Below are 115,343 nucleotides of genomic sequence, written 5' to 3' on the forward strand. Positions count from 1 at the left end.
TAATCATAAATATTGCAACGAAGCCAGCAGCAGCAACATAGTCAGGCAATTTTTCACTGGTAATTAAGAGAACTCCAAATAAAACAATGACTACCATAAAGTCAAAAATTCTTTCAACCCCTACAGATGCAAGAACAGCACTTGCAGCAATGCGTGAGTTTCTTCCTATTAGTGCCGATCTAAGAACTTCACCGGAATGTACAATGATAAGATTAGCCGCTGTTCCAATATAGACTGCAGAGTGTAATGCTGAAAAATTGACATGCGTTACAGGATTTAAAATTACTGACCAACGCAATGATTTTATGAGCATAAATAATAATCCAGCTACAATAACCATTACAGCAGGAAAAGGTTTGATAGTGTACAGATTCTCAAGAACAGTATAAACATCTATGTTACGTAAAGAAAGAAATAAAAAAACAACACCTATACAAAGCCCCAGTAATGTCCACTTAAATTGAGTGTTTATTTTCGATAGCATTTTTTATTTTTATAATAGTTAGATCATATAGAGAGAGAAATAGCTTTTTTTGATGTTTCGACTTAGAGTAGTGCCAATAAGCGCTAATGTTAAATGAAAGCACTAATTTTTTAAGGTAAGAATACAGCGCAAATCATAGCTCATTTTTATTACACACTAGATGTGTGAAACTTGAAGTGATAAATACTACATACACCGATTCTTAGATAGTATAGTTATGAGATTTTAACCAAAGAATACGCATCTATATGGGCATGGTGAAGAAAGAAGCGTATTTTTAATGCATCTTTACAGCAATATCGCGCCATCTTTTTCAGGTGCAAGTAGGTATTTTCGATCAGGTGTCCAACCTACACAAACTACTATTATCTTCCATAATAATTTTAAGCGAGATACTATATGCAGCATGGCGGTACCTATACGAATAATCCGAAACTACATTAATATACTGATCGATAAACTTCCTTTTTGACAACACACATCACTAAACGAGTTTGATATGGTGATAGGTGATAGTTAGGTCTGTTTATTTCGTCTCAATATAATATAAGGAGATCCCATGTGCAACCTTATATTGGAATAACGTGATATATTGTGCTATTTCGAATGCCTGATTTTATTAAGTCAGGCTACACAGTTGAATCCCCAGTTTTTTACTATACCTTCATAATGACCGAACATCGTGATAATGCGCATCCTGAGCCTGGTTATCGGCTTGCTGCAAAGGGGCGGTACGAGACTGAGGATGAGCGACTTGATCTACTCGAACAGCTCTTTGATCCAACCTCACGTCAGCGTCGCGGCCTAGTTCAGCCAGGCTGGCGTTGTCTCGAAGTTGGTGCCGGCCGTGGTTCGATGGCCGTTTGGCTTGCTCAACAGGTGGGGCCAACTGGACAAGTTGTAGCGACCGATATTGATCTTCGTTATCTGAATAGACTGAATCTTCCGAACCTTCAAGTAATTCACCACAATATTCTCGAAGATCCATTGGATGTCCTTGATCCAGGATCCTTCGATCTTGTTTGCTCTCGCCTCATGCTCTTTTGGCTTGCTGGTAAGCAGGAAAAGGCTCTACAACGCATGGTACAGTGCTTGCGACCCGGTGGGTGGCTTGTTGATGAAGACGGTGACTGGGGTACCGTCATACCCGTAGATTCCTCGCATCCTCATTCTGCGGGCTATAATAAAGCTTGGCACGATGGCGGTTGGTGGGTATCGCGTGGCTACGATCCCGAGTTTGGGCGTAAGCTTCCGGTGTTGTTCGAACGATGTGGTTTGAAAAACATTCAGCACGAAGCTAGAACGGAGGCTGTTCGCGGCGATACTCCGTGGGCGAAGTGGTGGGGCGAAAGTCTTGAAGGCATTCGAGCCTCTGAGCGTATTGATGGTAGCCTTACGCCAGCACGTGAAGAAGAGTATAAAGCGCTAATAACCCCCTTAAGCGATCCAACATTTTGGTTTCTAAGCGCCTTGCTGCATGGCTGCCTCGGTCAACGCTTAGAATAATAAGTCGGAGTCGTTTAGGGCAAGTGCGGTCAACTAGCGAGCGTGCTAGCTGATAATATATAGATCGCGGATTGATTGCTAATTAGTCGTCCCTGAAGAAAGTACAACTATTTGATAATGAGAAGAAATACAGAGATGTGCGTGATCCGATCGACCAGAAATGCTAGAATTGCAGCTAAATTCTGGTCGAAATGGTGATTACAGATGCTCACACTCAGTAGAACTTTGCACCAACTCAGTTTGTTTGAGACTGACCTGTTATTGCAGCTTGATCGTTCTGATCCATTGCTACAGCTTGCATTGGAAATACCTTGGTTTGAGTTTGACGAAGCATTTTCAATACACTACAGCGAAGGATTAGGCGCACCCAGTAAACCGATTCGGCTGATGGTTGGATTGTTGATACTCAAGCAGTTAGAGAACTTGAGCGATGAAGCAGTAGTATTGCAGTGGAAACGCAATCCGTATTACCAGGCTTTTTGCGGGATGAAAGAGTTTCAGCGAAGATTGCCCTGCCACAGCACGGAGTTGGTGCATTTTCGTAAGCGCATTGGCGCTGAAGGTGTTGAGCGTATTTTCCAGATGAGCGTTGGTTTGCATGGAGAAGCTGCGCTGGAAGACACGGTTCACATTGACACGACAGTGCAAGAAAAGAACATCGCCTATCCGACAGATAGCAAGCTGGCAATTAGAATCATCAACCGACTAAACAAGATAGCCCAAGCGCATGGTGTTCAACAGCGGCGTACTTTCGTCAAAGAAGTAAAATCATTGCGTCTGGCTATTCGGCATTTCCGTCACGTCACCAAAAGAGCAAAGGCCAAGCGAGCGCTAAAGCGGCTTAGAACGATTGCGGGCATCTTAATACGGGAACTGCGCCGAGAATTGCCGCAATACTGTTTATTTGAGTGCTACCAACAAGATTTTCTGATGTATGAGCGCATTTTAAGGCAGCAATCTAAAGACACAAACAAGATCTATTCATTGCACGAGCCGCAGGTGTACTGCGTGGCCAAAGGAAAAGACCACAAACAATACGAATATGGCAGCAAGGCATCGATAGCAAGCACCGCGCAAGGCAATCTGATCGTCGGTGTAGTCAGTCACGAACAAAACCGGCATGACAATCATACGCTGCCGGAAATACTGCGTCATGTTGAGGCATCTCGCGGCAAAGCCGTCAAACAAGCAGTATGTGATCGCGGCTATCGCGGCAAGCGAGAAGTTAATGGCACGAGTATTATTTTGCCGGGGAAAGCACTCAAACAAGATACTCGTTATCAAAGGGACAAGAAACGAAAGCAATGCAGAAGACGTGCAGCGATTGAACCCATCATTGGTCATTTGAAATCGGATTTTAGGTTGATCAGAAATTATTTAAAAGGTGCTATCGGAGATCGTATCAATCTATTGATGGCTGCTTGCGCATGGAATCTGAGACAATGGCTGCTGGCCATTCTTTGGCTGTTCTTCTCATGGCGAAAAACGCAAATTACCCCAATTTGTTAATGAAAACTTCAACCAGCGAAAGTTGTTTTCTACATGCAGCAAGGAAATCTGATCCACCCCAAAAAAATAGCAATCGTCGAGGCTTTTTTCAGGGGCGACTAATTAAGCTGAACTCTTTAAATGATTATTTTGGTTGCTTCCTTTGAACGAACACATTATGTTCCGTTTAAAGGGAACCACCCCAACTCTAGTTGATACAAAATTACCTATAGTCTTTTACTTAAATGTTTTTGCTATGAACATGTTCGATAGCAGCAGCGATTTCGGCACGTATTCTAGCGGATGCAGCGGCAGTTGCCTCTTTGTCAGCCTGAGAGCGAGCAAATAACGCTTCTTTCGCCATAATTTCGACTGTTTCTCGTTCGGTTGCGATTTCCAAAGCTTGCGATTCCAGTGTAATGCGCTCTTGTATTGCAATGAGTGTCGCTGATTCGGCTCTGGCTTTTTCTAATGTAATTTTAGTTGCAATTTTTTCGGCTTCCAATTTGGCTTTGGCCTTATTGCTGGCGATAATTTTGGCTTGTGCTCTAGTTATTGCAAGCCCGGTAATTCTTTGCTCAACTTCTAATCGCTCAAAGGCAGCTTGTTTTGCGTCATTAATTGCCTTGGCGCGGATTTCTGAGTCTGCTAGCAACCGTTGATCTAGTTCTGCTTTTGCTTGGGTATCCTGTGCAATCAGTTCGTCTAGTTGTGCTTTTGCTTCTGCGGTTGCCTTTAATCTGGTTTCTGCTTCGAATCTTTTTTTTGCGGCGTTGCGTGCAATTTGTTCAGCTTGAGCGCGAGCTTCGATTTCTTTGATCGATTTTTCGTCTGCTTTTATGCGCTTTTGATACTCTTTGGTTGCTTCTTTTTCAATTTCTTTTTTTGTTTTGGCCATCTCTATTGCTTCTTTTTCGGCTTGCAAAGTAACCTCAGCAGCAGCCAGTGCGGCAGCTTCGGCTTGTGCGCGATGGATAGCTAGCTTGAGTGTTTCAGATTCAGCAATCAGACGAGATTTGATTAAATCAGCCGCGGCATTTTCTTGTGTAATAGTGGATTCGGCTATTTCTCTGCTAACAGATTCCGCTTCTGCACGATTGCGTGCAGCGATAGCTGCGCATTGATCAGCAGCTATTCGTTCATTGGCTTTCTCTATGGCTATTGTTTCAGCTTCTACTTTGTTCAGAGCTGCATGGGTGGCCGCTATTTCAGCACGAAGGCGATATTGTTTTTGGCGTTGACTTGCTTTTTCAGCATCGAGTTGTTGTTTGGCTTGTTCAAGCGCTTGTGCTTCTATGTTTGCGGTGATCTGTTTTTCTGCTAAAGTCTGATTTTCCACTACTTCTCGTGCTTTTGCTAGCGCAAGTATTTTTTGGTCTTCTTGTATTTTTGCTTGGATAAGCTGCGCCGTATGCGTTTCAGCTTCAACAACTTCAAGTGCAATTTGTTGTGCTTCTTCAGCAAGCCGAATTTTCCGAATAGCGGCTTCGGTGGCTTCTTTTTCTTTCGTAGCGGTTGCGTGAGCTTGATCAAGGGCAGCGGCTTCTGCTGCGACACGTTGCTGCATTTTCTCGATATTCGCAGCCTCTAGCTTGATTTTTGATTCTAATATGGCGCTTAATGCTTTATCGGCTTTAAGCTTTTCTTCGGCTAAATGCTTCGCTTTGCTTTCAAGTTCGTAGCGAGCATTTGCTTCTTTTTCTGCTAGCGCTTCGGCTTTTGCCCTCATTCGTGCCTGCTCAGCAGCTTCAGCTTCAGCTTGTATGCGGTTTTCTGCTGTGGCCCGAGCGATAGCTTCGACACGAGCGCGAGCTTCTGCTGCGACACGTGCTTTATTTTCTGCTTCGATACGCTGGCGAGCTTCTTTAATGGCTTGATCTTCTAGATTTAACCTTTCGTGTTGTGTGTTTTCAAATTCACGCTGGGAATCTTTGATAATGTGTATGTGTTGATCGTAAGTGAACGTATCTTGGGAGTTTTCATTGGACTGTGCATGATCATTCTCCATGTCGGCAGCTTCCTGCTCAGTAAGATCAGAGTCTGAAGTAGAAATTTTACGCAACGAATCAAGCAAGCGTGTTTTAAATGTCATGGCTGATTAATCAAAGCGTAAAAGATAAATTAAGATAGATCAACGATTGAGAATCAATAAGTGACCACTTTAACAGTTTTTGAGAAACAAGCTTGCTTTAAAAAAACAGGAAAATGGCGTCTGTTTATAGATTGCTAATGAACAGAACTCTAGATGGTTTTATTTAGTGCGAAAATAGCTTTAATGCTATTTTAAATGACAGTGTTCTATAATTTTCGAGTATGCATTTGAATACGCCGCTCCGGTTTATTTAGCCTTACTTCATTGTTCTGCCGTAGCGAGGTATATGTTATAAAACACCTCAGATGTTAATAGTTTATTAGTTAAGCGTGGTTATTGCTTAGCTCCAAAATTTACAAGCTTTTGGGATTAAGAATATCGATATCAATTTTGCCTTGAGCCAATTCACGTAAAGCAATGACTGTTGGTTTATCACGCAAAGGTTCCACCATTGGTGCTGAGCCTATGGCTAATTGCCTAGCGCGCGTAGTTGCAACCAGGGTCATATCAAATCGGTTAGGGATTCTTTTTAAACAATCATCAACAGTAATTCGTGCCATGGGATCCAAAAAATATAAGAGAAATTTTATTCAAATAGTTAAATTAAGATAGCTGATTAATCAAGGAATGATGTTTGATTAACTGCCGTTGTCTTCTTAAACGCTCTGCCTTAATAATGCAGATTAATTCGTGGAGTGCGTATTCTAACTGATTATTGATGATAATATAATTAAAGTCGTGAATATGGGTAACTTCTTCTCGAGCTGCGCTCAATCTTTTTCGAATAACTTCAGGGTCATCTTGACCCCGTGAATTCAAGCGAATCGCTAAAGCTTCAAGGGAGGGAGGGAGAATAAAGATGCTAATTGATCGCGTAAAAATTCGCTGCACTTGCTTTGCGCCCTGGCAGTCAATTTCCAGAACAATGTCTTGCCCAGTTGAAATTTTTTCGCGAATCCATTTTTCTGAGGTGCCATAAAAATTACCATAAACTTCCGCGCTCTCTAAAAATTCTCCATTGTTAAGCATACGTTGGAAAATCTCTCGGCTGACGAAATGATAATCCTTGCCATCAATTTCAGACGAACGAGGTAACCGGGTTGTATGAGAAATAGACAAATTTAAGCCAAGATCTGATTGAAGCAATGACTTGACCAAACTTGTTTTTCCGGCACCTGAGGGTGCGCTGATGATAAACAAATCTCCTGAACTATCCATGACTTTCTGATCGGGTATTAATCGTTAACTTTATTTAGCGTTCAGTATCGCTAAAACTTGGCTTTTTAAAACTTTAATCAAACGGATTTCTTCATGCGTTATCCCTTCGGAAGCATCAAATTCCCGATCGCCATAGATAAAACCAATCGGTTTTTTATTCAGCACTAACGGTAGAACAATAAAACTGCGCGCATCAGGTAATATAGTACGATGCCATTGGGGCAGCATTTCAAGCACCTTGGGTGCTTTCGCGTCGGAGATCAGCAGATCGGAATCTTTTTCCATAGCAAGATAAAACAAATCGACTGACGGTGCAGCGGGAAAATGAAAAGCTTTTTGGAATTCAGCACTGTTCTTGCCAAAAGAAGTACGCGCACGGTATTGATTTTTTTGTGTATCCCTCAAGCACAATGTAATGAAACGAAACCCGAGACTATTATAATAATATTCTAAAATTAATAACATCAAATCATTGAGCTTATAGTTACCGGTAGCAATGGTTTCTACTACGTCTTGAATGGCAGATAGTAACAATGCTGTTGAATTATAGGGTTTGCCGCTGGCGTAACGCTTGGTAATTTGTATTTCATCAATACGTGTACCAGTAAGCGTAAATTCTGCCAAAATATTATTTTTTGCTTTTTGCTCGGATTCGATCAATTGTTTGTAGCTGGATTCCTTGCCTTCAACAGGATCAGGAAATAAATTAATATTTATCCTGAGTGCGGTTGTTTCGATTGCTGCTTGTTGTATCAGAAGATCAAGTTTTGTCATATCGAGATTGAATGCCTTGCCAAACCTCACCAGAATATCGTTTTTAGAGGATAAGTGATCTCCAGCGCTGGCATTGATCGCAAATTGTGCAGTAGCTTCCCCAAATTCCGCTGCTTGTTGAATCCATTCTTGTTTATTTTTTGCCGGACTGAGCGTACCTGAGGGTCTGTTTCTAGTGGCCTGAATGATACAGGTAGGTATATTCCATTTTTCGAGGATGGTTTCAGTAAAATCACTCAAGTTGAAAGAATATAGTTTTCGTGCGGCTAGCTCCGGGGTGTAATCTTTCTCCTTGGCTAGCACCATAATTTCTTGGTATTTTTCTGGTTCATAAGCTGCCAGTAGTAAACGTCCGATGTTTTTAAATAAGGCTGTGATGGCAACTTCGTCAATATGATTAAATTGATTATGCTTGGCAAGTTGTTGGCATAGCATGCTTGCTGCGAGCGCTTCGATTAGTTCGGAGCGAACGAATTCGGCATGTTTACCTGATAATACTTTATCAACCAGGAGAATCGTCAACGCGCAGGCCTTGACTGTTTCGAATCCGAGTAAAAAAACTGCTTTGGTGATGCTTGTGACAACTTGGTTAGAACTTGAACGAAAGGCAACGGAATTGGATAAGCGAAGAATCTTTTGCGTTAACGATACATCGGACAAAATAAAATGTGACAATTGTCGTATCGATTCATCCTCGGACATCGATAATTTCACGATCTGAGTAATCGCACCTCCTAAAGATGGGAGATCTAAATCATCATCGATGGCTTTTAGAAGCTGCTCTTTTAAAGAATATCTGGTGTTCACTTTTATTAGGATGTGAAGTATTCAGATTTTTACCCTTTGCGAAGCCTCACGATAAAGAAACCTTATTGTTAGCATAAGTAAGGAGTACTGGATCGAATGATAATACAAATTGTATTGGTAGCAATAGTTTTGTAGTGTATTTGGCGTGATCGAATCGGATGCATATCAATATGTTTTTATTGATATTAAATTTCAAGAAATGGGGTTTTGCAAAGGTCTCTGATGATGAAGCCGCCAGCAAATGTAATATCGATTAAAGCTGGTGCTTTGTATTCATACCAATATAAACAGAGCAATCTGTTTATATTGGTTAATGCATTATTCGATTTAAAGCATAAAAAGAAAGTTGGTTTTTGAGTTTTAACTCAATTTCATAACTTGTCCCTGCGTAATATGGATCATTTGGCGGTCAAAAGACCTGAAGGTGAAAGAAGTTGGTTTTTCGGCGTACTCTAGCGTGCGTTTACGCAGAATTTCAATTGCGATCTGTTCCCCAAGCCGCATACTTCTGGTATTGTCGCTGCGCCAGTGTACTCCACCCATACTACGACCCATGGCAACATTACTCGCAATCTTGTTTAGCTCTCCGCCCACAGTCATCTTGTTAGTATCCGGACCTGTATAGGGTTCAGGTTCGTTGAAAGCTTCTCCGTTAATGTGAGTTCCTGGTTGCAATAAATGTTGCAATTCCAACGGATCTTTACGTTTTTTGTCTTCTTGTGCGGCTTTAAGTAGATCGTTTAATTTTGCATCTTCATCGAACCAAGCTTTGAGCACGGTAACGCATGCACCCGCGACAGTGGCGTGACCTGCACCATAAGCAGGATGGCTAGGCGAACCAGCGGAGAACGCAATTGGTAGAAATAGGGTTTCATCGCCATTATTATTTTGTACACAATTATGCATCTTGATTCTAGTTGCCGCTTCGGTTTCGGCGACCCAAGCAGGTAGACCGTAATTACGCTGATCGGAACCGAATCTGTTGAATTGCATTTGCATAAGTCCGCCATAGACTTCTGGTCGAGCGCGGCGATGAACAAACCATTTTTGACGCCAAACGACTTTTAATGCACGGCTTGCGACTTCTGAAACCAGCGTCAGTAGATCGGGACCTCCCAGAGTTGCAAAGCCACCTTCGCGTGAAAACAAATTGCCTTTATAGGGATTGCCATTATTCAACGGTGCGCCAATGGAGTCTAGAAACAAGGCTGCATTAAAGTAAGCTTGATGCAATGCATCGCGGTTAACAAAGCGAGCAAGATCACGCATGGTCGAAATATAACGAGCGACTCTAGGATTAGGATAATAAGTTTCTCGCCCCGCCAGTTGGTCTCCATAATAATTGCACGTGCCATAATCTCGTCCAAATTTATCTTTACCTGTATTCTGCGCTCGTAACCAGTCATCATGGTTCGTTAAAAAATCCTTTTCTCGAATATAGGGAACTTGTCTCGGGTCGATAGTTTGTACACCGTAAGGGATATTGCGCATAAAAAACTGACTGACTAGTGGACCGTACTCTTCGTCATGTAACCCGCAACGAAATATGGTTTCTTGTCTAATATCGAGGGCGCCATTAGCTTGTGGCAGATCTAAGCCTATTCTCAGTCGACCCGTTGTTTTGTCATTGGTTAAAGCCGTATCAAATGCATCTTTTATCTCTGCTACTGCAATCTGAGCCATCGAATCTTTTGCTAAAGAAGCCAGTGGTAGATCACGAAGTAATGCCATCCAGTATAATTCGATCATTTCGGCAGCCATGCTGTCGGATAGGATACCCGGTGCGGGTAGCATTTCCAGATTTTTAGGATCTGGGCCATGTGTTTCAGTTGCTGCGCCAGACAGTGGATTTGTGAATTTTGCACCTGTTAAAATGGCAGTCTTGTCACTGTCCGGATGAAAAATTGGTGACAAAGAACCTCTGGGTACACTCTCAAAGTTTTTTGGCGCACCTGCTTCTATTTGCAAGCAAGTATTCTTGAACTCTCGGTAAGCAGAAGCATCAACTTCTCCATATTCATTATGTGGCAGTGTCTTATGAAAGTTGCCAATGAATGGAATTTCAGAAGCAATTAATGATTCGTCATGATTGGGAGTTGGAAAGGTCATTAGATGTTCTCCTATTTGTTTGTGATGTGGGTATTGCATCAAAGCGAATAGCAGAAAAACTACACGAAAACGAACGGCAATTTTCTAATCAAGCTATTTCTTATATTTGCACAAACATTGTCGCAGTGCCCTCAATAAACTATCTGTGATATTCGCCACATGAAGCTAAGAGCTGTTGTAGTAGCTGAGATTAGCTCAACTGTTAAAAGCTAATGAAACGAAGATAAGTCATTGTAGATTTTCTAAGAAAAGATTACCGGAATTTTTTATGCAGAAGCTACAGCGAAATTCGTAGCGAATATGCTAGGGATTCAATTAATAGTGCAATGCTGTTTTATCGCAAAATATGTGAAATCAAGCCAAACGTATTTTAAGAAAATATAGTGTAATTTCCAAAGGATCGTTTCCATTATTTCTTAAAGAATGGAACTCCAGGTTTACATTCGGCTAAATATCATCAACTAAAAAATTTTATTGAAGTGCACGAGGAATAGCTTCGATTGAACCGATACTGCCGCTTTCTTTGGTTCCGGTCATTACCATCACCGATGCGGTTGTTCCCACTCGCAGCTTGATCGTATCTGGAACATCAAGAAGACGAATACGTACGGGTATTCGTTGAGCCAGCCGAATCCACTCAAAAGTCGGACTGATATTCGGTAGCAGCTTGTCCCCGACGCTGCCGTCATCCTGAGCAATACCCCAAGCGAGACTCTCAACTTCCCCTATTATGGGGGCATCCGGATAAGTCATAAGCGTTACAACAGCTTTGTCACCTGGCTGAATAGGGGCAATATAATTTTCTCGAAAAAAACCATGAACCCAGAAGCTATTGACATCAATCAGCGCCATAGCTGCTTTATCGGCGACGGCCTGACTACCAAGTCTGAGGTTTAGATTGGTTACATAACCGTCAACGGGAGCTCTAACTTGGGTAAAATTTAAGTCTAATTCCGCTTCTCTCAATTTTGCGCGTGCTGAGCGTAATCTTGGATTCATTTCTCCGTCAACACCAAGATTAGCTCGATCTTTTGCCAAATCTGCATTGGCCTGCTGAACTGCAATCTGTGCCTCCAATAATTGAACCTTTGCTTTATCGAGCTCAGCTTGTGCCACGATGTAGTCGGCTTGAGCAGCCTCCAGCTCTCTTTGGGACATGGCAAGTTTTCCCGTCAATTTTTTTGCTCGCTTAAACTGTAGCTCGGTTTGTGTTAACCGCGCTTCAGCTTCTTTAATTTCGAGTGATTTTTGTTTAACTATCTTATTCCGTTGTCCCTGTACAGCTAGTGAAACCTTTACTTGTTCTTTTAAGGCTTCAATTTCATCTTGAATTTTATCAAGCTCTGCATGTGCAAATTTTAACGCAGCAGTGAAAGTGCTCGGATCTATTTGGAAGAGAAGCTGTCCAGCTTTGACAAACTGATTATCGACAACAGGAAGTTCGACGATAGGTCCTGTAACCCTTGGTGTAATCTGAATAACTTGAGCATGCACCTGTCCATCTCGAGTCCAGGGGTTGACAATATAATGCCAATATTTGACTGCAAGCACACCAATAGCGAGCAAAAGAACGGTGCCTGTGAATATTAGTTTCTTTAATGAATAGGTGGTGGACATTTTGTAACTAATCTATATTGATACTGTATTTCGATGTATATCGTTGCACTGTTTTTGCCTTTTCGTTTATACCGGAATAAATAATGTTCCGATCAATCCGGTATAGGCAATAGCCAGCGCAACAAAAACAAGTGGTGGATTATAGAAGAATCGCGACAATCTTTGTCGATTGAGAAACGCCACTGTCAGCATAGTAGCTAGTACACCAAGAATACTTGCAATCAGCAACGGTGGTAGATAAACCCCACCAATGGCAAATTCGTGCGGAAGATATTTCATCTGCTTACTTCACCTTCTCTCATAGCAATCAACATAGTTGATTTAGTCAAATTTTAATTATTTTTTTGAATCTTACACTATATTTTCAGGCAATCTTCTTGCATTTTTAATGCAATCAACTAGTTTAAAACCGGGCTTCTTGCCATTGCTCAAAGTCAAGCTTTTCTGCGAGAAGTGCATGTCCGATAATGGCCTCGACTAAACCTCGGTAGATTCCAAGAAGCTGGTAAAAATACTCACTATTATTGTCGCCACTGTATTCTACTTGATTGGTTAGGATTGCTGCTTCCCTAAACTGGGTTTCTATACTATCCAATTTTTCAGCTAAATTCACCTGAAGATTTTTTTCGAATGTGATAACAGTTGGATTATTAAACCAATGGTGGAATTGCTCGCCCAGTTTTAAGCACAAGTCTTGCAAATCATTATTCAGGTGACAGGCGGGGAGTTTATCTTGTGAGTATCTTTTTGTATCCATCAGTGTCTTGATTCGATACACGATATCTTGCAAATTCATCACTAGTTCATCTACTTGTTCATACTTGTTATGGGGAAATACTTGGTAGTCAATATGCTGTCCATATTTCACTAGTTTCTCAGGAAGAATCAATAGGTTATGGTAGTAGTGGTCAGCCTTCCATCGCTGTTCGGATTTTTTTGAAGATTTTTTGTCATCGGCTAAATCCGATAGCAAAATGCCGCAATATCGATGAAATCGTGCAAGCGAGCGCAGAAACGCTTTTTCAGGCCGAGATGAAGTAAAAAAATATTCTATAGCGATATTAATAATAACTCCCAGCAGTAGCATCATTGCACCGTTAGCAAATGCAGCAAAATCGTAGGTCTGCTGATTCTCGAGATTCACGAGAGAAATAAATGGGAGCATAGAGCCCAATCGCGACATAGTCTGCTGTGGTTGTGGAAACAGATAATGAGAAGTAAAGGTTACAATAAAGATAAGTGTGCCCAACTCCAAAAAACCAGACAAAGCAGGCATAACAAAGACATATACAACCCCCGTTACGACAGTACCAATAGTAAATGGCAATAGCATTCCTTTCGTATTGCCTCCTGACATCAAGGACGCCTGGCCAAAAGTTATAGCAAGATACAAAAAACTGGCGTGTCCTGGTGGATCGATATAGATCCAGATGAAAAAGCATGTCCATAGAAGTGTTACCATTCGTATAGCACCCATCAAACGATCTGGGTCGATAGTCGGCGGAATAGGTGAAGCTTTTTGAGTAGGGAACAGAACTGGTGAATCGTTTTCGCTAAATCCAAGAGCACAATCGAATAACGATTGACTAAGCGTTTGCAGGCGCTCTAGTTCTGTTTTGATCAGTATTATCGTTGTATACTGAAAGGAAGATAAACCTTGGATTTTGTCTTTGTCGATAGTCAAATTGAGCGAAGATGGTAGCTGGTCCGGCACCTCGTTGTTCAACAGACATTCGATCTGTTTAAATTGCAAATCCAGCCTCGATAAAAAGAGCCCAAGGTTAGGAATCAGTTCGGATAGATCAAGCGATTTAACTCTAGAAAAATTCTGATGCCACTCCTCACGGGCTTCTTTCAAGGATTCCGACAAATGAAAAAAATGTTGCCACTGATACTGTTGCGCGAAAACTTGATTGCTATCTATTATCCCCTCTTTAAGCGTTTCTCGGACCTTAGCTAATAAAACAGATTCTTCTATTTTCAGCGGCTGTATTTTCTCGCTAATATTACCCGTCATTAAATTACAATACGTGCGATAAAGCCTGCTCTGAATTGCCAGCAATTTTCGACTGGATTCTTTCAGGTCATCCAAGCTGTCTCGTGGCCAAAGAAACACGACTATCAATGTATAGACCAGGATTCCTGTTGCATTTTCCTCGAGTCGCGCCATGGCAATCTCGAAAGCTTCTTTTGATGAGCCGCCTGAATTAACGAGAACTGTCAGAGCAACAAAGCTCGTAATGTGCCAAAAATATGGATTTTTTTTGCCGGCCATCATATAAGCGCAAAAACCAAGATGCAAGGAATAACACACCAAAAGCAACCAACGGTCCTGTGAAAAAAGACCAAAATAGATTAATCCGAAGATAGCTCCCAGTACGGTACCTGTGATACGCATGATACCTTTATTCAATGACTGTCCTATCGTAGCAGTCATGCTGAGCATTATTACTGCTAAACCGCCCCAATATGGTTTTTCCCACTCGTAATGAAAGGCGATCGCAAACACAATCACCATAGCCAAGCCAGTTTTAATCGCTTCTTTAGTGCGCCTCGATAAAGGAATCATAAAATCTGTAGTGAATATATCGTTTTGACAGGTAACTTTTTCATCGAACTGAAAGAATCTCGATCTATGAAGAATAATTGTAGTTTATCTGCGATTTGATTTTTTACATATAATTTCCTCAAATACGCACGGATTGGTGATAGCAGGATTTGCCCCAGGTGAATATCGAATCACTCCGAAGCATTCATGCCTTGAATCATGAAAATAGGTTCAACACAAAATCGATCAACTCGTATGGGGCAGCTCCGGATCATTGCACTACCGTTACTGGAAAAAATAAGCTGCGCTGACATAAAATTATGTATAGGTTTTGCTTATGAATTAAGCAATGGATGCAAAAATGAGGTATATCTGATATAAGATCAGGAATGTATTAAAATTTTGATTTATTTCTGTCTAAATTTTAATTATCAATAAATCAAGAGAATCCAGTAGTTCTTTTTTCGATATAGTCTTTGATACGGAAGTACTTGATGTGGAAATTATCTGATTATGATTCAAACTCTTACTAAATTCTTGTGGTGCCCAGAAGAGGACTCGAACCTCCACACCCGAAGGCACATGGACCTGAACCATGCGCGTCTACCAATTCCGCCATCTGGGCAATGGATAGTTTGACAGACTACCAAAGCGGCAATTCTATAGGAAACCATTGTTTTGTCAAACAACAAGAAACAAAAAATACGCCAACTAGATCCATATTTTCAGCGCGAAAAAGATCGTTATGAGCAACCCTTGCCGAGTCGCGAATATATTTTGCAAATACTACAACAACAGGGTGTCCCGGTTGCCGAGCAGTCTTTACAAAAACTGCTATCGATCAGGAAGAAGGAACAAGGTTTTTTCTCTCGCCGTCTCAGCGCCATGATTCGCGAGGGGCAGATTTTCCGGAATCGCAAAGGCGATATTTGCGTAATGGAAAAACTCAACCTGACAAAGGGTAAAATCCAAGGGCATGCCGATGGTTTTGGTTTTCTGATTCCCGATGATAGCAGCGGCGATCTCTATTTAAGTGCCAAGGAAATGCATAAAGCCTTACACGGCGATCATGTGCTGGTGCGCGAAGTTGGATTGGATCGACGCGGACGTAGAGAAGCCGCCATCGTAGAAGTGCTAGAGCATTCCAATACACAAGTGGTAGGTCGCTTGTACATTGAGCACGGTGTTTTGTTCGTGGTTGCTGAAAACAAACGCATCAATCAAGACATTTTGATTGCTAAGGAACATTCCTTGAAAGCAAAGGCCGGTCAGGTGGTAATAGTAGAGATCATACGTCAGCCTAGCAAACAATCTCAACCAATTGGCAAAATCGTTGAAGTTTTGGGGGATTACACTGCATCAGGGATGGAAATTGAAATTGCCTTGCGTAAGCATGATTTACCCCATGAATTTTCCGCCGAGATCGAGAAACTTTCTCGCAAGTTTCCTAAAAATGTACTAAAGCGTGAATCAGTTGGACGAAAAGATTTATGTCATCTACCTTTAGTAACTATCGATGGTGAAACAGCGCGCGATTTTGACGATGCAGTATTTTGCGAGAAAGATGGCAAAGGATATCGTCTCTATGTTGCTATCGCAGATGTCAGCCATTACGTCAAAAGCGGTGATGTTATCGACCAAGAAGCATTCAAACGAGGTAATTCCGTTTATTTTCCGCGGCGTGTTATTCCGATGCTACCGGAAATATTATCGAATGGGCTTTGCTCTCTGAATCCGCAGCAAAAAAGATTGTGCATGGTGTGTGAGATGCAAATTCAACCGAATGGAGAGATTCTCGATTATCTTTTTTATCCGGCAGTGATGTGCTCGCAAGCACGACTAACATATACCGAAGTTGCTGAAATACTGACAACAAAAAAATCCACTGCTGTTAAGGAAGAGCATATCGTGCTGTTGCCTCACTTGCAGTTGCTGCACAAATTATTCAAATGTTTACTCAAGGCGCGGAAGAAGCGGGGTGCAATCGATTTCGAAACAACTGAAACGCAGATTTTATTTAACGACCAAGGCAAAATTGAAAAAATCCTACCTACACAGCGCAATGACGCTCATCGTCTGATTGAAGAATGTATGTTGGCAGCAAATGTATGTGCAGCAGCTTTTTTGCAAAAACATAATCACCCTGCACTCTATCGCATTCACGAAGACCCGGTACCAGAAAAAATTGTAGCGTTGCGTGATTTTCTCAAGGAATTTGGCATCCCACTCGGCGGCGGGGACGATCCCTGTGCTAAGGACTACGCGCAGACACTCTCCAAAATACAAGATAGACCGGATGTGCAGTTACTACAAACCGTTATGCTGCGTTCGTTAAAACAAGCAATCTATAGTCCTGATATGACGGGACATTTTGGTCTCGCATATGAAACTTATACCCACTTCACTTCACCAATTCGACGTTATCCCGATTTGTTGATCCACCGTGCTATCAAGGCCGTGCTTGGTGGAGAAATTTATCAGCCAGGAGATTGGCGTGAATTAGGATTGCATTGTTCGGTAACCGAACGACGCGCAGACGATGCCACGCGTGACGTGGAATCCTGGCTCAAGTGTTTTTATATGCAAGATAAAATTGGCACAATTTTTGACGGCGTAATCAGCAGTGTTACTTCCTTTGGCTTGTTTATCGCCCTGGATAAAATATACATAGAGGGGTTGGTACATATTTCTGAGCTGCCGAGCGATTATTTTCACTACGATGCAGCCAAACATTTACTTCGTGGAGAGCGAAGCGGAAAACAGTATCGCTTGGGTGACCGATTAAGCGTAAAACTCGTCCGAGTGGACCTTGAAACTAGCAAAATTGACTTTATCCTGGCCGAAATAGATCAGAAACCATATAAGTCCAAAACTAAAGTTTCTGCCAAAAGCAAAAAATAACCTTGCAATAAGTAAATTACATTACAATACGTGCGATTTTATACTTTTAACTGTGATGAAAGTGTTACTTTGGTTGATAACAAACAATGTCCGGTAATCGTATTATTTTTGGCTTTCATGCCATCACCAGCCGGCTTAAGCAATCTCCAGCTTCGATTAAAGAAATCTTTATGGATGCAGCTCGACACGACCAACGTGCGCGTAGCCTCATCCAGTTCGCAGAAAATCAAAAACTGCACATTATCCATTGCGCTGCAACAAAACTTAACAATCTAGCTGGTAATGATCGCCATCAGGGCGTAGTAGCTGTCATTGATGCAGCGCAACGCATTACTGATATAGATGATCTATTGGATACATTGACCGAGCCGGCACGGTTATTAATACTGGACGGTATTCAAGATCCGCATAACCTGGGCGCTTGCTTACGTATCGCGGATGCTTTTTCAATCCATGCGGTGATTGCGCCGAAAGACAGAGCTGTCGGACTAAATTCGACTGTCTACAAGGTATCGAGTGGCGCCGCTGACACGGTACCATTTATTACAGTTACTAATCTATCGCGTACTCTAAAAGAGTTGAAGCAACGCGATATCTGGGTTATCGGTACAGCCGGCGATGCGGAGCATGATTTGGGGCACTTTAAAATTACTGAACCAGTGGCTTGGGTATTTGGTTCGGAAGGAAAAGGCTTGCGGCGTCTAACACGTGAAAATTGCGACTTTATGGTACGCATACCAATGTTGGGTCAAATCGAAAGTTTGAATATTTCAGTTAGCGTCGGTATCTGCTTATTTGAAACACATCGTCAAAGAATTGCTACATAGTTGGTCCAAAGTAGCTTTACAATCATTCGCTCATTTTTAGTAAAACGCCAGACACAATGACTTTACCTGACTCACTAAATTTCAAGGCTCATTTTATCAATCTGTTTCATGCAGCTTTACAAAGCCTGGAGATTCCAGGAGAACCTCCGAATATTGAACTGACTCGAACGAAACAAAGTTCTCATGGTGATTATTCGTGCAATCTCGCAATGCATTTGGCCAAACCATTGCGCAAAAAACCACAAGAAATTGCGCAATTACTGATTGAGCGGCTACCCGCATCAGCAATTATAGAGAAAGTGGAAATTGCGGGCGCTGGATTTATCAATTTATTTATCAAGAATGCAGCGAAACAGCAGTATTTGCAGCATATTTTGCAAAGTGGAGCGCATTATGGCGCTAGCCTTTTGGGTCAAGGAAGAAAAATTCAAGTAGAGTTTGTTTCCGCCAATCCAACCGGGCCTTTGCATGTGGGTCATGGAAGAGGAGCTGCGATTGGCGCTAGTCTCGCCAATTTACTCACTACTGCTGGTTTTGATGTGTTTCGTGAATTCTATGTCAATGATGCTGGTCGGCAAATGGACATCTTGACTGTGTCGACTTGGCTACGCTATCTGACGATACATCAAGTATCGATCCCATTTCCGCAAAATGCCTATCAAGGCGACTATGTCAAAACAATGGCGCAACAACTGCAAGAACAGTTTGCACGGCGCTTTGTGCGACAACCCGAACGTATTTTTGAAAACTTTCCGCTGAGTGCATTGGAAATCGCTATCACGACCGATGCTGAATTAGATCAATTAATTGCAAATGCAAAAAAAATTCTCCAGCAAGACTACACTTTGATTCACCAATTCGTTTTAGCAGAACAACTGAATGATTGCCGCAGTGATTTACTGGAGTTTGGTATTGAATTCGATCAATGGTTTTCAGAACAGTCACTCTATGATTCTGGACTGGTTAACCGCACGGTTAAATTACTTGAGGAAGGAAATTACTTGTACTTAAAAGACGGCGCCAAGTGGTTCCGATCCACCAATTTTGGCGACGAAAAAGACCGTGTAGTGCAGCGAGAGAATGGACTATTTACCTATTTTGCATCGGATATTGCTTACCATTTGAGTAAATTTGAGCGTGGCTTTGATCTGGTTATCAATATTTGGGGAGCTGATCATCACGGTTACATTGCTCGAGTTAAAGGCGCTTTGCAAGCTCTGGGGATGGATCCTGGGAAACTGGAAATTGCTTTGGTGCAGTTTGCCGTATTGTATCGGGATGGAAAGAAAATGCCAATGTCGACGCGCTCAGGGGAGTTTGTTACCCTACGGGAATTACGCCATGAAGTTGGTAACGATGCCGCGCGCTTTTTTTATGCAATGCGCAAAAGCGATCAGCATTTAGATTTTGACTTAGATCTCGCTAAATCACAGAGTAATGAAAATCCTGTGTATTATGTACAGTATGCTCATGCACGAATTTGTAGCGTATTAGCACAATGGAATGGAGATATTGCTATACTTTCGGATATCGACACACACACATTATCCAGTCCAGCAGAACTTAGTTTATTGCAAAAGCTCATTGATTTTCCAGGTACCATAGAGACTGCTGCTAAGGAATTTTCCCCGCACTTGATCACTTTTTACCTGAGGGAATTAGCCAGCGAATTTCACGGTTACTATAATTCAACACGATTCTTGGTTGATGACAAGTCATTGATGTATGCTCGACTTGCACTCATTGCGTCTGTGCGGCAGGTACTACGCAATGGACTCAAATTACTGGGAGTGAGTTCACCTGATAAAATGTAGCAGGTTTGCATAAGAGGTCTTCATGAGTCGAGATTATAAATCACAGAAATCTTCAAAGTCTTCATCTGAAAAAGGAGGATCGGCTTTTTTCGGCGGCTTTGTTGGATATGCGCTTGGTATTATGAGTGCAATCGGTATATGGCTATATCTTAGCTATGCCCCTAGTCCTTATTTATCAGAAGATAAAAACCCCGCTGCCGCAGTGAAGAAAGATATACAACTCTCTTCTGAAAAGTCGGCAGCAGTGGAAAAAGTGATGCCAGAAACACCGATCACTGTGATCGAGGAAAAGCCGCGCTTTGATTTTTATAAGATACTACCCGGTATTGATGAGCCAGAAGTTGATCATTCTTCCACGCAGCGTGCAGTGCAGTCGCCTGCGCCAAGTACTAAACCGCAAGAAAATAATACTGCCAAACCTGCTGAAAAACCTGCATTGCAGGTTATTGCTCCTTCCAGCGTTTATTCCAAAGAATTGATACAGCCACCGCAAACAGTACCTTCCGCGGTCAGAAATAATACCGCTGTTGCTGCTGTTGCTACAAAAGAAAAATTTATCCTGCAAGCTGGGTCATTCAGATTGATTAATGATGCGGAAAACCTGAAAGCAAGGCTCGCGCTTCTTGGCATGCTCGCATCAATACAGCCGATTGATTTATCGGGAAAGGGAACATGGTATAGGGTACGGGTAGGTCCTTTCACCAAAAAAGAAGACGCCGATCAAGCAAATGCTTCGTTAAAGGAAAATGGTATTACGGCACAATTTATCAAGACACAATAAGTACCTGTGATATCGTTCCGAATTAACAGTTTGTTAAGTGAAGTTCGTTTTAATGAAAATACATCATTCGTTATCTGCGAGTGGGTTAAACATTTTTAAGGAGTTAGAATGAATCATCGCACTTTTTTTATGCCTCTTTTTTTCTTATTCTGTTTTAGTTTGGCGAGTTTTACCAATGCATATGCTGAATTGGTAGAAGGTAAGAATTACACTGTTCTAAAAAATATACAAACCACACGGGACGACAGCAAGATTGAAGTGTTGGAATTTTTCTGGTACGGCTGCCCGCACTGTGATAGCTTGCACCCTCATGTCAAAGCTTGGGCGCAAAATATTCCTCCAGATGTCGACTTTCGCTACGTTCCAGCGATTTTTAGACCCAATTGGGCAACTGGCGCCAAATTATTTTATACAATAGAAGCAATGGGGTTGCTTGATCCTTTGCACGACAAAATCTACCATGCGATTCATCGTGAAAAGATTGACTTAAGCGATGAAGCCGTTCTATTTAGTTGGATTGAAAAAGAGGGTATCGATCGGAAAAAATTCGAAGACACTTACCGTTCCTTTGCTGTACAAAATCAAGTTGCCAAATCGACACAAATGTCTCGCCAGTATCAACTGACCGGAGTGCCTGCGATAGTTGTAAATGGTAAATATCTAACCAGCGGTGGCATGAGTCCCACTCCTGAAGACACGATAAAAACGTTAAATGCCTTGATTGAAAAAGCCCGCAAGGAGAAATAACTGGCGTTGTATTATCGTTATAAAGAACTCGACCGCTTGCGGTCGAGTTTTAGAAAGTAGCCGTACCAAACATTCTTTTCCTTTTTTCCATATCGCTTGAGTTGATTTAACAGCAGTCTTCGTGACATTCTTTTCGGTCAGTGTAAGCGGATAGTCACTGCGGCTGCGGACAATGAAGCTATAACGATGAGAATAAGATAATCCTCATTTATTATTTGTTGATATGAGTGAGAATTTCCTTGATCTATTTCTTTGACTGTGCTCTGATTGAAAAATCCAGATAAATCGACAAGAAAGAAGAAAAATAGATACTGTGATCGAATGCAGAGATTATCAGTCTAATTTTCTAGCTTATAAATTTGAAGGGGTACTGATATGAAGATGTGGTTTAGTTTGATAGTGTTAACTGTTGGGTTGATGACTGCATATGCGCATGCTGCACCACATCAAACGGATATGACACAAGCAGTAAAAAATGCAAAAACATCTGCTGATCATAATTTACTCGCGGAACGCTATGAAGATACTGCAAAAGAAATGCAGTCAAAAGTCGACGAGCATAAGAAAATGCTGGCTGAATATGAAGCCCATAGCGAATACTATGGTAGAGCTGGATTAGATATGGAGTCAATGTGTAAGGCTTTGATTCGTGTGTACGAACAGGCTGCAAAAGAAAATAAGAATTTGGCTGATTCTCACCGGAAAATGGCCGCAGAGACTAAGTAGTATTTAAATCGTAGACTTAAAATCTTTTTTAAACAAGAAATTCTTAAATAGTAAAAAAGATGAGATTCAATGCATGTAACTGGTTATTGCTTTTTTTTATGTTATGGCTGCCAGTGCAAGGTACTGCAGCAGCTGTGCTGTTGGTGTGCGCTGAGGAAGAGCGTTTAAACGATCGTCATGATAAAAAACTAGCGATAATTAGCGACGATCATCATGCTGCTTGTCATAAGCAAGCAATTGAAAATCCGATAGATCACGTGCTCGCGAGTGTCGCCTGCGATGATACCTCGTGTGACGCGTATAACAGCACACCGATTGCATTGAATTACCCAGTATCAACGCCAAATAACAAAATTCCCGCTGTATTTGTATTGAATTACAGTTTTGTTTCGTTTATACCAGAACAACTACAACGCCCTCCTTTGTACTTCCTCCTGTAAAAAATCGCCCGTAGTTCAGGAAATATTTTCTCGTCTACGCTGCCTTCTGTGCTTTCTTTTGGAAGCAGATAGGTTAAGCGTGATTGTATACCGAAGTTTGTATTTCTCATTTGCAACAGAAAAGAAGACCTTATCTGTTAGGAGGTTGGCATGTCCATTAAATTTGCTCTTTACATTTTTCAATTACAGAATTCAATTAGGGGGTCGCAATGAATCGCATCGGTATGATCGTGGTTGCACTGATGGCGATTATGATGTCAGCGACCACGCAGGGGAAAAAAACTGAATCCAATTCCAATAAGATCAGTGCCGGCGTGCTTGCGCACGCAGATAGCTTTCGTAATGAAACCCTTCTACCAAGCTTGATAGTGGAAGCACTCGGAAATAATCCGGAAATTCACGCAGCGCTACAAGAGCGCGAAGCAGCTCAGCACCGCATAGCTCCAGCAGAGGCACTGGACGATCCAATGCTTGAAGCAGGCGTAATCAATGTACCTCTAGCATCATCTCCGTTTAATCGTGAAGACATGACAATGAAGATGATTGGATTGTCTCAACGATTGCCTTTTCCCGGAAAGCGCAGCTTGCGTAAAGGGATTGCGAGTAAGGATGCCGAAGCTATTGAGCAGGGCTACCATGAAACGGTCAATCGTGTCATGCACGATCTCAAAATAGCCTATTTTGATCTTGGGTTAACACTAGAAACGATCAAACTGGTTGAAAAAAATAAACAAGTGCTTGAACATTTTCTGCGCATTGCTGAAGGGCGTTATCAAGTAGGACAGGGTAATCAAGCCGACGTACTGAAAGCACAGACGCAGGTATCGAGAATGCTCGATAGATTGCTAGGTTTGGCACGCGAACAACCCATATTCGAAGCGGAGCTGATTCGTACTTTAGGGCGCAATACCAAGAGTGAGATTCCGATTCCAACATCATTGAGCATTCGTGAGATACCTTTGATTCTAGAATCGCTGCAACAAGAAGCGATATCCCAGCGTCCGCAACTATTGGCGTTACAGAGTCTAATCGCACGTAATGAGAAATCTACCGAATTAGCTCGCAAGGCTTATTATCCAGATTTCGATGTACGTCTCTCATATGGACAACGTGACCACGCGCTCGATGGTATGAGGCGTGACGACATGGTCAGCATGACAGTAGCCGTTAATTTACCTGTGTGGCGCGGTAACAAGATTGAGCCACGCATCATAGAAGCCCAAGCTTTACGTGATCAAGCCATTAATTTGTATCAATCGCAAAGTAATGAAATCGCAGCAAAGTTGCGACAACAAGTGGCTATTGCCGAACAGAGCTTGAAGTCAGTCAAGCTCTATCAAAATGCCATATTGCCACAAGCAAGGCTGACGGTTGAATCGGCACTGGTTGCTTATCAAGTAAACCGCATTGATTTTTTAACCTTACTCGATAATCAAATGACCGTATTCGATTATGAAACCAATCTTATTACCGCGATAGCTACTTACAATAAGGCGCTTGCGGAAATCGATTTGCTGATAGGTAAGAAGCAACACTAACTGATATTGATTGTGGAGTCTTTATGAAAATCCTTGCAAAATCAATTGCTCTTAGCATGATGCTGATAGCTGCGATTGCTGTAGGTTTCTGGTGGGGTCAGACACAATCCTGGACAGAGACTACAGTTACTTCTCATCAACCTGATGGCGGCAAAAAAAAGATTCTTTATTACCGTAATCCGATGGGATCGGATGCCTCCCCCATTCCCAAGAAAGATCCGATGGGTATGGATTATTTGCCTGTCTATGAGGGCGAAGAATCAACGAATGAGTCTTTAATAAAAATCAGTACAGAAAAAATACAAAAACTAGGGGTACGAACCGAAACAGCATCGATGCGCCAACTTGTTCGCACTATCAGAGCCGTTGCGACGATACAAGCGGATGAACGCAAGTTATACACACTCGTCACTAAATTCGAAGGATGGATTCATCGACTATACGTCAATACTACCGGACAAGCAGTTAAGAAGGGTGAGATATTGATGGATGTTTACAGCCCTGATCTGGTTACTGCACAGCAAGAGTATCTTATTGCTGGGAAGGGGCTGCAAGCCGTTGTGGAAAGCGAAACAGATGTCAAGGCCGCTATGAAGCGACTGGCCAGTAGCGCTCTACACCGATTGAGAAATTGGGATATCTCTGAAATTGAATTGCAACGTCTTCAACGTGAAGGCGTTGCCAAAGAACATGTCGCACTGCGGTCTTTAACCAATGGAGTGGTTCTGGAAAAACCTTCCATTGAAGGAAAGCGCTTTGTACCCGGAGAAGTGCTTTATAAAATTGCCGATCTTTCACGTGTGTGGGTGTTAGCGGATGTCTTTGAGCAAGATCTAGGTATGATCCATCCTAGACAAAAAGTAACCATTAGAGTCGATGCTTATCCGGAAAAGATATTTACCGGGGAAGTTGCTTTTATCTACCCTCAGGTGACACCGGAAACGCGTACGGCCATTGCACGCATCGTACTTGATAATCCCGATGGTTTGCTCAAACCGGATATGTATGCCCGCGTAGAGTTTGCTTCATTTCATACGGATAATAAGGTATTAACAATTCCCGATTCGTCAGTGCTTGATACGGGCACACGTCGAATTGTGTTGGTCGATCTTGGAGAAGGTCGGTATGAACCGCGTACGGTGAAGTTGGGTATGCACGCCGACGGTTTTGTAGAAGTACTGGGTGGAGTTCAGGTTGATGAAGCTGTGGTGATCAAGGCAAACTTTCTTATCGACGCGGAAAGCAACCTGAAAGCGGCAATAGGCAATTTTGGTCATGGTGCACATAGCCCAAAAATAGGGATCGACGAAGATAATCGGGAAAATTCCGAGATATCCTCTAAAAGGTCCGATTCTACGACTCATCGTGGTAAAGGGACTATTGAAGCTATTGATGTTGCGAATGGGGTGATTACGCTTACGCATGAGCCAATCGCCAGTCTAAATTGGCCATCTATGACTATGGATTTCCGAATGACCGATCCAACATTGCTTCGTTCTTTGGCGCTTGGACAAAAGTTGGCGTTTGAGATTACGGAGGAATCGGCAGGTGAATATGTCATTACGCATGTAGATCCTTCTCGGGCAAACTCTGTAGTCGACCGACATAGGGGACACTGACATGGTTAGTAAAATAATTGAGTGGTCAGTTCGGCATGTTTTTTTGGTTTCGTTGGCAACATTTTCAATCGTTGCTTGGGGGGTATATGCGGCATTAAAAACCCCGATTGACGCAATTCCCGATCTCTCCGATGTTCAAGTCATCGTTTATACCGAATATCCTGGGCAGGCACCGCAAGTAGTTGAAGATCAGGTAACGTATCCGTTGACCACGGCTATGCTGAGCGTACCTAAATCGAAAGTGGTGCGAGGATTATCGGCTTTCGGCGTATCGTTTATCTATGTCATTTTTGAAGATGGAACGGATATTTACTGGGCTCGCTCACGGGTTCTGGAATACTTGAGCTTTGCAGCGAACAAATTACCGGAAAACGTTAAACCAGTACTCGGTCCGGATGCCACCGGAGTTGGGTGGGTTTATCAATATATTGTTACGGCTAAAAACCGAACATTGGATGAATTACGCAGTATTCAGGATTGGTTTTTGCGTTATCAATTGGCAGCGGCCGAAGGGGTTTCCGAAGTAGCTAGTGTTGGCGGATTCCAGAAAACTTATCAGATCACGGTCGATCCGCGGCGCTTGCAAGCCTATGGCATTTCTCTCAGGACGGTAATCAACGTGGTCGCTCAAAGTAATCGCGATGTTGGCGGTCGGGTGATCGAACTCACCGAAACCGAATATATGGTGCGCGGGAAAGGTTATCTGCGTGGTACCAGCGATCTGGAGAATTTGGTGGTGAAGGCGCATGAAGGTATGCCAGTGTTGCTACGTGATGTGGCTCGCATTGAATTGGTGCCGAATGAGCGACGCGGGGTTACTGAATTCAACGGAGAAGGCGAAGCCGTTTCCGGCATCGCAGTTGCGCGTTATGGCGAGAATGCGCTTGATATCATTCACAATATAGAAGCAAAAATTGATCAACTCAGATCAGGCTTGCCGGGAGGAGTTGAAATCCAGCCGGTTTATAATCGCTCTGAACTGATTGAGCGTGCGATTGCGAACCTAAATGAAGTATTGATTGAACAGGTAATTATCGTGGCATTGGTATGCGCGGCATTTCTCATGCATGTACGCAGTGCCCTGATAGCGATCATTATGTTGCCAATCGGCGTACTCATCGCATTTATTGTCATGTTTCATTTGGGGATTAATTCTAATATCATGAGTTTGGCGGGCATTGCTTTGGCTATTGCTGAAATGACCGATGCCGCCGTCGTTATGGTCGAGAATGCGCATAAACATCTATCGCGCCTTGCTCCGCAGGCTCCTGCGGCAGCACGTATGGATGCCATTATTGCAGCATGCCAGGAAGTCGGTCCAACATTGTTCTTCAGTTTGCTGATCATCACTGTGTCATTCCTACCGATATTTGCACTCGAGGCACAGGAAGGACGTATGTTTCAACCCCTTGCGTTCACTAAGACGTTCGCTATGGCGGGTGGTGCCTTGCTTTCTATCACCTTGGTTCCGGCACTCATGTTGTTATTGCTGCGTGGACGTATTCCGCGTGAACAGGATAACCCGTTGGGTAAATTACTGATTCGTTTGTATCATCCCATTATTATCTGGGTGATTAGATGGAAAAAAATCATACTTTTTGTCACTATTGCAGTGTTAGGACTGACTATATATCCGGCACTTAAGCTCGGAACCGAATTCATGCCGCCGCTGAATGAAGGTACACTGCTTTATATGCCGGTGACGCTACCGGCCATATCGATCACCAAGGCTGCAGAGATATTGCAGACGCAGAACAAAATTATCAAAAGTTTCCCGGAAGTTGCATCGGTTTTTGGTAAAGCGGGGCGCGCTAATACTGCTACTGATCCGGCGCCGCTGGAAATGACAGAAACCATTATCAACTTAAAACCGGAAAGTGAATGGCGCCCAGATATGACGATCGACAAACTCATTGCTAAACTCGATCAAGCGTTGCAAATTCCTGGGGTGTCCAATGCGTGGACAATGCCAATCAAAAACCGCACCGACATGTTGGCAACAGGTATACGTACACCTATTGGTATTAAAGTTTTCGGCAACGATCTCGGCGAAATAGAAAAATTGGGCAAGGAGATCGAGACGGCCATAAGAACGGTTCCTGGTACCACCAGCGCATATGCAGAGCGGACTACAGGCGGTTATTACCTTGATATTGAACCGGATCGTGTTGCATTAGCGCGCTACGGATTGGTAGTAGGTGATCTCTTGGAAGTTATTTCGATAGCGCTTGGAGGTGAAATGATTACCACTACAGTGGAGGGGCGCGAGCGTTATGGAGTTACCGTGCGTTACCCGCGTGAACTGCGTAGCGATCCGCAAGCTATTGCCACTCAGGTACTGGTTCCAGCCATGAATGGAGCCATGATCCCGTTGGGTCAATTGGCACAAATCAAGCTAGTTCAAGGACCACCAAGTATTCGAACGGAAAATGCATTGTTAGCTGCTTATATTTTTGTTGATATTCGCGGTCGTGATATTGGTGGTTATATTGCTGATGCGCAGAAAGCTGTGCTTGAGCAAGTAGAGTTCCCGCCTGGCTATTATGCAACTTGGAGTGGGCAATTTGAATATATGGAACGTGCGACCGAAAAACTGAAAGTGGTGGTGCCGGTTACGCTTCTCATTGTATTTGTACTGATCTACATGAACTTCAATCGACTGACTGAAACCCTGATCGTTATGTTGTCTGTTCCCTTTTCACTGGTGGGTGGTATTTGGTTGATGTATTGGTTTGACTACAATATTAGCATTGCAGTAGCGGTGGGTTTCATAGGTTTGGTCGGGATTGCGGCCGGATCTGGCATGGTAATGTTGGAATTTCTTGATCAGGCATTGACTAAAATGTATGAAAAGCGCCAAGCCACAGGTGAGGAAGTTACTGTTGAAGATCTCTACGCTGCAGTGACTGAGGGAGCTGTAACGCGGATACGCCCTGTCATGATGACTATTGTCAGCAGTATTCTTGGTATGCTGCCCATTATGTTGAGTAGCGGCACGGGTTCCGAACTGACTCGGAGCATTGCGACTCCGATGGTGGGCGGTATGATTTCGGCAGCAATATTGACACTGGTTATTTTTCCTGTCATTTATGCATTGGTTAAGGAAGTTTCGATCCGACGCTCACTGAAAACATAAAAATCAGGAGAATGGTCGCAATAGATAAAGGAAGATTTCCGTTGCATTCTGGTATGCCGATTGTATAGGCCTTATTTTGCAACATAATCAACCATTCTTGAAATACGCAACTTCTGGAGGGCAATGCGAGTCTAAAACGATTCAGGTTTTTAGTGTGACCTTCTGATCATGCTTTTATTGGGATTTTTATCCAAAGTAACGTAATTCACAAAGGCCACAACTAATATTAGTTTTATTTACCCCCCACTGTTATAATTTGCCCCCTTTACAGGAACTAACAGCTTATTTTTGAGGATTTTTTTATGTCTCGCCCGATTCGTAATATTGCTATCATCGCACACGTTGATCATGGTAAAACCACTATGGTTGACAAGCTTTTGCATCAAGCCGGTACCTTTGCCGCACATCAACAAATTTCTGAGCGCGTGATGGATTCTAATGATATCGAACGTGAACGGGGCATTACTATTTTAGCTAAAAATTGCGCCATTGATTACAATGGAATTCATATCAACATCGTCGATACACCCGGGCACGCTGATTTTGGTGGTGAAGTGGAGCGAGTTTTGTCGATGGTTGATGGCGTATTATTGTTGGTCGATGCGGTGGAGGGGCCGATGCCACAAACACGGTTTGTGACTAAGAAAGCATTGGCATTGGGTCTTCGTCCAATTGTCGTAATTAATAAAGTGGATCGTCCCGGTGCACGTGCCAGTTGGGTCGTTGATCAAACATTTGACTTGTTCGATAAACTCGGTGCGAGTGATGAACAACTGGATTTTCCGGTGGTATACGCTTCGGCACTCAATGGTTTCGCAACATTGGAGCAAGAAAAACCTAACAAAGACATGCGACCATTATTTGATACCATTTTGAAGCATGTTCCAGCACCTACCGGTAATCCAGAAGAGCCCTTACAGTTACAAATCAGCGCGCTGGACTATTCCAGCTTCGTCGGGCGTATCGGTATTGGACGTATTCACCGAGGTAAGCTGAGGCCAGCGCAGGAAGTGATGATTCTGATGGATGGTAAGCCGCCGAAAAAAGCCAAGGTGAATCAAGTGTTGGGTTTCCAAGGATTGGAACGGATTCAGGTGAAAGAAGCCTTGGCAGGGGATATCGTACTGATTAACGGAATCGAAGAACTAAGTATTGGCACTACTTTGGCGGATCTCGACCAGCCCGAAGCATTACCTGTCATGGCAGTGGATGAACCTACATTAACCATGACGTTTCAAGTCAATACATCGCCTTTTGCCGGTCAGGAAGGTAAATTCGTGACCAGTCGCCAATTACGGGAACGCTTGGAAAAAGAATTATTGACGAATGTTGCGATGCGCATGGAGGAAATGAATGAAACGGACTCTTTCTTGATTTCCGGGCGCGGCGAATTACATCTTACCATCTTGCTGGAGAATATGCGCCGCGAAGGCTATGAACTGGCTGTTTCGCGCCCCAACGTTGTGATTCGTGAAATCGATGGCGTGAAATGCGAGCCATTTGAGTTGCTGACGGTGGATATCGATGAAGCGCATCAAGGCGGTATTATGGAGGCATTGGGAGAACGCCGAGGTGATTTGCAAGACATGGTATCGGACGCCAAGGGAAGAGTGCGGTTGGATTATCGTATTCCAGCGCGCGGCCTGATTGGCTTTCAGTCTGATTTTATGACGATGACGCGCGGTACCGGTTTAATGAGTCATGTGTTTGATGAATTTGCACCGATGCGTTCAGAAATCCCGCAACGTAAGAATGGCGTGCTGATTTCTTCTGAACATGGTGAAGCCGTTGCTTATGCCCTTTGGAAGTTACAAGAGCGCGGCCGTATGTTTGTCAATCCAGGCGATCGCTTGTACGAAGGTATGGTAATTGGCATTCATACGCGTGACAACGACTTGGTGGTCAATCCGATTAAAGGTAAGCAACTGACAAATATTCGCGCATCAGGAACCGATGAGGCCGTCGTGTTAACGCCGCCGATTCAACTAACTTTGGAATCTGCAATCGAATTCATCGCAGACGACGAACTGGTTGAAATTACCCCTAAGACCATTCGTATCCGGAAGCGCCATTTACTGGAGCACGAACGTAAAAAAGCTTCACGTGCTGCAGCCTAAGTAAAATAACTTGAGAGGAGCTGATGATTATGGCTAAATATCTAACAAACCTCAGTTACAAGGCGATACAGATCGTATGTTGGCTCATATTATTGGCAACTACTTCATATGCCAATTCTGTTGCTTGTTTTACTTCCAATATCGGTCAGTTCTGCATTGAGTTATTTGAATCGCATACGCCGCTTACCACTGCGAATTTTTTGAATTATATCCATAATGGCTCTTATACGAACGGGATATTCCATCGCAGCATACCGGGTTTTGTCATACAAGGCGGTGGTTTTAAAATTGTGGATAGTGCCGCAGGAAAATCTTTGGCGACTGTAGCAACGCTACCGCCCATTAATAACGAATTCAAAATTTCCAATACTCGCGGTACAGTCGCGATGGCTAAAATTGATCGCCAGCCAGATAGTGCTACCAGCCAATGGTTTGTCAATTTAGCTGACAATTCAGGGGATCCGAATAATTTAGATACTCAGAATAGTGGTTTTACAGTTTTTGGACGAGTTATTTTTGACGGTATGAGTGTGTTTGATGCGATTGCACAATTACCGAGAACGAGTAGTAATCTTCCTTATTTTGCGACTAATGAGTCACAGATACCGATTGCTAATTTAGTGCAAATAATTGAGATTGCTGTCAAGAAGCCAACGGGCGTTTTTCACGAGAGTGTTGCTAGCTTTGCTGTTGATATCGGTGATGGAAGTAACATCTTGGAAGTTAAATTACGACTGATTGACAGTGATCCGGAGCTATTATTTGAATTAGATTCAGGTAGCATGCAATTACTATCATCCAGACCTGAGAATGTGGCAACGTATTTGCCGCAAAGCGGGGAAGTATTAATCCCAACTGTGATGCTTGGACCTACAATCATGATTAATAATGTTCGTATGCAATTGGTGAATACGGAACCTCTTCAATTCGCATTAAAAAGCTACGAAACAGGAAATTAATTCAACAAATTATTAATCCGGAGATTTCGCTTTGCCTCCCTGAGGTTTCAGGTTTTTTTGTGGCAGAAATGCTATTTGGCTGATTTAAGGTTGATGATCCTTAGAGTTACAGGTACTATCCTTTATGGGTGTTTCCTAAAATAAATAACAAATCAGTATTTTCAATAAGAATTTGAATCTTTCCGGCACATAACTCATGAAATTATTCCTATACCTATTGCTCGGTTTTTTTTTGGTGATGGCTATTGCCATAATTAGTGGCGCGCATAATATTTCTGCCACTGAAAAACACTGGAGCATCACTGAAAAAACAATCGATTGGATTCGTGAGAGCTTGATTGAAGTTCATGCTAAAAATCTAACCGTACCCCAACTGGATGATCGTAATGTACTTTCGAATGGATTCAAGCATTATCATGAGATGTGTACTGAATGTCATTTGGCGCCAGGCCTTGAGGTCACGGAAGTTTCCATGGGATTATATCCGCAACCGCCAGTTTTTCATGAGCAAGCGCCTGTAACGGAGCAAGCCATCAGATCGGATACTATCAGAAAATACTTTTGGGTTATTAAGAATGGGTTAAAAATGACCGGTATGCCGGCTTGGGGATTGAGTCATGATGATCAGTCAATGTGGTCAATGGCGGCATTTGTTGTGAAGTTGCATGGTATGAGCGCGGCAGAATATGAAAATCTAGTTCGTACGACAGAAGCCGATCATTCGCATCATCACGGCCATGACGAACATTCGCACCATCACGACCATTCGCATTAATAGAATTAACCTGAGAAAATACTAGAAATTTGCCAGGTGATTTTCATGGCCTGCATGGTCTGAAGGATTCATGCGGAGCAGAAAGTGTAGAGAGGGCTATTTTTACTTATTACGTGTGCTGATGCGTTGCACTTCTGCTTCGATCCAGTTTTCGATCTGCGCATTCAAATCACTTGCTTCCATATCGGTTGGGTCGATTGGCTTGCCAATGCTGACAATGATCTTTCCGGCCCGCTTAACGAATGAATTTCTGCCCCAGAATTCGCCGGCATTGTGTGCAACGGGAACTACTTTCACATCGGTATGAGTCGCCAGCCAAGCACCGCCGATCTTGTATTTTCCTCGCTTTCCTGGTGCAATACGTGTGCCTTCTGGAAATATGACAACCCAGAATCCTTGTTGTAGCCGATCTTTGCCTTGTTCAACAATTTGTTCCAATGCTTTTTTACCAGATTTTCGGTCGATAGCAATCGGGCTAGTCATGGCAAGTCCCCAACCAAAAAAAGGGATCAATAATAATTCCTTTTTTAGTACCCATACCTGCGGTGGAAAAATCTCCTGAAATGCTAGCGTCTCCCAAGCCGACTGATGTTTAGACAATACAATGCTTGGAGATTTAGGGATATTTTCAGCACCTAGAATCTGATAATGCAATCCGCATACATACCGCAGCAGAAACAACATGGTTTTCGTCCAACTCGAAGTGACGCGATAGCGTTGCATGGGTGATAATGGAAAGCATAATAGTGTAGCCAATGCGAAGGGTGGCGTAATAATGATTTGCAGTAACATATATAAGGTTGATCGCAAGGCCGCCATAGCTATTTTTTCTCTACTAGGGCCTCGACAGCAGCTTCTAGGCTGACAAAGACTTTTGTATTGGCAGGAATGTTCTCATGGTCGTAAGTTTCTTGCCCCTTTCCGGTCAATACGAGTATTGGCATAGCGCCGGCAGTGATAGCAGCTTGTAAATCGCGCATGGAATCGCCGATTGCCGGTACATTTTTTAAATTCACACCGTAGCGTTGCATGATCTCTGCAAACAAACCTGCTGCTGGCTTACGGCATGAGCATTGATCGATACTGGCATGTGGACAGAAAAAAATTGCATCGATACGACCACCGCTCTGGATAACGGATTGATGCATTTTTTGATTGATTGCATTATAGGTTGCCATGTCCATCAATCCACGGCCAATACCCGATTGATTGGTTGCAATTACGGTGCGATAGCCGGCATGTGTTAAACGAGCAATCGCTTTCAGGCTGCCTGGAATGGGAATCCATTCATCTGGTGTTTTGATGGAAGTATTGCTACATTCATTGATCACGCCTGCCTGATCCAAAATAATCAGCTTCATATTTATGTTGCGAGTTTAGAGAGATCGGCGATCTGATTCATGATTTGATGCAGCTGCTTTAGCAGGGCAAGCCGATTATTGCGCAATGATTTATCTTCAACGTTCACCATTATATGATCAAAAAAGGTATCGACCGGCGATTTCAGTGCGGCGAGAATTTGCAGCGAAGTGGTGTAATCTCCGGCGTCAAAAGCCTCTTTGGTTTTGGAAGAGAGACTGGTTAATGCCTGATGTAGCGCTTGTTCCGCCGGTTCCTGTAATAAACTGGCATCTACCTCGATACTGATGTCACCTTCTGTTTTCTTAAGGATATTGCCTACCCGTTTGTTCACAGCCGCTAAACTGACTGCTTCCGGCAATTTCGTAAAAGCGCGCACGGCGGCAAGGCGATTAGGGATATCACTTAGTTGTTGTGGATTCAGACTGAGCACGGCATCGACTTCCTGGGGAGTGTAGCCTTGCTCACGTAAATTACCAGCGAGTCGATCATAAATGAAAACTTGTAAATCGTGTAAATCCGGCGCGCTTGCACTGAGCTCCAGCGGACCATAAATTTCATTTTTTACCAGATCGATCAATTGATTTAACTGAAGCGGTAAGTCTTTCTCGATTAAAATTCTTATAACTCCAAGTGCATGACGACGCAGTGCAAATGGATCTTTGTCACCAGTTGGAATTTCACCGATGCCGAACATATTTACCAATGTTTCCAGTTTGTCCGCCAGCGCGACACAAACACCGGCTTGATTTCGTGGCAATGTATCGCCTGCAAAGCGCGGCTTGTAATGGTCCTCGATGGCAAAGGCGATATCGTCGCTCAAACCTTCATGTTGTGCATAATAACGTCCCATGATGCCTTGCAGTTCTGGAAATTCACCTACCATGTCGGTTAGTAGATCCACCTTGGCTAATGTAGCAGCTTCAAAAACCTGATCTCGCAAAGTATCTCCACCCAATTGCGCGCCGATCTCGGTTGCAATGATGCGAACATAGTGCATGCGCCAACCCTGCGTACCCAACTTGTTGTGATAAACCACTTTGTTGAGTTCTGGTATACGCGATTCCAATGTTCTTTTGCGGTCCTGGTCAAAGAAAAATTGCGCATCGGCCAAGCGTGAATGCACTACACGTTCATTTCCTGCGATGATCAGACTTGGATCGGCCGGTTTGATATTGGCAACCAGCAGGAATTTATTGGCTAGTTTTCCTTGCGCATCCAGTAGCGGAAAGTATTTCTGGTTTGTTTTCATGGTGAGGATCAAACATTCCTGGGGAACTTGCAAAAATACTGGATCGAATGTGCCAACCAGCACATTAGGATGTTCAACCAAGGCCGTCACTTCATCCAATAACGCGGCATCTTCTATGGGAGTAAGATTTTCATGCTGTGCGGCGGCGGTCATTTGACGAACAATCTCATCTTGTCGCTCGGCAAAACTGGCAATGACAGCGCCCTCTGCTGCCAATTGCTGCGCATAGCTATCGGCTTCCTTGATAACGATTGGCTGCATTGTGGCTTCAAATCGGTGTCCTTGCGTTTCCCGTCCGGATTGTAGACCTAAAATGTTGACCGAAATGACATCTGCGCCATGCAGCGCAATCAACGCATGCGCAGGACGGACAAAATCAACACTTTGCCAGCCATCCTCTAACTGATAAGTCATTACTTTGGGAATCGGCAATTGACCAATGGCCTCCTGAAATGCTTTTTGCAAACCGGCGGCCAATGAAGTTCCTTTGATGGTGTTATCCCAAAACAGGGTTTCCGTTTTACCTTCCATGGCACGTTTGAGTCGAGGTACGGCCGACGCATCTGCTCCCAACCCCGCCAATTTTTTAAGTAGTGGCGCTGTTGCAAGACCTTGTGCATCCAGACCAACTGCGACCGGCATTAATTTTTGCGTAACCGCTCTATCAGATGCCTGCGCAGCAACATTGGTAATATGCACCGCCAGACGCCGTGGTGAAGCATATGCGGTAACCTGCGCATCTGTTGCCAAAAGATCTTGCGCTTTCAAGTTGGTAGCGAATAATTCCGCAAAGCTGTTGCCAAGCTGTTTCAGCGACTTGGGCGGCAGTTCCTCGATCAACAATTCAACGAGTAGGTTTTTGGTCATGATGCAGGTTCCGCGACATCCGGCATTTGCGCAACCCATTCGCGCGGCGCCATAGGAAAGTTTAAGTTCTTGCGACTATCGTAATAGGCCTTGGCAACTTGCCGAGACAAATTACGAATACGACCGATGTAAGCTGCACGCTCCGTGACCGAAATGGCGCCACGTGCATCCAGTAAATTGAACGTATGCGCCGCTTTTAGCACTTGTTCATAAGCTGGCAAGGCTAATTGCTGCGCAATTAAATGGTCAGCTTGTGTTTCGTGCTTACCAAAGGCTAAAAATAGAAACTCAGTATCGCTTTGTTCGAAATTGTACGTCGATTGCTCCACTTCGTTTTGATGATACACATCATGATATGTTAGGTCTTGAGTCCAAGTCAGATCAAAGACGCTTTCCACATTTTGTAGATACATCGCCAGACGCTCTAAACCATAGGTAATTTCACCGGTTGCAGGTTTGCAATCAATTCCTCCAACTTGTTGAAAATAGGTGAATTGTGTAATTTCCATGCCATTTAGCCAAGCTTCCCAACCCAAGCCCCAAGCACCTAAGGTAGGGTTCTCCCAATCATCTTCCACCAAGCGAACATCATTTTGTGTGAGGTCTAATCCCAGTTCGCGAAGCGAGGCAAAATAGAGGTCTAGAATGTTTCTTGGTGCCGGTTTCAGCACTACTTGGAATTGATAGTAATGCTGTAAGCGGTTAGGGTTGTCGCCATAGCGGCCGTCTTTGGGGCGACGAGAAGGTTGCACATAGGCGACTTTCCAGGGTTCTGGGCCGAGTGCACGTAAAAAGGTCGCTGTGTGACTGGTTCCTGCGCCGACTTCCATGTCATAGGGTTGCAGTATCGCACAACCTTGTTTGGCCCAGAAATGCTGCAAAGTGAAAATAATATCTTGAAATGATTGTATTGTAGGTTGTGTGATTGCCATGCGTCGATTGAATCCGGTCAAAGATAGCCAATAAATATAGTGCGAATTCTACAGGTTTTTCTGTGGATCTTTTGATTTTGCTCGCAGCAAGACAAGCGCGACAATGCATAGTAATCCAGCCAATAGTAATATTGGATAATTACCGCGACGCACATACGGTGTGGTTCCGGTGAAGCCTTGCACAGCGCTATGCAGCGCTGCGGTGGTGAAAATCTCTATGCTTTGCAACACTTGTCCACGCTCATCAATGATCGCGGTAACGCCGGTGTTCGTTGCGCGAAGCATATATCGTCCGGTTTCCAATGCACGCATTTGCGAAATTTGTAAATGTTGTTGTGGTCCGATTGAGCGGCCGAACCATGCGTCATTGCTGACGTTGACAAGTAAGGTTGCATCAGGGAGTTGCTTGATGATTTCTTCACCAAATGCGTCTTCATAACAAATATTAATGGCGATTCTTTGCCCTGCTAGATACATTGGTTTTTGGTCGAGGCTGCCGCGCGAAAAATCAGATAATGGAATTTGTAATATATGGACGATCCATCCAAAAACTGCTTTTAAGGGAATATATTCACCGAAAGGTACCAGATGGTATTTGCGATAACTTTGTTCAGGCGCAGAACCAAAGCTGAACATGGTATTGTAGTATTCCCCTTGATTGGTTCCGTGTTCAGCTAAGCCAATTAATACATCGCCATTGTTGTTGCGCGCATGTTCCGCTAATTGTGCTACATATCTTGCAGGTACGACGTTGCTAAAAAGTGGAATGGAGATTTCCGGCGTGACGATTAACTGGCTTGGGCTTTCCAGAATCAGTTTTTTATAAATTTCCATGGTGTTTTCAATATGGTCATCTCGCCACTTTAAGTCTTGCGAGATATTTCCTTGTAGCAGGCTAACTGTGATTGGTTCTCCTTGAGGGCTGGTCCAGTCAATCATTTGCAAAATATAACTACTCAACCAAATCAAAACGAGCAGAGACCCATAGCGCAGTGCTTTTAGCCTATTTTCAATGCAAAGAAAAAGCAGTGCAGAGCTTAATACTAATAAAAAGGAAATTCCATATACGCCAATAATCGGTGCAAAACCTACCAAAGGACTTGAGGGTGCTTGTGAATATCCTACCGCCAACCATGGAAAGCCCGTGAATAATGTGCCACGCAACCATTCAAATAGTATCCATAGTGCGGCAGCAACGCATGACCATAATAAAGCGGATGAGATTCGAAGACGAGTTAGGATATACAGACTCAATGCCGGAAATAATGACATATAAGCGCATAGTATCATTAATACAACAATTGCAATATGTGTCGGCATTGCACCAAAATCATGCAAACTGACATAAAGCCAAGTGACCCCTGCCGAGAATAATCCCATGCCGAAGCTGAAGCCTAGTAAGCTTGTTTGCCACGCCGATTGGTTGTTGCGACAGAATTTCAACAGTAGTGCAAGCGTTACAACTGGAATGGGGAAAAGGTAAAATGGTGCGAAACCTAAAACAGTGACTGCGCCCAATATAGCAGCAATGATTAATTTTATGCGATAAAATTCCGTCAATTAGACCTACTTATCTGTGCGCGTTATTAGAATCAAAAAAGGTAATCAGCATAAGCCCATTAAGTTACTATACTCTGCATTTTTCTATTATTTATACTCTTGAGCTTTTATGATTTTAATGTGTTATTGCCGGTAAAGCTCATATAGTAATTTTATCCGGTTGTATTCTTACTTGTTCTCAATTTTTATTAAATGGGTTTATACATAGCCTAATAACAATTTATTTACTTTATTGTCAATATAGAAATAGGATATTCTGATGCTTAAATATATTTGTTTATTGGTAATTGATGAATAGATTCTAAAGCATATGCGATATGTAGGATATTTTTCTAACTTGTACAGTAACTCGATCTTCCATGAAATTTAAAAATTTACTCTTGTTTTTCTTGTTTGGATTACTTTATGCCTGTGCTCATACTTCGGCGACTAAAGAGGGGGAGATAGAAGAAACTAAGGAAGTTGCTGAGCAGGAAGAAATTAACCAAAAAAATTTACCCAATCAAGAATTGACTGCAAACATTTTGTTTGATTTTTTAGTGGGTGAAACTGCATTGCAGCGCGGTAATTTAGATATTGCGCTAAATCGTTATCTTAAGTTGGCAAAATCAACCCGAGATTTGCGTCTTGCTAAGCGCGCCAGTGAAATTGCGTTACATACAGGCGATCCAACAGCAGCTGTACAGGCGACTTCTTTATGGGTCGAACTTGATCCTGAATCGATTGATGCTCGTCAAACTATGGCGGCCCTGATGGTTAATTTGGGAAATCTAGACGCTGCTCGCCCACACCTTGAAAAACTTTTGCAGTCGGAAAAAGAAAAAAGTGGTATCGCAAATGCTTTCTTGCAGCTAAATCAGATATTTGCGCGTAATCCAAATAAAATTGCAATTTATCAATTATTGCAGCAACTTGCGCTTCCTTATAAAGATTTGCCAGAAGCGCATTTTGCGGTTTCTCAGGCCGCATGGCTTGCTAATCAACGTCAAGAAGCTCTAGATGAAATGGAAGAAGCGTTGAAGCTACGCCCGAACTGGGAAATTGCTGCGGTTCATAAGGGTAGGATATTGCATCGAGTCGATAGCCCTGAAAATGCTTATCAATTTTATCTGGGATATTTATCAAAATATCCCAACGCCAATGAAGTCAGGATTGCCTACGCTCGCACATTGATTTCTGATGGTCGTAATGAATTAGCCTATGAACAACTGCAACTGCTGATCAGTAAAAATACAGCCGATCCTGAAGTTATGTTGGCGATTGGATTGTTGGCTACCGAAATGGGCGATTTCGATATGACTGAAAAAAGCCTGAACAAAGCGTTGGAGTTGGGTTATAAAGATCCGGATGCTGTGCATTTTCACATGGCGCAGGTATATGAAGAATTAAAACACAATGATAAAGCCATGGAATCCTATCAAATGGTAAAAGGTGGTTCGCGTTATTTGCCTGCGCAAATTCGTTATGCTGATTTATGGGCATCAAAAGGTAATATTAGTGATGCGCGTAAGTATTTAAGAAATTTACCTGCAACCAATGATCAACAAGCCGCCCATTTAATTTTGGCAGAAGCGCAAATACTAAGAAAATCGAAATCTTATAATGAAATCTATGAGGTGCTTAGTAATGGTTTGAAGAAATTTCCTGATTATCCCGAATTGTTATATGACCGTGCCTTGATAGCGGATAAACTGGGAAAGTTTAGTGTGCTTGAGAAAGATTTGCGGAAGCTCATACAAATCAAACCGGATAATGCGCATGCTTATAATGCTTTGGGTTATAGTTTTGCTGAGCGGCGTGTTCATTTGCCGGAAGCGTTGAAGTTGATTAAGAGGGCCGTGGAACTTGCTCCAGATGATCCTTTTATTATGGATAGCTTAGGATGGGTTTATTATCGTATGGGTAATCTGTCGGAAGGACTGAATTACTTAAATCTGGCATTTGCCGCACGCCCAGACCCAGAAATCGCGGCGCACTTGGGGGAAGTGTTGTGGGTACAGGGAGCAAAAGAAAATGCTAGAGATATATGGCGTTCGGCATTAGAAAAAGAACCGGATAACGAAGTTTTACTCGAAACGATTGAGCGTCTTACCAAAAGTAAGGATCCTATGAATCCTTAATCGAAACGGCTTTTTCTGCGAATTGCTGCATTTAAAAAGTATTCTGTGTTGCTATACGCCTAGGGTTTTTCAACAGAGGTTTCTAGTAAAAAGACATTGTCGTACCATTCTAGCGTTTGCGTAATAATGATGCGCCCATTATAAAATTGGTATAGCATCCTCATGTTCCGAATATAATCGATCTGAGTTAGTGAAATAATTCTTTATTTTTTAACATGCCCAATAACTTGCCAGTTCTTGAATTCAAAAGCAGTACGTTCTTTGCACCCATTCTGATTTTATTCGATAATGACATTGTCAGTATCGAGGAAGCTCTCGAAAAGAAAGTTAAATTGGCCCCTGAGTTTTTTAAAGATTCGTCACTTATTATCGATTTAAGCGAGATAAATAAGCACAATAAAGAAATCGATTTTGTTCAAATTGCGAAATTATTACGTCGCGTAGGCTTTTTTCCAGTTGGAATTCGAGGGGGAAGTGAGCAGCAAAATCAACAGGCCAGAGAGCTTTTTATTCCCATCGATACTGTCAGGGAATTGACTAATTTGATTATCACTGATGAAAAGAGTGAATCGGATGCTGCACAAAAAGACGATTCACAAGTTACGCATACAATCAAGCAAGAAACGATCAATGCTATTCCACCCAGACCCGTATATGTGGCTGCAACCTTGGTCACTCAGCCCGTGCGTTCAGGCCAACGTATTTATGCATCTGGCGATTTGATAGTCATGTCTCAAGTAAGTGCCGGAGCGGAAATTATGGCTGAAGGAAATATTCATGTTTATAATACCTTAAGAGGGCGTGCACTAGCGGGAGTGCATGGCAACACAGCTGCTAGGATTTTTTGTTTCGATATGCAGGCAGAGCTTATTTCTATCGCTGGAGACTACAAAACGAGCGAGGACTTAAATAAGCAAACTTACCGGAATCCAGTACAAATTTATTTACAAAATCATGCTTTGATCATTACAGAGATTGTTTAAGACTTTATCTAGCAAAGGAGACTCAATTGGCAAGAATTATCGTTGTGACATCAGGCAAAGGTGGCGTCGGAAAAACGACAACCAGCGCAGCAATCGCTATGGGGTTAGCAAAAAAAGGTCACAAAACCGCTGTAATCGATTTTGATGTGGGTTTACGTAACCTAGATTTGATTTTAGGATGTGAGCGTCGCGTAGTTTATGATTTCATTAATGTAATTAATGGTGAAGCTAGCCTGAATCAAGCGTTGATACGCGATAAGAACTGTAACCTGTTGTATATTCTTCCTGCCTCTCAAACACGTGATAAAGAAGCGTTGACGCAAGAAGGGGTAGGTAAGGTGCTGGATGAGCTCTCCAAGGATTTTGAATACATTGTTTGTGACTCACCTGCAGGTATCGAAAAAGGCGCCAATTTGGCATTGTATTTTGCAGACGATGCCTTTGTTGTGACAAACCCGGAAATTTCCTCTGTCCGAGATTCAGATCGCATGCTAGGTATTTTATCTAGTAAATCGCGCCGCGCCGAGCGGGGTGAAGACCCAATCAAAGAATACTTATTATTGACACGTTATGATCCTGATCGTGTTAAAAACGGCGAAATGTTGAGCTTAGACGATGTACAGGAAATATTGTCGTTGCAATTGTTAGGAATTATTCCTGAATCAAAATCTGTTTTAACGGCCTCTAATGCTGGCGTACCGGTTATTTTAGATGAAAAAAGTGAAGCGGGCCAAGCTTATGCAGACATTGTCGCACGATACTTAGGAGAAGATCGTCCGCATCGATTTACTGAATCAAAGAAAGGCTTCTTCAGCAAGTTGTTTGGAGGTAAAAAATGAGCTTACTGGATTACTTTCGGTTATCCAAACCCAAAACAGCGCCACTCGCGAAGGAGCGGTTGCAAATTCTTGTGGCACATGAGCGCAGTTATCGCAATCAGCCTTCTTATTTGCCCCAATTACAACAAGAATTGCTGGAAGTTATTCGTAAATATGTCAATGTGGAACAGAATGCTATTTCTGTAAATTTTGAGCAGGACGAAAATCAAGAAACACTGGAAGTCAATATCGTGTTGCCTGAAAGACATTCTCCAGCGGATAAAGGCGTAACAGCTAATGAATAGTTTTTCATGGATATGATTGTGCTGTTCATGGTGTACTGAATTTAGCGAAAATGCATTATCGAATCCTAATATATTTTTTTGTGATGATTCTGGCTGGATGTGCCACTAAGCCTCAGCAATCGACAGTTATTAAGCCAGTAAAAACAGTTGTTATTGAAGCTGCCGCAAAAGAACAAACGGTTGATACAGATCACTTTAATATTTTAGGAAGGATAGCTGTTCAAGATCGGAATCAAAGTTCGTCCGGTAGTTTTCGTTGGAAACATTGGCCTGTAAATGATGAAATTATTTTATTTACCCCTTTGGGTCAAGTGGTCGCTGAGATTTCCAGAAACCCGCAAGGTGTACGTTTGATTACTTCCAAATTGGAAGCTTTTTATGCGGAAGATGTGGAAGGTTTGACGCAGGAGGTTTTAGGATGGCGTTTGCCGCTGAGTAACTTGCAATATTGGATTCAAGGAAGGCATTCTCCATTAGCAAGAGCAGAGAAAGATTTTAACGAGAAAGACCAAGTGGTTGTAATTCGCCAGGATGGTTGGGAAATTCATTACAGTAGCTATACGGCTGCACAAGCAGGCCAATCTGAACTTCCTAGACGAATGGAGCTAACCTATGGCTCCCTGCGCATTAAATTGATTGTTGATGAGTGGAAAGCAGAGTAAAAACTCTTGAAGTTTTGTATATTTTTGTTTAACGCATGCATACCTTTCCCGCCCCCGCAAAACTGAATCTGTTTCTCCATGTCGTTGGACGCAGAAGCGATGGTTATCATCTTTTGCAAACAGTTTTTAGATTTCTTGATTTTTCTGATGAAATTACTTTCAAAGTACGCGAGGATGGTGTAATCAAACTGCACAACCCGTTGGTCGGTGTGCCTGAAGAAAAGGATTTATGCGTCCGCGCAGCAAGGCTTTTGCAAAAAACTGCTGGAAGCAAGCTGGGAGCGGATATTTATTTGGAAAAAAAGATTCCGATGGGAGGAGGGCTGGGAGGCGGTAGTTCGGATGCTGCAACAACGCTCTTGGCGCTTAATCAACTATGGTCACTGCATCTTAACCAAAAACAATTGCTTGAATTGGGGCTACAGTTGGGTGCTGATGTTCCAATTTTTATTTTTGGACAGAATGCTTTTGCCGAAGGCGTGGGCGAAGAATTGACCGCGCTGACTTTGTTGCCTGCTTGGTATTTAGTGCTTATTCCATCGGTGCAGATTTCTACAGCAGAAATTTTTGCAAACAAGGAATTGACACGCAACACGATACCTATCAAAATACCGCCCTTTTCTATCTATCAAGGACATAATGATCTGGAGTCCGTTGTTTGTCAGAATTACCCTGAAGTAGCGAAATGTTTGCAGTGGCTAAAGCAACTAGAAAATACTACAATAGCAGCCATGAGCGGCTCAGGTTCTTGCGTTTTTGCAGAATTCTCAACGCCAACGGCTGCGCAAGCTGCTTTTGAACAAATTCCTGAAGATATGACAGGATTTTTAGCAAAAGGATTAGAGTGTCATCCCATGTACAATTCAATGGGGTAAAATTTGGGGAGTCGCCAAGCGGTAAGGCACCGGATTTTGATTCCGGCATTCGTAGGTTCGATCCCTACCTCCCCAGCCAACTTCATTGATCTAACCATAGATATAAATTTACCCTTTTAAAATTAGAATGAGCGAGTGGTTGTGAAAGGTAATTTCAAACACTCTGAATTTAGACAAAAATGAAATTAACGCCGCGTTAAATGGCTTCCTTCAAAGAAAATTGATGTTATGTCTTACGATAGCTTAATGGTTTTTACCGGCACAGCACATCCGAAGTTGGCTCAGGATGTCGTCAAACATCTCAATATCCACTTAGGACGGGCAAATGTTGGGCGTTTTAGTGATGGCGAAGTAATGGTCGAAATCCTCGAAAATGTTCGAGGAAAAGATGTTTTCGTATTGCAGTCCACTTGTGCTCCGACCAATGATAGCTTAATGGAAATATTAGTTATGGTGGATGCGCTCAGACGTGCATCAGCAGGTCGGATAACTGCCGCGATACCGTATTTTGGTTATGCTCGCCAAGACAGAAGACCGCGCTCGGTCAGGGTTCCGATTACTGCCAAGGTAGTCGCTAACATGCTGACTACTGTACGCATAGATCGGCTATTAACAATGGATTTGCATTCCGATCAAATTCAGGGTTTTTTTGATATTCCTGTTGATAATATCTATGGCATGCCTATTCTGCTAGGGGATGTCTGGAAACATAACTACCAGAATTTAGTCGTAGTGTCACCTGACGTGGGTGGTGTGGTTCGTGCTAGGCATATGGCGAAACGCTTAGAATGCGATCTGGCGATTATTGATAAAAGACGCCCAAAACCGAACGAAGCGAAAGTTATGAATATCATCGGTGAGGTTAAAGATCGCACGTGCGTTATTATTGACGACTTGGTTGATACCGCCAATACGTTATGTGAAGCAGCGCTGGCTTTAAAACAGTATGGCGCGAAATCAGTATTGGCTTACTCGACACACGCCGTATTGTCAGGAAGCGCGATACAGCGTATTGAAAACTCGGTACTGGATAAATTGGTTGTAACGGACACCATTCCACTGCGTGAAGATGCGCTTGCCTGTAGTCGTATTTGTCAACTCAGTATTGCTAATCTACTGGCGGAAACGATGCTACGCATTAGCAATGAGAGTTCACTGAGTTCGTTATTTATGGAATAAAAAAATTTGCGTGTTTTGTTTTTTAACCGGACTTGCTTTGGTCGCGAACAAGTCATTTTTTAGGAGTGAAGCATTATGAAAATAGAAGTTAGTGCTGAAAAGCGCTTATTGCAGGGAAAAGGTGCGAGCCGCCGCCTGCGTAGATCTGGCAAAGTGCCTGCAGTTGTGTATGGTGGAGATCAAGCAGCAGAATCGATAGAGATGGATCATAACGATTTATTCTATAAACTAAAAATGGAAGCATTTCATGCATCGATTTTATCCCTGAATATTTCTGGGAAATCGGAGCAAGTATTATTGCGCGATACGCAATGGCATCCATTCAAGCAACAAATATTACATATCGATTTTCAGCGCGTTGATAAAAACAAGAAAATACATATGAAAGTACCACTGCACTTTGTCAATGCTGAGATTTCTCCGGGAGTAAAAGTTTCTGGTGGTATCGTTTCGCATATTTTGACGGAGGTGGATGTTAGTTGCCTGCCAAAAGATCTGCCCGAATATATTTCGGTTGATTTGGCTGAAATGACAGCCGGGCACTCGTTGCATCTCAGCGACCTGGTATTGCCGAAAGACGTTGAAATTGTTGCCTTGGCGAAAGGAGATAATTCTCCCGTAGCTACCATCGTGATTCCGCGGTCAGTGCTTTCTGAAGAAGATGCTGCCGATGCTGCAGCAACTACTGCTGCTGAGAAAAAAGCTGAATAAAATACATTAACGTTGGTCTTATTGAGAAAACTGCCGCCATTTAAACGAATGCCGGCAGTTTTTTATTTGATTTTATAGCAATATTTTGTGTGTGCTGTTTTGTATGAAACTGATTGTTGGTTTGGGTAATCCTGGTAAAGAATATGCTGGAACACGCCATAACGCAGGGTTTCATTGGATTGATCGACTGGCAGAAGTGCTTGGAATAACGCTGAAATCCGAAGCCCGGTTTCATGGAACATGTGTGCGCATTCAACAGAATAACCAAGAATGTTGGTTATTGCAGCCGCAAACTTATATGAATGCCAGTGGTAGAGCCGTGGTCGCATTAAGTCAATTTTACAAAATTCATCCGGATGAAATAATGATTATCCATGATGAGTTAGATTTGCTTCCCGGCGAGATCAAGTTAAAAAAAGGGGGCGGCCTGGGCGGTCATAATGGCCTCAAAGATATTGCCGCAAAACTGGGAACGCAGGATTTTTGGCGTTTACGTATTGGTATTGGCCACCCTGGAGAACGTAGCGCTGTGACCGGTTATGTACTCCATCCACCGGGAAAAGAAGAAGCGCAATTAATCGAGCAAGCGGTCGAGAAAGGCTTAGAAACTTGGCCACTGATTGTGCAAAGTGACTGTCAAGCTGCCATGCTAAAGCTACACACTAAAACATAAGAATTCCAAAACACATACAATATACTGGAACATAAATCATGAGCCTCAAATGCGGCATCGTAGGACTACCTAATGTCGGCAAGTCCACCCTTTTCAATGCGTTGACAAAGGCGGGCATCGCTGCGGAGAATTATCCTTTTTGCACTATTGATCCCAATGTTGGGATCGTTGAAGTCCCTGATATGCGCCTGCAAAAATTATCGGATATTGTCAAACCGCAAAAAATACAACCGGCTATTGTTGAGTTTGTCGATATTGCGGGCTTGGTTGCCGGGGCATCCAAAGGTGAAGGACTGGGCAATAAATTTCTTGCCAATATCCGAGAAACCGATGGCATCGTCAATATGGTGCGTTGTTTCGTCAATGAGAATGTTGTGCATGTCGCTGGTAAAGTCGATCCTCTTTCTGATATTGAAGTGATTCAAACCGAGCTTTCGCTTGCCGATTTGGCTACTGTTGAGAAAACATTGTTGCGTGAATCTAAAGTGGCCAAATCGGGTAATAAAGATGCCATTAGGTTGTGTACTTTGCTAGAAATGGTACAAGCGCATCTCGATCAAGGTAATCCCGCTAGAACACTGGCGCTGGATAAGGATCAAAAGCAGTTATTACAACCGCTTTGTTTGTTGACTGCGAAACCTGCTATTTATGTGGCCAATGTAGATGATCATGGTTTAAAAGATAATCCACTGCTAGAGCGCGTAAAAGAGTTTGCGGCCGCTGAAAATGCCCCAGTGGTGCCTATTTGCGCTACTCTGGAGTCTGAAATTGCAGAATTGTCGGATGAAGATAAAAAGGTATTTCTTGCTGATCTTGGTTTAGCGGAACCAGGGCTGAACCGCTTAGTGCGTGCCGGATATGAGTTATTAGGATTGCAAACCTACTTTACTGCGGGTGTGAAGGAAGTAAGGGCCTGGACCATTCACAAAGGCGACACAGCGCCTCAAGCCGCTGGCGTCATTCACACGGATTTCGAGAAAGGTTTTATCCGTGCCGAGGTGATTAATTACGACGATTTTATTACATATCATGGCGAACACGGCGCCAAGGAAGCCGGGAAAATGCGTTTGGAAGGAAAGGAATATATCGTCAAAGATGGCGATGTCATGCATTTCCGTTTCAACGTCTAAGCAGGAGTGATTGCTTTTGGGTGTTTGCAGGCGTTTTTTAGTAGAGGAATAATAACTCAGCGGTATGATTGAGGTATTTAAGGATAGCTAGGCAATCCTTGTATTTTGGAGCCAACTTTAATGCCTCGTTCCATAAACCAGCCTTGATTCATTTCTAACGCAAAGCGGACGGGGCGGCTTGAACAATGCGTATTTTCCGTTTCCGGCTGCATATCTTTTGTATTGACTATCGTGCCATCATCGGCAATGAATGCAATCGTGAGGGGGATTAATGTATTGCGCATCCAGAAACAGCGGATTCCCAATTGATCATAAATAAATAGCATGCCTTCATGGTTATCCATGGACTGACGGTACATTAATCCAAGCGTTTGTTCTTGCGTGGTACGAGCAATTTCCGCTCGAATCACATGGATATGGGTCGTTAATTCAATCGCGGGCAAGCGCGGTTGCGGTCCGTTTTGCGCAGAAACGTTGATAGGTATTACAAAGCTTAAAAGAAGCAAGATCTGCCAGAAAGATAAGTGTATGGGACTGCGGTCAATGTGGTGAGTGATTTTTGGGAATGTGTTTTTAGCAAACATAATCGTCGAATAAAAAATATAATAGATACATATGATTTTAATTCTTTTCAATCGTTAGCTGTAAAACTTGAAAGAGCAGGCGATAACTTTTAGGCGGTTTATTCGCGTTTTTTTCTTTGTGTGTGTTGCGTATCAAAACACGTAATTGCTGCAAGTCCGCATTGGGATGTTTTTGTGCAAACTCGGTAAATGCGGTATCGTCGTTTAACAACCGTTCGCGCCAACGTTCCAAATGGTGTAACCGTGCAATTTGTTGTAAGGAGGTTTGATGCCATGTGGTTAATTTTTCCTGAATGGGTGATACATCGACTTGACGCATCAGTTTACCGATATATTGTAGCTGCCTGCGACGTGCGCCATGCTTGTCAATCGTTTGCGCGAAACGGATGGCATCCGCAAGATTTTCAGGTAAATCAAATTCAGCCAGTTTCTTTGCATCCAATTCAACCAATCGTTCACCGATTTCTTGCAAAGCGTGCATGTCTTTTTTCAGCTTTGTTTTACTAGGGGTTGTATATTGATCATTGGTTTCATGGTGATCAATGTGTTGTTCTCGTGAAATTTTATGCACGTTTGCCGGGCTGTATAATGTGGTACTCAGAAGCTGCTATCATAGCGCTTTTCGTTTGATACTGTTCCAAGGATTTATTTTTTTCGGTTTATTTTTTAACCAAGAACCCATTTATGAGTGATCTTACCGTTTCTGGAAGTCGATTTTCCTATCCATTCACCACATTGCAGCAAATTGCTCGCGATATCTTGGCGCAGGCTAAGCAGGGTGGCGCTACCGCTTGTGAAACCAATGTTTCAGATGGTTTCGGTCAAACAGTTACGGTTCGTCAGAGCGCAGTCGAAACAATCGAATATAATCGCGACAAAGGTTTGTCAGTAACTGTTTATTTGGGGCAAAAACGTGGTAACGCCAGTACCTCGGATTTTTCTCCACAAGCTATCCGTGACACGGTAGCAGCGGCTTTATCTATTGCGCGTTACACGGCCGAAGACAACTGCGCCGGACTTGCGGAAAAAGACCGCTTAGCGCGCGATTATCCTCAGTTGGAGTTGTATTTTCCTTGGCAATTATCGGTTGAGCAAGCAATTGAATTAGCTAAAGAATGTGAGCAATCTGGTTTTTCGGCCGACTCGAAGATTACTAACTCGGAAGGCACGACGGTATCAACCAATGAGTCGCAATTCATTTATGCTAATAGCTTGGATTTTATGGGAGGATATCCGGTATCTCGCCATAGTGTGAGTTGTGCATTGATTGCTGAGCACAATGAAAGTAAACAACGTGATTACTGGTATAGCGTTGCGAGAGATGCTGTTGATTTGGAATCGGTCCGGGAAATAGGACGGAAAACGGGGTTACGTAGCGCAGCCCGTCTGGGTGCCAGGAAAATTACTACTTGTGAGGTGCCGGTAATATTTGAGGCGCCGATTGCTTCAAGTTTGATTGGACACTTTGCATCCGCAATTAGCGGTGGTAGCTTGTACCGTAAATCTTCTTTTTTACTCGATAGTATCGGTGAGCAAGTTTTTGCGCCAGATATTCAGATTTTAGATTTACCTTATTTAGCAAAAGGCCTTGGCAGTGGTCCATTTGATGAAGACGGCGTGGCAACGATGGAGCGGAAAATAGTTGAGAATGGTATCGTACAAGGTTATTTTCTCGGTAGTTATTCGGCACGAAAATTAAAGATGAGCACCACCGGCAATGCTGGCGGCGCGCATAATTTAATCATCCAAAGTGCGAACACACTTGAAGTTCCGGAGTTGCTAAAGAAAATGCATACCGGTTTGCTAGTAACAGAATTATTAGGGCATGGTGTCAATGGTGTAACAGGAGATTACTCCAGAGGCGCATCAGGTTTTTGGGTCGAAAATGGCCGTATAGCTTATCCGGTTGAGGAAATCACCATCGCAGGTAATTTGAAAGATATCTATCGCGGAATTTTAGCGATCGGCAATGATGTCATTGTGCGCGGTTCAAAACAAAGCGGTTCTATTTTAATTGACCGAATGACGATTGCGGGCGATTGAGCGACTATTAACTCCCTGAGAATGAAGGTGTTACACCGATTTGAGCAGATGATCGGAAAGGTTTCTGGTGCTGCGGGTTGGTTAGCAGGATGCCTGTGCTTATTGATGATTGCGGTGGTGTGCATCGATGTAATTGACCGCTATGTCTTCGACTCGGGTTCCATCGCCATGCAGGAATTGGAATGGCACTTGTTTGCCGCGGTTTTTCTGCTTGGTGCCGCCTATACCATGCGAGAGGATGCGAATGTTCGGGTTGATGTTTTTTACACAAAAATGTCTCCCGGAAGAAAAGCCATTGTTGATATTTTGGGTACGGTATTTTTTGTTATCCCAATGTGTTCTTTGATTGTATGGAGCGCCTACGATCCGGTAATTTATTCCTATCAACTTGGCGAAGTTTCAATGGATCCCGGCGGATTGCCTCATCGGTTTGCTTTTAAGGCATTGTTACCGATAGGCTATTTTCTTGTAATGCTGCAATCTCTTGCGGTTATTTTCAAAAATATTCGCATCTTGTTAGCAGAGGGCGATATAGAAAAATTTTCGGAATTCCCTGATAAGAAAAAATGATAGCGCTGGTGATGTTTCTAACGTGCTTGATGATGCTAGTTTTAGGCTTTCCTGTCGCTTTTACATTTGCTGGTGTGGCGCTGATATTTGGCTTGTACTTCGAAGGCTTGCAGTTATTCATGCTGGTTGCGTATCGTATCGAATCCATCATGACTAATGTTACATTGATGGCGATACCCCTATTTATTTTTATGGGGTTGGTGCTGGAGAAGTCCGGTATTGCAGAAAAAATGCTGGAGTCGATGGGGTTGTTGTTTGGTCAGATACGTGGTGGATTGGCAGTATCGACGGTTATCGTCGGTGCTTTATTGGCAGCATCTACCGGCGTGGTTGGCGCTTCTGTTGTAACGATGGGGCTCATTGCGTTGCCAGTCATGCTTAAATATCATTACGATAAAAAACTGGCTTGCGGTGTTATTTGCGCATCTGGTACATTGGGACAAATTATTCCACCATCGATCATTTTGATTATCATGGGGGATGTTTTGCAACAGCCGGTTGGAGATTTCTACCGTGCGGCGTTATTACCGGGGTTGTTGCTGGTTTTGTTTTATGTGATTTATTGTTTGACCATGGGAGCGATCGCAAAAGATATTGCACCCCCCATGTTGCGTTCGAATACAGCGATATCATCGCAATACTGGGCAGCCATAAAAGCAATCGTACCAGCGTTAGCGCTAATTGTTATTGTATTGGGCACCATAATTGGCGGTATTGCTACACCGACCGAGTCTGCTGCAATGGGTGCGGTTGGCGCAGTGGTGCTGGCTGGCTGCAGTAGGCGACTGCGTTTTGCTATGTTGCATCAAATTGCGATGGAGACTACTAAGATCAGTGCTATGGTGTTTACCATACTGATAGGAGCCACTTTTTTTTCTATGGTATTTACCTATACCGGCGGCGATAAAGCGGTTGAACAGTTAATGCAATATATTCCTGGGGGGCAATGGGGCTTCGTATTGCTTATGATGGCGGTTATTTTTTTATTGGGGTTTTTTATTGATTTTGTTGAAATTGCTTATATTTTTATTCCGATGATTGCGCCAATTTTGATTAAATCGGGTATTGATCCACTTTGGTTTGGTATTTTGGTAGCTTTAAATTTACAAACATCTTTTTTGACGCCCCCATTCGGCTTCTCGCTGTTTTATTTACGTGGCGTAGCGCCATCCTCAGTAACTACTTTGGATATTTACCGTGGGGTAATTCCTTTTATTTTCTTGCAAATACTGACAGGCATGACGATCATGTTATTTCCCAATATCATCCGGGCGTTTTAATTTTTTAAAGGGAGTTTTTGCTAAAGCAGCATGTTTCTATTATTATCAGATAAGAATGAATGATTATGATTAAAAAATGAGAGTACAAATGGGGAAAAATTTTTTAGTAATTCTATTAATGGTTGTTATAGGTTTTGCAGCGTTTCCTGCATGGTCGAGTAATCCCAATCTTCCGCCTGATAAGCTGGTTGAAAAAACGGTTCAGGAAGTCGTAGGGATTATGCAGAAAGATGAAGATTTGAAAAGTGGTAATAAAGAAAAACTGCTCAATCTCATTGAGACCAAGATCCTACCACATTTTAATTTTGTTCGTATGACACAGTTGGCAATGGCACAACATTGGCAAGCTGCAACTCCGAAACAACAGAAGGTACTGGTGGATGAGTTTAGAACTTTATTGGTGCGGACTTACTATAACGCATTGACTACGTATTATAACGAAACGATTAAAGTCAATCCTTTGTCTGATTTAGGTGATCGTAATGAGGCTACGGTTCGGAGTGTTGTCATTCAAAAGAATGGCAAACAACCGGTGCCCATCGATTACAGTATGGAGAAAAAACCAAACGGCTGGAAAGTGTACGATGTAACCGTTGCAGGTGTTAGCTTGGTAACCAATTATCGCGGTTCATTTAATAGTCAGGTACGCAAAAACGGTATTGATGGTTTGATCAAAACACTTTCGGACAAAAATAAATCTTTGGAAAATAAATAATGACCATTAGAGCGTCGCACCAACTGGTTGTATGGTTTATTTAGAAAATCAAAAGATCATAGTACAAGGCGCTGCAACGGTTGATAATATTGCAGCGTTAACGAAGCAGGGATTTCCCTTACTCAACGGGACGAATTGTACGGTTGATTTAAGTCAAGTTACTGAGGTCGATTCCACCATTCTGAGTATGTTTCTGGAATGGTTGCGCGCATCACATCGAGCTAATTGTCAAATCAAATTTATCAATATGCCGCCTAATGTGGTCAGCCTGATTCAACTCTACGGTGTCACGGATCTGATTCCAACAGAAAGTGTTTCTTTGGAAACATGAAATATTACCTTATACGCGTAAGTTGTTAGTGATCGGTTATTGTAGAAAATGACTATGCCCTTACTGGATGGGCTCATCAGAAATGTTGCACGCACTTGAAATAAAGGCAATCTACAAAAACTACGACCAGCTCCCGGTACTACAGGATGTTAGCTTGGAGATTCAGTCAGGTGAGTTTTTTGCGCTACTCGGTCCGAATGGCGCCGGAAAAACTACGTTGATTAGCATCATTGCTGGCTTGACATTGGCTGCGAGCGGTTCTGTTCATGTCATGGGTTACAATGTGGTAACGCACTATCAAAACGCACGGCTTAATTTGGGAGTGGTGCCGCAGGAGCTGGTGTTTGATCCATTTTTTACCGTACGGGAAATATTGCTGATTCAATCCGGTTATTATGGTATTAAACACAATACGCGCTGGGTCGATGAAATTCTCGCGCGATTGGATCTGGCAGACAAAGCAGACGCCAATATGCGTAGCTTATCAGGTGGGATGAAGCGTCGAGTACTGGTTGCGCAAGCGTTAGTGCATAAACCGCCCGTGATTATCTTGGATGAACCGACTGCGGGCGTGGATGTTGAATTGCGTCAAACGTTATGGGAGTTTATCAAGCAGTTGAATCGCGATGGTCATACCATTGTGCTGACAACGCATTATCTGGAAGAGGCCGAAACACTTTGCAATCGGGTTGCGATGCTGAAACAAGGAAAAATTATCGCGCTGGACACGACACAAAATTTGATCAAAAAAATTCCGCATAGCCACATCGTGCAACTACGATTACAACCGAATGCTTTACCGCAGGAATTGAGACATCTGCAAGTTAATTGTCCAGATGGAACGATCGAATTGCGGCTGGAAAGCTATCAACAGATCGAATGGGTTTTGGCTTCGCTACGCACTGCCAAAATTGAAGTTCAAGAATTTCGTTTGCGGCAACCGGATCTTGAAGATGTCTTTGTATCGTTGATGAAAAGCGATCGGAGCGCTCTGCAATGACGGCTTTCTTGACTTTATTCCATAAGGAATTGCTGCGTTTTTGGAAAGTCGGGTTTCAGACCATTCTGGCGCCTATGGTTTCAACGTTATTATATTTGCTCATATTCTTACATGTGCTGGATGCCCATAAAGAAGTTTATCCAGGTATTCCTTACACCATTTTCCTAATTCCTGGCTTAGTGATGATGGCCGTTATTCAAAATGCTTTTGCCAATGCTTCATCCAGTATGATTCAGTCAAGAATCAGTGGCAATATTGTGTTTATCTTGCTATCGCCACTGACGTATCAACAAATATTTTATGCGTATGTGTTGGCATCGATTGTCCGTGGATTACTGGTTGGGCTTGGTGTTTACTTGATTACTTTGGTGTTTTTCGATATTCCATTACATTTGCCGCTATGGGCAATACTCTTTGTGGTGTTAGGTAGTGCTATTTTGGGGGCGCTGGGCTTGATCGCTGGTATTTGGGCGGATAAATTTGATCAGCTAGCCGCTTTTCAAAATTTCATTATCTTGCCGCTCAGCTTTCTATCCGGTGTTTTTTATACCATCCATGCTCTGCCAATAGAATGGCAATATCTATCTCATTTGAATCCTTTTTTTTATATGATTGATGGATTTCGTTATGGTTATTTCGGTGTGTCGGATATTTCACCTTATATTAGTCTCGTGATTGTGGCAATATGCTTATTAGGGATCTCGCTAATCGCCATTCGATTATTAAAAATAGGATACAAGTTACGTCATTGAGTGTGAAGAGAAATAACGATTAATACTTTTAAAGAAACAATAAGGAGAGAATATGATTACCGCGGAACAGGTAAAAACTTACATTGAAACAGCATTGCCTTGCGAATATGTGATGGTTGAAGGTGAAGATGGACGTCATTTCCAGGCTTATATCGTTAGCGGACAGTTTCAAGGAAAAAATATGGTGCAACAACATCAGTTGGTTTATAAATCGTTAGGTGAACGGATGAATCAGGAGATTCATGCGCTTTCGATCAAAACATTTACCCCTGAGCAATGGGAGAGCCAAGTGCAATTAGGTTAGCAAATAAAGTTGCTTGATACGATTTAAATATAGCAATATGGCTTATTAGTTACAGATTGTATGCCCATCAATAACATTTAATCCTCTTTTTTACTTTTTATTTTGCTGCGAATTCCAGTGTTTAGGATATTGGGTGCTATTTCCGGTTATTTTGTTCTTGGCTTTTTTGGTATCTTCATCGGTTATTTTATTGGTAGCCTGATAGATCGCTCGGTCAGGCTGGGTGCGTCCGGCATGAACCCTTTTACGGCCGTGCGCCGGCGATCGGTTTTTCTCGAAACAGCTTTTATCATGATGGGCGCGCTTGCCAAATCCGATGGGCGTGTTTCGGAGTCAGAAGTGTCGCATGTTGAACAGTTCATGCGGAAGCTGGGTATGAATTCACAACACCGGCTTAAAGCAATCGCATTATTTAAACAAGGCGCTACAGTTGATTATGACATTCACCCGCAACTGAATGAGTTTTTGGCTGTTTGTGGTAACGCTGATAATTTGAAACAGGTATTGTTGATTTATCTTGTCATCATGGGGTTATCGGATGGCGACCTGAATGCTGACGAACATAGTTTGCTGGAAACGATTGCTGCGCGCCTTGGCTACGATGCGCAAACGCTCGATCAACTTATTAATATGGTGATGAATCGTGCGCATTTTTCTGATGGTCAAGCGACATCCACGCATGCGCTTGATGATGCTTACAAAGCGTTGGGTGTTGATCAAAATAGCTCCGACGAAGAAATTAAACGCGCCTATCGCAAGTTAATGAGCCAATACCATCCAGATAAGTTGATTGGTCAGGGCGTTCCGGAAGAGATGATCGCAATTGCTACAGAACAATCCAAAGAGATACAAGTCGCCTATGACTTGATTAAGAAAAATCGCGAACAAAGTCGCGCTAAGACTTGAGTAATTACTCAGATTTAATCCATCAACTTCCTATCATTGTACAAGACAGGTATGTGTTTAAAACTGCCTACCGATTCCAGCGATCAAACCGCTACTAATGTGCGTCTCTATAACAATAAAGCGCCTAAATAGTATAGGCTACTACATAATGATTCCACAGATACTTACCTAAAAATTATCTTGAATATTCTGGCTTTTGAGACTTCAACGGAATTTTGTTCGGTAGCGCTGTTGACAGGTGGCGATATTCGGCACGCAGAACAGCATGCCGGCAATCAGCATTCCGAATTGATATTATCGATGGTCAGTGATTTGTTGCTGGAGTCGGGAATATCTTTACAACAATTGAACGGCATCGCTTTTGGTGAAGGTCCCGGATCGTTTACGGGGCTGCGCATTGCTTGCGGTGTTGCACAAGGTCTTGCATTTGCCCTGAATATACCTGTTGTTGGCGTTAGCACGCTTAAGGCGCTGGCCGCACAAACTGAAAGCACTAGGGTGGTTGTGGCTCTGGATGCTCGTATGGGGGAGATTTACTATGCGGCATATGAAAAAATAGCAGATCAGGATTGGCAAACTGTGAATGCTCCAACTTTGTGTGCGCCGAGAAATGCACCGAATCTGATAGGAAATGATTGGGTGGGCTGTGGTAGTGGTTTTGACGTTTTTAGTAACGAATTGAGTGAGCGGTATTTGAATCACATTCAAGAAACTCGCGGTGGCCTATTTCCGCGCGCGAAAGAAATTGTGCAATTGGCGTTGCCAATTCTGAAGTGTGGCAAGGGTATCCATCCATCTGCGGCAGTACCGAGTTATATTCGTAATAAAGTTGCGTTGAAAGAAAACGAACGATAAGTATGTCGATAGAGCCCGTAATTGAGATTCGAGAAATGTATCTCGAAGACGTACAGCAAGTGATTTCAATTGAGCGGGAAATCTTCCTTTTTCCATGGTCGCCTGGTAATTTCTCAGACTCTATCAAATCTGGATATGTTTGTAGAACTGTCGTGGAAGGAAACACCGTATTGGGTTACGGAATTACCATGATGAGCCCTGAAGAGGCACATATATTGACATTGGGTGTGAGCGCCAGTTGGCAAAAAAAAGGCTTGGGTAAAATGCTGATTGAGTATTTTGCAGGCTATGCACGTTTAGAAGGCGCTAAGTCGATCTGGCTGGATGTTAGGGAGTCTAATCAAGGTGCGGTCAATTTATATAAAAGAATGGGATTCATACACGTTGCCATTCGTAAGGGGTACTACCCCGCTATGTGGGGCCGTGAAGATGCGCTGGTTATGAAGCTGGAATTATGAATAATCGACGCAAGAAGATTTTGCAAGAACTCGGCCTAACGCCGATATGGAAGAAAAGAACTGATTCTACACCGGAATCATTGACTTCCGAATCTCGTGAGACAACATCGGCTACGATGAAGGATCTTCCCGCTTCTGCGTCAGAAGTCACGTGCGATCATCCAGTACATTCGATGAATTGGGATCAACTCAAACTTACCGTTTCAAACTGCACCGCTTGCGCGCTTTGTGAAACACGAAAAAACACGGTGTTTGGCGTTGGGGACGAGCAAGCGGATTGGCTTTTTGTGGGTGAAGGTCCTGGCGCGCGAGAAGATGAAATTGGCGAGCCTTTTGTAGGGCAAGCTGGCAAGCTTCTCGATCAAATGCTCACCGCGATTGGATTGAAACGCGGCAGCAATGTTTATATCGCAAATATTGTTAAATGCCGACCACCCAATAATCGCAATCCTTCAGACACCGAAGCCAGCGCGTGTGAGCCTTTTCTAAACCGACAAATTCAATTAATTGCTCCGAAACTGATTGTCGCATTGGGTAAAGTTTCCGCAGGGAATCTGCTCAATCGGAATGATAGCTTATCCAGCATGCGTGGAAAGGTTCATGAATACTCAGGAATACCCTTGATTGTGACTTATCACCCGGCATACTTGCTGCGAGCGCTTCCGGATAAGGCTAAAGCATGGAAGGATTTATGCTTTGCTAAAGCAACGATGGAGTCTTTGTTGTGACTTTACTTGCGTGTTGGTATCGATCGAATTTAGCTGCACGATTGATAAAATAGAAATTAGAAAATACTGTCAACTAAAGGTGACTGCGCCAGCCGGATGTTTTGATGTATGCTGATTTTCATGAAGTCCGAAGTTTCATAAAATGAGGGGATGAAATGGAGGATAAGAATGGAATTACCGCGTACACAGTATAGTTAGGAGTTTCGTAAGGAATCAGTAAAGTTTTTCAAAGCAAGTGGATTGACGTTGGTTGAAGCGGCAAAGCGACTGTCATTACCCAAGGGGACGCTAAAGAACTGGGTTTATGCTGACGGGGAGAACTCGCTGCGGTAGGCAAGCGTCAGAAGGCGCTGACTGAAGTTGAACTAGAGCTATCCAGAGTGAAACGGGAATTAGCGGAAGTGAAGCTGGAACGTGATGTTATAAAAAAGTGTGCGACGTATTTCGCCAAGGGGTCGCGGTGAGATACGATCTGATCGAATCGCTGCGACAAAGCTATCCGGTTACGCTCATGTGCCGGGTGCTTGAATTCAAGGTGACGACTAATTCTAAGCATAATCTGCCAATTGTCCCCAATATTTTAGAACGGGAATTTACTGTTAGAGCGCCCGGTAAAGTATGGGTCAGTGACATGACTTACATTCCTACCGATGAAGGTTGGTTGTATCTGGCTGGAATAAAAGATCTATTTAATGGCGAGTTAGTGGGCTATGCGATGAATGAGAGAATGACAAAGAGCCTGGTTATGCAAGCATAATTTCGTGCAGCTGCAAGTAAACATTTAGATCAAGGTAGCCAATACTGTGCGCACGATTACCAGAAGCTATTGCAACAATTTGGCATAACCGCCTCCATGAGCCGCAAGGGTGACTGCTATGACAATGCCCCGATGGGAGGAAGCTTCTGAGGGATACTCAAAACCGAACTGGTGTATCACCGGAGATTCAAAACACGCCCACTTTTTGCCAAGCTTTCATTCAATGATTTGAGAAAGTAAAGATTGCTGCCATACATCCGGACTCTGTATGAGGCGCATTGCCTCTGCCCCTGATGGAATTCGCTGAGTAGCGCCTTATCACCTCAACGTGCTTGATGCACTATGTGCTGTTCAGGTTTAGCCACTCACGGTCTAACCAGTCTCGCCATCATGTTATGATTGCCTGTGCAATCGGTGGTAATCTTTCTCTTTAAACTCGTTTTTAATGCAACAACCAATACGCCTCTATTCAACCGTCGCGATCAGTGAGCTGCGGCAGTTGCTACCATAGTGTGATCGGGGTGAAATGTAGCTTTTTTGGTAAGCAATACCCAGATAATGCGGGCATTTTTGTTTGCCAAGGCAACAGCAGCAACGTTCTTATTGCGCCGCGCTATCAGCTTGCACAGCCAGCTTCCGGGCTCGGCCTTTTTCTCGGCAATGCGGATGACTGCTCTTGCTCCGTGGATCAGCAGGGTGCGAAGATACGTATCTCCGCGTTTGCTGATACCGAGCAATAACTGTTTGCCTCCGCTTGCATGCTGCTTGGGCACCAACCCTAGCCATGCCGCTAATTGTCTGCTGTCCTTAAACTCCATTGCATTTCCTACGGTTGCCACAATGGCGCTCGCTGTAATCGGGCCAACACCAGGAATGGCTTCCAATCTTTGGCTGGCCTCACTCTCCTTGTGCCAAAGCTTGATTTGTAACTCTAATTCGTCCACTTGGCGATCCAGTTCTTTAAGGTGGTCATTCAGTCTTTCCAGCAATCGGCGCATGGTTCCTGGCAATCCATTTTCAGCATCTTCCAGAATGTCAGGTATGCGTTTGCCAATCGATTGGTACCCTGTGGGATGACGATACCAAACTCAGAGAGTAGACCCCGTATCTGATTTGCCTGCGCAGTTCTAGCTTTCACAAAACCCTGTCTGGCACGATGCACCGACAGAATTGCTTGTTGCTCAACGTTTTTGATCGAGACAAAACGCATGTTGGGTCGACTCACCACTTCACAGATCGCTTCTGCATCCGCCATGTCATGCTTGTTGGTTTTGACGTAGGGTTTGACGAATTGGGGCGACATGAGCCTGACGGTGTGCCCAAATTCACCCAGCTTCCTCGCCCAATGGTGTGAACTACCACAAGCTTCTATGCCAATCAGGCAGGGCTCAAGATTGGCGAAGAACCTTACCATCTCGCTGCGGCGCAGTTGCTTGCGAAGCACCGCTTTACTATACATATCTACACCGTGAACTTGAAATACTTCTTTTGCCAAATCAATGCCTATCGTTGTAATCTTCATATCGGACGCTCCTCTCTGGGTTAGTGGGTTTTATTGCACCACTACTTTGGCACTTCGATGCCGTTTAGGGTAGTGGGCGTCCATTCCATTACCTCAGAGTGTTTTCAGCAAGAACAACCATTTTTGAGGCAAATAACCACACCCTTCGCCGGCTACATTGAACACCTGTTGAAAGTTTCCAGAACCTGTCTGGTATGTGTAGATAGAAATCAATACAGCGTTCCCGCACAATGGTCAGGACAAGTGTTTTCAGTCAGAGTGACTGCCAATCATCTCGACATTGTGGCGGCGGGTAAGACGATTGCAACGCATCAACGCAGTTTCTTGCGCGATCAACTCATCTGCAATCCCTGGCATTATCTGCCTGTACTGGAAAAGAAACCGGACGCCATACGTCATGGCGTGACATTCCAGAATTGGGAACTGCCGGAGGCGATTCGGCGCGTGCGTTCGATCCTGCGGCAACAGGATAAAAATGAACGTGCCTTTGTTGATCTGTTGTTACTCACCCGTGAAGCTGGATTGGATGCGCTCGAGACAGCCTGTGAGTTGGTATTGGAATCAGGCGTTGTCAATGCAAACGTACTACAGAATGCAGTCAGACGCTTGATTGAGCCTATTCGCCCCAAAACATTGAATGCCAGCGATAATTTACAGTTAATCACTGAGCCTCAAGCGGATTGTCAGCGTTATGATCGACTGCTGGGAAGCCACTATGTCCACTGATCTACTAACCCAGCTCAAAGCATTGCACTTGTATGGTATGGCAGAGGCATGGTCTGAGTTAAGAGCGGAAGTATCGCAACGCAAGCAAATGCAATCTCCCGAAATCATGCTGAGCCAGCTGATCAACGCCGAAATTGTAGATCGTCAAATGCGCAGCCTGAAATACCAGTTGAAAGTCGCAAAGTTTCCAATTCATCGGGATTTGGTGAAATTCGACTGGAATGAAACACTGCTCTCACGCCAGCAAATAGAGCAGCTCGCAACGGCTGGTTTTATGAATGATGCACATAACCTCATTCTGGTCGGTGTCACGGGAACAGGTAAAACCCATTTGGCCACTGCACTGGGTATTGCAGCTATCCATCATGGAAAACGTATAAGATTCTTCAACGCCGTTGATCTGGTTAATCTTCTGGAACAAGAAAAACAACTGAATAAAACCGGAAATCTGGCCAAAAGACTCATCCAATTTGACGCCGTCATCCTGGATGAACTGGGATACCTGCCTTTCCCTGAATCCGGAGGCGCCTTGCTGTTCCATTTAATCAGCCAATTGTATGAGCGTACCTCACTCATCATAACTACCAACTTAAAATTCAGTGAATGGGTGCAGGTTTTTGGTGATGCAAAAATGACCACCGCTCTGTTAGACCGAATTACCCATCATTGTGACATCATCGAAACAGAAAATGATTCTTATCGATTCAAGCATCGTAAAAAGTGTATAAAAACCGATTAACCAACTATACCAGGTGGAAACTTTTCAACGCCGATACCTGGACAGTTTTCAATGCCGATTGACAATCGCTATGGCGATAGCAATGATATTCTATCGGGTGATAGTGGAAATGACATCCTGAATCGAGGAGATAGCAAGGACTATATTTCAGGCGATGCTGGAACGGCTTCTTCACATTTATTACTATCGGTCAGATCGATTCTATTATCGATTGAAACGTTGCCAGTAGCTTGACAGTATAGCATTAACGATAATCTGAGTTTTAACAGCAAACTGCTTGATCCTCCATAACCATATTTGACTGTAATTCTTCTTAAACAGTGCCGTCATTTTTAAATTGACAGCTAACGTTTAGGGTGCTTGAGAAAACGTTATTTGCATTACATTTTGAATAAGGCCTCATTTAAATCATCAGTAAATTATTTGTGAACTACTTGTGAACTTATTGTGAACTTTTTGTTAGGCTTGTGTCTAACAAGTACAAATATTTTTCAATAGTTTTCTGGAGGATGAAATGAGTACAAAAAAAGCTAGCAGTCCAACGGTATTATTTATTTTTGTTTTGCTGAGTGTATTAGCTTCAATTGGTTTGATTTTGTTTGAAGGAATGCACGCGGGAATATTGGTTTTTGTTGGTTACTTCGTTGTAGCAGCAATTAGCAGCATTTTTAGAGATAAAAGATACTACATTCGAAGAACTTTAGGCTGAGTTAATCAAAATTCTGAGGTCGACCCTGGTTTCAGGGTTGGCCTTTTTAATCTAATCCAAACCTTTTTTATTCTTATTTCTCTGGGTAATTCCCTAAAGACAAATCTGTCGATTATTGGCGAACACAGGCGAGGTTGGTGTTTGTAAATTGGATAACACCTGTTAATTCGTAGGTCGTAGGTTCGAGTCCTGATCGTGGAACCATAGTTGTGTTTTTATATCAAAATATAAAGCTTTGAAAGGTGTGCCCGAAAAAACAATTAGATTTTAGTTCTATCTAGTATCCATTTCGTTTTTTCATTGTTTTTGATAAACGAAAGCCTACTAAGTATTGCATCGGTTAGAAGCTATTAAATAACTTTTAAAGTGTTTGCATTTAGTAAAGATGCAACAATTCAACATCCTACTTTTCTTTATTGCCGTTATTTGTTGTCTTTGTTTGTAGCTTTGATATAGCGTACCTATACTAAAATCGAGAATCTACAGGCTAGGTTTAGGTTTAGGTGTAAGGTTAAAATATAAATATGTTTATGAAAATTTTAGGTTTAGCTTTGTTGCTGACTTTTAATACCTTAAAGGCAGAGACTATACGTCTTCCAATTGAGTTTGGGCAGAGTAAGGCTTTAACATTTGATACCAATATTAAGAATGACGAAATAGGTTCTCAAATCAAATCACTAGGTGGTAGCTTTTCAAGTGCAGAAGGACATCGTGCCAATGCGGCAATTGGTCTATCGAAATCGGACGGGATATTAAATTATACGCACAAAAATTCGAATAGAAGCATAACATTTGATACTAATATTTCAAGTGATCGGACGAGTGAGCGGACGATGCCTCAGATAAATTCGGTGGGTGGAGGCTTTACTGGCTCAAGCGGACATGGTGTCAGTGCAATACTTAATACAACAGGAAGCGGTGGAGCAATAAACTACACACATACCAATAATAGAACGAAATTAAAATTTACCAGCGGCGTAAATGTAACTAATGGTATTCATGGGGTAAATATTGGAGTCCAGCTACCTCTTGGTACTAAATAATTTAGACTATCCCATAGTAACTAACGTCGATAACCCAGTATTACATTATGCACAATGCTCATAGGAGTGGCGTCTAATTCAATTTCGTCAGCGCTTTGCCCAAGTGAGCAGCAATATGATCGGATTTGTCGCTTTTAATCTCGTATTGCGGGCGGTCCGTCGAGGCACGGTGCGTGTAGCCTTTATAATCAAAATCAGAAGTATGCACTTTTATGATTACTCCAGAAACAATTCCCGCTTCGGAATTCCAACTTACGTGATCGCCAATCTTAAATTCTTTTGTCATTTTTTACTCCTCGTGAAAGCTAAGAAAATTTTCATTTGAATAGTAAACCCGCTTATTCTCAATACGCGCAGGTGACGTATATGGATGCTCCTCTGCCTTTCCGGTCCTCATAATGTGCATTACTTTCCAACCTTTCGCCTTCAGATAATCTGAAACCATTGATCGATGACATCGCCACCAAACTGCCTCAGCACACATGAATGCGGTTACTTTCTCCGAGCCGATCTCCTCAAGTTGTTTGACTCCCTTTTCAAATTCCTGTGTTGCCATATAATCCGCGTAACCGCGAAACGACACATTCCGCCAGCGGTCGTTTATCGAATTTGGCTGCACTCGGCGACGTCCGCCAAGTGCTTCGATATGCCGATAACCTATGTTTGCTATCTTTAACGATGTTTCAAGATCACTCCGATCAAAATTTGGGTACTTTCGCGAGCTTGGAAAGCGACGAATGTCTACTATCATTTGGACACCAAAAGAATCTAACATTGCAATGAATTCATCGGTCGTATGAGTAGAGTGGCCGATCGTGTAGATCGTTCTAATCGAATCTTTATTCACACTTTACCTCTTATTTTCTTTTTATGATCGAATCGATCCATGTGACCGCTACTATAAGGTCTACTCCACGAAAGATTGAATCAACGTTAGAGTCTTCATATTTGTAAATAAGCGCTAAGAAAACTATGGATTGTCAATCGGCATTGAAAACTTTCCAGGTATCGGCGTTGAAAAGTTTCCACCTGGTATATTTGGTTAATTGGTTTTTATACACTTTTTACGATGCTTGAATCGATAAGAATCATTTCCTGTTTCGATGATGTCACAATGATGGGTAATTCGGTTTAACAGAGCGGTGGTCATTTTTACATCGCCAATAACCAACTCAGTTCGGTCCACTTATCCACAGATGCGTAGTATCCTGCGCTCTATTCCTCCCTGGTCAATTTTCAATCGTTAGGGGTGGTCAGTTTTCTGGGAATAGATTGGATTCCTGGAAATCCTATTGGATCTGAGTTGGTTTTCCAATGAGGATTGGCTGTATGAAAACGTTTCACTCAGTGATTGGTTTGGTATTGAAGGTTTCAATGAATCTTTTTCTCACCAATCAGGTGCAATGAATCTTGTTTGCTTTGATTCAGTAAATGCCATTTTCGAATCAACGCCATGGTAATCGATACAAATAATCCAAAAGCAACAATCACTGCATAAATGTGTATATCCAGCCATACTAGTAAGGCATAACAAGATAACATGGCAAGGATGCTTAAATTCTCATTAAAGTTTTGTACCGCAATCGAGTGCCCGGCTCCCATCAAAATATGTCCGCGGTGTTGCAACAATGCGTTCATCGGCACTACAAAGAAGCCGGCTAATCCACCGATAATCACTAATAGGACAATGGCAATCCACAAATTCTTCACCAAGATCATGGCCATTACTACAATACCCATGGCAATTCCGAGTGGTATGACTTTAACCGATTGCCGCAACGAAACCCAACGAGCCGCGAGCACGGCTCCTACTGCGATTCCCAATGCTACAACCCCTTGTAATTGCGCCGCTTGGTTCAAGGGATAATTGAGCGCGATTTCTGCCCACTTCAACACGATAAACTGCAAGGTTGCTCCAGCACCCCAGAATAGCGTCGTTACCGCCAAAGAAATTTGCCCCAATTTATCGGACCATAGCAATTTTAAACAATGGCCAAATTCTTTCACTAGAAACAAAGGATTTTTATTGGGAATGATATGATCGACGCCAGTATTAGGAATATACAAATTAAAAGTCGCTGCGATGGCATAAATAACAGCCACGATCAAAATACTGCTTTCAAGAAAATTATCAATACCGGTATCGATCAGTGGAAAATCAAAACTTAGCAGAATATTGGCAATGCTGGGCGTAATTAAAATACCTCCTAATACAGTTCCAAGAACGATAGAAGCAACTGTTAGCCCTTCGATCCAACCGTTTGCAATCACGAGCTTCTCGGCTGGTAATAATTCTGTAAGAATGCCATACTTGGCCGGTGAATATGCTGCAGCGCCTAATCCGACAACGGCATAGGCTGCCAGTGCGGAATATTGATGCGCGGCTATGAATAACAAACCGCATCCCGTGATTTTGATGGTATTGCTAATAAACATGACGCGGCCTTTTGGCATGGAATCAGCGAACGAGCCAACGAAGGGAGCCAAGACTACATAGAACAACACAAAAACAAACTTCAAAATGGGAGTTAAATAAGCCGGTGCATGTAAATCGATCAATAATGCGATGGCTATGACTAAAAGCGCATTATCCGCCAATGACGAAAAAAATTGCGCCGCCATAATTGTGTAAAAACCGCGTTCCAAGTGAGTTCCTATTATTTTTAAAATGAATTATCAATGACTACGGGTGTTTTTGTTATTTTATCCAGTAGTATTCAACGGCAGATATGTAGGCATTCCTATTTTGCAATGGAAAATAAATAATCAAGGTTATTTTGAATAGAATAATTTAGTTTATGATTGATCGCGAATAATACACCTACTCCAACTTACTTTCTTCACAAAATTTAATGTCGCGCCCTATTCGAGCTTCGATTCATTTGCCCGCTTTAACGCATAATTTATCCATAGTGCGTAACTATGCTCCAAATTCGCGCATCATGGCTGTCATTAAAGCGGATGCCTATGGACATGGATTGCTTCCTGCCGCCCAGGCGTTAAGGGCTGCCGATGGGTTCGCATTATTAGAATTGGACGCAGCTATAGCACTACGAGAAGCTGGCTTTAAACAACCTATTTTGTTATTGGAAGGTTTCTTTTCGACGAGAGAATTGCAGTTATTTCATCAATTTCAGTTGAATGCGGTTATTCATCACGAAGAACAAATCAACATGCTGTTAGCTTCAAAGTTTCATAACCTCGGTCTATTCATGAAAATTAATACAGGAATGAATCGCTTGGGATTAAGGCCCGAGCAATACTTACTGGGGATTAAAAAGCTGCAGGAAAATAACTATGCCAACAATGTGACACTGATGACGCATTTTGCATGTGCTGACGATTCCGGACAAAAAGAAAGTGTTGCCGCGCAAATTAATTGTTTTAAAACAATTACACAGCAATACGACTATCCAGTTTCGTTAGCGAATTCTGCTGCAATTATTCGTTATCCAGAAACGCATGGTGACTGGGTTCGTCCTGGTATTTTGCTATATGGCGCATCACCATTTGCCGATCAAACAGCGAATGATCTTAAACTCCAATCAGCGATGACTTTATCGAGTAAAATCATCGCAATTCATGATTTAAGAGCGGGTGATAGGGTGGGCTATGGCGGCTCTTTCCATGCTTCACGTGCTATGCGGATCGGTATTGTTGCATGCGGTTACGCTGATGGTTATCCACGCCATGCACCTACAGGAACGCCTGTATTAGTCAATGATCAACCGAGCCGACTGCTAGGGCGAGTTTCAATGGATATGTTAACAGTGGATTTAACGCATATTCCAGATGTCGGGATTAATAGTCCGGTGATTCTTTGGGGAAGCGGGGTATCGGTAGATGAGGTAGCCAATCGTTCCAATACAATCAGCTATGAATTGTTGAGCGCACTTGCGCCACGAGTAGAAAGAACTGCTGCAATATAAAACTAATTGCGAAGTCGATTATCGTTCTTATCCACTCGTGATGAAACCAAAACTTATTCTACCTTGGCTTTGCTGCGTAAATCTTGTACAACTGTTCCGAATTCACGCTGTAGCACACGTTGTTGTATATTTTGTTTAACCTCTTCAAAGGGTGGGACTGTCATTGGGCGTGTGTCCATCAGTTGAATGACATGCCAGCCAAAGGAGGTTTGCACTGGCTGATCGGTTAAACCACCTTTCGATAATCTTACCAACGCTTCGGAGAAAGGTCTGACATAAGCTGCCGGTGGGCTCCAGTTAAGCTCGCCGCCGTTACCTTTACTGCCTTCGTCTAGCGATTTTTCTTCAGCGATTTTCGCAAAATTGCCGCCTTTTTTTAGACTTGCAATGACCTCTTTTGCCGTGTTTTCATTTTCAACCAGAATATGTCTTGCGCGATACTCTTTATCGCCCATCTGCACTTTAAGCATGTCGTACTCTTTGCGCAGCGTTTCGTCGCTTACGTTATTATGCTTAATATAATCTGCTTGAAAGGCTCTAACTAAAACCGCTTGACGTGCGATCTCCATTTGTGCAACCACCTCAGGATCTTTATCCAGCTTTTTTTTGAGTGCCTCTTGAGCAATGATTTCTTCGGCGATCAAATTCTCGCGCAGTGCTTTACGCATCTCAGGGCCATCGGTTTGTCCTTGAGCAACGGCTGCTTTCACCATCAAATCAAGACGAGATTGCGGAATTACAACACCATTGACTTTAGCTACTGATTGAGCTTGTACCGATATCACAACACAGCACAGAATACTACCAAGAACTATTTGCGAAAATTTCGTCACGCGCATGGAATTTCCTTTTTTTGAGATTGAGATAAATTTATATTCATTTGAATATATTCACGTGCAAAAGTATACGCTTTAACTGATTGAACGTGAATCTTTATGGTATGGATTTGAGATACTATTACATTAAAGACACCAAAGGTTCATGAAGGGTATTCGATTTCATGCAGGAAATACCTTTTTGAACGGTTTTACAGTAACTTTTGCATAAACACCCGCATTAATGTAAGGATCTGCTTCCGCCCATGTCTTTGCTGCTTGTAAAGATTCAAACTCTGCTACGATCAAACTACCTGAAAATCCGGCTGGTCCAGGGTCTATACTATCTATGGCTGGATGTGGTCCTGCCAAAATTAATCGTCCTTCTTCCTGCAGTAATTTCAGTCTTCCCAGGTGTTCTGAACGAACAGCCATTCTCTTTTCTAGGCTGTTTGGAACATCTTCCCCACTGATTGCATATAACATTACTATTTTTCACCTTTTTCACTGATATTTTTTTCAGAGCTATAAACTTCCTGAGATCCAATCGTTAATTCAGTTGAGTTTTCTTTTAAATGTTTACTTAGCATCAAAACTTGACCGGCTATAAAAACTAGCATAAGCCCGGTAGATCCAAACAATTTAAATGTTACCCATGTATCAATAGGAAAATTGAATGCTACATACAGGTTTATCAAACCCATTGTAATGAAAAAAATGACCCAACTCGTGTTCAATTTCGCCCAAATCGGAAGTGGTAATGTCATTTGTTTTTCCATCGTTGCCTGAATCAAATTCTTTTTAAATACGATATCGGAAACCAACAAAGCAATCGCGAAAAACCAATATAATATGGTCGGTTTCCACTTAATAAATGTTTCGTCTTGGAATGCCAATGTAGCACCACCAAAAACAATGATAATCATTAGATTGATCCACATCATTTTATCAATTTGGTGGTGTCGTAACCAAACCCAAATTATTTGTAAGATTGAGGCAACAATTGCTACAGCGGTTGCAACAAAAATATCGTAAAGTTTAAATGCTACAAAAAATAAAATGATTGGGAAAAGATCAAAAAGAAATTTCATACTAGAAGATTGGTAGAGCGTACTCGCCGAAAAATTTAACTTAACGAAGCTAACTCAATACCGCAGGTAAGCGAGGTGTAAGCGCGCTTTTCTCAGTTGTAGCAGTTCCGAGTAATGCAAATCCCAACAATTCGTCCATCTCGCTAATAAAGAGCGCTCTAACGCCATTCTCGCTGACTTCAATATGCCATTCACCAGATCTATCAGGATCAGGCGGCCAAATAACTGTTGCACAAGATGGCGTTTTTACGTGTATCGGCATGGCAGGATAACAAACAGGTGTCGGATTTCCTGATAATGTCGCCGACAATGCTCTTGCTGCGTGTGTGATCGGCATAACAAACGGTAAGAATTTACCTGCAACTTCTGCGCAATCACCTAAGGCATAGATATTGTCTATTTTTGTTTGTAATAAACGATTCACGACAATACCACGATTAACAGGAAGTCCGGCTGCTTCGGCTAGCTGTGTCTGTGCTTTCAACCCAATGGCAGATAATACTAAATCTGATTCAATTTCTTCTCCATTTTCTAATGTTACTCGAATTGTCTGTTCAATTTGATCTACGGAAAGAACGCAAGTATCTAAATGAAATATTACACCAGCTGCTTCTAATTTGTGCCGAAAGAAGGCGCCTGCTTTGGGGGGCAGTAACCTACCGAGTGGCTCTAAACTGATATCGATGACATGAACACGATAACCAGCAGTAACTAAATCATTTGCAAATTCGCAACCAATCAATCCGGCACCAATGATGCATACACATTTCTTTCCTGATAAAGCGGTATGGAAAACTTGATATTCATCCAGATTATTGACGGTATAAATTTTTCCAACCGCGTTACCTTGCATTGGCAGACGAATTTGATCAGCACCAATTGCCAATACTAATTGACTATAAGAAACCTCTTCTTCGTTAGTTAATTGAATAACATTTCGAGTAGTATCAATCGACACTACCCTGTGATTAGGACGGATATCAATCTTGAGTTGCGAACGCATTTGTTCAGCATTCCCGTTCAGTAATGATGCCGGATCCTTACCTGTTGACAATGCATTCGATAACATAGGTTTAGAATAGAAACCGCAACGATCTGCCGCCAGCATAGTTATGGGGATAGTTGCATTTAGTTTACGCAGCTCCCGAGCTGTAGCGTACCCGGCTAACCCACTTCCTACAATGACTACAGGAGTATTGTTCACAGATCAAGACAAATCATAGAAAGATTATTGAAAACGATTCCAATGCATTTCATCGACAACATCTTTATTGTTAACTAAGCTTTCTCTTCGTTGCATATAGGCATCCCGCATAAATTCATAGGGATCTAAAGCAGCTTCATCGATAGTTTTCTTTGTGTCTAGCATTTGTGCACGTATACCGATAGTGCGTGCTGCAGCAATTGGCATACGTACGGAAGCCTTATTAATATAGTCGACGTGATGCAAAAATACATTGGTAACGCCTTGAGTGACTGGATCGAAAAGAAGAGTATCAACTGCTAATCCGAAGCCATCACGTAACGAGCTTGGTCCTAAAAATGGCAATACCAAATAAGGGCCATGTCCAACACCATAATGACCAAGTGTTTGACCAAAGTCTTCATTTCGTTTATTTAGATTAACATCGCTTGCTGCAGTAATATCACTGGCTATATCGATTAATCCGAACAGGCCAAAAGTAGTATTCACAAAAATCCGAGCACCTGTTGCCGCAGCACTTTGATAATTGAGTTGCAGGATTGAATTCGTTAACACAACCACATCATTCAAGTTAGAGAAGAAATTGCTTGCCAACATTTCGATGGGGTCAGGCACTATCCACCGGTAACCTCGCGCAGCCGGTTCAAAAACGTGCTTGTCAAATTTTTCATTAAAATTAAAAATAGCACGATTCATAGATTCATAAGGATCTCCCGGGTCTGCTGGTGGCGTTTTTGTTGAAGCGCATCCAATTAGAAGAAGACTTGCGGTGATCAGAATCACTGCTCTGAAATGTGTGTGGATAGTCATATTTGATTTCTTGATTTTGGTTAAAATTCCGAGCGATCTTGCCATATTTGTGCGATTGGTTCAATAATTTCTGTTACATAAACGATGATAACAAGCATTTATCAAGACACAGCAATGCCATTGTGACGGAGCAATGCATCTAATTCCGGCTCGCGCCCACGAAATGCAATAAAAGATTCTAATGCTGAACGACTTCCCCCAACTGCAAGAATTTCTTTTGCGAACTTTGCTCCTGTTTCGGTATTGACGACACCATCGATAGCTGTCTCCTCAAACAGGCTATATACGTCAGCTGATAATACTTCAGCCCATTTGTAGCTATAGTATCCCGCAGCATAACCACCTGAAAAAATATGTGCGAAACTGTTGGGGAAGCGATTAAAATCTGGAGGAATTATTACTGCAACATCTCGTCGTACTTCATCCAGTAATTGTAATACGGTTTTTCCAGCGTCTAGTTTAAAGTCATAATGAATGTGCATATCAAATAATGCAAACTCAATTTGTCGTAGCATTTGCATACCACTTTGAAAATTTTTTGCTGTAAGCATTTTATCGAATAACGAGCGTGGCAATGATTCTCCACTATCGACATGTTGCGTCATGCCACTAACTACATTCCATTCCCAACAGAAATTTTCCATAAACTGGCTGGGTAATTCAACGGCATCCCATTCCACGCCATTGATTCCGGATACACTTAAGTCTTCCACTTGTGTTAATAAGTGATGTAATCCATGACCAAATTCATGAAACAATACGATTACTTCATCATGTGTAAATAAAGCCGGACGCGAGCGATGATTGATGGTTACTGGTGCAGAGAAATTGCATGTCAGATAAACAACGGGGATTTGTATAGACGATCCACCACCTGATTTATCCTCGACATGTCGCCGGGTAATCGCATCATCCATCCAGGCCCCACCACGTTTACTGGGACGTGCATATAAGTCGAGATAAAATTGCCCGATCAGTTGACCGCTTGCGTCATGGATGTTAAAAAACTTTACATCTGGATGCCAGCACTGAACGTTACTCGTGGCGGGAGCTTGCGTGATACGAATACCATAAAGACTCTCCACCAGCTTGAACATACCCGTAAGTACTTTGTTTTCAGGAAAGTATTGTTTCACCTCTTGATCGGAGAATGCGTAGCGTGCTTCACGCAGTTTTTCACTTACATAAGCTAAATCCCAAGCTTCTAGATTGGGTAAATGAAGTTGTTTTTTGGCAAATTCTCGTAATTCTTGTAAGTCCTTATCAGCATGGGGTTTTGCTTTGTCAGCCAGCTCCTTCAAAAAATCTAAAACCTGTTGCGGCGAAGTGGCCATTTTGGTTGCTAAAGAGACTTCAGCATAATTGTCATACCCTAACAGCTCTGCTGCTTCTTGACGTAATTTCAAGATGTTATTGATGATTGGCATGTTATCGAGATCAGCCTCTGTTATGCGCGCTAATTCACTAGCGCGTGTAACATAAGCACGATACATCTTTTCACGTAAATCACGATTATTTGCATATTGCATGACCGGAAGGTATGAAGGCATATGTAAGGTAAATTTCCAGCCTGCTTTAGCATCAGCTTTTGCCTGTTCCTGGGCCGTTTGCAGCACATCATTTGGAATGCCTTTTACAGTTTCTTCATTCTCTACATATAAGGCAAAGGCGTTGGTTGCATCTAATAAATTGTCGCTGAAATTTGAAGATAACTTCGACAACGCCTCTTGAATTTCTAGGAAGCGCTGCTTTTTATCTGCAGCCAGTTCCGCTCCACCCAAGCGAAAATCGCGTAATTCATTATCAATGATTCTTTTTCGTGCGGTCGATAATGTCTCAAATTCCCTGCTTTTCCGTAATTGCTTGAATTTCTCGAATAGTACTAAATCCTGAGATAGCTCGGCATAGAATTGTGTGATCAATGGTAAATTTTGGTTATAAACTTCCCGTAATTGCGGGCTATTCATGACCGCATTGAGATGCGACACTTGCCCCCAAGCGCGAGAAAGACGCTCGTTTGCATCTACCATTGGTTGAACAAAATTTTGCCAAGTGGCAGGTTGTTGGCTACTTCGAGCTTGTTCAAGCAACGCACGGTTTTCTTTTAATAATATATCGATAGCCGTTGTAACCTGTTCGGCTCGGAAATCGGCAAAGCGAGGTAAGCCCGAAAAATCAAGTAGCGGATTTGACATGATGTTAGCGTATCCAAAAATAAAAGTTAATTCTGTTTTTCATAAACAATATGACCATTTACCAAGGTATACCTGGTTTTTCCGGGCAGCTCCATACCTAAGAAGGGTGTATTCTTTCCCTGACTTAGTATGGAACTTGATGTCACTTTCCAATAGTCATTGGGATCAAAAATACAGATATCAGCAGCGTTACCGGTAGATAAATTTCCTGCATTGATGCCTAGTATTTGTGCCGAATCATGAGTAATTTTGCTTAATGTTTTTAGGAGCGGTAAGCGCATTTCTAATCCCCATTTTAGGACGAGCGACAATAACAGTTCTACACCTGTTGCTCCTATTTCGGCTTGACCGAAGGGTAACAATTTTGCATCTTCGTCTACGGGAGCATGGTCTGAACAAACAGCGTCAATGGTTCCATCTAATAAGCCATGTCGTAGCGCATCGCGATCGCTAAAACTACGCAAAGGAGGCATCAAATGACAATTTGAATCAAAGAAGCCAATATCCATATCCGATAAGTGCAGGTGATTAATGGAGACGTCACAAGTTATCGGCAAACCTCGTTGTTTTGCATCACGAATCATTGACAGGCTCTCGATGCTTGAAATGCGGCATAAGTGCACTTTAACGCCAGTTTCTTTCATTAATAATATGATATTCGAGATAGCGATGGTTTCTGAGCATACAGGAATCGTAGGTAAGCCTAATCGTGTTGCCACCTCTCCGTCATGTGCTACACCGTGATGCGTTAAGCTGATTTCTTGTGGGCGCAGCCATACAGAAAAATCAAAAGTGGATGCATAACGCATGGCTTGCATGAGGATACGTAAATTGGATAACAAACTATTCGGTTGACCAAAAACTACACAACCAGCATCAAATAATTCGGCCATTTCGGTCAATCGCTCACCTTTGAGTCCTTGCGTTAAAGCACCCACCGGATATACATGAGCTTGGTTGAGATTGCGCGCGCGGTGTTTGAGCATTTCAACTAAGCCCGGCTCATCCAATGGTGGATCGGTATCGGGTGGACATGCGAAGCTGGTGATTCCACCAGCGACGGCTGCAGCCATTTCAGATTCTAACGTGGCCTTATATTCCAGTCCTGGTTCACGTAATCTAACTGATAAATCAACTAACCCAGGACATACCACTAGCGATTGCGCATCAATGATTCGATTCGCCTGAAATTCACTGGGCGCTGTTCCAGTTGCGATAATTTTTCCCTTGGCAATAAAAATGTCTTGAATGGTATCAATGCCTTGTTTTGGATCTATCATTCGACCGTTTTTGATATGAATTCTCATTACGGTTTTATGCCTGATTACCGGCAAGAATTGACATTACTGCCATACGAACAGCGATACCAAAAGTAACTTGTGGCAAAATTACCGACTGTTTTCCGTCAGCGACTGCAGAATCTATCTCTACACCTCGATTCATTGGTCCGGGGTGCATCACAATGGCATCCTGCCGAGCTAATGATAATTTTTCAGGTGTTAATCCATAATATTTAAAATATTCTTCAAAACTTGGTAAGTTAGCACCTGTCATGCGCTCGTTTTGCAGCCTTAGCATCATCAATACATCAATATCTTTCAATCCCCTTTCCATCGTATGGTAAACGTGTACACCGAGGCGCTCAACCATTTTTGGTAAGAGGGTTTTAGGTGCAATTACGCGTACTTCCGGAACACCAAGTGTTGTTAAAGCATGGATTTGCGAGCGCGCTACCCTTGAGTGCAAAATATCACCGATAATGGCCACGCGCAAATTGCGAAACTCTCGCTTATAGCGACGGATAGTGAACATGTCTAACAAAGCTTGTGTTGGATGCGCATGGCTACCATCGCCGGCATTGATTACGCGAATATCTGATCGTACGTGCTTTGCAATCAAATGAGCTGCGCCACTCTGAGCGTGCCGCACGACAAACATATCTGCATTCATAGCCGATAGATTATTGACGGTATCAAGTAGCGTCTCTCCTTTGGATTCCGAGGAAACTGCAATATTGAGATTAATAACGTCGGCAGATAATCGCTTGGCGGCAATCTCAAAAGTTGTGCGCGTGCGTGTACTTGGTTCAAAAAAAAGATTAAAAATCGATTTTCCGCGTAATAAAGGTATTTTTTTTACATCTCGTTCGGTAACTCCGACGAATGATTCCGCCGTATCTAAAATATGTAACAGAACAGAAACTGGCAAGCCCTCTGTAGTTAATAAATGTCGTAACGTACCATTTTCATTGAGCTGGGGGTTCCTGCTATTCATGGTTAGAAGCTTTATCGTATATTTTTAAACTGAGCTTATCATTCTCATCGCGTTGCAACTCCAACATTTGATTGTCGGGTATTTTTAATTCGGTACCCACATATTGTGGGGTAATCGGTAACTGCCTTCCACCCCGGTCGACTAATGCGACAAGACTGATACAGCCAGGACGGCCATAATCGAATAATTCGTTAATCGCGGCACGGATAGTGCGTCCGGTATAAAGCACATCGTCAATCAGAAGGATGTTCGATTTTTCCACATCGAATGGTATTTCGGAAGGCTTTACTTGCGCGTGTAACCCTCTTTTATCAAAATCATCCCGATAAAAAGATACATCTAACATGCCCAGCGGATGCTGTATGTTCAATTCTTCATGCAAACGTTGTGCCAACCACACACCGCCTGTATGTATGCCTACTAACGCAATACCTTGGATTCCCGTAGAGTATATTTTTTTTGCTAAACTTTCAAAAAGTTCTTCAGCATCAGGTAATTGCATGTTTATTTTCATCAAAAAATGATTGTAATATTTGTTGTGCAGCCACTTGATCTAAAATTGCTTTTTGTTTTTTTATTGTTGTGACTGCTTCACGCAGTGCAATTGCGGCAGTTTGGCTAGTATATCGCTCATCCACGAGAACCGTCGGAATGTTGAAGCGTCCATGAAGGCGCTGTGCAAAACGTCGACTTAAGTTAGTCATTTCATGGGGAGTGCCATCGATATGCGTGGGTAGTCCAACCACTAATAATACCGGTTGCCATGTTTGAATCATTTTCTCGATAGCCAAAAAACGTTGTACATTAGTTTCGTGGTGTATGGTTTTTAGAGGCTGCGCCAATGTTGTAAGGGTATTGCCAACTGCTACACCAATACGTTTTTTACCAAAATCAAAAGCTAAAATAGTACCTTCGGGTAATTGCTGTAAACTCATTTTTCATTTTAACCGACAAAGCATAACCGAATGATTCTTCGATCATTAGGTTTTGTTTTTATCGATTATGCATGCCCGACTTCATGAGAAAGATTTGCATCTCGAATTCCTAATGATTGCATAGCTGCAGTAAATTTCTCTTCAGAAGCTAGATTGAATATGATTTCCTGTGAAGCTGGTACTGTCAACCATGTATTTTGGCTTAATTCGGATTCAATTTGCCCTGGAGACCATCCGGCATAGCCTAATGCGACCAATGTTTTTTCAGGACCTTGATCGCTGGCTATTGCTTTCATGATATCTAAAGAAGTAGTTAAGCCAATTTCTTTGTTTACTACCAAAGTAGATTGCCATTTGCCAATTGGATGATGCAATACGAAACCGCAATCCATTTGTACTGGCCCACCAAAAAGTATCGGCGTCAATTCGTTAACAGGTTCGTCCAATTGTGGAATACCCAATTGTTTAAATAAGCTCATTAGATTCAAATCGGTTGGGCGGTTAATTACAATTCCTAACGCACCATAATCATTATGTTCACAAATATATGTTAGGGTTTTCGAAAAAACCGAATCTTTCATAGTTGGCATTGCCATTAAGAAATGATTTGTTAAGTTAATGTTTTCCATAAAACTTGTCCAATATTTTAAATCACTTCTTGAGAATTAGACTAAATAATGACTCAATCGTCACTTAGACCCAGTAAGCTGTCTGAGTCATTATTTTAGAGCTAAATTTCATAGCTGCTTTTATAGGTATGGGCAGTTCGGCGCCGCCGTGTGACAATGCCATAGTTGCATGACTAGCCTCGTCAATTTTCATTTGCATCACGATCGCGCGGCTCTTTTCATCATTCACTGGCAGTCTTTGTAAATGACCCGATAAATGTTCCTCAACTTGGCGCTCGGTTTCTGCAAGAAACCCTAAATTCCACTTGTCACCTAATAACCCAGCGACGCATCCGATTGCAAAGGATCCACCATACCAGAGCGGATTTAAGAAGCTTTTTCGACCGCCCAATTCATTGATTCGTTGTTCAGTCCAAGCTAGATGCTCAGTTTCTTCACGCGCAGCTTTCATCAACGTTTTCTGTACTTCTTCATTGCGTGCCGTTAGGCTTTGACCTTGATACAAGGCTTGTGCACATACTTCACCAACATGATTCACACGCATAAGTGCGGTTGATAGTTCTTTTTCGGTATTGGTTAGCTCATTTTCGAAGCTATCGCTTCCTGGTGTTTTGCGAATCGTTTGTGCTGGTACCAGCAGCGTACGTAAAGCAGAATCAAAACCGATAATGAGTTTGTCAAAATTGATCATAATCACAGTGTTAGATAGACGAGATAATGGATTTATTATAATGGACATGTACCACGAGCGTTAAAATTTTTCAACAAAGATATCTTATCGGTGTAGCAAAAGCTTGTCGGTGAGCGCTACCCTCAGTCAGTTTGTCAGCCCCATTTGCCGGGCGAGTAGCGTTACTGGGTGCAATACTTCTACCGGAATATTTTTACCCCACAATCCCTGAGTAATGTGCATTGAACAGCCGACATTTGAAGTTACCAAATATTTTGCATCATGTGTTACCAAATCATGTAACTTATGTGTAAGCAAAGCATTGGCTATATCGGATTGATCTAAAAAATAAGTTCCAGCTGCACCGCAACATTGATCATTATTCTCCAAAGCAATCACCTGAGCATTAGGAATGCGCGACATGAGCGCATAAGGGTAAGATTGTCCTTGTAATACGTTACGTAACGTACAGGGATCATGAACGACAATTTTATCGGATAACGGCGCAATATCAACCTGTTCCCATCCAGACGCAGTAGTTAGAAATTGACTAATATCCATGATCGAATGATTTTCATCGAATAAACCGTGTTCTGCTAATTGCGCGCCACAACCTGAGGCTGTGGTAATAATTGCATCGACATGGTGTGACTCAAATGCGATTTTGTTTTGCTTATTTAATAATGATACTTCTTTTACATGACCGCTATGTTGATACAAGGCACCGCAGCAAGTTTGCTTTTGAGGCACATGGACGGTATACCCTAAACGATTTAATACGTAAATGCTCGCATTTAAGGTTGCAGTATCAGTTAATCTGGCTACACAACCGAGAAACAAAGCGACTTCTCCGCGTTTGTTTTTATTGGCCGAATAAGTTTCTTTCCATGTATGGTTAATAAAAAATGATGCCTTCGTTTCGCTTGTGCTTGCATATGGAAACTTCGTAATTGGAAGGCTGGCAAGTAATTTTATCAATGGATTTGCCTTCAGTTGATCAAACGAATGAATCCACTTCCAAAAACCGCTTGTTTGTATAAGATAGTACAAGCGACGCAGTTTTTCTAATCGATTCGGTTGCGTAAGCAATGTTTTTTGTAAAAGGTGTTTTAATCTGGATTGGCTTGTTTTCTTGATTGGTTGCGGTTGCTCTAGCAATAAAGCCCGAGTTTGATCGATTAATCGACCATACGAGACATGATTTGGACAAATGGCTTCACAGGCTCGGCACGTCAAACAACGATCCATGTGTTCGATAAATCGTGCATTCATAGAAATTTTTCCCGTTACTGCACCTTGCATAAGTGCGATACGACCACGTGGAGAATCGGCTTCGGATTTCAGCAGTCGATAGGTTGGGCAGGCTGGCAAACATAAGCCACAAGACACACACTGATTTGCCTCGTGAGCGATAATTTTCTTAAAATTAGTAGATGAAGAACGGGATGGCAAAATATTAATTTCTCTTTATATAAAATATACCCTGGAATGCAATGTATTTTTTCGTGATTTATGCTTAATCATTTTTACTTAACTTGTAAAGGAAAAGCAAACCGCAAGCCTAATGGTAGCATTCTCAATGCATTTTGTTTCTTGTCAGATGAACCAAAATTACTGTAAAATTAGCGGTTCTTCTTTTTATACCTGCAGTCAGGGGCTTACAGATAAAAATGGTTATTATTAGATTAGCAAGGGGTGGTGCCAAAAAACGCCCATTCTTCAATATGGTTGTTGCGGATTCGCGTTATCCTCGTGATGGAAGATTTATTGAGCGCGTTGGATTTTATAATCCTAGAGCTGTTGGAGGGGAGGAGCCTTTGCGCGTTCAATTGGATCGTATTTCGTACTGGCAATCTCAAGGCGCCCAGCTATCGCCAACTGCAAATCGCCTGGTTAAACAATTTACGGTTAATACTCAGAAAGCTGCAAATAGTTAGTTTTGTTATTGCTGAGTTGCTATCGCGAATAAGAAAATATCTCGCGTATGATTGTGATGGGGCACATCTTAGGGCCCTTCGGGACTCGTGGGTGGATTAAGGTTCACCCATACACGGAGTGTATTGATGGATTGCTGCAGTATTCATCATGGTGGTTGGGTGCAGAAGAATCTGCAAATTGGCATAAAACGGAACTCGTGACGGGTCATGTTAACGGTGATAATTTAAATGTCCGGTTAGCAGAATATTCTGACCGTGAGCAAGCCTTTCAATTAAAAGGATTACAAGTTGCGGTGCCACGTAGCTATTTGCCTGTTTTGCCAGATGAGCAAGGTAGTTACTACTGGTCGGACTTGGTTGGTAAGCGTGTCATCAATTTAAAATCCCATTATTTGGGTAAAATTATTGGGTTGTTTGAAACCGGTGCAAATGATGTATTGCGCGTACAAAATGACTCCATGGGGAATTCTAAAGAGGTTCTCATTCCTTTCATCAAACAGACCATTATTCAAGTAGATCTGGAGAAATCAAGGGTAATTGTTGATTGGGAGTCGGATTTTTAGTGAAATAGATGAAGCCTTTTGCGTGCGATGTTTTGACATTATTTCCGGAAATGCTTAATGCTGTTACTCAGTATGGCATAACAGGGAGGGCTTGGAAGAATCGTATTTTTGAATTGATAACATGGAATCCACGCGACTTTAGCAATAATAGTCACCGTACTATCGATGATAGTCCCTACGGTGGCGGACCTGGAATGGTGATGATGGCTGAACCTCTGGAAGAGGCCATTATGCAAGCCAAATCGAGACAACATGAACTTGGAATTATACATCCGGAAGTTGTTTACTTGTCACCGCAAGGAAAAAAGCTCACGCATGCAATGGTTAAAGAATTGAGTCTCGGTAGTGGATTGATTTTTGTGTGTGGAAGATACGAAGGCGTTGATGAGCGTTTCATTGTACGGCAAGTGGATAGAGAAATCTCGATTGGTGATTATGTGCTTTCGGGAGGGGAAATTGCTGCAATGGTACTTATTGATGCAATTGTTAGACAAATTCCTGGTGTATTAGGAGATTCTGAATCAGCAAACCAAGATTCTTTTGTTAATGGACTATTGGATTATCCTCACTATACTCGACCGGAAATATATAGAGGAGAGCACGTTCCTGAAGTACTAATCTCAGGGAATCATGCGCATATCCAACGTTGGCGTTTGCAGCAATCACTCGGAAGAACTTGGTCTAGGCGGCCAGATTTACTTGAAACAAAAATTTCGCATGGCATGACAGTCGAGGAACAAAAACTTCTAGAAGAATATAAACAATTACACAAAACAAGGTAAAATCGGCAATCTGAAAAATGGAGCAAAACAAATCATGAATCTTATTGATCAATTAGAAGCTGAAGAAATTAAACGGCTTAACAAAGACATACCTGATTTTTCGCCAGGGGATACGGTTGTCGTTAACGTTAACGTTGTGGAAGGAGACCGCAAGCGCGTGCAGGCTTATGAAGGCGTAGTCATTGCAAAACGTAACCGAGGATTGAATTCGTCTTTTATTGTTCGCAAAATTTCAAGCGGTGAAGGCGTAGAGAGAACTTTCCAGGCATACTCACCATTAATTGCGAGCATTGAAATTAAGCGCCGTGGTGAAGTGCGTCGCGCTAAACTGTACTATCTTAGAGATCGATCAGGAAAATCCGCACGTATTCGCGAAAAGTTATCGACTCGTACGCAAGCCCTAAAAGAATCGGTATCAAGTTCTGCTCAAACCAATGTTGTCGCAGAAGAGGTGGAAAATAGCGACGAAGCAAACAAATAAATAGATTGTGTAGATTTTATATTTATAAATGAGCACTCAAAAAAGCCATGCAAGAACTTTTATCTTGAGTGGCTTTTTAAATTGAGAATTATTATCTTTTATTCAATAAATCGAAAACATTTTCAGGTGGACGGCATATTTTAGCTTGATCACCGCGTACTACGATAGGGCGCTGCATTAAATCTGGATTATCAATCATCGCTTGCATGAGTTCTTCATCGGAAGCGTTTGCTAATTGACTGGCAGATGATTCGTCTTTACGCAAAATATCTCGTGCGGTTACACGCAATTTAGCAATTAGCTCTTTTAGTTCGCCAATCGTCAAAGGTGTCTCATAATAATTCACCGAATCAAATTCTTCTCCGCTCTCTGCCAGAATGGACAGCGTAGCTCTACACTTACTGCAAGTAGGTTTCTGGTAAATCTTTATTTTATCGTTCATTCATTGTGATGTTTAAAGTTTATGTTTATAGGCATAAACAGAATTGCACTAATTATCGGCATGATATTTTATTTGATGCCACATTCTGAGGATATCGCTTTATAAGCCGCTGAAGAACCGCTCAAACCAAAGGTATCAGCGGTGCTAGTGCCACGAGAAGAAACACCTTTCACAACTAAGGAGTTACCTCGTTTGATCGCATCTACGATTTTATCGTCAGTCGCTTGATCGCGCGCCCATGCTGAGTCATCCTGAGTAAAAAGCTGGAAAGTCAGATTATTTGCAGTAGCTGAGGCCTCACTACCTGTTTTATAGGTATAGCCCGATACATAACTAAACACATTTTTGCTTTTTTCTGATGGACGATGTGTAATTAATGCAAACACATCTCCTCTTTTCGAATAATTTCCAGAAGTTTTCTTAGGTTGGCTAACCATATAGCAAATTTTATTGCCATTCTCCATAAAAGTGTAAGCTACCCAATCACCATGCTCACCAATCATTTTCGGTTCCGTAGCATGTGCAACATTACTAAACAGAGGAAGTAGAAACATGCTAAATAGTAGTAATTTTGTATACTTTAATTTCATTTTTTGAAGAAACCTTAAAAATTATCAGGATGTCAAGCAATTGCCCAATGCCCATCAGCAATATGCCAGACAGTTAAAATTGATACTGTTTCGTTTTTATTGGCATCCTTCCATTTTATAAATATAAAATCCGCTTTTATTGATTTCATCAACTACATGGTCAGGTGCGCCCTGACTGTGGCAGAAACTGCATTCTTTACTAGTGACGACTGCTTCATTTTCACCGATTGAAGTAAGCCATTGTTTTGCATATTCAACAGCTTTTTTATCATCCTTTATGGACGTAAAAACATCAAAATGCATAGTGTGGCCGTCTTTGGCTTTAACGTAGGTATCATATACGTGAATTTGCATTTGCTTAATCCTTTATTACAAAATCAATTATTGTTCAGAAATATGCATGGCATCATGCTGCTACCTGAGTTGTTCAAATAACTTTTTTGGGACAGACAAAATACTATACCAAGTTATCAGCAAAACTTAAACTGCTATGCGCATAAAGAACAGGTGTATAGTCATGTTTTGAGTGTAAAAATTCCTGTTTTATAAGAAGAAATGGAAATAATTTTGAAACAAGGCGATTATTCATAAACCTTTTTCTTATCAGATTCTAAAGAATGGTTTTAGGAGTCATCGGGTAATAGTCTATCAGATCAGTGATTGGCTTAAGTTTTTGGTAGGCTGTTGAAAATCTGTTTGCCTTTGTTTTATGTCGCTTCGCTTCGAAATTGTTTTGCGAAGAATTGTTCCGGGAGATCAGTAATTCGGTAATAGTATGGTCTTCCAATGCTTAGTGTTTTGCTGGAGTTAAAGCAGTTAAAGCAAAAGGTGATGGTTTGCTGGTGTTTCCACATTCGCAAAGGTAAAATAACGCGGTTTGAACTCTTATTGGATGTTTTTATTGGGGCAAGCCAGAGTGACCCGGGAAAAAACTTTTCTTCTTTCTTGGGTCTGGCATATTTTAATTTAAATAAATTGATAGTCACTTCTATGCAGCCATGAAAGCTCTTTTTTTTCTCCGTCACTACAATGACATTGATCATATTACACCGGTTATTTACAAATGGATTCAGTCTGGTCATCAATGTGATGTGGTGTTAATTGGTTCTGCAAAATTTCGGCGCGATTTTCGTGTGCAATTTTTGAGTCAACTAAAAGGCGTCCGTGTGGCGCATATGCGAGAGCTGTTTTCATGGTTGCATTACATTAAATGGCGTTTGCAAATGTTATTGCTGACGCGGAACGTCCGACGCGTAAAAATTATTGGAAATTTGGTTGCCGCATTGGCAGAGCGCTTTGATGAAAAGAAACGTGAACCGTTATGGCGATATACAGCGAATTTTTTGCTGGAGCGCTGTTTTGCCGGGAGTAATCAAGGTGTAGTCGCTTTTGACTGGATTGAAAGAAATTCAGTGATTTGCGTAGAGTGGGTAGAGGTTGTTGTTGCAATGGCGAAAGACAAAGGATTTAGCGTTGTTTCATTACCCCATGGCGATAGCCCGCATGCAAGTCAATTAATCCGGAGAGGCGAAAGGCAGGTAGGACCGGACGCTTTGTTTTCTACTGCAGCGATTTTTGACAAACTGGTAGTGCCTAATGAATTGTGCGCGATACGTTTTCGCCCTTTTCTATCTGAAAATAAGATTGCTGTACTTGGTTCGCCGAGGTACTGTGAGGAATGGTTAAGCGTTCTTTCCGGCCTAATGCCGCCATCACCATTGGTGCGTTCAAACAGTCGACTTAAGGTTGTTATATTTTTGAGGAAAGCTAATTTCACAACCTTCTGGGAAGAAGTGGAAGAAGTGGTGCAGATGATTGCAGAATTTCCGGAAGTAGAACTGATTATCAAACCGCATACGCGTAGTGGCTGGAAGCAGTCATTGACTACAAATAATACCATTCGTAAATTACGCAATGTTCGGATTGCTGATGATAATACACATTCTGTGCATTTGATGAATTGGTCGGATGTGGTTATCGATTTGGCGACATCCGTGGTTTTCGAATCTGTCCGTGCCAAAAAACCAGTATTAGCGGCGGACTATCTGATTGCAGGACGATCTGCGGTAGCCTACTACATGCCGGAGACTGAGCTGAAGTGTCGCGATGATGTGTATGAAAGGATCAATGGTTTTTTGACGCGAGGACTAGATTCATTTTATGTAGAAGAGAATCGGCAACGTTTTTTGAAAGAGATGCTCGATGTTCCAGATGGCAATGTTCTTTCGCGCTTTGTGAAGCTGCTTGAAACGTCAACGAAATGATGTTGTCCTACTTTTATGGGGTTGATCAGTAGAGATCTTTGCAAAGGTTTCCGTATGTCAACATAGGTTACCTAAAATAAAAATATCGTGTCAATTAAAGAGATCATTAATGAATTGGTTGTGGTTGCGTATAAGCTCAATGGAGGTTTTATAAAGATTCCAGTCAGAGATCAGTCTATTTTGATCTCGGTAGATCACTTGCGTACTTTGAATCGCGCAAGAACCTATTCGATTAAAGAACCCGATACATTGGATTGGTTAGATAATTTTGAACCCGATTCTTGTTATTTTGATATTGGTGCGAACATTGGACAGTATTCTTTGTATCCGGCAAAGAAATATGGTGACAAGATTCGGGTTTATGCTTTCGAACCGCAGAGCAATAACTATTATGCACTTAATAAGAATATATTTTCCAATGGCTTGGATAAGAATATTTTATCCTATTGTGTGTCTGTCTCTGGACAAAGTAAATTCTCAAAATTATTCGTTCCAAAGTTTATTCCGGGTGGTAATCGATCGCAGTTTGGCGCTGAAGATCTAGAAAATATGAAGGTGCCTACGGCATATACGCAAGGTATATTTGGTGTAACGCTGGATGATTTGTGTGGTCGATGGAAGTTTCCTTGTCCGAATTACATCAAAATTGATGTAGATGGATTGGAGATTGCTATTTTGAAAGGTGCGGCAATCACTTTGAAGAATCCTGCATTGAAATCGATTATTGTAGAGCTAGGCACTGAAAATGAACGTAATGAAGCGCTCGCACTCATGCAGCAAGCTGGGTTGAAAGTAAAGCAAGTGTCAACCAGAAATTGGGGTGAGACTTGCGTAGTTTTTGAAAGAAGTTGATGTAATTGGTTATGGATAAGGCAAGTTTATTGTCTGTCGATGTTGTTATTCCTGTTTATAACTCTCCCGATATAGTAAAACGCTGCATTGATTCGGTGATCGCGCATCTGGGTCAATCCATTCATAAAGTATGGATTCAAGACGATGCCTCCAATATGGAAACGCGGGAGATGCTGGATAGATTGACCTACGCGCAAGTACATGTGCACCATGCTGTGAAAAATCTAGGGTATGGTCAGTCGGTCAACGAAGCAGTTGCACGCTCCGATGCCGATTTGGTGTTGGTACTTAATTCAGATACCGAATTACGAGAAAATTTTCTGCCGACGCTATGCAGCGCGCTACAACAAGATGAAAAGCTTGCGGTTGTTAGCCCAATACACGATTCTTTTTTCCGCTATCATCCTAGTCGGTATCAGCGCCAATCGGGCGGTTATATTATGACTCACCGTTTTCAAGGCTACGGTTTCTTGGTTCGGCGTGAGCTTTTTATCTCGATGGGGGGATTCGATCAGCAATTTGGTCGTGGATATTACGAAGATATTGATCTGGGGCGCCGTTTGATCGAACAAGGTTGGCGCTTAGGTATCCATGCAGATTGTTATATTTATCATAAAAGCGGCGCTTCATTTGGTCGTGGAGAGGACTTTCAAGCACTGGTTGCGCGTAATCGCGCACGCTATTTTCTTCGTTATCCCGATGCGAGAGAAAATGTTTTGTTGATTTCTAATCAACACTTATTTCTGGATTTGTCGCCCGAATTGGTTGATAACTTGAATGTGGTTATGCAGCGCGGAGGAAGTATTTATTGGTTGACGCCATTGCCACCACCGCAGCTATCGTGTTTGCAAGTACACAGCGCTCCTGTTAATTTATTTAGCCTTTTTCGTTTAATGCTGAGAGGTAAATCGCGTGCCGATAAGCGTATTTCCGCAGTTTGGATACTTGAAGGGGTTCCATGGGTATGGCAAATACTGTTGAGAGGATTCGTTCGTCTCAATAAACTTAAGCTGCGAGAGTGGGTTAATTGAATTAGGGGATGCTGAATTAATTCATTGTAAGGTTGTGTAGTCTTTTGTGTTACTTCTTCCATTTCTAGCGGACACTTTTTTATTGAGTCCAGAGCATTCCAGTCTATGTGAGAAACTGTGGTTTCTCGCGATTTGATTTTACTCCATTAATTTTCTTTCAAAATTATCCTGGACAGAGGGAATGCAAGTCACATTCACAATCCATAATTGTTTGATATTTTTCGCTTTGAAATGACGTTGTACCAGATCTAGCACGGATGACTGTACTTGCTAGGATGAGTTGCAACTACAAAACCACGTGACGGCCGAATTTGAGGTAAGGCTTTTCAATTCAAATCAAAGTATTGTCGTATGGCATATTGAGAGTTGCTGCTATCAATTTCAAATAGAAAGCGATTCCGTCACGTCCGTTTCTTCTTTGCTGTATATTTCAGTTCAGAACAACTTGATTGCATTGTTTTATCCAAATTTGTCAGTATGATGTATTTTACAAACCGTTATGACTCAAATCGATCTGGTCGAATACATCAGTGCGCCTTTAGTAATTTTTACTATAAAAGCGTTATGGAATCTATAGCTATTCACCCTGATGCGATTGAATTTCTTCCCGCATAAGGCCTTTTTATACAAAAACTCAATGAGTCTTATGTACATTCATTCTAACTGGCAAGAAATATTGATTCGATCAACATTGGTTTTGGTTGGTCTAGGGCTTTGGAATAGCGCACTTGGTCTAATATTTTTTCCTTTATTGGTGGTTGCTTGGATAGTTGACGGTGGCTTGCTTCGTTTTCATCAGACTATCCAAGAGCCGCTGGTCCAAGCACTTTTGCTATTATGCTTATTGTTGGTATTAGGCTTGTCATGGGGCGAACAATTTGAAGATAATCGCATGAAGTGGTTGAAATATTTCAAGTTGTTGATTTTTGTTCCATACTATTCGCTTCTGAATCGGGAACGATTATTTTGGGCGTTGGCGGGGTTGCTGTTCGGCTATGCGGCTGTTCTGATTTTGGGAACGTATCAGTCGATTGCTTTGGGTATACAAGGTGTACCGCTATTGTCGATGTCATATTTGAGCTTTTCGGCGATACTTGGGGTAGGTTTTGTGACCTTGATAGGTATTTCGTACATGAATCGATCCCTTCTTGTGCAAGCTTCACTGTGGGTTCTGGCGCTCGCCATATTGTTGCTCCAATTTCATCAGAATAGCAGGGTTTTTCTCTGTGCTGCTGTAGTAGCAACGGTGGTTATGTTTTTTTGTTATTACAGGACGCAGCGCTTGAGGTTGGTGGCAATCTTGTTGTCGTTATTGGTTGTTGTCGGCATTTTTGCCTCGAGTAGTAAAGTATTTCAGGAGCGTTGGATACAAATCAAAAAAGATTTTGAATGGATGCAGCAAGGTCATTATGATTCCAGTCTTGGCTACCGCATAGCAATGTGGGATGTGGGGTTGCACGGTATCGCTGAGAAACCCTTATTAGGGCATGGAACGGGTGTGGCGGCAGGATACTTTGAGAAGACCATTAAAAGCTATAAAGAGGGTCGCTACCAAGATTTGCCGAAATTTCAAGGGACTGCGCATTATCATAATGATTGGATTGAGATCGGTATGCATCTGGGGTTGTTGGGTATATCGGCCTTAATCTTTTTATTCTGGAGTTGGTATCGTACCTTTGAAAAAAATAACTTCACGATATTGGGTGTTGGTTTGATAAGCTATATGTTAGTAGCAGGTCTTGCCGAGACCCTCCTGGTTTTTAGTAAAGTGCTCTTATTTTTATTGATGATGACCGCAATAATCATGCATTGGAGAAAGCAATGATTTCATTTCTTGATATACGCAACGCAAAGAGATTCATCGGATAGTTTTTGAGCCGCTGCATGGGTATGCAAAACGATATGTATCCTATTGCCACCGAAACCAATATTGTCTGTTATTTATGCGGAGAAAGCGGAGCGATCATTTACCGTGATTGTGTTGATCATCTGTTTGGCGCGCCTGGTAAATGGGATTTTAAGAAGTGTACCGCAATAAATTGCGGTCATATTTGGCTCGACCCAAGACCACATGTGGACGATATAGGCAAGGCTTATCAAAATTATTATACACATGATGCAAATGATACGCGCCTAACCGGTTGGTTAAAGATATTACGCACAGTATTGCATCGACTCAGCTTATTGGGCCTATATAAGGAGCGCCAACGATACAAACACATGTATCTTGATGAGGTAGTACAGGGCAATCTGCTGGAAATTGGGTGTGGAAATGGTAAGCGATTAAATAGACTGCGTAATCTGGGATGGAAAGTGACCGGTCAAGAAATCGATCCGGCTGCCTACGAATTCGTAACCCGTAACCTAGGAATATCTGTTCATTTGGGGCCGCTCGAAAGTTTAAATATTTCTGAGCAATATGACGTGATTCTGATGAGTCATGTCATTGAGCATGTACATGATCCGGCTGCCTTATTAATATCTTGTCTGAGATTGTTAAAGCATGATGGTTTGATCATATTGCTTACGCCCAATACGGATAGTTATGGTCATCGGAAATTCCGTGCGGATTGGCGAGGATTGGAGCCGCCAAGGCATCTTCATTTGTTTAATTCGAGAACTTTGATGCGATTAATGCAAAAATCTGGATTTCAGTGTCAAAAATCATGGACAGTACCGATTACTGCTTTTGGTATCGGCCAAAACAGTTCTGCAGTTCCAAATTCTGTTACGAAACTGTCACAGTCGATTAGCTATCGTGATATTTTTCGAGGGTTTTGGTTCCAATTGCTTGCACGTATTGTATTTATACTAGACAAGCAATCTGGGGAAGAATGTGTTTTGATAGCCAGAAAAACAAAGGATTAATATAGAGCTGAAATAAGGAGGATTGTATGAAAAAAGAGAAAAATCAAATAGATATTGCTTCTCATATCGTGCGCCCTGATATTGAAAGTTATATGCGTACTTTGGCGTCACTTACGGATGATCCTGTCTTACTTGAAATGGAAGCGTTTGCAAAACAGCAGAATTTTCCGATTGTGAATCGTTTAGTTGGGGTTTTTTTAGCAATGCAGGCTGAAATGATCCAAGCAAAGCGTGTTTTTGAATTCGGCAGTGGTTATGGTTATTCGGCTTATTGGTTTGCCAAAGCGGTAGGTGCTGAGGGGCAGGTGACTTGCAGCGATAGTAATCCAAACAATCGAGTCGCGGCGGAGAAATATTTAGCAAGCACCGGTTTGTGGCAGCGCCTTAATTTCCAAGTTGGAATGGCGCAAGATGTTTTTTTATCAACCGAAGGTATGTTTGATATTTGCTATAACGATGTGGATAAGGAAGCTTATCCGGAAATTTGGCAAATGGCTAAAGACAGAATACGTCCGGGTGGCTTGTATATTGCTGATAATGTTTTGTGGAGCGGGCATGTAACTGCACAAAATGATTCTAGTGCCATAAGCGGATCGACAAAGGCCATCATCAAGCATAATCAAATGATTTTTAATGATGCGGCATTTGATGCTTTTATTAACCCTACCCGTGATGGCGTGCTCGTGGCTAGAAAGAAGTAATTGACGATGCAGAACTCGGAGTGTCTCGAATTTTTTAGGTGCGCAAAACAGTTTTGATCACACCAAGCGTGCTAAGTGCGATCAATAAGCTCTGGTTTCTTAAGCAAGACCTTGTTCCGTTTGTTAGTCACTGCGTTTCGTTACTTCCAATAAGTGATATCCAAATTGTGTTTTCACCGGTCCTTGTACTTTCCCAACTGGCGCACTGAATACAACTGCATCGAATTCTTTTACCATCTGTCCGCGACCGAATTCACCGAGATCTCCTCCTTGTTGTCCGGATGGACACTGCGAGTGCTGCTTGGCAAGCTCTCCAAAACTAGCGCCATTTTCTATTTCCGTTTTAAGTGATTGGCATTGTTCTTCGGTTTTTACCAAAATGTGACGTGCGCTGGCGCGTGGCATGATTTTTCTCCTTTTTTAGGATCGTGCTTCCAAAAATTAAATTTTTACAACGATGGGTAAGGTCTCTAGCAATTTTTAACCGCAAAGTATTTCAAATTTTTAGCAGCACTATCGGTTATTTTAACGTGTTACAGTTAAGCATAACGTGATCTGAAAAATCTTGCACTGCTTTGTTGTGCAGAATTTCTGATCGTTTCTTTTTCATATAGAGCGAAGCGACACCGCAATGTCTTTAAATATTCTTGAGTTACGCAATATTAGCAAGGCTTACCCGCAAGGACGAAAGGTATTGGATAATCTGACCTGCATGCTTAAAGCGGGCGAGTATGTGGCTATCATGGGTGAGTCCGGTGTAGGGAAGTCGACATTGCTGAATCTAATTGCGGGTTTAGACATACCGGATTCCGGAGAAGTACTTATTGATGGTATCGCTATTTCTTCATTGAGTGATGATGCGGCAACGCAATTGCGCCGTGAGCGGTTCGGGTTTATTTTTCAGGCTTTTCATATTTTGCCGCATTTGACACTGCTGCAAAATGTTGCTTTGCCGCTGCTTCTCAATGGACGATCGTTACAGAGTGCAGAACAAATGCTCGATCAAGTTGGCTTGCAGGGACGGGGGCAGGATTTTCCGCGTCAACTTTCTGGCGGTGAATTACAACGTGTGGCTATTGCACGAGCTTTGGTTCATCGCCCTAAGTTGATATTGGCTGACGAACCTACAGGAAATCTCGATCCCGATACCGCGCAGGAGATTTTGCAATTAATACGCGCTGAAATTAAAGCGAATAATGCAAGTGCGATTATCGTGACACATTCGCATATGGCTGCAGCAACCACGGATCGTGTAATGAATTTGCGTAAAGATGGCTTACATCCTGTGAGCTTATGAAAACTGGAAACACAATGATGTTAAACCGTTGGCTACTTGCGGGTGAATGGCGGTCGCATATCGGTCAAGCATTGGTTGCTTTGCTGGCGATTGCGATTGGTGTTGCAATGGGTTTTTCGATTCATTTGCTCAATAGTGCTGCATTTAACGAATTTTCTGCTGCTAGTAAGAATCTGTCTGGACAGTCGGACTTATTGGTGCGTGCCAAGACTACTTTAATGGATGAGGCGCTTTATCCTCAGTTGGCGGCTTATGATGGCGTGGCAGTAGCCAATCCAGTGCTGGAGTTGGATATTGCAATGCCTGGTAAGCGACAAGCTCGTGGCGATTACAAGTTGAAAGTCATCGGGATCGATATGTTTCGTGCAGCACAAATTGCTCCCGATTTGTTAGGGGTTCCCGAAGAAGGCAAGGCAATGGATCGATTGGCGGATGACGCGATCTTTTTATCACCAGCGGCAATGTCTTGGTTGGAAGTGAAACAAGGCGATACGCTGTCATTCCAGGTTGGAATACAGTCTGTATCATTGCGTGTTGCAGGTGGTTTAGTGCGTGCCAGAAGTGGACAAAGTATTGCTGTGATGGATATCGGTGCAGCGCAATGGCGTTTACAGCACTTGGGTAAGTTGTCGCGTGTTGAATTGAAATTAAAAGACGGCGTAAGTCATTCTGTATTTAAAAATAAGTTGGAGCAGTATCTAGGAACATCTTATACGGTTGTTGAATTGGAAAATCAAGAAGCACGGGTGGCCAATATGTCGCGTGCTTATCGTGTCAACTTGAATATGCTGGCGTTGGTGGCTTTATTCACCGGAAGCTTTTTAGTGTTTTCGACACAAGCGCTCTCGATAATACGCCGCCGCCAGCAATTTGCGTTGCTGCGAGTATTGGGTTTTACCCGTCACCAAATACTTTGGCAAGTGATGATAGAAGGACTGGTACTGGGAATACTCGGCTCGATTGTAGGAGTGGTATTGGGGTATGGGATTGCCGTCAGTGTGATTGAATTCTTTGGAGGGGGATTAGGTAGTGGATTCTTTCCGGGTGTTAAACCTGATATTAATTTTGAAATTTGGACCGCTTTGATCTATTTTATAGTTGGACTGGGTGTGACATTATTGGGAAGTATTGTGCCTGCATTGGAGGCTGCGCGCGCAAAACCTGCATTGGCATTGAAATTGGGTAGCGAAGATGCAGCCATAAAAAAAACATCTTTTCCTCTGTTTGCCATGATAGGGCTGTGTTTCGCTGTTATCTTCACGCAATTACCAGCTTTAAATGGATTACCGGTTTTTGGCTATTTGGCCATTGCGTTGCTGTTAATTGGCAGCATCGCTTTAATGCCGTATTTAATCACTTGGCTTTTTGCTGCTACGGCTGCTTTTAGAAGGCGTGTCCGCATAGGTGTCGTTGGGTTTCTATCCTTGGCGAGGTTGGAGAATGCATCCAATCATGCGTCGATTGCGCTTGGGGGTATATTGGCAAGTTTCAGCTTGATGGTTGCGATGGCTATTATGGTAACAAGCTTCCGTGAATCTGTTGATCAGTGGCTAGATCGTGTATTGCCTGCTGATCTTTATGTGCGCACTGCTGCTGTTGGAGATCTTGGTAGTTTTGATTTAGACACGCAGCAAATGATTTCTGCGTTGCCCGCTTTTTCTCGAGTGGATTTTTTTCGCACACAACAAGTATTATTCGATGTTAATAGACCGGAAGTGACATTATTTGCGCGTTCGATTGATCGAATGGACCCGCGAAATACATTGCCTATTATTGATGATGAAACACATGCGGTTATAGCGCTGGATTCATTACCGGAAAATGTTTTACCTGTTTGGGTATCGGAAGCCATGGTGGATTTATATGGCTATCGGGTTGGGGAGAGAATAATGCTACCGATTGGTGCGGGTATACATGAGTTTATGGTAGTGGCTGTTTGGCGTGATTACGGGCGTCAATTCGGTGCGATACAAATGCAATTGGATGATTATCGTACCGTTACGGGTGATTTCATCGTGAATACGGTTGCGTTGTGGTTGCAAGCGAATGTATCAATGCAACAAGGCATTGAGCAATTAAGGCAATTACCTTTTGGTAAGGAACTGGAGATTTCTCGGTCGAGCGATTTGCGAGCGATTAGCCTAGAAATCTTTGATCGTAGTTTTGCGGTTACCTATTTGCTTGAGTTGGTTGCAGTCATTATTGGGCTATTTGGTGTAGCTGCAAGCTTTTCTGCGCAAATGCTGGCACGCGCAAAAGAATTCGGCATGCTACGGCATATTGGTGTGATGCGACGCCAAATTCTATTCATGTTGGCCACTGAAGGTGGTTTGTTGACAAGCTTGGGTATTATGTTTGGGTTTTTGCTCGGCTGGGGAATCAGTTTGATTCTGATTTTTATCATTAACCCGCAATCATTCCATTGGACAATGCAAATGCACTTACCCTGGGGTTGGTTGCTATTAATCGCAATCGTTATGCTGATTACTGCAACAGGCACGGCATTATTGGCAGGGCGACGTGCGGTTTCAAAGCAAGTAATACAGGCTGTTCGGGAGGATTGGTGATGAAGCAATTGCACAAAAAGAATGAGAAGCGGTTTGTTATTCTGATCAATTTGTTACTGCTAGTGATCAGTGTAATAACCGTCAATGATTCGGTACAGTCTTCGCGCTTATTGCCGGTCTTATCTGAGCATTCATTAGTTTTTCCGGACGATTATGGAGCGCATCCGGGTTTTCGTCTCGAGTGGTGGTATATCACTGGATGGCTCGAAACGGACGATAAAAAGAAATTGGGTTTTCAGGTGACTTTTTTTCGCTATGCGACAGACTTGAATTCGGAAAATCCGAGTCGATTTGCTGCGAAAGATGTGATTATTGCACATTTGGCACTATCGGATCCTGTCGTAGGCCGATTAATGCATCGGGAAAAAACTGCACGCGAAGGTTTTGATTTGGCCTATTCAAAACAAGGAAATACGGATGTAAAGTTGGATGATTGGTCTCTGGTTCGTGAAGAGAATGGAGTTTATCAAGTGGATATGCGAGTGGAAGATTTTGGTCTGCAATTATCGTTACGGCCAACACAAAAACCAATGCTGCAAGGCGATCAGGGTTTTTCTCGCAAAGGGCCCAAACCGGAGCAGGCAAGCTATTACTATAGTGAACCTCACTTAAGCGCGACCGGTACAGTATTCAGAAATCACCAACCGATTCGTGTGAGCGGAGTGGCTTGGTTGGATCATGAGTGGTCAACAGCTTATCTTGATTCAGATGCGGATGGGTGGGACTGGGTAGGCGCAAATCTGAATGATGGTTCTGCGTTGATGATGTTTCAAATTCGCGGTAAAAAGGGTGATCGAATATGGGCTTATGCTGCACTTCGAGAGATTTCCGGAGAGATGCGTTTTTTTACTGCCGATGAAATTGAATTTATACCTATCCGTATGTGGAAATCACCGCATACCGAAGCGATATATCCTGTTTCTATGCGTGTTCGTACAGGTGAAATCGAGTGGCAATTGATACCGCTTATGGATGATCAAGAACTGGATGCTAGGCAATCCACTGGTGCAGTTTACTGGGAAGGTGCTGTAAAACTGATCAAAGATAATCGCTCGGTTGGACAAGGCTATCTTGAATTGACTGGCTATGTAAGCTCTTTAACGTTATAACAGCGCATAAAGGTGACTGGATATTATTTCAATACTTTCATTGTTGATAAATGTGAGTTAGAATTCAAAAGTCAATATGATTGACGTATCGAGTGTATGATATAAAATCATTGTGAACTGACTATACTCACTTGTTTATTACATCAATTAAGGTTGGATGTAATAAACAAGTGAGAAGTTCATGGTCGATGGTATGATCATGTAAAGGTAGGAAAAACGTTTCTAAATTTTAGAAGCGAGGTTGTTTGTAGTTTGTAAAATATTAAGGAGAAAAGGATGCAAAACGAAAGTGGTATCAACAGAAGAGAAACAGATGCACAAGTATTGAGACTGTTCTTTATTTCAACCGCTGCTTTTATTGTTATCGGTGCGGTTATTTACGGAATATTCTAAGTTTAAGTAGATTCGATGTTCTGAGTGCATAGATCATAGATTATTACTGTATGGGTTTATGCATGGACTGCTTGTTTCATCGGTTTTTAGTAAACCGCAGAAAAAAGCTATCAGTCTGAAGATTCCTTAAAAAATTAAACACCCATTCATCAGATTCAGATGAATGGGTGTTTTTATTTACCGTGAATGGTTTAGGGCTTTGCTCTAGAACTCACCGTCTTTGATGTAAGGCTGAGACCATAATATGACTTGCATCAAAACAGATTTTCTCCAGGCGTCTTGCATGCGATCAACATCATCACGGGAATGTCCACCCTTTTCAAGAAATGGGCGTAATGTTGTGGTAATTGGAATTAATAGTGCAAAAATATAATGCACGTGAATGATGGGCACCGATTTTACATTATCGGTTTTGTTTTTCTTTGCACTATGGTGACGCAAGCCAATTTCGTATTGATAATTTAACCAATTTTGATCGTATTCACCTTTGGCGGTATCTAAAATCCATTGCCCAAAGCGTTTTCTTACTCCGCCTAGATAATCCATATTCGGTGTGCCGTCAGCTGCATTGGTAAAGTAGTGCAGTAAAAAAGGCGTGGAACCTACAAAGCCGTACCATACATCCAGGATTTGTTCGGTTTGATCTTTTAGGATGTCATGCGACATTTTCAAATACCGAACGTCGTCATCACCAAATAAGGATGCTTGCTTGAGCTTTGCAAAATCGTCTATCGACAGGGGGGATTTTTTTAGATCGGCACTACCATAGGTGTATCCTGGTATGTTTGTTGTTGCCATAAAATTACTTCCTTTTTTAGATGATTAATCACTTGAGTTATTGAAGGTAGAACGCGAATCCAAGAAAGGCTGCGGCTACGTCATATTATTGATGGGTTGTTACATTTTGCTTCAAATAATCAATTCAATTGAGCATTAGAATGAAATTTGAACTATGAATTCTACAGGAAAGCTTTGATTACGTGAACATTCTTTTATTTGGAATTATTTAATTTGGTTTTTATGAGCAGATTCGTTTATGTGGGCTTGCGATTTCAGCATTGCAATTATCGACCGTGTTTCTGGATATACATTGCGCCATACATAAAAGGATTCCGCAGCTTGCTCAACCAGCATGCCGATTCCATCTGCCAGTCGACTAACACCGCATCGTTGGGCAAATCTCAAGAAAGTGGTTGGTTCAGCGCGATACATCATGTCATAAGCTAAGCTATCTTCGGCAAAGATACACGCAGGTATATCAGGGAATGTATTTTGCAAGTCGGCTGAAGTGGCATTGATAACAATATCGAATACCTGATTGGATAGATTGTCAAAATTACAAGCAGTAATATCTCCGTAACATTCAAATTGTTGTTGTAATGTTTTAGCTTTTTCGAAAGTACGATTGGCAACAACTAATCGGATAGGTTTCTGTTGCAATAGCGGCATGATTACGCCGCGTGAAGCCCCGCCAGCACCGATTAACAATATGCGCTTTTTGGCTAGGTTTACTGCCAGATTGCGAGTAATGTCATGTATTAATCCTATGCCATCGGTGTTATCTCCAAGAATTTCATCGTTTTCGAACTTTAAAGTATTTACTGCTTGTGCGAGAGATGCGCGTTCGGTTAATCGAGTGGCGATTTGATAGGCTTCCAGTTTGAAAGGAACAGTCACATTCGCGCCGCGACCGTTTTGTTGAATGAGTTGCATTACTGTAATTTTAAATTGATCCAGTGGTGCAAGAATTGCTGAATACGCCATCGATTGATTGGTTTGTTGCGCAAAAATAGTATGTATTCGAGGGGATCGGCTGTGTGAGATGGGATTGCCAATCACTGCGTACTGATCGAGCGTCATTATCGGCTGATTAATGTATCGGATGGAGCAAATACCCATGTGCGGGTAATATGTAAGATGTCGGTATCTTGACTAATATTGGGAGGGAACGGAGCGAAACCGTTTTGTCCAGATAATTTGACGATGTTAATGGCAGCATTATCAAGAATCTTTTTGCCGGAAGAGCGATTAATTTCAATACTTTCTAAGCTTCCATCTGCTCGAATGCTGACGGTAAGCTGTAAGTTTCCATATAATTTTCCCTTCCTTGCTTCTTCTGGGTAATTTAAATTGCCTATCCGTTCAACTTTGATACGCCAGTCTTCGACATAGCGTGCAAATCGATATTCTTTAGTGCGTGCACCGACAAATTTTCGTTTCGGTCGTTTTTGATATTCATCGTAATCTTGGTCAACTTGCGCTTTTAATCGGGCAATATCCAGGCTGCGCGATAATAATTCATGGGCATCAATTGCACTCACTGGATCTGAAGTGTTATCCGGTTTATCTTTGGGTGACTCGATTGGTTTAATTTCTGGTTTGGTACTTACTGCTGCCATCAATTTTTTGGTTTCTTCCTCAAGTTGCTCCACTTTTTTCTGTGCGGCGGCTTCTTTGCTCAATGGCTTGTTTTTGGGAAGTATAGGGAATGGTGTTTTCGCTTGCCGATTTTTATCAGTATTGCCACCGCCATCCAGATTATCTTGCGCAAGAAGCTGTGTTTTGGTGGGTTTGGTCGGTGTTTGCTTATTGACTAGTACGACTTCTAATGATGTACTGATTTTATTATGTAGTGGTTTTGGGAATTGAAAAGTCAACCCAACCAGAGCTATCAGATGTAAAAACAAAGAAATAGTCATGGCAGTCAATATGCGACTGTTTCTGAAGTATTCAGAGCTAACGGTTAGTACAGATTTCATTTAATGTATGTGATAAATAAAAATCAGTGCTTAGGAAGAAAGTGATTGTAATAGATGATGAGCGTGTTATCTCATGAACAATTCAAATATTAATTTTCTGAACAAATTCAGCATGAAGGCTTCGTTCAAGTAAATCGATCTTAGATAATTTAAGTTTGACATAAGAGCCAGGCATAATTTCGGGTAATGAAGCTATCCGAGTAATGAATGGAAGATGGTCAAATTTTACCAAATTTTCTTTAATGATCTGTGCATTGATGGTTTCCATGTTTTCTTGTAGCAACCAACGCAAGCACCAATATCGTTCCATAGTTCGTTGAAATTCATTATAAATTCCATAGCTTGTTTCGAAATCATTAATTGTCACACTAAGATTGGTATTTTCTTTATTGTAGAAGGGTGTTTCGTTACGCAATAGAGAGATAATTTGCCTCTGATTGATTAAATCGACATAGCGCCTCATAGGAGAACTGCTCCAAGCGTATTGTGAAACACCCAATCCTTGATGTGGCGCAGGAGATGTACTCATTCTTACTTTGCTGTTGTTTTGGCTGCGAAAAATGCCCGTAATACCCGCATCACTGAGTAGCTTACCCCATTCGGTGTTAATATAAATCATCAGCTCAGATACTACTTTATCAATGGGAGAGCCTCTCCGGCGCTCGCTGATAGAGACACGATCATTTTGTATTTCAAAGCTATAATCGATCTTGTCATTATTTTCATTGGCTTTGCCACGCGAAGTTTCCATTTTGCAGGCAAATTTCCATAATAAAATTAATTCCGTGCTAAATGGGTGAAGAATTTCCCCTTTATTTAAGGCTGTTTCGTTAAATTGTGTTTCTAGTAGGTTGCTGCGTAAATTTGCGGTGACTTTTATTCTCTCTAGCTTGCTTTCACAGCTCACGATGCTAAAGTCATCCGATACATTAAGGTAAAGCGACACTACTGGGCGTAGTCGATTTTCGCAGAGCGTGAAATGATGGATGGTGCTATCGGGTAACATAGTGATTTTGTTACCTGGCAAATAAACTGTCGATAGACGTGTTGCAGCCAATCTATCCAACGGAGACTCAGGTTCTATTCCAAGTGCTGGTGCGGCTATATGAATACCTATGCGGAGACTTCCAAAAGGCAGTTGGGTAATAGAAAAAGCATCATCAATTTCTGTTGTTGTCGCATCATCAATACTAAATGCAGTAACATCTGAAATAGGTAAGTGATTGAAATCATTGGTAACATCCTGAAAATGCAGATTCTTAAAATCAGTGCCGTCTGGATAATGTTCAAAAATAAATTGATTAAAGTGATAATCGTGTGTGGATGGAATCGCACCGCATTTGTTCAGTAGCTCAAGTATTGTCAGTTTTGTTTCTAAGCTCACGACTTCAAGGGCTTTCCATTCGATCGAGTTTTTGTCAGGCTTGTACAACAAGCTGGTAATTTTTTGTTGAAACTCTTCTGGTAATGTAAAGCACCTGAGTTGTTTTTCGTAATACGCTTGCTGTTCTGCTTGTTGTCGTTTCTTTTCTTTACTGGCCAAGGCAGCTTTCAGGGCTTCAGGAGGAGCTGCCTTATAGCGTCCTGGGCCTTTTTTATAAAAATACATAGGCGCACTTTGAAGTAATAGCAGTGTTGCAGCCGATTCAAGTGCTGTCGGTGTATGGCCAAAGTATTCTGTGGCTAGGTCGGTATTGGAAAATTCGGCGTCTTGCTTACTGCACTCCCAGAGAAAACTCTCATCCAGTTCATCGGCTAATTTTTGTGCATTGTGCATAAACTCCGACAAGGAGGGTGTTTCAAACTGCAATAACACTGAATTTGCTTTAATTTTAGAGCGCTTGCCATGAATTGCTTCAACTTGTAGCGAAGAATTATTGTCGAGCAATACGGCGCCTACTTTGAAAGTGCCGGCTTCTTCATAAAAAACATTCATTGGGTTGTGTTTTTATAATTTCAGTCGAGTGATCGCAGGATCATTGTTGTTGGCGAACTACTGAGTACGATTATCAAATGAATTTCGGCACTCAATTCGGAAATCGGTTTTGGCAATTAATCATGCCAATCAGTATTGCATTATATACGAGACAGAGATAAAGTTAAAAACTGAGTAGAAATGATTGGTGCGCGATCAATTTCCTATTGAGATGTAAATTATTTACTGGAAATTTGCAATCAATGACGCTCTCACTAGAATAGGAGCGCCTGGAGAAATATTGAAATCGTTTTGTGCTGAAACAAAGTATTTAGTATCGAGTAAGTTTTCGATATTTAATTGTGCGCGGAAGCTTTTTGACAATTGCGCAAACAATGCGGCATCGACTCGCGTAAAGTCAGGTAATTTCACTCTGTTTGTCAGGGAAGCATACATATCGCCGCGATAGATAACGCCAAATGCTGCGCCAATTCTCGGCGTGAAATCGTAGCGACTCCAGGCGGAAAAAGCATGGTGTGGAAGTTCGGCGACAGAAGCGCCTTTCTCGGCTACCCCATAAACATCGCTAGTGAGTTTCCCGGTTTGATAGGCGTAACCACTCATAACACTAAGCTTGGGTGTGAGTTGACCCGTCAAAGTGACTTCAACGCCATGAGTGCGTTGGCCTTTAGATAGAAAACTTTGACCTCCGACGATTGAAGTGATGACGTTGTTGCGATCTAGTTGGTAAACGGCTCCGGTCAGTGCCAAGTCAGGTCGGATATCCCATTTGACACCAGCTTCTAATGTGGTGAATTTTTCGGGTTTTAATGTTTCTACTGTGACATTGAGTGAAGTCAATTGATCTCCGGCTCGAGGTACGTAGGCTTGGCTGTAGCTGGCGTAGAATGAGATCGGATCGAAGGGTTTTAAAATAACCCCGAATCTAGGAGCTATCAGATTATCCTTACTTTTTAAGTGATCATGCAGACCATTCTTTTGCTGAAAATTGATATCGAACGAATCGTAGCGCACACCTGCGATAACCTGTAATTGCGGGATAATTTCTATTTGATCTTGGATGTAAAGAGATGTGACATTCAAAACGCTGCGGTTGAATGCATCTACGTCACCGCCGGAATTTCGGTTACGGAAAAAAATCGGCACATGAGTCACCGAATTACTTAAAGGTACCAATATGCTAGTTGATGAATTATCTCTGCTGTTGAACAACCCGGTTTCACGTCGATTGTGTGTTTCTTGTCGACCAACTTCCACGCCGGCCATTAAGGTATGCGAAATGGGGCCGGTGTTCAGTGAATAGAGAAAGTTGGTTTGATTAAATACATTATCGCGCGTTGTCGCGTTATTGTAAGCGCTTATGGGAACAAATGAGGATGAGTTAAGACCACCGCTTGCAAATACATTTTGATAAAATTTGTCGTATGTTGTGTAATTGGTTCGGTTTTGTAGTGTGATTCCAGACTCAAATTTGTGTTCGATGAAGGAATTGAATGACAAGGCATCAATATCGGCGCGACTACGTCTAGGATCGCCAAAAAATTGCGACCTGCGGACATCCACGGGGCCGGTAATTTCCCCAACACGACCGATAACCGATGTAATGCCGCGATCAGCAACGCGATCATCGTGAAACCTTTCCATGCCGGCGACAACTTTAGTGCGATTTGTTGGCTTGAATGTAACAGTCGGTGAAATACCGTATCGTTCCAAATGTACACCATCCCGAAAACTTCCTGTGTCTTCGTATACTGCATTTAGACGTAATGCAGCCTTATCATTAACGACATAACCGACATCGGTAGTCATACGCATATGATCGTATGATCCACCTTGGAATGAGAATTCTCTACTTGGACTCCAGTTGGCTTCCTTTATTATACGATTGACAACTCCACCGGATCCTCCACGACCAAAAATCATGCCATTGGCACCTTTTAATACTTCGACGCGATCAGTATTGTAGAGATCACGATAATACTCAGCATCGTCACGAATACCATCGATAAAAAAATCTCCAGTAGACCGATTACCACGAAAAACCAGTGCATCTCGATTACCTTCGCCTTGTGATACACCTACTCCTGGAACATACCGAGCTACATCGCTCAAGCTGAGCATGGATTGATCTTTGATTAAATCTTTGGTAACTACCGAAATGGCTTGCGGTGTGTCACGCAGCAATGTATTGGTTTTTGTGGCCGAACTGGTGCTGGCGATTGCATAGCGATTGGTGTTATTTGCAGTAACTACAATAGAAGGTAGAGTAGTAACGGCTGGTTCGACCGGAGCATCGGATTTAATTCGAATAGTATAGCGAAGACTATCATCGGCACTTTGAATAGCTTGTAAACCAGAGTCCGTTAGTAGCTGATCTAGCGCGGATTTGATATCGAAATTACCCTCCAATCCATATGTTACCTTACCTTCCAAGATTGCCGAATCAATATCGAGCTTGATATTGGCTTGTCGAGAAAATTGATTTAAAGCATCGCTTAAATAGCCTGCCGATATCTGGTATGTACGCGTCAGGTTTTTTTGTGCATCGGGTGTATCCGCACGTAAAGGATATGCTACTACCGCTATTGCTAAACTTAGAAAAAATAAAATGTAACGAAACGAAACGTTATGGGTAGAGCTTAGCATAGTCATGATGATTTTATTTTTTACTTCTACCCACTTTCTAGGCTCAAATATTAAATACGAGCATCATTCAACAGTGCGAATCTTATGGAAAATAAATTCAAAAAACGATATCTTATTGATGGACGAGGAGAATGAAGTCTTGTTTTGGTAAATATCTTGAATATTTCTTCAAGTTTGATGAAAGTGGTATTAGAAAAAAACCATTAAAATAGAAAAGTACTTTACTTATGTATGAGCAGCAAACCCACAAACAGCGTGAAGATACGCGCTAAATTTAACACAAGTAAGGAAACATGTGTCAAATTTAACTAAACGTATGTATCGCAGGCGCAAATTGAATGAGGTTGCATGTTATGCAGCAATTGCGATTTCTCAGATAAGGCTTCATCCAATACTTGCTTAGCATGACATGCGCATCGACCACATTGTTCTGTAACGCCCAGCGTGCTTTTCAAGTCCCGCATGCGATCAGCACCCTGATGAATTGCTTCACGTAATTTATTTTCAGTTACTCCTTTGCAAATACATACATACATAATATCTAGCGCTCCGCTATAAAAGCAGTTAAGAATAACCCCGATAAGCTTATTAATAATGTTAATGAGAATAATTATTAATTATACTTATTTTTTTATAAAACGCAATAAAACTTTTCTAATCTTTTTTGATAAGTGTCTTATTTAAGATAGATATTACGTGAAAGAACAAATAGGATGGTGATAAATTTTATAGTGGGTTATTTTTTTATCGAGATAATGGCAAGTTAAATTGATCTATGAGTTGCAAGAAATAAAGTTACCAGGCATAAGGTTTAATCTTTTGTTTGTGGGGCGATATAGCCGGCTGGTTGTTCTGCGCCGCTGCCAAAAAAGTGTGCTTCCATTTGTTCGGCTAAGTACTTCCTGGCTTTGATATCTGAAAGATTCAATCGATTTTCATTGACCAACATAGTTTGGTGTTGAATCCACTGATTCCAGGCTTCTTTGGACACGTTCTCATAAATTCGTTTGCCTAATTCACCGGGATATGTTTGATAGTCTAGGCCTTCTGCTTCTAGTTGAAGCTTGATGCATTTAACCATTCGAGTCATGCTTTACTCCATAAATTTTTTTACAGTAAGTAGTTTAGCAAAGTACTATAAAAAGCTATTGCTAAGTTAGCTGAAAAGATATTACAGTTGCTTGCGGAACATCTTTGAGCGTCGCTGATAGTTATATAAGCTTTGTTTTGGTTTGGGCAACTCAGTCAGTGTAACTTCAGTGAAGCCGTGTTCAATAAACCAGTGTGTGGTTCGTGTTGTAAGTACAAAAAGTGTTTTTATACCTTGGGAAAGGGCTTTTGCTTCAATATATTTAAGTAGCCGGGTTCCGTGCCCAAAATCGCGATAATCGGGATGAATGGCTAAACATGCAAGCTCGCCCGCTTTTTCTTCAAGAAAAGGATACAACGCAGCGCATCCTAGAATTACACTATCATGCTCAAAAACACTGAATCGTTCGATCTCGACTTCAAGTAATTCTCGTCCGCGTCTGACCAAAATGCCTTCAGTCTCAAGCGGCTCGATTAATTGTAAAATCCCACCGACATCTTCAATCCTTGCTTCACGGAGCGATTGTAGAGTTTCTCTAGAAATCATTGTGCCAATGCCGTGATGTGTGAAAAGCTCTTGCAAGATCGCGCCATCAATATGGCGACTAATTAAATGTATGCGGTCAACGGAAGACTCACAGGCTTTAATGGCGCATTGGAGAAAAAGCCGGGCTTCTTCTGAAAATATAGTAGGTGACGATTTATCCTCAAGAAAAGCTTTGCTTTCTTTGACCGTTAATTCACGAGGTAATATGGATAAATTATCTGGATCGCTTGTTTCTTTTGTAAGCGTATCCCAAAGAAAAATTAGCTTCTCAGCATGTAGTGCAATGGCTGTCTCTGTAGCTACATTTTCCATTGTCAAATTAAAAATTTCTCCAGTCGGTGAATATCCAAGTGGGGAAATGAGCACTACATTACCTTGTTCTAGACTTGCGTTAATGGCTTGTACATTAATTTTTCGTACCTTTCCGGTATGCAATAAATCAACGCCTTCAATAACACCATAGGGGCACGCAATAACAAAATTACCACTCGATACCCGAATAGCTGCATTTGCCATGGGTGAATTGGGTAATCCCATCGATAGCAATGCGGCAATTTCATGGTGAATTCGTCCAGTTGATTCTTTGACGCATTGTAATGCGGCAGAATCGGTTACACGAATATCCATGACAGTTTGCGTTTCCAATTGCGATTCATCGAGGCGTAATTGAATTTGCGGACGTGCACCATGTACTAAAACTAAGCGTACGCCAAGACTGGCAAGTAGATTAATATCGTGAATAAAGTGTACGAACTTTGTGTCGGTGATCATTTCTCCGTTAAATCCGATGATAAATACTTTTCCTCGGAAAGTATTGACATAGGGAGCAACGGAACGGAACCAGGAAACAAAGCTGGGAATGGTTGGAGTATTCAAATTAATTCGAAGAACTTGGATAGAATTATTTCAGTTAATCAAAAATCACCCCATAATGTTTGTATCGCAGCAATAATAGCTAATCCTGCTGTCTCTGTGCGAAGTATTCGGCTTCCTAAGCGAATAGAAGTATACTCGCTATGCAGGATGGATAGTTCTTCCGTCTGCGAGAAACCACCTTCAGGACCGACCATAAGTGTAATACTGTCATGATTCACTGGTCTAGCAATATTTTTTAAATATTGCTTTGAGGTGGGTGATAGCATCAATCGCGTTTCTCGATCAGTGTGGATTAATTGTTTTTGGTTAAGCCATTTGGATAGAGAAATCAAAGGGAATATTTGTGGTAAGTGATTTCTTCCGCTTTGTTCGCAAGCTGAAATAATGATCTTTTCCCAATGTATCAGTCGTTTGCTAGCGCGTTCATTGGAGAGTTGTACGATACTGCGCTCGGTAGAAATAGGTTGGATACGATTAACACCTAGTTCTACAGCTTTTTGAATGATCCAATCCATTTTTTCGTTAGTGCATATTGCTTGAGCAAGCTCAATAACTACAGGAGACTCGCGTTCCTGTCTTAAAAAATTTTCAACAAGTACTTTAACATCCGAATTGTCAATAACTTGAATATGCGCTGAAAATTCACCACCACGGCCATTAAATAAAGTTATCGAATCGCCTTTCTTTAATCGTAAGGTGCGCATCGCATGGTGTTTGTTTTCATGAGAGAGCGCAATGCACTGTCCAACAGTAATCTCGGCTGGATGATAAAAGCGTGCGTGCATAGATACGTGAGTTCCTGGTCAATGACAAGATAATTTCGCTAAAGTGAGTCATGTTAATATAGCATGCTCAGTCTTTAACGTTGCTTGCACAAAGTACTTTGCGAGCAATTTTAGAAGATTTATACAAAAGCCAATGGAGGCAAGGGAGAAAGTATGGCTAGTTTAGAAACGCCAGTTTGTGAATTCGGTTGGAAGGCGATTGATTTTGATTTATTGGGAGTTGATGGAAAGCGCTACAACTTGGCTTCTTGTAAAGGGAAGAATGGATTGCTGTTAATGTTTATTTGCAATCATTGCCCTTATGTAAAAGCTGTGCAAGATCGTATCATTCGTGATGTCAATGAATTGAAACCGCATGGTATCAATACCATTGCAATTATGTCGAACGACTCTGAGAGTTATCCAGAAGATTCATTTCCAAACATGAAGCTGATCGCGGAAAAATTCAGCTATCCTTTTCCATATGTTTGGGATGAAACACAAGAAGTCGCCAAACAATATGGCGCGGTATGCACGCCCGACTTTTTCGGTTTTAACAGTGATTTAGCATTGCAATACCACGGACGATTAGATGCATCGCGCAAGGAAGCGGCACCGCCGGATGTGCAGCGCGATTTGTTTGAAGCAATGGTGCAAATTGCCAAAACGGGTCGCGGCCCGGAAGATCAGATTTCCAGTATTGGTTGTTCGATTAAGTGGCGTACGGAGTAAATGTGTTAGAAAAGGTTGTTGCGCTGGTTAAGGAAGTCGGGCAACAAGTGATTATGCCGCGCTATTTAAAGGTCAGTCGACAGTATAAAGCTGATGGTAGTTTTTTTACCGAAGCCGATGTGGTTGCACAAACTGTTTTGTTCGATGAATTGCGGAAAATTCATCCGGCGCCTTTGCTTGGCGAAGAAATGTCACGAGAAGAGCAAGAATTGCAGTGGATGCATGGTAATGAAGGTTTGTGGAGTGTGGATCCGATTGATGGGACTTCAAATTTTTTCAATGGATTGCCCTATTTCGCTATTTCCGTTGCCTATTTAGTGCAAGGGAAGAGTATTTTGGGAGTGGTTTATAATCCGGCCACACAGGAAATGTTTTATGCGCAAAAAGGTGGTGGCGCTTTTTTGAATGGTATACCGTTACCTATTAACAAGCATGTTCCAAGTTTATCCAATGCTATGGCCAATATCGATTTGAAGCGCTTGGATCGAAAACTAGCGGCAACCGTTGCGACCTATCCACCCTATGCTTCGCAGCGCAACTACGGTGCTAGTACATTAGAGTGGTGCTATATCGCGGCAGGTTATTTTGATTTATATCTGCATGGTGGACAAAAGCCTTGGGATTATGCCGCCGGATCCTTGATACTTGAAGAGGCGGGAGGGAGCATGTGTGGATTTGATCATGAAGATTATTGGGCAGGCTCACCTTGGCGTCGTTCAGTGATTGCGGCTTTGGATGCCGGACTATTTATACAATGGCGTGATTGGGTACATAAAAGTCGATAGATACAAAATGGCGCGAAAGAACTTAACGCTGGATAGATTCTAAATTGAAGATCATTATTCTAGGAGCAGGCCGAGTTGGGTCGTCGGTTGCCGAAAGTTTGGTGAATGAGGCCAATGACATCACTATGGTCGACATTGATCATGAACGGTTATCAATTTTGCAAGATAGGCTGGATTTGCGTACTGTTGTGGGAAATGCTTCGTATCCATCCGTTTTGGTCGATGCAGGAGCTATGGATGCCGATATGATTTTAGCGGTGACAGAGCACGATGAAACGAATTTGGTGGCGTGTAAACTGGCTGCCAGTCTATTTAATACACCAACCAAAATTGCTCGCATTCGTTCAACTGAATATTTAAAGAATCCGGAGATTTTTTCTGATGAAATTTTTTCTGTTGATTATGCTATCTCTCCTGAGCAAATACTTACTGAATATATAGAGAAATTAATCGAATTTCCAGAAGCCCTGCAGGTTCTGGACTTCGCTATGGGAAAGGTCAGTATGGTGGCTGTACGAGCATTGCAGGGTGGGGCGTTAATCGGGCAGCAATTGCAAGAGTTGCGTAAGCATATTCCAAATGTGGTAATTCGTGTCGTAGCAATTTTCCGCAAAGATCGCCCTATTATTCCTGAAGGAAGTACTACTATTCAAGAAGGTGACGAGGTCTTTTTTATTGCCGCAACTGACGATATTCGAAAAGTTTTTCGGGAATTGCGCAATATGGATAGACCTGTGAAGCATGTGATGATTGCAGGGGGAGGGAGAATCGGTAGGCGCCTCAGTCGTACGCTAGAAAATGATTATCAAATTCGCATTATTGAACATAATCCTAAAGCATGCGAGATGCTTGCATCAGAGCTCAATAATGCTTTGGTGTTAAACGGCGATGCAACGGATGAATTGTTATTGGAAAGTGAGAATATTGCTGAAATGGACATGTTTTGTTCATTGACGAACGATGATGAAAATAACATCATGTCTGCGTTACTGGCAAAACGTTTAGGTGCCCATAGAGTTATCGCCTTGATTACTAGGGGAACTTATGTGGATTTAATGCAGGGTAGTGGTATTGATATCGCTATTTCTCCTGCTCAAGTTACCATTGGCTCTTTACTGGCTTATGTAAGGCGTGGCGATGTTGCTGCGGTACATAGTTTAAGGCGAGGTGCGGCAGAAGCTCTGGAATTGGTGGCTCATGGCGATGAAAAATCATCAAAAGTGGTTGGTAGAAAAATTGAAGACATTAAGCTTCCTAGGGGAGCTATGATCGGTGCTATTGTTAGGGGATTACCGAAGTACGAAGGAACGTGGCGAGAACGCCTTGTTACCGATATTGATACAGTGAGTGATGATTTGATAAGAGATGCTCAGGTTATTATTGCACATCATGATACTGTGATTCAGTCCGATGATCACGTTATTTTGTTTGTGATCAATCGGAAAATGATTCGTGAGATTGAAAAATTATTCCAGGTTAACGTAGCTTTTTTATAATAAATACGCAACATGAATCGTCTTTATCGCGTTGTTAATGTTTTAGGTAAGATGGTTCTGGTTTTTGGATTTGCAATGTTGGTTCCGTTGTTTTGGTCTATATGGATGGATGACGGTGCCCAGACCCTATTTGGCAAATCGGTACTGATCACTGTTGGCGGCGGGCTTCTATTGTGGTTGAGTACCTCTAATTATAAACGCGAAGAACTACAAACCAGAGATGGCTTTCTTCTGGTGGTCTTGGTTTGGTCAGTATTACCCGCATTTGCAATGATTCCGTTTATTTTATTATTACCAAACCTAAGTATTAGCAAAGCTTATTATGAAGCGGTTTCTGGATTGACGGCAACAGGAGGAACGGTATTATCTGGATTGGATGCGCTACCGACCTCAATCAACTTATGGCGCGGCGAAATAGTGTGGTTGGGCGGTATGGGTTTAATCGTATTGGCAGTGGCAATACTGCCATTATTAGGCGTTGGTGGTAGGCAGTTGTTGAATGCTGAAATTCCCGGACCTATGAAAGAAAATAAACTAACACCGCGCATTGCTGAAACGGCAAAGGGTTTGTGGGCAATTTATACTAGCCTAACGTTAATTTGTATGATTGCTTATTATTGGGCCGGTATGAATGGCTTTGATGCGATTATGCATGCTTTTACAACAATGGGTTTGGGGGGGTTTTCTTCGCATGATGCTAGTTTTGCATATTGGAATTCGCCTTTAATCGAAGCTATTGCAATGATCTTTATGTTGTTTGCTGGCATTAATTTTGCAGCGCACTTTTTGGTTTTGCGTACTAAAAGTTTGAAGCCTTATCGCTATGACTCTGAAGCTTTCTTGTATATTTCTATTGTGCTACTAAGTTGCTTAGGATCTGCATTATATCTTTGGTTGTCAAATACTTATCCTGATATGTTGACGGCCTTGCGCTATGCGGCTTTCAATGTGATTTCCGTGGCTACCACCACTGGTTATAGTAACACTGATTATAGTGCGTGGCCTATTCTGATACCTTTATGGATGTTGTTGTTATCGGGAATTGCCACTTCGTCTGGTTCTACCGGTGGCGGAATAAAAATGGTACGTGCGCGCATTTTGTATAAATTGGTTTATCGAGAAATGATTTCCATCATGCATCCTCAATCAATAACGCCTTTAAAAGTAGGTAGAAATATAGTGTCGAATCGGATTATTTTGTCGGTGCTAGTGTTTTTATTTGTTTATGCTGCTAGTTACGTGACCATGGTGCTTGTACTTACTTTTAGTGGTTTGGATTTTATGACTGCATTTTCTGCAGCGGCGGCGTGTTTAAACAATTTGGGTCCTGGGCTTGGTAGTATCGGTCCAGCTGGTAATTATGCGTCTTTAACAGATTTGCAAATTTTGATTTGTAGTTTTGCAATGCTACTAGGGAGACTGGAATTCTTTACGCTGCTCGTTATATTGACGCCGGCTTTTTGGAAGAAATAAGAAGCAGTTAATTAGGCTTGCCAGAATGATACGCTTCAAATTATATTGACATTTGTTTTAAGTGATCAGGATATCTCAGATTTTTATCGCGCCTTGTTGTGTCCGGAATTGATTAAGATAATAGCTGGGAAAGTAATTAGAATCAGGCTGTTAATTTAGTAAAGTAATATCAATTACTTTTGTAGGGCGTATTAATTTGCTTTTTTGTAGAGTAATCAATGTATCTGTTTCTATCATTAGGAGTTTAACTTTACAAGGAGTTTTTGTTTGTGAGTGAGATCAATAAAGCTTTAAAAGAGATTAAAGTGATGATTATTGATGATAGCAGTACTATTAGAAAGAGTGCAGAAATTTTCCTAAAACCTTCAGGGTGTGAAGTTATTACGGCTGAGGATGGATTCGAGGCAATGTACAAGATTGTTGATAATCAGCCTGATATTATTTTTATAGATATTGTGATGCCTCGTTTAAATGGTTATCAGGCTTGTATGTTGATTAAAAAGAATCCTGTCTATCAATCGATTCCAGTAATTATGTTATCTAGTAAAGATGGCTTATTTGATAAGGCGAAAGGAAGGATAGCGGGTTCCAGCGATTATTTGACCAAGCCTTTTTCGTCAGAAAATTTGATCAATATTATTCAAAAATACGTAACCACAGCATAAGTAGTATTGGCGCTATGGTTTCTTCTCTTGTAACTGAAATGTTTAAAGCCACAAAAATAGTTTTTATTAAAATATGGGCTTTTCCAAAAGAATAAAAAGGAATAACATATCTAGATATCGAATATTTTTAGAAATAAGAATATTTGGTTATAGTTTTATGACAAATAGTTCTTGACGAGTTGGGGGTATGTCGACTAGCCTGGAGGGTGTAGCTGGGTTGGGGGGAAATATACTCTGATTTAGTTGCTAAAAATTTAAGTATAAGAGCAGTAGAAGATAGAATAATTCGTGAAGAATTAGGTAGTAAGTAATAAAAAAAGAGAGAGCAGTATATTTAATTAACGAAGAGCGGTAAGGAGGTAGGATATGGCAACGACGTATGGCACGAGTAGTGCGAGTAAGAGTGCTGATTATGACATGTCGCTGTGGTATGACTCAAAGTACTACAAATTAGGCATGCTGACGATGTTATTGGTAGCGATATTTTGGATATGGTATCAAAGGACATTTGCATATTCGCATGGAATGGATTCGATGGAACCTGAGTTTGACAAGGTATGGATGGGTCTGTGGCGAGTACACATGACACTGATGCCGCTGTTTGGGTTAGTGACATGGGGTTGGATTCTGAAGACTCGTGATACGAAAGAGCAATTAGACAATTTGGACACCAAGCTGGAGATCAAACGTTATTTTTACTGGATGATGTGGTTGGGTGTTTATTTGTTTGGTGTTTACTGGGGCGGAAGTTTCTTTACGGAACAAGACGCATCTTGGCACCAAGTGATTATTCGTGACACGAGCTTTACGCCAAGTCACGTAGTGGTATTTTACGGTTCGTTCCCGATGTACATTGTATGTGGTGTAGCGTCATACTTGTATGCGATGACCCGTCTGCCGCTGTATAGCCGTGGCACATCCTTCCCGTTGGTGATGGCAATTGCTGGTCCATTGATGATTCTGCCGAACGTAGGGTTGAACGAATGGGGACATGCATTCTGGTTCATGGAAGAATTGTTTAGCGCGCCATTACACTGGGGCTTTGTGATTCTGGGTTGGGCTGGTTTATTTTCGGGTGGAATTGCAGCACAAATCATTACCCGTTATTCAAACCTGACCGATGTAACCTGGAACAATGCTAGCAGAGAAATTCTGAATAACCGCATCGTTCCTTAAATAAGGAGCACATCGGAGTTTTTCGTTAGGCGACGAAGGGACTTTCGGTGAAGTGGGTACGTTAGTCTCGTAGGCTAGGGGAAATAATCTACGAGGCTAGCGTAAGAAAAGAATAAATAGGCGCGAGGAAATTGGGTCTATGAATTTAAATAAAATGAATATAGGGAGGGTCTAGTGAGTAGAACAGACGAAATTATAGCGGCGGCCAAGATGCCACCGGAAGCGGTAAGGATGTCGAGATACATTGATGCGGTGTATTTTCCGATTCTGTGTATTCTGTTGGTAGGAACATTCCACATGCACTTTATGCTGTTGGCAGGTGACTGGGATTTTTGGCTTGATTGGAAAGATCGTCAATGGTGGCCGGTAGTAACCCCGATTGTGGGCGTTATGTATTGTGCGGCATTGATGTACTATTTGTGGGTAAACTACCGTCTGCCTTTTGGCGCGACACTGTGTATCGTGTGCCTGTTGGTAGGTGAATGGTTAACCCGTTACTGGGGATTTTACTGGTGGTCACACTATCCACTCAACTTTGTACTGCCATCGACCATGATTCCTGGCGCATTGATGTTGGATACGATCATGTTGTTGACAGGTAACTGGTTGATAACCGCGTTATTAGGTGGTGGATTCTGGGGATTGTTTTTCTACCCAGGCAACTGGCCGATATTTGGCCCGACCCACTTACCAGTGGTAGTAGAAGGCGTACTGTTATCAGTTGCTGACTACACGGGTTTCTTGTATGTACGTACTGGTACACCGGAATATGTGCGTTTAATTGAGCAAGGTTCATTGCGTACGTTTGGTGGTCACACGACGGTTATTGCTGCGTTCTTCTCGGCATTCGTATCGATGTTGATGTTCTGCGTATGGTGGTATTTTGGTAAAGTTTACTGCACCGCTTTCTACTATGTTAAAGGTGAAAGAGGACGTATTTCTATGAAGAATGACGTAACTGCTTTTGGTGAAAAAGGCTTTGCACAGGGGATCAAATAATGAATATGAAAAGCATTTTTAAACTAGGCGTGTTAGGTCTTTACGGAGCTGCGATAGGTGCGGCATCATTAGCGCTGACGTTGGGCGCTGATGTAAAAACGGCATCGGCACATGGTGAACGTTCGCAAGAGCCGTTTCTTCGGATGCGTAGTATTCAGTGGTATGACATGAAATGGCAACCGAAAGTCACGAAAGTGAACGACATTGCTACGATGACTGGTAAATTTCACTTGGCAGAAGATTGGCCACGTGCGGTAGGTAAGCCTGGACGTGCGTTTTTTAACGTGGGCAGTCCGAGTCCGGTGTTTGTACGCTTGAGCACCAAGTTAAATGGTCACCCGACCTTCATATCAGGTCCGTTAGAAATTGGACGCGACTATGAATTTGAAGTGAAACTGAAAGCACGGATACCTGGACGCCATCATATGCATGCGATGGTAAACGTGAAAGACGCGGGTCCGATTGCAGGTCCTGCATCTTGGATGAACATTTCAGGTAGC

General features: G+C 42.2%; 109 protein-coding genes, 2 tRNA genes and 4 pseudogenes (2 of these 115 cut by a window edge). 67 read left to right on the forward strand and 48 right to left on the reverse strand.

Annotated features, from left to right (window positions below; translation table 11 throughout):
* Nucleotides 1–484 carry the beginning of a lysylphosphatidylglycerol synthase transmembrane domain-containing protein gene (locus W03_RS01735; RefSeq protein ID WP_244070800.1) on the reverse strand. It extends 512 nt beyond the left edge of the window, so only the first 484 of its 996 coding nucleotides appear in the window; its start codon is at nt 482–484; its stop codon lies off the left edge, out of view.
* Nucleotides 485–1,153: 669 nt separating this feature from the next.
* On the opposite strand from W03_RS01735, the gene W03_RS01740 reads away from it, so the two are divergent.
* Nucleotides 1,154–1,990, forward strand: coding sequence for a methyltransferase domain-containing protein (locus tag W03_RS01740; protein ID WP_244070802.1), 837 nt, complete (start codon nt 1,154–1,156; stop codon nt 1,988–1,990).
* A 204-nt stretch (nt 1,991–2,194) separates the two neighbouring features.
* Nucleotides 2,195–3,499 (forward strand): IS5 family transposase, encoded by a 1,305-nt coding sequence (locus tag W03_RS01745; RefSeq protein WP_244070804.1) that lies wholly within the window; start codon nt 2,195–2,197, stop codon nt 3,497–3,499.
* A gap of 220 nt (nt 3,500–3,719) precedes the next feature.
* On the opposite strand, the gene W03_RS01750 is transcribed toward W03_RS01745, so the two are convergent.
* From W03_RS01750 to W03_RS01770, 5 genes are all read right to left on the reverse strand, one after another.
* On the reverse strand, nt 3,720–5,570 hold the full coding sequence (locus W03_RS01750; RefSeq protein WP_244070806.1) for a hypothetical protein: 1,851 nt from the start codon (nt 5,568–5,570) through the stop codon (nt 3,720–3,722).
* Between the two features lie 353 nt (nt 5,571–5,923).
* Nucleotides 5,924–6,130: a DNA-directed RNA polymerase subunit omega gene (rpoZ, locus tag W03_RS01755; protein WP_244070808.1), complete on the reverse strand. Its 207-nt coding sequence runs from the start codon at nt 6,128–6,130 to the stop codon at nt 5,924–5,926.
* A 43-nt stretch (nt 6,131–6,173) separates the two neighbouring features.
* The gene (gene gmk / locus W03_RS01760) at nt 6,174–6,788 is read right to left on the reverse strand and encodes a guanylate kinase (protein ID WP_244070810.1); all 615 of its coding nucleotides are present in this window, start codon (nt 6,786–6,788) and stop codon (nt 6,174–6,176) included.
* Between the two features lie 30 nt (nt 6,789–6,818).
* Nucleotides 6,819–8,369: an HDOD domain-containing protein gene (locus W03_RS01765; RefSeq protein ID WP_244070812.1), complete on the reverse strand. Its 1,551-nt coding sequence runs from the start codon at nt 8,367–8,369 to the stop codon at nt 6,819–6,821.
* Nucleotides 8,370–8,729: 360 nt separating this feature from the next.
* On the reverse strand, nt 8,730–10,478 hold the full coding sequence (locus W03_RS01770) for a vanadium-dependent haloperoxidase (RefSeq protein ID WP_244070814.1): 1,749 nt from the start codon (nt 10,476–10,478) through the stop codon (nt 8,730–8,732).
* Nucleotides 10,479–10,830: 352 nt separating this feature from the next.
* Here W03_RS01770 and W03_RS01775 point away from each other — a divergent pair.
* Nucleotides 10,831–10,929, forward strand: a pseudogene (locus tag W03_RS01775) (IS1595 family transposase); the annotation flags it as partial.
* A 20-nt stretch (nt 10,930–10,949) separates the two neighbouring features.
* On the opposite strand, the gene W03_RS01780 reads toward W03_RS01775, so the two are convergent.
* From W03_RS01780 to W03_RS01795, 4 genes are all read right to left on the reverse strand, one after another.
* Nucleotides 10,950–12,095, reverse strand: coding sequence for an HlyD family secretion protein (locus W03_RS01780; RefSeq protein ID WP_244070816.1), 1,146 nt, complete (start codon nt 12,093–12,095; stop codon nt 10,950–10,952).
* A 66-nt stretch (nt 12,096–12,161) separates the two neighbouring features.
* The gene (locus W03_RS01785) at nt 12,162–12,374 is read right to left on the reverse strand and encodes a DUF1656 domain-containing protein (protein ID WP_244070818.1); all 213 of its coding nucleotides are present in this window, start codon (nt 12,372–12,374) and stop codon (nt 12,162–12,164) included.
* 124 nt (nt 12,375–12,498) lie between these two features.
* Entirely contained in the window at nt 12,499–14,664 is a 2,166-nt protein-coding gene (locus W03_RS01790; RefSeq protein ID WP_244070820.1) for an FUSC family protein, read from the reverse strand.
* Nucleotides 14,665–15,183: 519 nt separating this feature from the next.
* Nucleotides 15,184–15,268 (reverse strand) — tRNA-Leu (locus W03_RS01795).
* A 53-nt stretch (nt 15,269–15,321) separates the two neighbouring features.
* On the opposite strand from W03_RS01795, the gene rnr reads away from it, so the two are divergent.
* From rnr to W03_RS01860, 13 genes are all read left to right on the forward strand, one after another.
* Nucleotides 15,322–17,544 carry a ribonuclease R gene (gene rnr, locus W03_RS01800; RefSeq protein WP_244070822.1) on the forward strand — a complete coding sequence of 741 codons (2,223 nt, stop codon included), beginning with the start codon at nt 15,322–15,324 and terminating at the stop codon, nt 17,542–17,544.
* A gap of 86 nt (nt 17,545–17,630) precedes the next feature.
* The gene (gene rlmB / locus W03_RS01805) at nt 17,631–18,371 is read left to right on the forward strand and encodes a 23S rRNA (guanosine(2251)-2'-O)-methyltransferase RlmB (RefSeq protein ID WP_244070824.1); all 741 of its coding nucleotides are present in this window, start codon (nt 17,631–17,633) and stop codon (nt 18,369–18,371) included.
* 56 nt (nt 18,372–18,427) lie between these two features.
* Nucleotides 18,428–20,185, forward strand: coding sequence for an arginine--tRNA ligase (gene argS / locus W03_RS01810; protein WP_244070826.1), 1,758 nt, complete (start codon nt 18,428–18,430; stop codon nt 20,183–20,185).
* A gap of 22 nt (nt 20,186–20,207) precedes the next feature.
* On the forward strand, nt 20,208–20,966 hold the full coding sequence (locus tag W03_RS01815; RefSeq protein ID WP_244070828.1) for an SPOR domain-containing protein: 759 nt from the start codon (nt 20,208–20,210) through the stop codon (nt 20,964–20,966).
* A gap of 108 nt (nt 20,967–21,074) precedes the next feature.
* The gene (locus W03_RS01820; RefSeq protein ID WP_244070830.1) at nt 21,075–21,713 is read left to right on the forward strand and encodes a thiol:disulfide interchange protein DsbA/DsbL; all 639 of its coding nucleotides are present in this window, start codon (nt 21,075–21,077) and stop codon (nt 21,711–21,713) included.
* A gap of 375 nt (nt 21,714–22,088) precedes the next feature.
* The gene (locus tag W03_RS01825; RefSeq protein WP_244070832.1) at nt 22,089–22,439 is read left to right on the forward strand and encodes a hypothetical protein; all 351 of its coding nucleotides are present in this window, start codon (nt 22,089–22,091) and stop codon (nt 22,437–22,439) included.
* A 98-nt stretch (nt 22,440–22,537) separates the two neighbouring features.
* The gene (locus W03_RS01830; RefSeq protein WP_244070837.1) at nt 22,538–22,879 is read left to right on the forward strand and encodes a hypothetical protein; all 342 of its coding nucleotides are present in this window, start codon (nt 22,538–22,540) and stop codon (nt 22,877–22,879) included.
* Between the two features lie 209 nt (nt 22,880–23,088).
* On the forward strand, nt 23,089–24,417 hold the full coding sequence (locus W03_RS01835; protein ID WP_244070838.1) for a TolC family protein: 1,329 nt from the start codon (nt 23,089–23,091) through the stop codon (nt 24,415–24,417).
* A gap of 23 nt (nt 24,418–24,440) precedes the next feature.
* Nucleotides 24,441–26,036: an efflux RND transporter periplasmic adaptor subunit gene (locus W03_RS01840; protein ID WP_244070841.1), complete on the forward strand. Its 1,596-nt coding sequence runs from the start codon at nt 24,441–24,443 to the stop codon at nt 26,034–26,036.
* Between the two features lies 1 nt (nt 26,037).
* Nucleotides 26,038–29,172, forward strand: a complete 3,135-nt coding sequence (locus tag W03_RS01845) for an efflux RND transporter permease subunit (RefSeq protein WP_244070843.1) — start codon at nt 26,038–26,040, stop codon at nt 29,170–29,172.
* A gap of 302 nt (nt 29,173–29,474) precedes the next feature.
* Nucleotides 29,475–31,289, forward strand: a complete 1,815-nt coding sequence (gene typA, locus W03_RS01850; protein ID WP_244070845.1) for a translational GTPase TypA — start codon at nt 29,475–29,477, stop codon at nt 31,287–31,289.
* Between the two features lie 29 nt (nt 31,290–31,318).
* Nucleotides 31,319–32,248 (forward strand): peptidylprolyl isomerase, encoded by a 930-nt coding sequence (locus tag W03_RS01855; RefSeq protein ID WP_244070847.1) that lies wholly within the window; start codon nt 31,319–31,321, stop codon nt 32,246–32,248.
* Between the two features lie 196 nt (nt 32,249–32,444).
* Complete coding sequence (locus W03_RS01860; protein ID WP_244070849.1) at nt 32,445–33,023, forward strand: cytochrome c; 579 nt, start codon at nt 32,445–32,447, stop codon at nt 33,021–33,023.
* A 102-nt stretch (nt 33,024–33,125) separates the two neighbouring features.
* Here the strand turns inward: W03_RS01860 and W03_RS01865 are convergent, their stop codons facing one another.
* From W03_RS01865 to lnt, 5 genes are read right to left on the reverse strand one after another with little or no spacing between them, the layout of a single operon-like run.
* A complete protein-coding gene (locus tag W03_RS01865; RefSeq protein ID WP_244070851.1) occupies nt 33,126–33,842 on the reverse strand; it encodes a 1-acyl-sn-glycerol-3-phosphate acyltransferase in 717 nt (238 codons plus the stop codon).
* A gap of 2 nt (nt 33,843–33,844) precedes the next feature.
* Nucleotides 33,845–34,384 (reverse strand): D-glycero-beta-D-manno-heptose 1,7-bisphosphate 7-phosphatase, encoded by a 540-nt coding sequence (gene gmhB / locus W03_RS01870; protein ID WP_244070853.1) that lies wholly within the window; start codon nt 34,382–34,384, stop codon nt 33,845–33,847.
* 2 nt (nt 34,385–34,386) lie between these two features.
* Complete coding sequence (gene glyS / locus W03_RS01875; protein WP_244070856.1) at nt 34,387–36,501, reverse strand: glycine--tRNA ligase subunit beta; 2,115 nt, start codon at nt 36,499–36,501, stop codon at nt 34,387–34,389.
* Nucleotides 36,498–37,433, reverse strand: a complete 936-nt coding sequence (gene glyQ / locus W03_RS01880) for a glycine--tRNA ligase subunit alpha (RefSeq protein WP_244070857.1) — start codon at nt 37,431–37,433, stop codon at nt 36,498–36,500. Before glyQ ends, glyS begins: the two co-directional genes overlap by 4 nt.
* 48 nt (nt 37,434–37,481) lie before the next feature.
* On the reverse strand, nt 37,482–38,993 hold the full coding sequence (gene lnt / locus W03_RS01885) for an apolipoprotein N-acyltransferase (RefSeq protein WP_244070859.1): 1,512 nt from the start codon (nt 38,991–38,993) through the stop codon (nt 37,482–37,484).
* A 359-nt stretch (nt 38,994–39,352) separates the two neighbouring features.
* On the opposite strand from lnt, the gene W03_RS01890 reads away from it, so the two are divergent.
* The 11 genes from W03_RS01890 (at nt 39,353) to ychF (ending at nt 48,449) form a co-directional block, all read left to right on the forward strand.
* On the forward strand, nt 39,353–41,113 hold the full coding sequence (locus tag W03_RS01890; protein ID WP_244070861.1) for a tetratricopeptide repeat protein: 1,761 nt from the start codon (nt 39,353–39,355) through the stop codon (nt 41,111–41,113).
* Between the two features lie 215 nt (nt 41,114–41,328).
* Nucleotides 41,329–42,096 (forward strand): septum site-determining protein MinC, encoded by a 768-nt coding sequence (gene minC, locus W03_RS01895; RefSeq protein WP_244070864.1) that lies wholly within the window; start codon nt 41,329–41,331, stop codon nt 42,094–42,096.
* Between the two features lie 26 nt (nt 42,097–42,122).
* Complete coding sequence (gene minD, locus W03_RS01900) at nt 42,123–42,935, forward strand: septum site-determining protein MinD (protein WP_244070866.1); 813 nt, start codon at nt 42,123–42,125, stop codon at nt 42,933–42,935.
* On the forward strand, nt 42,932–43,219 hold the full coding sequence (gene minE / locus W03_RS01905) for a cell division topological specificity factor MinE (RefSeq protein ID WP_244070868.1): 288 nt from the start codon (nt 42,932–42,934) through the stop codon (nt 43,217–43,219). The genes minD and minE overlap by 4 nt, the downstream gene beginning before the upstream one ends.
* 80 nt (nt 43,220–43,299) lie before the next feature.
* A complete protein-coding gene (lolB, locus tag W03_RS01910; RefSeq protein WP_279599983.1) occupies nt 43,300–43,881 on the forward strand; it encodes a lipoprotein insertase outer membrane protein LolB in 582 nt (193 codons plus the stop codon).
* A gap of 35 nt (nt 43,882–43,916) precedes the next feature.
* Nucleotides 43,917–44,756 (forward strand): 4-(cytidine 5'-diphospho)-2-C-methyl-D-erythritol kinase, encoded by an 840-nt coding sequence (gene ispE / locus W03_RS01915; RefSeq protein WP_244070870.1) that lies wholly within the window; start codon nt 43,917–43,919, stop codon nt 44,754–44,756.
* A gap of 4 nt (nt 44,757–44,760) precedes the next feature.
* Nucleotides 44,761–44,835 (forward strand) — tRNA-Gln (locus tag W03_RS01920).
* Between the two features lie 149 nt (nt 44,836–44,984).
* Nucleotides 44,985–45,935, forward strand: coding sequence for a ribose-phosphate pyrophosphokinase (locus W03_RS01925; RefSeq protein ID WP_244070872.1), 951 nt, complete (start codon nt 44,985–44,987; stop codon nt 45,933–45,935).
* 75 nt (nt 45,936–46,010) lie between these two features.
* The gene (locus W03_RS01930) at nt 46,011–46,646 is read left to right on the forward strand and encodes a 50S ribosomal protein L25/general stress protein Ctc (protein WP_244070874.1); all 636 of its coding nucleotides are present in this window, start codon (nt 46,011–46,013) and stop codon (nt 46,644–46,646) included.
* Between the two features lie 103 nt (nt 46,647–46,749).
* Nucleotides 46,750–47,319, forward strand: coding sequence for an aminoacyl-tRNA hydrolase (gene pth / locus W03_RS01935; RefSeq protein WP_375792703.1), 570 nt, complete (start codon nt 46,750–46,752; stop codon nt 47,317–47,319).
* Between the two features lie 38 nt (nt 47,320–47,357).
* Nucleotides 47,358–48,449: a redox-regulated ATPase YchF gene (gene ychF / locus W03_RS01940; RefSeq protein WP_244070878.1), complete on the forward strand. Its 1,092-nt coding sequence runs from the start codon at nt 47,358–47,360 to the stop codon at nt 48,447–48,449.
* Nucleotides 48,450–48,526: 77 nt separating this feature from the next.
* Here ychF and W03_RS01945 read toward each other — a convergent pair whose 3' ends face one another.
* Both W03_RS01945 and yjgA read right to left on the reverse strand, forming a co-directional pair.
* Nucleotides 48,527–49,033 (reverse strand): DUF192 domain-containing protein, encoded by a 507-nt coding sequence (locus W03_RS01945; RefSeq protein ID WP_244070880.1) that lies wholly within the window; start codon nt 49,031–49,033, stop codon nt 48,527–48,529.
* A 37-nt stretch (nt 49,034–49,070) separates the two neighbouring features.
* Complete coding sequence (gene yjgA, locus W03_RS01950) at nt 49,071–49,595, reverse strand: ribosome biogenesis factor YjgA (protein WP_244073676.1); 525 nt, start codon at nt 49,593–49,595, stop codon at nt 49,071–49,073.
* A 122-nt stretch (nt 49,596–49,717) separates the two neighbouring features.
* Between yjgA and pmbA the strand changes: the two genes are divergently transcribed.
* The 13 genes and pseudogenes from pmbA to W03_RS02015 form a co-directional block, all read left to right on the forward strand.
* Nucleotides 49,718–51,076: a metalloprotease PmbA gene (gene pmbA / locus W03_RS01955; protein WP_244070882.1), complete on the forward strand. Its 1,359-nt coding sequence runs from the start codon at nt 49,718–49,720 to the stop codon at nt 51,074–51,076.
* A 21-nt stretch (nt 51,077–51,097) separates the two neighbouring features.
* A complete protein-coding gene (locus W03_RS01960) occupies nt 51,098–51,646 on the forward strand; it encodes a TRAP transporter small permease subunit (protein WP_244070884.1) in 549 nt (182 codons plus the stop codon).
* Nucleotides 51,643–52,926 carry a TRAP transporter large permease subunit gene (locus W03_RS01965; RefSeq protein WP_244070886.1) on the forward strand — a complete coding sequence of 428 codons (1,284 nt, stop codon included), beginning with the start codon at nt 51,643–51,645 and terminating at the stop codon, nt 52,924–52,926. The genes W03_RS01960 and W03_RS01965 overlap by 4 nt, the downstream gene beginning before the upstream one ends.
* Nucleotides 52,927–53,014: 88 nt before the next feature.
* Complete coding sequence (locus tag W03_RS01970; RefSeq protein ID WP_244070888.1) at nt 53,015–53,641, forward strand: phospholipid-binding protein MlaC; 627 nt, start codon at nt 53,015–53,017, stop codon at nt 53,639–53,641.
* Nucleotides 53,642–53,672: 31 nt separating this feature from the next.
* Nucleotides 53,673–53,972, forward strand: coding sequence for a lipid asymmetry maintenance protein MlaB (locus tag W03_RS01975; RefSeq protein WP_244070890.1), 300 nt, complete (start codon nt 53,673–53,675; stop codon nt 53,970–53,972).
* Between the two features lie 82 nt (nt 53,973–54,054).
* On the forward strand, nt 54,055–54,972 hold the full coding sequence (locus W03_RS01980) for an ABC transporter ATP-binding protein (protein ID WP_244070892.1): 918 nt from the start codon (nt 54,055–54,057) through the stop codon (nt 54,970–54,972).
* A complete protein-coding gene (locus W03_RS01985) occupies nt 54,969–55,724 on the forward strand; it encodes an ABC transporter permease (RefSeq protein WP_244070894.1) in 756 nt (251 codons plus the stop codon). Before W03_RS01980 ends, W03_RS01985 begins: the two co-directional genes overlap by 4 nt.
* A gap of 52 nt (nt 55,725–55,776) precedes the next feature.
* Nucleotides 55,777–56,028: a BolA family protein gene (locus tag W03_RS01990; protein ID WP_244070896.1), complete on the forward strand. Its 252-nt coding sequence runs from the start codon at nt 55,777–55,779 to the stop codon at nt 56,026–56,028.
* A 117-nt stretch (nt 56,029–56,145) separates the two neighbouring features.
* Nucleotides 56,146–56,934 carry a co-chaperone DjlA gene (djlA, locus tag W03_RS01995; protein ID WP_244070898.1) on the forward strand — a complete coding sequence of 263 codons (789 nt, stop codon included), beginning with the start codon at nt 56,146–56,148 and terminating at the stop codon, nt 56,932–56,934.
* Nucleotides 56,935–57,114: 180 nt separating this feature from the next.
* Nucleotides 57,115–57,789 carry a tRNA (adenosine(37)-N6)-threonylcarbamoyltransferase complex dimerization subunit type 1 TsaB gene (gene tsaB, locus W03_RS02000; RefSeq protein WP_244070900.1) on the forward strand — a complete coding sequence of 225 codons (675 nt, stop codon included), beginning with the start codon at nt 57,115–57,117 and terminating at the stop codon, nt 57,787–57,789.
* 2 nt (nt 57,790–57,791) lie between these two features.
* Nucleotides 57,792–58,247, forward strand: coding sequence for a ribosomal protein S18-alanine N-acetyltransferase (rimI, locus tag W03_RS02005; protein ID WP_244070902.1), 456 nt, complete (start codon nt 57,792–57,794; stop codon nt 58,245–58,247).
* Nucleotides 58,244–58,975: a uracil-DNA glycosylase family protein gene (locus W03_RS02010; protein WP_244070904.1), complete on the forward strand. Its 732-nt coding sequence runs from the start codon at nt 58,244–58,246 to the stop codon at nt 58,973–58,975. The genes rimI and W03_RS02010 overlap by 4 nt, the downstream gene beginning before the upstream one ends.
* Before the next feature lie 198 nt (nt 58,976–59,173).
* A pseudogene (locus W03_RS02015) lies at nt 59,174–59,969 on the forward strand (IS3 family transposase); the annotation flags it as partial.
* Between the two features lie 245 nt (nt 59,970–60,214).
* On the opposite strand, the pseudogene W03_RS02020 reads toward W03_RS02015, so the two are convergent.
* Nucleotides 60,215–61,254 (reverse strand): annotated as a pseudogene (locus W03_RS02020) (IS110 family transposase).
* Nucleotides 61,255–61,311: 57 nt separating this feature from the next.
* On the opposite strand from W03_RS02020, the gene W03_RS02025 reads away from it, so the two are divergent.
* The 5 genes from W03_RS02025 (at nt 61,312) to W03_RS02045 (ending at nt 64,471) form a co-directional block, all read left to right on the forward strand.
* Entirely contained in the window at nt 61,312–61,980 is a 669-nt protein-coding gene (locus W03_RS02025) for a hypothetical protein (RefSeq protein ID WP_244070906.1), read from the forward strand.
* Nucleotides 61,970–62,719 carry an IS21-like element helper ATPase IstB gene (istB, locus tag W03_RS02030; RefSeq protein ID WP_244070908.1) on the forward strand — a complete coding sequence of 250 codons (750 nt, stop codon included), beginning with the start codon at nt 61,970–61,972 and terminating at the stop codon, nt 62,717–62,719. Before W03_RS02025 ends, istB begins: the two co-directional genes overlap by 11 nt.
* A 51-nt stretch (nt 62,720–62,770) precedes the next feature.
* A complete protein-coding gene (locus tag W03_RS02035) occupies nt 62,771–62,953 on the forward strand; it encodes a hypothetical protein (protein WP_244070910.1) in 183 nt (60 codons plus the stop codon).
* Nucleotides 62,954–63,233: 280 nt separating this feature from the next.
* Nucleotides 63,234–63,428, forward strand: a complete 195-nt coding sequence (locus W03_RS02040) for a hypothetical protein (RefSeq protein ID WP_244070912.1) — start codon at nt 63,234–63,236, stop codon at nt 63,426–63,428.
* 524 nt (nt 63,429–63,952) lie between these two features.
* Nucleotides 63,953–64,471, forward strand: coding sequence for a hypothetical protein (locus tag W03_RS02045; RefSeq protein WP_244070914.1), 519 nt, complete (start codon nt 63,953–63,955; stop codon nt 64,469–64,471).
* A 73-nt stretch (nt 64,472–64,544) separates the two neighbouring features.
* On the opposite strand, the gene W03_RS02050 is transcribed toward W03_RS02045, so the two are convergent.
* The 4 genes and pseudogenes from W03_RS02050 to lplT all read right to left on the reverse strand — a co-directional run bounded on the left by W03_RS02050 (nt 64,545) and on the right by lplT (nt 67,117).
* Complete coding sequence (locus W03_RS02050; RefSeq protein ID WP_244070916.1) at nt 64,545–64,757, reverse strand: DUF2945 domain-containing protein; 213 nt, start codon at nt 64,755–64,757, stop codon at nt 64,545–64,547.
* A 3-nt stretch (nt 64,758–64,760) separates the two neighbouring features.
* Complete coding sequence (locus tag W03_RS02055; protein ID WP_279599985.1) at nt 64,761–65,318, reverse strand: DUF488 family protein; 558 nt, start codon at nt 65,316–65,318, stop codon at nt 64,761–64,763.
* A gap of 195 nt (nt 65,319–65,513) precedes the next feature.
* Nucleotides 65,514–65,639 (reverse strand): annotated as a pseudogene (locus W03_RS02060) (ATP-binding protein); the annotation flags it as partial.
* Nucleotides 65,640–65,842: 203 nt separating this feature from the next.
* The gene (gene lplT / locus W03_RS02065; RefSeq protein ID WP_244070921.1) at nt 65,843–67,117 is read right to left on the reverse strand and encodes a lysophospholipid transporter LplT; all 1,275 of its coding nucleotides are present in this window, start codon (nt 67,115–67,117) and stop codon (nt 65,843–65,845) included.
* A 206-nt stretch (nt 67,118–67,323) separates the two neighbouring features.
* On the opposite strand from lplT, the gene alr reads away from it, so the two are divergent.
* Nucleotides 67,324–68,400 (forward strand): alanine racemase, encoded by a 1,077-nt coding sequence (gene alr, locus W03_RS02070; RefSeq protein ID WP_244070923.1) that lies wholly within the window; start codon nt 67,324–67,326, stop codon nt 68,398–68,400.
* 53 nt (nt 68,401–68,453) lie between these two features.
* Here the strand turns inward: alr and W03_RS02075 are convergent, their stop codons facing one another.
* The 13 genes from W03_RS02075 to W03_RS02135 all read right to left on the reverse strand — a co-directional run bounded on the left by W03_RS02075 (nt 68,454) and on the right by W03_RS02135 (nt 80,475).
* On the reverse strand, nt 68,454–69,239 hold the full coding sequence (locus tag W03_RS02075) for a peptidylprolyl isomerase (RefSeq protein ID WP_244070925.1): 786 nt from the start codon (nt 69,237–69,239) through the stop codon (nt 68,454–68,456).
* Nucleotides 69,240–69,398: 159 nt separating this feature from the next.
* Nucleotides 69,399–69,701 (reverse strand): YciI family protein, encoded by a 303-nt coding sequence (locus W03_RS02080; protein WP_244070927.1) that lies wholly within the window; start codon nt 69,699–69,701, stop codon nt 69,399–69,401.
* 2 nt (nt 69,702–69,703) lie between these two features.
* Nucleotides 69,704–70,306 (reverse strand): septation protein A, encoded by a 603-nt coding sequence (locus W03_RS02085; RefSeq protein WP_244070929.1) that lies wholly within the window; start codon nt 70,304–70,306, stop codon nt 69,704–69,706.
* Between the two features lie 49 nt (nt 70,307–70,355).
* Nucleotides 70,356–71,510 carry an NAD(P)/FAD-dependent oxidoreductase gene (locus W03_RS02090; RefSeq protein ID WP_244070931.1) on the reverse strand — a complete coding sequence of 385 codons (1,155 nt, stop codon included), beginning with the start codon at nt 71,508–71,510 and terminating at the stop codon, nt 70,356–70,358.
* Between the two features lie 24 nt (nt 71,511–71,534).
* On the reverse strand, nt 71,535–72,320 hold the full coding sequence (locus W03_RS02095; RefSeq protein WP_244070934.1) for a VacJ family lipoprotein: 786 nt from the start codon (nt 72,318–72,320) through the stop codon (nt 71,535–71,537).
* A 101-nt stretch (nt 72,321–72,421) separates the two neighbouring features.
* On the reverse strand, nt 72,422–74,515 hold the full coding sequence (locus W03_RS02100; protein ID WP_244070936.1) for a M3 family metallopeptidase: 2,094 nt from the start codon (nt 74,513–74,515) through the stop codon (nt 72,422–72,424).
* Between the two features lie 26 nt (nt 74,516–74,541).
* A complete protein-coding gene (locus W03_RS02105; protein ID WP_244070938.1) occupies nt 74,542–75,822 on the reverse strand; it encodes a dihydroorotase in 1,281 nt (426 codons plus the stop codon).
* A gap of 7 nt (nt 75,823–75,829) precedes the next feature.
* Nucleotides 75,830–76,789 (reverse strand): aspartate carbamoyltransferase catalytic subunit, encoded by a 960-nt coding sequence (locus W03_RS02110; RefSeq protein ID WP_244070940.1) that lies wholly within the window; start codon nt 76,787–76,789, stop codon nt 75,830–75,832.
* On the reverse strand, nt 76,782–77,291 hold the full coding sequence (pyrR, locus tag W03_RS02115; RefSeq protein WP_244070942.1) for a bifunctional pyr operon transcriptional regulator/uracil phosphoribosyltransferase PyrR: 510 nt from the start codon (nt 77,289–77,291) through the stop codon (nt 76,782–76,784). Before pyrR ends, W03_RS02110 begins: the two co-directional genes overlap by 8 nt.
* On the reverse strand, nt 77,278–77,724 hold the full coding sequence (ruvX, locus tag W03_RS02120; protein WP_244070944.1) for a Holliday junction resolvase RuvX: 447 nt from the start codon (nt 77,722–77,724) through the stop codon (nt 77,278–77,280). The genes pyrR and ruvX overlap by 14 nt, the downstream gene beginning before the upstream one ends.
* 65 nt (nt 77,725–77,789) lie before the next feature.
* Nucleotides 77,790–78,353 (reverse strand): YqgE/AlgH family protein, encoded by a 564-nt coding sequence (locus W03_RS02125; protein WP_244070947.1) that lies wholly within the window; start codon nt 78,351–78,353, stop codon nt 77,790–77,792.
* Between the two features lie 64 nt (nt 78,354–78,417).
* Nucleotides 78,418–79,044, reverse strand: coding sequence for a 2-polyprenyl-3-methyl-6-methoxy-1,4-benzoquinone monooxygenase (gene coq7, locus W03_RS02130; RefSeq protein WP_244070948.1), 627 nt, complete (start codon nt 79,042–79,044; stop codon nt 78,418–78,420).
* Nucleotides 79,045–79,170: 126 nt separating this feature from the next.
* Entirely contained in the window at nt 79,171–80,475 is a 1,305-nt protein-coding gene (locus W03_RS02135; protein ID WP_279599986.1) for a (Fe-S)-binding protein, read from the reverse strand.
* Between the two features lie 218 nt (nt 80,476–80,693).
* On the opposite strand from W03_RS02135, the gene rpsP reads away from it, so the two are divergent.
* The 4 genes from rpsP to rplS are packed head-to-tail and all read left to right on the forward strand — an operon-like array spanning nt 80,694 to nt 82,786.
* Complete coding sequence (gene rpsP, locus W03_RS02140; RefSeq protein ID WP_244070952.1) at nt 80,694–80,960, forward strand: 30S ribosomal protein S16; 267 nt, start codon at nt 80,694–80,696, stop codon at nt 80,958–80,960.
* A 56-nt stretch (nt 80,961–81,016) separates the two neighbouring features.
* Nucleotides 81,017–81,523 carry a ribosome maturation factor RimM gene (rimM, locus tag W03_RS02145; RefSeq protein WP_244070954.1) on the forward strand — a complete coding sequence of 169 codons (507 nt, stop codon included), beginning with the start codon at nt 81,017–81,019 and terminating at the stop codon, nt 81,521–81,523.
* Nucleotides 81,524–81,531: 8 nt separating this feature from the next.
* Nucleotides 81,532–82,305 (forward strand): tRNA (guanosine(37)-N1)-methyltransferase TrmD, encoded by a 774-nt coding sequence (trmD, locus tag W03_RS02150; protein ID WP_244070956.1) that lies wholly within the window; start codon nt 81,532–81,534, stop codon nt 82,303–82,305.
* 34 nt (nt 82,306–82,339) lie between these two features.
* Nucleotides 82,340–82,786: a 50S ribosomal protein L19 gene (gene rplS, locus W03_RS02155; RefSeq protein ID WP_279599987.1), complete on the forward strand. Its 447-nt coding sequence runs from the start codon at nt 82,340–82,342 to the stop codon at nt 82,784–82,786.
* Nucleotides 82,787–82,877: 91 nt separating this feature from the next.
* Here rplS and arsC read toward each other — a convergent pair whose 3' ends face one another.
* The 3 genes from arsC to W03_RS02170 form a co-directional block, all read right to left on the reverse strand.
* Entirely contained in the window at nt 82,878–83,228 is a 351-nt protein-coding gene (gene arsC, locus W03_RS02160; RefSeq protein WP_244070958.1) for an arsenate reductase (glutaredoxin), read from the reverse strand.
* Nucleotides 83,229–83,296: 68 nt separating this feature from the next.
* The gene (locus tag W03_RS02165; protein WP_244070960.1) at nt 83,297–83,818 is read right to left on the reverse strand and encodes an invasion associated locus B family protein; all 522 of its coding nucleotides are present in this window, start codon (nt 83,816–83,818) and stop codon (nt 83,297–83,299) included.
* Nucleotides 83,819–83,914: 96 nt separating this feature from the next.
* Entirely contained in the window at nt 83,915–84,172 is a 258-nt protein-coding gene (locus W03_RS02170) for a DUF2024 family protein (protein ID WP_244070962.1), read from the reverse strand.
* 644 nt (nt 84,173–84,816) lie between these two features.
* Here W03_RS02170 and W03_RS02175 point away from each other — a divergent pair.
* The 6 genes from W03_RS02175 to W03_RS02200 all read left to right on the forward strand — a co-directional run bounded on the left by W03_RS02175 (nt 84,817) and on the right by W03_RS02200 (nt 91,534).
* Nucleotides 84,817–86,082 carry a hypothetical protein gene (locus tag W03_RS02175; RefSeq protein ID WP_244070964.1) on the forward strand — a complete coding sequence of 422 codons (1,266 nt, stop codon included), beginning with the start codon at nt 84,817–84,819 and terminating at the stop codon, nt 86,080–86,082.
* 87 nt (nt 86,083–86,169) lie between these two features.
* Nucleotides 86,170–86,934, forward strand: coding sequence for an FkbM family methyltransferase (locus W03_RS02180; RefSeq protein ID WP_244070966.1), 765 nt, complete (start codon nt 86,170–86,172; stop codon nt 86,932–86,934).
* 11 nt (nt 86,935–86,945) lie between these two features.
* Nucleotides 86,946–87,965 carry a glycosyltransferase family 2 protein gene (locus tag W03_RS02185; RefSeq protein WP_244070968.1) on the forward strand — a complete coding sequence of 340 codons (1,020 nt, stop codon included), beginning with the start codon at nt 86,946–86,948 and terminating at the stop codon, nt 87,963–87,965.
* 646 nt (nt 87,966–88,611) lie between these two features.
* Nucleotides 88,612–89,790 carry an O-antigen ligase gene (locus tag W03_RS02190; RefSeq protein ID WP_244070971.1) on the forward strand — a complete coding sequence of 393 codons (1,179 nt, stop codon included), beginning with the start codon at nt 88,612–88,614 and terminating at the stop codon, nt 89,788–89,790.
* A gap of 65 nt (nt 89,791–89,855) precedes the next feature.
* Nucleotides 89,856–90,833, forward strand: coding sequence for a class I SAM-dependent methyltransferase (locus W03_RS02195; protein WP_244070973.1), 978 nt, complete (start codon nt 89,856–89,858; stop codon nt 90,831–90,833).
* A gap of 26 nt (nt 90,834–90,859) precedes the next feature.
* The gene (locus W03_RS02200; protein WP_244070975.1) at nt 90,860–91,534 is read left to right on the forward strand and encodes an O-methyltransferase; all 675 of its coding nucleotides are present in this window, start codon (nt 90,860–90,862) and stop codon (nt 91,532–91,534) included.
* 123 nt (nt 91,535–91,657) lie between these two features.
* Here the strand turns inward: W03_RS02200 and W03_RS02205 are convergent, their stop codons facing one another.
* Nucleotides 91,658–91,939: a peptidylprolyl isomerase gene (locus tag W03_RS02205; RefSeq protein WP_375792704.1), complete on the reverse strand. Its 282-nt coding sequence runs from the start codon at nt 91,937–91,939 to the stop codon at nt 91,658–91,660.
* Nucleotides 91,940–92,165: 226 nt separating this feature from the next.
* Here W03_RS02205 and W03_RS02210 point away from each other — a divergent pair, with 226 nt between their 5' ends.
* From W03_RS02210 to W03_RS02220, 3 genes are read left to right on the forward strand one after another with little or no spacing between them, the layout of a single operon-like run.
* Nucleotides 92,166–92,831, forward strand: a complete 666-nt coding sequence (locus W03_RS02210) for an ABC transporter ATP-binding protein (RefSeq protein WP_244070977.1) — start codon at nt 92,166–92,168, stop codon at nt 92,829–92,831.
* A gap of 14 nt (nt 92,832–92,845) precedes the next feature.
* Complete coding sequence (locus W03_RS02215; protein ID WP_244070979.1) at nt 92,846–95,398, forward strand: FtsX-like permease family protein; 2,553 nt, start codon at nt 92,846–92,848, stop codon at nt 95,396–95,398.
* Nucleotides 95,398–96,507 carry a carotenoid 1,2-hydratase gene (locus W03_RS02220; RefSeq protein ID WP_244070982.1) on the forward strand — a complete coding sequence of 370 codons (1,110 nt, stop codon included), beginning with the start codon at nt 95,398–95,400 and terminating at the stop codon, nt 96,505–96,507. The genes W03_RS02215 and W03_RS02220 overlap by 1 nt, the downstream gene beginning before the upstream one ends.
* 597 nt (nt 96,508–97,104) lie before the next feature.
* Here the strand turns inward: W03_RS02220 and W03_RS02225 are convergent.
* The 9 genes from W03_RS02225 to W03_RS02265 all read right to left on the reverse strand — a co-directional run bounded on the left by W03_RS02225 (nt 97,105) and on the right by W03_RS02265 (nt 107,538).
* On the reverse strand, nt 97,105–97,698 hold the full coding sequence (locus tag W03_RS02225) for a protoglobin domain-containing protein (RefSeq protein WP_244070984.1): 594 nt from the start codon (nt 97,696–97,698) through the stop codon (nt 97,105–97,107).
* Between the two features lie 204 nt (nt 97,699–97,902).
* Nucleotides 97,903–98,760, reverse strand: coding sequence for a shikimate dehydrogenase (gene aroE, locus W03_RS02230; protein WP_244070986.1), 858 nt, complete (start codon nt 98,758–98,760; stop codon nt 97,903–97,905).
* On the reverse strand, nt 98,760–99,659 hold the full coding sequence (locus W03_RS02235) for an energy transducer TonB (protein WP_244070988.1): 900 nt from the start codon (nt 99,657–99,659) through the stop codon (nt 98,760–98,762). Before W03_RS02235 ends, aroE begins: the two co-directional genes overlap by 1 nt.
* Nucleotides 99,660–99,741: 82 nt before the next feature.
* On the reverse strand, nt 99,742–101,595 hold the full coding sequence (locus W03_RS02240; protein ID WP_244070990.1) for a ribonuclease catalytic domain-containing protein: 1,854 nt from the start codon (nt 101,593–101,595) through the stop codon (nt 99,742–99,744).
* Between the two features lie 222 nt (nt 101,596–101,817).
* Nucleotides 101,818–104,247, reverse strand: coding sequence for a TonB-dependent siderophore receptor (locus tag W03_RS02245; protein ID WP_244070991.1), 2,430 nt, complete (start codon nt 104,245–104,247; stop codon nt 101,818–101,820).
* Nucleotides 104,248–104,549: 302 nt separating this feature from the next.
* Complete coding sequence (locus W03_RS02250) at nt 104,550–104,777, reverse strand: bacterioferritin-associated ferredoxin (protein ID WP_244070992.1); 228 nt, start codon at nt 104,775–104,777, stop codon at nt 104,550–104,552.
* A gap of 275 nt (nt 104,778–105,052) precedes the next feature.
* The gene (locus tag W03_RS02255; protein WP_244070994.1) at nt 105,053–105,331 is read right to left on the reverse strand and encodes an oxidative damage protection protein; all 279 of its coding nucleotides are present in this window, start codon (nt 105,329–105,331) and stop codon (nt 105,053–105,055) included.
* Between the two features lie 81 nt (nt 105,332–105,412).
* Nucleotides 105,413–106,759 carry an amino-acid N-acetyltransferase gene (gene argA, locus W03_RS02260; RefSeq protein WP_375792721.1) on the reverse strand — a complete coding sequence of 449 codons (1,347 nt, stop codon included), beginning with the start codon at nt 106,757–106,759 and terminating at the stop codon, nt 105,413–105,415.
* Between the two features lie 32 nt (nt 106,760–106,791).
* A complete protein-coding gene (locus W03_RS02265; protein ID WP_244070999.1) occupies nt 106,792–107,538 on the reverse strand; it encodes a 16S rRNA (uracil(1498)-N(3))-methyltransferase in 747 nt (248 codons plus the stop codon).
* A 153-nt stretch (nt 107,539–107,691) separates the two neighbouring features.
* Between W03_RS02265 and W03_RS02270 the strand changes: the two genes are divergently transcribed.
* The 8 genes from W03_RS02270 to W03_RS02305 form a co-directional block, all read left to right on the forward strand.
* A complete protein-coding gene (locus W03_RS02270) occupies nt 107,692–108,249 on the forward strand; it encodes a thioredoxin family protein (RefSeq protein WP_244071000.1) in 558 nt (185 codons plus the stop codon).
* A gap of 2 nt (nt 108,250–108,251) precedes the next feature.
* On the forward strand, nt 108,252–109,034 hold the full coding sequence (locus tag W03_RS02275; RefSeq protein WP_244071002.1) for an inositol monophosphatase family protein: 783 nt from the start codon (nt 108,252–108,254) through the stop codon (nt 109,032–109,034).
* A 44-nt stretch (nt 109,035–109,078) separates the two neighbouring features.
* Nucleotides 109,079–110,530, forward strand: a complete 1,452-nt coding sequence (gene trkA, locus W03_RS02280; RefSeq protein WP_244071004.1) for a Trk system potassium transporter TrkA — start codon at nt 109,079–109,081, stop codon at nt 110,528–110,530.
* A 12-nt stretch (nt 110,531–110,542) separates the two neighbouring features.
* Entirely contained in the window at nt 110,543–112,003 is a 1,461-nt protein-coding gene (locus tag W03_RS02285) for a TrkH family potassium uptake protein (protein ID WP_244071006.1), read from the forward strand.
* 308 nt (nt 112,004–112,311) lie between these two features.
* Nucleotides 112,312–112,668: a response regulator gene (locus W03_RS02290; RefSeq protein ID WP_244073679.1), complete on the forward strand. Its 357-nt coding sequence runs from the start codon at nt 112,312–112,314 to the stop codon at nt 112,666–112,668.
* Between the two features lie 366 nt (nt 112,669–113,034).
* Complete coding sequence (locus W03_RS02295) at nt 113,035–113,844, forward strand: methane monooxygenase/ammonia monooxygenase subunit C (protein WP_244071008.1); 810 nt, start codon at nt 113,035–113,037, stop codon at nt 113,842–113,844.
* A 174-nt stretch (nt 113,845–114,018) separates the two neighbouring features.
* Entirely contained in the window at nt 114,019–114,843 is an 825-nt protein-coding gene (locus W03_RS02300; protein WP_244071010.1) for a methane monooxygenase/ammonia monooxygenase subunit A, read from the forward strand.
* A protein-coding gene (locus W03_RS02305; RefSeq protein WP_244071012.1) for a methane monooxygenase/ammonia monooxygenase subunit B crosses the window boundary here: on the forward strand, nt 114,843–115,343 show its 5' portion. It continues 762 nt past the right edge of the window; 501 of the gene's 1,263 nt are visible here — the first part of the coding sequence; it begins with the start codon at nt 114,843–114,845; its stop codon lies beyond the right edge, outside the window. The genes W03_RS02300 and W03_RS02305 overlap by 1 nt, the downstream gene beginning before the upstream one ends.

The sequence above is a fragment of the Nitrosomonas sp. PY1 genome, assembly GCF_022836435.1.
In the GTDB taxonomy this organism is placed as follows: Bacteria; Pseudomonadota; Gammaproteobacteria; order Burkholderiales; family Nitrosomonadaceae; genus Nitrosomonas.

Coding starts and splice junctions, on each gene's coding strand:
- W03_RS01740 (WP_244070802.1), top strand. CDS start 1,154: ATGACCGAACATCGTGATAATGCGCATCCTGAGCCTGGTTATCGGCTT.
- W03_RS01745 (WP_244070804.1), top strand. CDS start 2,195: ATGCTCACACTCAGTAGAACTTTGCACCAACTCAGTTTGTTTGAGACT.
- W03_RS01750 (WP_244070806.1), bottom strand. CDS start 5,570: ATGACATTTAAAACACGCTTGCTTGATTCGTTGCGTAAAATTTCTACT.
- rpoZ (WP_244070808.1), bottom strand. CDS start 6,130: ATGGCACGAATTACTGTTGATGATTGTTTAAAAAGAATCCCTAACCGA.
- gmk (WP_244070810.1), bottom strand. CDS start 6,788: ATGGATAGTTCAGGAGATTTGTTTATCATCAGCGCACCCTCAGGTGCC.
- W03_RS01770 (WP_244070814.1), bottom strand. CDS start 10,478: ATGACCTTTCCAACTCCCAATCATGACGAATCATTAATTGCTTCTGAA.
- W03_RS01780 (WP_244070816.1), bottom strand. CDS start 12,095: ATGTCCACCACCTATTCATTAAAGAAACTAATATTCACAGGCACCGTT.
- W03_RS01785 (WP_244070818.1), bottom strand. CDS start 12,374: ATGAAATATCTTCCGCACGAATTTGCCATTGGTGGGGTTTATCTACCA.
- W03_RS01790 (WP_244070820.1), bottom strand. CDS start 14,664: ATGATTCCTTTATCGAGGCGCACTAAAGAAGCGATTAAAACTGGCTTG.
- rlmB (WP_244070824.1), top strand. CDS start 17,631: ATGTCCGGTAATCGTATTATTTTTGGCTTTCATGCCATCACCAGCCGG.
- argS (WP_244070826.1), top strand. CDS start 18,428: ATGACTTTACCTGACTCACTAAATTTCAAGGCTCATTTTATCAATCTG.
- W03_RS01815 (WP_244070828.1), top strand. CDS start 20,208: ATGAGTCGAGATTATAAATCACAGAAATCTTCAAAGTCTTCATCTGAA.
- W03_RS01820 (WP_244070830.1), top strand. CDS start 21,075: ATGAATCATCGCACTTTTTTTATGCCTCTTTTTTTCTTATTCTGTTTT.
- W03_RS01825 (WP_244070832.1), top strand. CDS start 22,089: ATGAAGATGTGGTTTAGTTTGATAGTGTTAACTGTTGGGTTGATGACT.
- W03_RS01830 (WP_244070837.1), top strand. CDS start 22,538: ATGTTATGGCTGCCAGTGCAAGGTACTGCAGCAGCTGTGCTGTTGGTG.
- W03_RS01835 (WP_244070838.1), top strand. CDS start 23,089: ATGAATCGCATCGGTATGATCGTGGTTGCACTGATGGCGATTATGATG.
- W03_RS01840 (WP_244070841.1), top strand. CDS start 24,441: ATGAAAATCCTTGCAAAATCAATTGCTCTTAGCATGATGCTGATAGCT.
- W03_RS01845 (WP_244070843.1), top strand. CDS start 26,038: ATGGTTAGTAAAATAATTGAGTGGTCAGTTCGGCATGTTTTTTTGGTT.
- typA (WP_244070845.1), top strand. CDS start 29,475: ATGTCTCGCCCGATTCGTAATATTGCTATCATCGCACACGTTGATCAT.
- W03_RS01855 (WP_244070847.1), top strand. CDS start 31,319: ATGGCTAAATATCTAACAAACCTCAGTTACAAGGCGATACAGATCGTA.
- W03_RS01860 (WP_244070849.1), top strand. CDS start 32,445: ATGAAATTATTCCTATACCTATTGCTCGGTTTTTTTTTGGTGATGGCT.
- W03_RS01865 (WP_244070851.1), bottom strand. CDS start 33,842: ATGGCGGCCTTGCGATCAACCTTATATATGTTACTGCAAATCATTATT.
- gmhB (WP_244070853.1), bottom strand. CDS start 34,384: ATGAAGCTGATTATTTTGGATCAGGCAGGCGTGATCAATGAATGTAGC.
- glyS (WP_244070856.1), bottom strand. CDS start 36,501: ATGACCAAAAACCTACTCGTTGAATTGTTGATCGAGGAACTGCCGCCC.
- glyQ (WP_244070857.1), bottom strand. CDS start 37,433: ATGGCAATCACACAACCTACAATACAATCATTTCAAGATATTATTTTC.
- W03_RS01890 (WP_244070861.1), top strand. CDS start 39,353: ATGAAATTTAAAAATTTACTCTTGTTTTTCTTGTTTGGATTACTTTAT.
- minC (WP_244070864.1), top strand. CDS start 41,329: ATGCCCAATAACTTGCCAGTTCTTGAATTCAAAAGCAGTACGTTCTTT.
- minE (WP_244070868.1), top strand. CDS start 42,932: ATGAGCTTACTGGATTACTTTCGGTTATCCAAACCCAAAACAGCGCCA.
- ispE (WP_244070870.1), top strand. CDS start 43,917: ATGCATACCTTTCCCGCCCCCGCAAAACTGAATCTGTTTCTCCATGTC.
- W03_RS01925 (WP_244070872.1), top strand. CDS start 44,985: ATGTCTTACGATAGCTTAATGGTTTTTACCGGCACAGCACATCCGAAG.
- W03_RS01930 (WP_244070874.1), top strand. CDS start 46,011: ATGAAAATAGAAGTTAGTGCTGAAAAGCGCTTATTGCAGGGAAAAGGT.
- pth (WP_375792703.1), top strand. CDS start 46,750: ATGAAACTGATTGTTGGTTTGGGTAATCCTGGTAAAGAATATGCTGGA.
- ychF (WP_244070878.1), top strand. CDS start 47,358: ATGAGCCTCAAATGCGGCATCGTAGGACTACCTAATGTCGGCAAGTCC.
- W03_RS01945 (WP_244070880.1), bottom strand. CDS start 49,033: ATGTTTGCTAAAAACACATTCCCAAAAATCACTCACCACATTGACCGC.
- pmbA (WP_244070882.1), top strand. CDS start 49,718: ATGAGTGATCTTACCGTTTCTGGAAGTCGATTTTCCTATCCATTCACC.
- W03_RS01960 (WP_244070884.1), top strand. CDS start 51,098: ATGAAGGTGTTACACCGATTTGAGCAGATGATCGGAAAGGTTTCTGGT.
- W03_RS01965 (WP_244070886.1), top strand. CDS start 51,643: ATGATAGCGCTGGTGATGTTTCTAACGTGCTTGATGATGCTAGTTTTA.
- W03_RS01970 (WP_244070888.1), top strand. CDS start 53,015: ATGGGGAAAAATTTTTTAGTAATTCTATTAATGGTTGTTATAGGTTTT.
- W03_RS01975 (WP_244070890.1), top strand. CDS start 53,673: ATGGTTTATTTAGAAAATCAAAAGATCATAGTACAAGGCGCTGCAACG.
- W03_RS01980 (WP_244070892.1), top strand. CDS start 54,055: ATGTTGCACGCACTTGAAATAAAGGCAATCTACAAAAACTACGACCAG.
- W03_RS01985 (WP_244070894.1), top strand. CDS start 54,969: ATGACGGCTTTCTTGACTTTATTCCATAAGGAATTGCTGCGTTTTTGG.
- W03_RS01990 (WP_244070896.1), top strand. CDS start 55,777: ATGATTACCGCGGAACAGGTAAAAACTTACATTGAAACAGCATTGCCT.
- rimI (WP_244070902.1), top strand. CDS start 57,792: ATGTCGATAGAGCCCGTAATTGAGATTCGAGAAATGTATCTCGAAGAC.
- W03_RS02010 (WP_244070904.1), top strand. CDS start 58,244: ATGAATAATCGACGCAAGAAGATTTTGCAAGAACTCGGCCTAACGCCG.
- W03_RS02025 (WP_244070906.1), top strand. CDS start 61,312: ATGCCGTTTAGGGTAGTGGGCGTCCATTCCATTACCTCAGAGTGTTTT.
- istB (WP_244070908.1), top strand. CDS start 61,970: ATGTCCACTGATCTACTAACCCAGCTCAAAGCATTGCACTTGTATGGT.
- W03_RS02035 (WP_244070910.1), top strand. CDS start 62,771: ATGCCGATTGACAATCGCTATGGCGATAGCAATGATATTCTATCGGGT.
- W03_RS02040 (WP_244070912.1), top strand. CDS start 63,234: ATGAGTACAAAAAAAGCTAGCAGTCCAACGGTATTATTTATTTTTGTT.
- W03_RS02045 (WP_244070914.1), top strand. CDS start 63,953: ATGTTTATGAAAATTTTAGGTTTAGCTTTGTTGCTGACTTTTAATACC.
- W03_RS02050 (WP_244070916.1), bottom strand. CDS start 64,757: ATGACAAAAGAATTTAAGATTGGCGATCACGTAAGTTGGAATTCCGAA.
- alr (WP_244070923.1), top strand. CDS start 67,324: ATGTCGCGCCCTATTCGAGCTTCGATTCATTTGCCCGCTTTAACGCAT.
- W03_RS02075 (WP_244070925.1), bottom strand. CDS start 69,239: ATGCGCGTGACGAAATTTTCGCAAATAGTTCTTGGTAGTATTCTGTGC.
- W03_RS02080 (WP_244070927.1), bottom strand. CDS start 69,701: ATGTTATATGCAATCAGTGGGGAAGATGTTCCAAACAGCCTAGAAAAG.
- W03_RS02085 (WP_244070929.1), bottom strand. CDS start 70,306: ATGAAATTTCTTTTTGATCTTTTCCCAATCATTTTATTTTTTGTAGCA.
- W03_RS02095 (WP_244070934.1), bottom strand. CDS start 72,320: ATGACTATCCACACACATTTCAGAGCAGTGATTCTGATCACCGCAAGT.
- W03_RS02100 (WP_244070936.1), bottom strand. CDS start 74,515: ATGTCAAATCCGCTACTTGATTTTTCGGGCTTACCTCGCTTTGCCGAT.
- W03_RS02105 (WP_244070938.1), bottom strand. CDS start 75,822: ATGAGAATTCATATCAAAAACGGTCGAATGATAGATCCAAAACAAGGC.
- W03_RS02110 (WP_244070940.1), bottom strand. CDS start 76,789: ATGAATAGCAGGAACCCCCAGCTCAATGAAAATGGTACGTTACGACAT.
- pyrR (WP_244070942.1), bottom strand. CDS start 77,291: ATGCAATTACCTGATGCTGAAGAACTTTTTGAAAGTTTAGCAAAAAAA.
- ruvX (WP_244070944.1), bottom strand. CDS start 77,724: ATGAGTTTACAGCAATTACCCGAAGGTACTATTTTAGCTTTTGATTTT.
- W03_RS02125 (WP_244070947.1), bottom strand. CDS start 78,353: ATGGAAAACATTAACTTAACAAATCATTTCTTAATGGCAATGCCAACT.
- coq7 (WP_244070948.1), bottom strand. CDS start 79,044: ATGATCAATTTTGACAAACTCATTATCGGTTTTGATTCTGCTTTACGT.
- rpsP (WP_244070952.1), top strand. CDS start 80,694: ATGGTTATTATTAGATTAGCAAGGGGTGGTGCCAAAAAACGCCCATTC.
- rimM (WP_244070954.1), top strand. CDS start 81,017: ATGGGGCACATCTTAGGGCCCTTCGGGACTCGTGGGTGGATTAAGGTT.
- trmD (WP_244070956.1), top strand. CDS start 81,532: ATGAAGCCTTTTGCGTGCGATGTTTTGACATTATTTCCGGAAATGCTT.
- rplS (WP_279599987.1), top strand. CDS start 82,340: ATGAATCTTATTGATCAATTAGAAGCTGAAGAAATTAAACGGCTTAAC.
- arsC (WP_244070958.1), bottom strand. CDS start 83,228: ATGAACGATAAAATAAAGATTTACCAGAAACCTACTTGCAGTAAGTGT.
- W03_RS02165 (WP_244070960.1), bottom strand. CDS start 83,818: ATGAAATTAAAGTATACAAAATTACTACTATTTAGCATGTTTCTACTT.
- W03_RS02170 (WP_244070962.1), bottom strand. CDS start 84,172: ATGCAAATTCACGTATATGATACCTACGTTAAAGCCAAAGACGGCCAC.
- W03_RS02175 (WP_244070964.1), top strand. CDS start 84,817: ATGAAAGCTCTTTTTTTTCTCCGTCACTACAATGACATTGATCATATT.
- W03_RS02185 (WP_244070968.1), top strand. CDS start 86,946: ATGGATAAGGCAAGTTTATTGTCTGTCGATGTTGTTATTCCTGTTTAT.
- W03_RS02190 (WP_244070971.1), top strand. CDS start 88,612: ATGTACATTCATTCTAACTGGCAAGAAATATTGATTCGATCAACATTG.
- W03_RS02195 (WP_244070973.1), top strand. CDS start 89,856: ATGCAAAACGATATGTATCCTATTGCCACCGAAACCAATATTGTCTGT.
- W03_RS02200 (WP_244070975.1), top strand. CDS start 90,860: ATGAAAAAAGAGAAAAATCAAATAGATATTGCTTCTCATATCGTGCGC.
- W03_RS02205 (WP_375792704.1), bottom strand. CDS start 91,939: ATGCCACGCGCCAGCGCACGTCACATTTTGGTAAAAACCGAAGAACAA.
- W03_RS02210 (WP_244070977.1), top strand. CDS start 92,166: ATGTCTTTAAATATTCTTGAGTTACGCAATATTAGCAAGGCTTACCCG.
- W03_RS02215 (WP_244070979.1), top strand. CDS start 92,846: ATGATGTTAAACCGTTGGCTACTTGCGGGTGAATGGCGGTCGCATATC.
- W03_RS02220 (WP_244070982.1), top strand. CDS start 95,398: ATGAAGCAATTGCACAAAAAGAATGAGAAGCGGTTTGTTATTCTGATC.
- W03_RS02225 (WP_244070984.1), bottom strand. CDS start 97,698: ATGGCAACAACAAACATACCAGGATACACCTATGGTAGTGCCGATCTA.
- aroE (WP_244070986.1), bottom strand. CDS start 98,760: ATGACGCTCGATCAGTACGCAGTGATTGGCAATCCCATCTCACACAGC.
- W03_RS02235 (WP_244070988.1), bottom strand. CDS start 99,659: ATGAAATCTGTACTAACCGTTAGCTCTGAATACTTCAGAAACAGTCGC.
- W03_RS02240 (WP_244070990.1), bottom strand. CDS start 101,595: ATGAATGTTTTTTATGAAGAAGCCGGCACTTTCAAAGTAGGCGCCGTA.
- W03_RS02245 (WP_244070991.1), bottom strand. CDS start 104,247: ATGACTATGCTAAGCTCTACCCATAACGTTTCGTTTCGTTACATTTTA.
- W03_RS02250 (WP_244070992.1), bottom strand. CDS start 104,777: ATGTATGTATGTATTTGCAAAGGAGTAACTGAAAATAAATTACGTGAA.
- W03_RS02255 (WP_244070994.1), bottom strand. CDS start 105,331: ATGACTCGAATGGTTAAATGCATCAAGCTTCAACTAGAAGCAGAAGGC.
- W03_RS02265 (WP_244070999.1), bottom strand. CDS start 107,538: ATGCACGCACGCTTTTATCATCCAGCCGAGATTACTGTTGGACAGTGC.
- W03_RS02270 (WP_244071000.1), top strand. CDS start 107,692: ATGGCTAGTTTAGAAACGCCAGTTTGTGAATTCGGTTGGAAGGCGATT.
- W03_RS02285 (WP_244071006.1), top strand. CDS start 110,543: ATGAATCGTCTTTATCGCGTTGTTAATGTTTTAGGTAAGATGGTTCTG.
- W03_RS02290 (WP_244073679.1), top strand. CDS start 112,312: ATGATTATTGATGATAGCAGTACTATTAGAAAGAGTGCAGAAATTTTC.
- W03_RS02295 (WP_244071008.1), top strand. CDS start 113,035: ATGGCAACGACGTATGGCACGAGTAGTGCGAGTAAGAGTGCTGATTAT.